This window comes from Marinomonas phaeophyticola, assembly GCF_026966905.1.
In the GTDB taxonomy this organism is placed as follows: Bacteria; Pseudomonadota; Gammaproteobacteria; order Pseudomonadales; family Marinomonadaceae; genus Marinomonas; species Marinomonas phaeophyticola.
On sequence record NZ_JAPUBN010000024.1, the window covers coordinates 115,343 to 230,685 of the forward strand.

At 41.5% G+C, this 115,343-nt stretch carries 103 protein-coding genes and 1 pseudogene (2 of these 104 running past the window's edge); 40 read left to right on the forward strand and 64 right to left on the reverse strand.

Features of this window, described 5'->3' with window-relative positions; translation table 11 throughout:
• On the forward strand, positions 1–1,252 hold the 3' portion of the coding sequence (gene betC / locus O1D97_RS18830) for a choline-sulfatase (protein WP_269127746.1). 284 nt of this gene lie to the left of the window's left edge; 1,252 of the gene's 1,536 nt are visible here — the last part of the coding sequence; its start codon lies off the left edge, out of view; the stop codon is at positions 1,250–1,252.
• Positions 1,253–1,432: 180 nt separating this feature from the next.
• Here betC and O1D97_RS18835 read toward each other — a convergent pair whose 3' ends face one another.
• A complete protein-coding gene (locus tag O1D97_RS18835) occupies positions 1,433–2,065 on the reverse strand; it encodes a substrate-binding domain-containing protein (RefSeq protein ID WP_269127747.1) in 633 nt (210 codons plus the stop codon).
• Positions 2,066–2,155: 90 nt separating this feature from the next.
• A pseudogene (locus tag O1D97_RS19980) lies at positions 2,156–2,278 on the reverse strand (helix-turn-helix domain-containing protein); the annotation flags it as partial.
• A 217-nt stretch (positions 2,279–2,495) separates the two neighbouring features.
• On the opposite strand from O1D97_RS19980, the gene O1D97_RS18840 reads away from it, so the two are divergent.
• The 3 genes from O1D97_RS18840 to O1D97_RS18850 are packed head-to-tail and all read left to right on the forward strand — an operon-like array spanning position 2,496 to position 6,509.
• Positions 2,496–3,785, forward strand: a complete 1,290-nt coding sequence (locus tag O1D97_RS18840) for a cytosine permease (protein WP_269127748.1) — start codon at positions 2,496–2,498, stop codon at positions 3,783–3,785.
• An 11-nt stretch (positions 3,786–3,796) separates the two neighbouring features.
• The gene (locus tag O1D97_RS18845) at positions 3,797–4,930 is read left to right on the forward strand and encodes an S-methyl thiohydantoin desulfurase family protein (protein WP_269127749.1); all 1,134 of its coding nucleotides are present in this window, start codon (positions 3,797–3,799) and stop codon (positions 4,928–4,930) included.
• A gap of 4 nt (positions 4,931–4,934) precedes the next feature.
• Complete coding sequence (locus O1D97_RS18850) at positions 4,935–6,509, forward strand: hydantoinase/oxoprolinase family protein (RefSeq protein WP_269127750.1); 1,575 nt, start codon at positions 4,935–4,937, stop codon at positions 6,507–6,509.
• 416 nt (positions 6,510–6,925) lie between these two features.
• Here the strand turns inward: O1D97_RS18850 and typA are convergent, their stop codons facing one another.
• Both typA and thiI read right to left on the reverse strand, forming a co-directional pair.
• Complete coding sequence (gene typA / locus O1D97_RS18855) at positions 6,926–8,746, reverse strand: translational GTPase TypA (RefSeq protein ID WP_269127751.1); 1,821 nt, start codon at positions 8,744–8,746, stop codon at positions 6,926–6,928.
• A gap of 275 nt (positions 8,747–9,021) precedes the next feature.
• Positions 9,022–10,473, reverse strand: coding sequence for a tRNA uracil 4-sulfurtransferase ThiI (thiI, locus tag O1D97_RS18860; RefSeq protein WP_269127752.1), 1,452 nt, complete (start codon positions 10,471–10,473; stop codon positions 9,022–9,024).
• Between the two features lie 335 nt (positions 10,474–10,808).
• On the opposite strand from thiI, the gene glnA reads away from it, so the two are divergent.
• The 5 genes from glnA to tsaC all read left to right on the forward strand — a co-directional run bounded on the left by glnA (position 10,809) and on the right by tsaC (position 16,060).
• The gene (gene glnA, locus O1D97_RS18865; protein ID WP_269127753.1) at positions 10,809–12,215 is read left to right on the forward strand and encodes a glutamate--ammonia ligase; all 1,407 of its coding nucleotides are present in this window, start codon (positions 10,809–10,811) and stop codon (positions 12,213–12,215) included.
• A gap of 189 nt (positions 12,216–12,404) precedes the next feature.
• Complete coding sequence (gene glnL, locus O1D97_RS18870; RefSeq protein WP_269127754.1) at positions 12,405–13,469, forward strand: nitrogen regulation protein NR(II); 1,065 nt, start codon at positions 12,405–12,407, stop codon at positions 13,467–13,469.
• Between the two features lie 16 nt (positions 13,470–13,485).
• The gene (gene glnG, locus O1D97_RS18875; RefSeq protein ID WP_269127755.1) at positions 13,486–14,925 is read left to right on the forward strand and encodes a nitrogen regulation protein NR(I); all 1,440 of its coding nucleotides are present in this window, start codon (positions 13,486–13,488) and stop codon (positions 14,923–14,925) included.
• A gap of 103 nt (positions 14,926–15,028) precedes the next feature.
• Positions 15,029–15,406 (forward strand): DUF3461 family protein, encoded by a 378-nt coding sequence (locus O1D97_RS18880; RefSeq protein ID WP_269127756.1) that lies wholly within the window; start codon positions 15,029–15,031, stop codon positions 15,404–15,406.
• Between the two features lie 96 nt (positions 15,407–15,502).
• A complete protein-coding gene (gene tsaC, locus O1D97_RS18885) occupies positions 15,503–16,060 on the forward strand; it encodes an L-threonylcarbamoyladenylate synthase type 1 TsaC (protein ID WP_269127757.1) in 558 nt (185 codons plus the stop codon).
• A gap of 47 nt (positions 16,061–16,107) precedes the next feature.
• On the opposite strand, the gene O1D97_RS18890 is transcribed toward tsaC, so the two are convergent.
• The 10 genes from O1D97_RS18890 to O1D97_RS18935 all read right to left on the reverse strand — a co-directional run bounded on the left by O1D97_RS18890 (position 16,108) and on the right by O1D97_RS18935 (position 27,659).
• Positions 16,108–16,821 carry an ABC transporter ATP-binding protein gene (locus O1D97_RS18890; RefSeq protein WP_269127758.1) on the reverse strand — a complete coding sequence of 238 codons (714 nt, stop codon included), beginning with the start codon at positions 16,819–16,821 and terminating at the stop codon, positions 16,108–16,110.
• Positions 16,818–17,699, reverse strand: coding sequence for an ABC transporter ATP-binding protein (locus O1D97_RS18895; RefSeq protein WP_269127759.1), 882 nt, complete (start codon positions 17,697–17,699; stop codon positions 16,818–16,820). The genes O1D97_RS18890 and O1D97_RS18895 overlap by 4 nt, the downstream gene beginning before the upstream one ends.
• On the reverse strand, positions 17,696–18,967 hold the full coding sequence (livM, locus tag O1D97_RS18900) for a high-affinity branched-chain amino acid ABC transporter permease LivM (protein ID WP_269127761.1): 1,272 nt from the start codon (positions 18,965–18,967) through the stop codon (positions 17,696–17,698). The genes O1D97_RS18895 and livM overlap by 4 nt, the downstream gene beginning before the upstream one ends.
• Entirely contained in the window at positions 18,967–19,878 is a 912-nt protein-coding gene (locus O1D97_RS18905; protein ID WP_269127762.1) for an ABC transporter permease subunit, read from the reverse strand. Before O1D97_RS18905 ends, livM begins: the two co-directional genes overlap by 1 nt.
• An 86-nt stretch (positions 19,879–19,964) precedes the next feature.
• Positions 19,965–21,086, reverse strand: coding sequence for a branched-chain amino acid ABC transporter substrate-binding protein (locus tag O1D97_RS18910; RefSeq protein WP_269127763.1), 1,122 nt, complete (start codon positions 21,084–21,086; stop codon positions 19,965–19,967).
• 466 nt (positions 21,087–21,552) lie between these two features.
• On the reverse strand, positions 21,553–22,605 hold the full coding sequence (locus O1D97_RS18915) for a divergent polysaccharide deacetylase family protein (RefSeq protein WP_269127764.1): 1,053 nt from the start codon (positions 22,603–22,605) through the stop codon (positions 21,553–21,555).
• A gap of 2 nt (positions 22,606–22,607) precedes the next feature.
• Positions 22,608–23,894: a S41 family peptidase gene (locus O1D97_RS18920; protein ID WP_269127766.1), complete on the reverse strand. Its 1,287-nt coding sequence runs from the start codon at positions 23,892–23,894 to the stop codon at positions 22,608–22,610.
• A gap of 66 nt (positions 23,895–23,960) precedes the next feature.
• Entirely contained in the window at positions 23,961–25,130 is a 1,170-nt protein-coding gene (locus tag O1D97_RS18925; RefSeq protein WP_269127767.1) for a murein hydrolase activator EnvC family protein, read from the reverse strand.
• Positions 25,131–25,137: 7 nt separating this feature from the next.
• Entirely contained in the window at positions 25,138–26,667 is a 1,530-nt protein-coding gene (gene gpmI, locus O1D97_RS18930) for a 2,3-bisphosphoglycerate-independent phosphoglycerate mutase (RefSeq protein WP_269127768.1), read from the reverse strand.
• 104 nt (positions 26,668–26,771) lie between these two features.
• Positions 26,772–27,659 (reverse strand): LysR substrate-binding domain-containing protein, encoded by an 888-nt coding sequence (locus O1D97_RS18935; protein WP_269127769.1) that lies wholly within the window; start codon positions 27,657–27,659, stop codon positions 26,772–26,774.
• Between the two features lie 227 nt (positions 27,660–27,886).
• On the opposite strand from O1D97_RS18935, the gene O1D97_RS18940 reads away from it, so the two are divergent.
• Entirely contained in the window at positions 27,887–28,687 is an 801-nt protein-coding gene (locus tag O1D97_RS18940) for a DUF1338 domain-containing protein (RefSeq protein WP_269127771.1), read from the forward strand.
• 4 nt (positions 28,688–28,691) lie between these two features.
• On the opposite strand, the gene O1D97_RS18945 is transcribed toward O1D97_RS18940, so the two are convergent.
• Positions 28,692–29,342: a hypothetical protein gene (locus O1D97_RS18945; RefSeq protein WP_269127772.1), complete on the reverse strand. Its 651-nt coding sequence runs from the start codon at positions 29,340–29,342 to the stop codon at positions 28,692–28,694.
• 139 nt (positions 29,343–29,481) lie between these two features.
• On the opposite strand from O1D97_RS18945, the gene O1D97_RS18950 reads away from it, so the two are divergent.
• The 7 genes from O1D97_RS18950 to O1D97_RS18980 all read left to right on the forward strand — a co-directional run bounded on the left by O1D97_RS18950 (position 29,482) and on the right by O1D97_RS18980 (position 36,263).
• Positions 29,482–29,898, forward strand: a complete 417-nt coding sequence (locus O1D97_RS18950; RefSeq protein ID WP_269127773.1) for a rhodanese-like domain-containing protein — start codon at positions 29,482–29,484, stop codon at positions 29,896–29,898.
• A gap of 12 nt (positions 29,899–29,910) precedes the next feature.
• Positions 29,911–30,165, forward strand: coding sequence for a glutaredoxin 3 (gene grxC, locus O1D97_RS18955; RefSeq protein ID WP_269127774.1), 255 nt, complete (start codon positions 29,911–29,913; stop codon positions 30,163–30,165).
• A 34-nt stretch (positions 30,166–30,199) separates the two neighbouring features.
• Positions 30,200–30,679 (forward strand): protein-export chaperone SecB, encoded by a 480-nt coding sequence (gene secB, locus O1D97_RS18960; RefSeq protein WP_269127775.1) that lies wholly within the window; start codon positions 30,200–30,202, stop codon positions 30,677–30,679.
• Between the two features lie 251 nt (positions 30,680–30,930).
• A complete protein-coding gene (locus tag O1D97_RS18965; protein WP_269127776.1) occupies positions 30,931–32,619 on the forward strand; it encodes a COG3014 family protein in 1,689 nt (562 codons plus the stop codon).
• Between the two features lie 51 nt (positions 32,620–32,670).
• Positions 32,671–33,270 (forward strand): penicillin-binding protein activator LpoB, encoded by a 600-nt coding sequence (locus O1D97_RS18970; protein ID WP_269127777.1) that lies wholly within the window; start codon positions 32,671–32,673, stop codon positions 33,268–33,270.
• 1 nt (position 33,271) lies between these two features.
• On the forward strand, positions 33,272–34,306 hold the full coding sequence (locus O1D97_RS18975; RefSeq protein ID WP_269127778.1) for an LPP20 family lipoprotein: 1,035 nt from the start codon (positions 33,272–33,274) through the stop codon (positions 34,304–34,306).
• A gap of 181 nt (positions 34,307–34,487) precedes the next feature.
• Positions 34,488–36,263 (forward strand): GGDEF domain-containing protein, encoded by a 1,776-nt coding sequence (locus O1D97_RS18980; RefSeq protein ID WP_269127780.1) that lies wholly within the window; start codon positions 34,488–34,490, stop codon positions 36,261–36,263.
• Positions 36,264–36,265: 2 nt separating this feature from the next.
• On the opposite strand, the gene O1D97_RS18985 is transcribed toward O1D97_RS18980, so the two are convergent.
• From O1D97_RS18985 to O1D97_RS18995, 3 genes are all read right to left on the reverse strand, one after another.
• Positions 36,266–37,741: a GGDEF domain-containing protein gene (locus O1D97_RS18985; RefSeq protein ID WP_269127781.1), complete on the reverse strand. Its 1,476-nt coding sequence runs from the start codon at positions 37,739–37,741 to the stop codon at positions 36,266–36,268.
• A complete protein-coding gene (locus tag O1D97_RS18990; protein WP_269127782.1) occupies positions 37,699–39,243 on the reverse strand; it encodes a PAS domain S-box protein in 1,545 nt (514 codons plus the stop codon). The genes O1D97_RS18985 and O1D97_RS18990 overlap by 43 nt, the downstream gene beginning before the upstream one ends.
• Positions 39,244–39,455: 212 nt before the next feature.
• Positions 39,456–40,004: a TetR/AcrR family transcriptional regulator gene (locus O1D97_RS18995; RefSeq protein ID WP_269127784.1), complete on the reverse strand. Its 549-nt coding sequence runs from the start codon at positions 40,002–40,004 to the stop codon at positions 39,456–39,458.
• A 129-nt stretch (positions 40,005–40,133) separates the two neighbouring features.
• On the opposite strand from O1D97_RS18995, the gene trpB reads away from it, so the two are divergent.
• Both trpB and trpA read left to right on the forward strand, forming a co-directional pair.
• Positions 40,134–41,411, forward strand: coding sequence for a tryptophan synthase subunit beta (gene trpB, locus O1D97_RS19000; protein ID WP_269127785.1), 1,278 nt, complete (start codon positions 40,134–40,136; stop codon positions 41,409–41,411).
• Entirely contained in the window at positions 41,408–42,211 is an 804-nt protein-coding gene (gene trpA / locus O1D97_RS19005) for a tryptophan synthase subunit alpha (RefSeq protein ID WP_269127786.1), read from the forward strand. The genes trpB and trpA overlap by 4 nt, the downstream gene beginning before the upstream one ends.
• Positions 42,212–42,269: 58 nt before the next feature.
• On the opposite strand, the gene O1D97_RS19010 is transcribed toward trpA, so the two are convergent.
• The 16 genes from O1D97_RS19010 to radC all read right to left on the reverse strand — a co-directional run bounded on the left by O1D97_RS19010 (position 42,270) and on the right by radC (position 56,676).
• Positions 42,270–43,322, reverse strand: coding sequence for a GGDEF domain-containing protein (locus tag O1D97_RS19010; protein WP_269127787.1), 1,053 nt, complete (start codon positions 43,320–43,322; stop codon positions 42,270–42,272).
• A 116-nt stretch (positions 43,323–43,438) separates the two neighbouring features.
• Complete coding sequence (locus tag O1D97_RS19015) at positions 43,439–44,095, reverse strand: anthranilate synthase component II (protein ID WP_269127788.1); 657 nt, start codon at positions 44,093–44,095, stop codon at positions 43,439–43,441.
• A gap of 14 nt (positions 44,096–44,109) precedes the next feature.
• Positions 44,110–45,510, reverse strand: a complete 1,401-nt coding sequence (locus O1D97_RS19020; RefSeq protein ID WP_269127789.1) for an anthranilate synthase component I family protein — start codon at positions 45,508–45,510, stop codon at positions 44,110–44,112.
• Positions 45,510–45,740 carry a Trp family transcriptional regulator gene (locus O1D97_RS19025; RefSeq protein ID WP_269127790.1) on the reverse strand — a complete coding sequence of 77 codons (231 nt, stop codon included), beginning with the start codon at positions 45,738–45,740 and terminating at the stop codon, positions 45,510–45,512. Before O1D97_RS19025 ends, O1D97_RS19020 begins: the two co-directional genes overlap by 1 nt.
• Positions 45,741–45,920: 180 nt before the next feature.
• Positions 45,921–47,141 (reverse strand): phosphopentomutase, encoded by a 1,221-nt coding sequence (locus O1D97_RS19030; protein ID WP_269127791.1) that lies wholly within the window; start codon positions 47,139–47,141, stop codon positions 45,921–45,923.
• A gap of 32 nt (positions 47,142–47,173) precedes the next feature.
• Positions 47,174–47,968, reverse strand: a complete 795-nt coding sequence (gene deoC, locus O1D97_RS19035) for a deoxyribose-phosphate aldolase (RefSeq protein ID WP_269127792.1) — start codon at positions 47,966–47,968, stop codon at positions 47,174–47,176.
• Entirely contained in the window at positions 47,965–48,780 is an 816-nt protein-coding gene (locus tag O1D97_RS19040; RefSeq protein WP_269127793.1) for a purine-nucleoside phosphorylase, read from the reverse strand. The genes deoC and O1D97_RS19040 overlap by 4 nt, the downstream gene beginning before the upstream one ends.
• A gap of 133 nt (positions 48,781–48,913) precedes the next feature.
• Positions 48,914–49,318, reverse strand: a complete 405-nt coding sequence (locus tag O1D97_RS19045) for a cytidine deaminase (RefSeq protein WP_269127794.1) — start codon at positions 49,316–49,318, stop codon at positions 48,914–48,916.
• 1 nt (position 49,319) lies between these two features.
• On the reverse strand, positions 49,320–50,288 hold the full coding sequence (locus O1D97_RS19050) for an ABC transporter permease (RefSeq protein ID WP_269127796.1): 969 nt from the start codon (positions 50,286–50,288) through the stop codon (positions 49,320–49,322).
• Between the two features lie 9 nt (positions 50,289–50,297).
• Complete coding sequence (locus O1D97_RS19055) at positions 50,298–51,395, reverse strand: ABC transporter permease (RefSeq protein ID WP_269127797.1); 1,098 nt, start codon at positions 51,393–51,395, stop codon at positions 50,298–50,300.
• Positions 51,392–52,954 (reverse strand): ABC transporter ATP-binding protein, encoded by a 1,563-nt coding sequence (locus tag O1D97_RS19060; protein ID WP_269127798.1) that lies wholly within the window; start codon positions 52,952–52,954, stop codon positions 51,392–51,394. Before O1D97_RS19060 ends, O1D97_RS19055 begins: the two co-directional genes overlap by 4 nt.
• Before the next feature lie 269 nt (positions 52,955–53,223).
• Positions 53,224–54,219: a BMP family lipoprotein gene (locus O1D97_RS19065; RefSeq protein ID WP_269127799.1), complete on the reverse strand. Its 996-nt coding sequence runs from the start codon at positions 54,217–54,219 to the stop codon at positions 53,224–53,226.
• A 243-nt stretch (positions 54,220–54,462) separates the two neighbouring features.
• Positions 54,463–55,278, reverse strand: a complete 816-nt coding sequence (mutM, locus tag O1D97_RS19070; protein WP_269127800.1) for a bifunctional DNA-formamidopyrimidine glycosylase/DNA-(apurinic or apyrimidinic site) lyase — start codon at positions 55,276–55,278, stop codon at positions 54,463–54,465.
• Between the two features lie 123 nt (positions 55,279–55,401).
• Complete coding sequence (rpmG, locus tag O1D97_RS19075; protein ID WP_191602019.1) at positions 55,402–55,572, reverse strand: 50S ribosomal protein L33; 171 nt, start codon at positions 55,570–55,572, stop codon at positions 55,402–55,404.
• An 11-nt stretch (positions 55,573–55,583) separates the two neighbouring features.
• Positions 55,584–55,820, reverse strand: a complete 237-nt coding sequence (gene rpmB / locus O1D97_RS19080; protein WP_269127801.1) for a 50S ribosomal protein L28 — start codon at positions 55,818–55,820, stop codon at positions 55,584–55,586.
• A gap of 181 nt (positions 55,821–56,001) precedes the next feature.
• Positions 56,002–56,676 carry a RadC family protein gene (gene radC, locus O1D97_RS19085; RefSeq protein WP_269127802.1) on the reverse strand — a complete coding sequence of 225 codons (675 nt, stop codon included), beginning with the start codon at positions 56,674–56,676 and terminating at the stop codon, positions 56,002–56,004.
• Between the two features lie 121 nt (positions 56,677–56,797).
• On the opposite strand from radC, the gene coaBC reads away from it, so the two are divergent.
• The 4 genes from coaBC to slmA all read left to right on the forward strand — a co-directional run bounded on the left by coaBC (position 56,798) and on the right by slmA (position 60,354).
• A complete protein-coding gene (gene coaBC / locus O1D97_RS19090) occupies positions 56,798–58,027 on the forward strand; it encodes a bifunctional phosphopantothenoylcysteine decarboxylase/phosphopantothenate--cysteine ligase CoaBC (protein ID WP_269127803.1) in 1,230 nt (409 codons plus the stop codon).
• Between the two features lie 34 nt (positions 58,028–58,061).
• Positions 58,062–58,520, forward strand: coding sequence for a dUTP diphosphatase (dut, locus tag O1D97_RS19095; protein WP_269127804.1), 459 nt, complete (start codon positions 58,062–58,064; stop codon positions 58,518–58,520).
• 257 nt (positions 58,521–58,777) lie between these two features.
• On the forward strand, positions 58,778–59,683 hold the full coding sequence (gene argB / locus O1D97_RS19100; protein WP_269127806.1) for an acetylglutamate kinase: 906 nt from the start codon (positions 58,778–58,780) through the stop codon (positions 59,681–59,683).
• A 77-nt stretch (positions 59,684–59,760) separates the two neighbouring features.
• Positions 59,761–60,354, forward strand: coding sequence for a nucleoid occlusion factor SlmA (gene slmA / locus O1D97_RS19105; protein ID WP_269127808.1), 594 nt, complete (start codon positions 59,761–59,763; stop codon positions 60,352–60,354).
• A gap of 69 nt (positions 60,355–60,423) precedes the next feature.
• Here slmA and pyrE read toward each other — a convergent pair whose 3' ends face one another.
• Positions 60,424–61,071, reverse strand: coding sequence for an orotate phosphoribosyltransferase (gene pyrE, locus O1D97_RS19110; protein WP_269127809.1), 648 nt, complete (start codon positions 61,069–61,071; stop codon positions 60,424–60,426).
• A gap of 115 nt (positions 61,072–61,186) precedes the next feature.
• Between pyrE and O1D97_RS19115 the strand changes: the two genes are divergently transcribed.
• On the forward strand, positions 61,187–61,963 hold the full coding sequence (locus tag O1D97_RS19115; protein ID WP_269127810.1) for an exodeoxyribonuclease III: 777 nt from the start codon (positions 61,187–61,189) through the stop codon (positions 61,961–61,963).
• Between the two features lie 103 nt (positions 61,964–62,066).
• On the opposite strand, the gene O1D97_RS19120 is transcribed toward O1D97_RS19115, so the two are convergent.
• From O1D97_RS19120 to O1D97_RS19195, 16 genes are all read right to left on the reverse strand, one after another.
• Positions 62,067–62,975 carry a D-hexose-6-phosphate mutarotase gene (locus tag O1D97_RS19120; RefSeq protein ID WP_269127811.1) on the reverse strand — a complete coding sequence of 303 codons (909 nt, stop codon included), beginning with the start codon at positions 62,973–62,975 and terminating at the stop codon, positions 62,067–62,069.
• Between the two features lie 157 nt (positions 62,976–63,132).
• Positions 63,133–64,092, reverse strand: coding sequence for a GGDEF domain-containing protein (locus O1D97_RS19125; protein WP_269127812.1), 960 nt, complete (start codon positions 64,090–64,092; stop codon positions 63,133–63,135).
• Positions 64,092–65,111 carry a response regulator gene (locus tag O1D97_RS19130; RefSeq protein ID WP_269127813.1) on the reverse strand — a complete coding sequence of 340 codons (1,020 nt, stop codon included), beginning with the start codon at positions 65,109–65,111 and terminating at the stop codon, positions 64,092–64,094. The genes O1D97_RS19125 and O1D97_RS19130 overlap by 1 nt, the downstream gene beginning before the upstream one ends.
• A gap of 106 nt (positions 65,112–65,217) precedes the next feature.
• A complete protein-coding gene (locus tag O1D97_RS19135; RefSeq protein WP_269127814.1) occupies positions 65,218–66,405 on the reverse strand; it encodes a GAK system CofD-like protein in 1,188 nt (395 codons plus the stop codon).
• A 50-nt stretch (positions 66,406–66,455) separates the two neighbouring features.
• Positions 66,456–68,429: a GGDEF domain-containing protein gene (locus O1D97_RS19140; protein ID WP_269127816.1), complete on the reverse strand. Its 1,974-nt coding sequence runs from the start codon at positions 68,427–68,429 to the stop codon at positions 66,456–66,458.
• Positions 68,430–68,431: 2 nt separating this feature from the next.
• Positions 68,432–69,913, reverse strand: a complete 1,482-nt coding sequence (locus O1D97_RS19145) for a bifunctional metallophosphatase/5'-nucleotidase (protein WP_269127818.1) — start codon at positions 69,911–69,913, stop codon at positions 68,432–68,434.
• Between the two features lie 195 nt (positions 69,914–70,108).
• The gene (locus O1D97_RS19150; protein WP_269127819.1) at positions 70,109–71,332 is read right to left on the reverse strand and encodes an ABC transporter substrate-binding protein; all 1,224 of its coding nucleotides are present in this window, start codon (positions 71,330–71,332) and stop codon (positions 70,109–70,111) included.
• Between the two features lie 106 nt (positions 71,333–71,438).
• A complete protein-coding gene (locus tag O1D97_RS19155) occupies positions 71,439–73,427 on the reverse strand; it encodes a beta-galactosidase (RefSeq protein WP_269127820.1) in 1,989 nt (662 codons plus the stop codon).
• A gap of 3 nt (positions 73,428–73,430) precedes the next feature.
• Complete coding sequence (locus O1D97_RS19160) at positions 73,431–74,303, reverse strand: SMP-30/gluconolactonase/LRE family protein (protein WP_269127821.1); 873 nt, start codon at positions 74,301–74,303, stop codon at positions 73,431–73,433.
• Positions 74,303–74,935 carry a 2-dehydro-3-deoxy-6-phosphogalactonate aldolase gene (locus tag O1D97_RS19165; protein ID WP_269127822.1) on the reverse strand — a complete coding sequence of 211 codons (633 nt, stop codon included), beginning with the start codon at positions 74,933–74,935 and terminating at the stop codon, positions 74,303–74,305. Before O1D97_RS19165 ends, O1D97_RS19160 begins: the two co-directional genes overlap by 1 nt.
• Positions 74,935–75,903, reverse strand: a complete 969-nt coding sequence (locus tag O1D97_RS19170; protein ID WP_269127823.1) for a 2-dehydro-3-deoxygalactonokinase — start codon at positions 75,901–75,903, stop codon at positions 74,935–74,937. The genes O1D97_RS19165 and O1D97_RS19170 overlap by 1 nt, the downstream gene beginning before the upstream one ends.
• Positions 75,903–76,664 (reverse strand): SDR family NAD(P)-dependent oxidoreductase, encoded by a 762-nt coding sequence (locus O1D97_RS19175; RefSeq protein WP_269127825.1) that lies wholly within the window; start codon positions 76,662–76,664, stop codon positions 75,903–75,905. Before O1D97_RS19175 ends, O1D97_RS19170 begins: the two co-directional genes overlap by 1 nt.
• Positions 76,664–78,400, reverse strand: coding sequence for an IlvD/Edd family dehydratase (locus tag O1D97_RS19180; RefSeq protein ID WP_269127826.1), 1,737 nt, complete (start codon positions 78,398–78,400; stop codon positions 76,664–76,666). The genes O1D97_RS19175 and O1D97_RS19180 overlap by 1 nt, the downstream gene beginning before the upstream one ends.
• Positions 78,401–80,542 (reverse strand): alpha-galactosidase, encoded by a 2,142-nt coding sequence (locus O1D97_RS19185; protein WP_269127827.1) that lies wholly within the window; start codon positions 80,540–80,542, stop codon positions 78,401–78,403. It lies immediately after the preceding gene.
• Positions 80,543–80,548: 6 nt separating this feature from the next.
• A complete protein-coding gene (locus tag O1D97_RS19190; RefSeq protein ID WP_191601992.1) occupies positions 80,549–81,400 on the reverse strand; it encodes a carbohydrate ABC transporter permease in 852 nt (283 codons plus the stop codon).
• Positions 81,400–82,275 carry a carbohydrate ABC transporter permease gene (locus O1D97_RS19195; RefSeq protein ID WP_191601991.1) on the reverse strand — a complete coding sequence of 292 codons (876 nt, stop codon included), beginning with the start codon at positions 82,273–82,275 and terminating at the stop codon, positions 81,400–81,402. The genes O1D97_RS19190 and O1D97_RS19195 overlap by 1 nt, the downstream gene beginning before the upstream one ends.
• 250 nt (positions 82,276–82,525) lie before the next feature.
• Between O1D97_RS19195 and O1D97_RS19200 the strand changes: the two genes are divergently transcribed.
• The 3 genes from O1D97_RS19200 to O1D97_RS19210 all read left to right on the forward strand — a co-directional run bounded on the left by O1D97_RS19200 (position 82,526) and on the right by O1D97_RS19210 (position 86,575).
• Positions 82,526–83,320 (forward strand): IclR family transcriptional regulator, encoded by a 795-nt coding sequence (locus O1D97_RS19200; RefSeq protein ID WP_269127828.1) that lies wholly within the window; start codon positions 82,526–82,528, stop codon positions 83,318–83,320.
• Between the two features lie 7 nt (positions 83,321–83,327).
• Complete coding sequence (locus O1D97_RS19205) at positions 83,328–84,431, forward strand: ABC transporter ATP-binding protein (protein WP_269127829.1); 1,104 nt, start codon at positions 83,328–83,330, stop codon at positions 84,429–84,431.
• A gap of 140 nt (positions 84,432–84,571) precedes the next feature.
• Positions 84,572–86,575, forward strand: a complete 2,004-nt coding sequence (locus O1D97_RS19210; RefSeq protein WP_269127830.1) for a methyl-accepting chemotaxis protein — start codon at positions 84,572–84,574, stop codon at positions 86,573–86,575.
• Between the two features lie 54 nt (positions 86,576–86,629).
• On the opposite strand, the gene O1D97_RS19215 is transcribed toward O1D97_RS19210, so the two are convergent.
• A complete protein-coding gene (locus O1D97_RS19215) occupies positions 86,630–87,013 on the reverse strand; it encodes a DUF2306 domain-containing protein (protein ID WP_269127831.1) in 384 nt (127 codons plus the stop codon).
• Positions 87,014–87,166: 153 nt separating this feature from the next.
• Between O1D97_RS19215 and O1D97_RS19220 the strand changes: the two genes are divergently transcribed.
• The 5 genes from O1D97_RS19220 (at position 87,167) to O1D97_RS19240 (ending at position 93,038) form a co-directional block, all read left to right on the forward strand.
• On the forward strand, positions 87,167–87,400 hold the full coding sequence (locus O1D97_RS19220) for a GrxA family glutaredoxin (RefSeq protein WP_269127832.1): 234 nt from the start codon (positions 87,167–87,169) through the stop codon (positions 87,398–87,400).
• Between the two features lie 299 nt (positions 87,401–87,699).
• Positions 87,700–88,890, forward strand: coding sequence for a thiamine pyrophosphate-dependent dehydrogenase E1 component subunit alpha (locus O1D97_RS19225; protein ID WP_269127833.1), 1,191 nt, complete (start codon positions 87,700–87,702; stop codon positions 88,888–88,890).
• On the forward strand, positions 88,883–89,860 hold the full coding sequence (locus O1D97_RS19230) for an alpha-ketoacid dehydrogenase subunit beta (RefSeq protein ID WP_269127834.1): 978 nt from the start codon (positions 88,883–88,885) through the stop codon (positions 89,858–89,860). Before O1D97_RS19225 ends, O1D97_RS19230 begins: the two co-directional genes overlap by 8 nt.
• Before the next feature lie 64 nt (positions 89,861–89,924).
• Positions 89,925–91,181 carry a 2-oxo acid dehydrogenase subunit E2 gene (locus O1D97_RS19235; protein ID WP_269127835.1) on the forward strand — a complete coding sequence of 419 codons (1,257 nt, stop codon included), beginning with the start codon at positions 89,925–89,927 and terminating at the stop codon, positions 91,179–91,181.
• A 6-nt stretch (positions 91,182–91,187) separates the two neighbouring features.
• The gene (locus O1D97_RS19240) at positions 91,188–93,038 is read left to right on the forward strand and encodes a protein kinase domain-containing protein (protein WP_269127836.1); all 1,851 of its coding nucleotides are present in this window, start codon (positions 91,188–91,190) and stop codon (positions 93,036–93,038) included.
• A gap of 45 nt (positions 93,039–93,083) precedes the next feature.
• Here the strand turns inward: O1D97_RS19240 and O1D97_RS19245 are convergent, their stop codons facing one another.
• Positions 93,084–93,494 carry a GFA family protein gene (locus tag O1D97_RS19245; protein ID WP_269127837.1) on the reverse strand — a complete coding sequence of 137 codons (411 nt, stop codon included), beginning with the start codon at positions 93,492–93,494 and terminating at the stop codon, positions 93,084–93,086.
• 120 nt (positions 93,495–93,614) lie between these two features.
• On the reverse strand, positions 93,615–94,340 hold the full coding sequence (locus O1D97_RS19250; protein WP_269127838.1) for a sulfite exporter TauE/SafE family protein: 726 nt from the start codon (positions 94,338–94,340) through the stop codon (positions 93,615–93,617).
• Positions 94,341–94,487: 147 nt separating this feature from the next.
• Between O1D97_RS19250 and O1D97_RS19255 the strand changes: the two genes are divergently transcribed.
• Positions 94,488–95,384: a LysR family transcriptional regulator gene (locus O1D97_RS19255; RefSeq protein WP_269127839.1), complete on the forward strand. Its 897-nt coding sequence runs from the start codon at positions 94,488–94,490 to the stop codon at positions 95,382–95,384.
• A gap of 28 nt (positions 95,385–95,412) precedes the next feature.
• Here the strand turns inward: O1D97_RS19255 and O1D97_RS19260 are convergent, their stop codons facing one another.
• A complete protein-coding gene (locus O1D97_RS19260; RefSeq protein ID WP_269127840.1) occupies positions 95,413–96,204 on the reverse strand; it encodes an AraC family transcriptional regulator in 792 nt (263 codons plus the stop codon).
• 367 nt (positions 96,205–96,571) lie between these two features.
• Between O1D97_RS19260 and O1D97_RS19265 the strand changes: the two genes are divergently transcribed.
• Together O1D97_RS19265 and O1D97_RS19270 are read left to right on the forward strand one after the other, a co-directional pair.
• Positions 96,572–97,708: an MFS transporter gene (locus tag O1D97_RS19265; RefSeq protein ID WP_269127841.1), complete on the forward strand. Its 1,137-nt coding sequence runs from the start codon at positions 96,572–96,574 to the stop codon at positions 97,706–97,708.
• A 201-nt stretch (positions 97,709–97,909) separates the two neighbouring features.
• The gene (locus O1D97_RS19270; protein WP_269127842.1) at positions 97,910–99,394 is read left to right on the forward strand and encodes an NAD-dependent succinate-semialdehyde dehydrogenase; all 1,485 of its coding nucleotides are present in this window, start codon (positions 97,910–97,912) and stop codon (positions 99,392–99,394) included.
• 404 nt (positions 99,395–99,798) lie between these two features.
• On the opposite strand, the gene O1D97_RS19275 is transcribed toward O1D97_RS19270, so the two are convergent.
• From O1D97_RS19275 to O1D97_RS19315, 9 genes are all read right to left on the reverse strand, one after another.
• Positions 99,799–100,728 carry an electron transfer flavoprotein subunit alpha/FixB family protein gene (locus tag O1D97_RS19275; RefSeq protein ID WP_269127843.1) on the reverse strand — a complete coding sequence of 310 codons (930 nt, stop codon included), beginning with the start codon at positions 100,726–100,728 and terminating at the stop codon, positions 99,799–99,801.
• Positions 100,725–101,477: an electron transfer flavoprotein subunit beta/FixA family protein gene (locus O1D97_RS19280; RefSeq protein WP_269127845.1), complete on the reverse strand. Its 753-nt coding sequence runs from the start codon at positions 101,475–101,477 to the stop codon at positions 100,725–100,727. The genes O1D97_RS19275 and O1D97_RS19280 overlap by 4 nt, the downstream gene beginning before the upstream one ends.
• Positions 101,478–101,545: 68 nt before the next feature.
• On the reverse strand, positions 101,546–102,307 hold the full coding sequence (locus O1D97_RS19285) for an SDR family oxidoreductase (RefSeq protein ID WP_269127846.1): 762 nt from the start codon (positions 102,305–102,307) through the stop codon (positions 101,546–101,548).
• 40 nt (positions 102,308–102,347) lie between these two features.
• Positions 102,348–103,232 (reverse strand): 3-hydroxyisobutyrate dehydrogenase, encoded by an 885-nt coding sequence (gene mmsB, locus O1D97_RS19290; RefSeq protein ID WP_269127847.1) that lies wholly within the window; start codon positions 103,230–103,232, stop codon positions 102,348–102,350.
• A 91-nt stretch (positions 103,233–103,323) separates the two neighbouring features.
• Positions 103,324–104,430, reverse strand: coding sequence for an enoyl-CoA hydratase/isomerase family protein (locus tag O1D97_RS19295; RefSeq protein WP_269127848.1), 1,107 nt, complete (start codon positions 104,428–104,430; stop codon positions 103,324–103,326).
• A gap of 33 nt (positions 104,431–104,463) precedes the next feature.
• Entirely contained in the window at positions 104,464–105,240 is a 777-nt protein-coding gene (locus O1D97_RS19300; RefSeq protein WP_269127849.1) for an enoyl-CoA hydratase, read from the reverse strand.
• A gap of 9 nt (positions 105,241–105,249) precedes the next feature.
• Complete coding sequence (locus O1D97_RS19305; RefSeq protein WP_269127850.1) at positions 105,250–106,404, reverse strand: acyl-CoA dehydrogenase family protein; 1,155 nt, start codon at positions 106,402–106,404, stop codon at positions 105,250–105,252.
• Positions 106,405–106,417: 13 nt separating this feature from the next.
• Positions 106,418–107,911, reverse strand: a complete 1,494-nt coding sequence (locus O1D97_RS19310) for a CoA-acylating methylmalonate-semialdehyde dehydrogenase (protein ID WP_269127851.1) — start codon at positions 107,909–107,911, stop codon at positions 106,418–106,420.
• A 67-nt stretch (positions 107,912–107,978) separates the two neighbouring features.
• Positions 107,979–109,178, reverse strand: coding sequence for an acetyl-CoA C-acyltransferase (locus tag O1D97_RS19315; RefSeq protein WP_269127852.1), 1,200 nt, complete (start codon positions 109,176–109,178; stop codon positions 107,979–107,981).
• Positions 109,179–109,326: 148 nt separating this feature from the next.
• On the opposite strand from O1D97_RS19315, the gene O1D97_RS19320 reads away from it, so the two are divergent.
• The 5 genes from O1D97_RS19320 to O1D97_RS19340 all read left to right on the forward strand — a co-directional run.
• Entirely contained in the window at positions 109,327–109,752 is a 426-nt protein-coding gene (locus O1D97_RS19320) for a MerR family transcriptional regulator (protein WP_269127853.1), read from the forward strand.
• A gap of 71 nt (positions 109,753–109,823) precedes the next feature.
• A complete protein-coding gene (locus O1D97_RS19325) occupies positions 109,824–110,990 on the forward strand; it encodes an isovaleryl-CoA dehydrogenase (protein WP_269127854.1) in 1,167 nt (388 codons plus the stop codon).
• A 110-nt stretch (positions 110,991–111,100) separates the two neighbouring features.
• Positions 111,101–112,723 (forward strand): carboxyl transferase domain-containing protein, encoded by a 1,623-nt coding sequence (locus tag O1D97_RS19330; protein ID WP_269127855.1) that lies wholly within the window; start codon positions 111,101–111,103, stop codon positions 112,721–112,723.
• 15 nt (positions 112,724–112,738) lie between these two features.
• The gene (locus O1D97_RS19335) at positions 112,739–113,590 is read left to right on the forward strand and encodes an enoyl-CoA hydratase-related protein (protein ID WP_269127856.1); all 852 of its coding nucleotides are present in this window, start codon (positions 112,739–112,741) and stop codon (positions 113,588–113,590) included.
• A gap of 1 nt (position 113,591) precedes the next feature.
• Positions 113,592–115,343, forward strand: partial view of an acetyl-CoA carboxylase biotin carboxylase subunit gene (locus O1D97_RS19340; protein ID WP_269127857.1) — the 5' portion only. Its footprint extends 249 nt past the window's final position; the window shows 1,752 of its 2,001 coding nt (coding positions 1–1,752); it begins with the start codon at positions 113,592–113,594; its stop codon lies beyond the right edge, outside the window.

The window sequence follows — 115,343 nt, forward strand, 5'->3', positions numbered from 1 at the left end:
TAAAGGTTATCAAACCAGCCTAATCGGGAAAATGCACTTTGTAGGAGCCGATCAGTTACATGGATATGAGGAGCGTTTAACCACAGAAATATACCCCTCTGATTTTAGTTGGATTCCAAACTGGAAAAATTCTGATACCAAATTGGCTTTTCAAGATATGAAAAATGTCATTTCTGCAGGGCCTGCCGCGCGTACCATGCAAATGGATTTTGATGAGCTTGTATCTTATAAAGCAGAACAAAAGATTTACGACTTAGCCCGTAGTGAAGATAAAAGGCCTTTCTTCCTTACTGTCTCTTTTACTCATCCTCATGACCCTTACTCACCAACGCCAGAATTTTGGGAGTTGTATAAAGAAGAGGACATTGATGACCCAGCGGTCCCTTTTATAGAATATCAAGATAGAGATAAGCATAGCCAAGACCTCTATAAACATTACAGCATGGATCAGAAAATCCCCTCTAAAAAAGAAACGTTACGCGCTCGTCATGGTTATTATGCTTCCATCAGTTATATTGATGACAAAATCGGAAAACTGATTAAAAACCTTAAAGAAACAGGGCTGTGGGATAATACGGTACTCATTTTCACTTCTGACCATGGAGATATGATGGGAGAGAGAGGCATGTGGTACAAAAAGTCTTTCTTTGAATGGTCTTTAAGGGTGCCTTTACTCATTCGGACGCCGTTTAATAATACCGCATCTAGAGTTGAGGATAGCGTATCCCATATAGACTTATTTCCCACATTATTAGACATGGCTGGAGGACATGAGGAGCCCCCTTTATTCTTAGATGGAGTGAGCCTACAGCCCTATTTACAAAACGAGTCACCCAAAATACGCCCCTTCCCTAGAGCAGAATACTTAGCGGAAGGCACTGATCATCCCCAAGTGGCTTTAATTAGAGACCCTTATAAGCTCATTATTAGCGAAAATGCCTCTCCATTGTTATTTGATCTAGAAAAAGACCCTATGGAGTTAACGAATCTGGCGTCAAGCCCTGAATATAAAGCAGAATTTCAGAATTTAATACAACAAGCAGAACAGGAATGGGATTTAGCCAGCTTGCGAACCAATATTATCAATGATCAAAATAATCGTAGACTAGTGGCTGAAGCAACCTCAAAGGGAATACAAACTTCTTGGGATTATGAGCCTCACGAAGATGCAAGTAAGCAGTTTGTTCGAGGTGGAGCGTGGTGTGCAGATGCAGAAACAAAAGCCTATCTTGACGCAAATTTAGCCAATTAAAAAGTACCTATCTAATGTAAACGGACCAATAACATACTCTGTTCAGCTGCCATCTATCGAATCGTATTTGAGCAGAGTCTTTACTACCTTGGCAGGCTAAGTCCATAGTTTTGCCTATCTAATCTATGGACTTAGCCTATTGAAAATAAGTAATTGTTTAATTTAATACAGCGGTTATTATTACTTTTTCACAGCCTCTAATAAACAGTTATAGAAAGCCAAGGCCACTGGCGTTAATGCATTTTTAGAACTTTTCAAAACAACGGAAAACTCACTTTCAATAACCCATTCTTCTTCTTTTAAAGCGACTAAATTGTATTGGTATTTACCGCTTTCAATAAGATGTGTCGGCAGAAAGCTAATGTGAGTTCCTGCCATCGTTAGTATTAAGCCAGACTCAACATTCCAACCATTTATTAATTTAATATTGTCATACTGGTTAACATTCAGTAATTGATGCATTTGTCTCGAAGCATAACCTCCAACATTGATTCTTTGACCTTCTAAGGAGTACTGCTTATTGATGATCTCTAATGCCACATCCTCACGGGCGTAAAGATAACTTTTTTCATGGAATAATGGCGTTCTGTGGTCATAAGTTTGAGCATGAACGTTTTGTTCACTCAATACCACAATCATCATATCGAGTTGATTTTTCTGGAGTTTTTCATTGAGCAATGTGTAATCACCAATTTCTAATGACACCTCAATATGATCACTCAATTGGTAAAATGCCTCAATGGCAGCGGAGATAATATTGTCTTCGAATGTGACCGTATTATCGAGCACTCCGACTCTAACTAGCCCCGTCAAGGTTGAACGAACGCCTTTCAGTTTGAAGGCAAACTCACTTAAAACTGAGCTCAGTTCGTTCGCATAGTCGTATACTGTCCGTCCTTCACTGGTGAGTTCAAAACCACTTCTTCCTCGATAACAAAGTGTTACTCCAAGACTTTTTTCAAGCTCAATTAATTGATTACTCAGAACCGGTTGACTGAGCCCTGTATTTAAAATGGCGTTACTGATCCCCCCTGCTCAACAATTTCACAAAACAATTCTAGTCGGCGTAGATCTCTCTTATCCAATTTTTTCATCTGAGCAGTCATAATAAGGTTTCATCCTAATTTTCAAATGTTTGAATTCAATAATATATATTTATCTGAATGTAACAAGCTGCTAATTTTTGTCTGATGAATTTATATACAAATAACTTAATAAAAAAATAAGAATGTGGGAACTTAACATGACCAACGTAGAAAAAATAACAATAGATGATTTTGAATTAGAGCCCGTTCCAAATCATTCAAAGCGCTCTTGGTACGTCATCAGTTTGATTTGGTTAGCAATTGGTATTGACGTATCAGGGCTTTTTTTGGGCGCCTTTTTAAGTAATGGCCTCACAATCAACGATGCTCTCCTGGCGACCTTCTTAGGTTCAGCGATACTCGGCATTCTCGCCATGCTATGTGCAAACATTGGTTATCAGGCTGGGGTGTCCACCTCTTTAATGAGTAGCTCAGTCTTTGGTCGATATGGTGGCAAAATACTCGGCGCAATAAATGGGATCTCACTGATTGGTTGGTTTGCCTTTCAGGCCGATTTTTTTGCTCTTATTATGGTCGATGCATTTAGCAAATATGACCTAATCATTTCCCATACGACCGCTCTCATTGCTGGGGGCTTATTGATGATGGTCACAGCGATTTTTGGTGTCAGAGCACTCGGTAAACTGAGCACTTTTTCTGTTCCTTTAATGGTGACTCTTATTACGGTCGGCCTGTACATGGCATCAGGACAACAGAACGTAAGCGAAAAAGTGATTGTAGCGCCTCTTTCTATGGGCGAAGCCATTTCATATGTTATGTCTATTTGGATTTTGGCCGCTGTGGCAGCACCCGATATAGCCCGTTACGCTAAAACACGTAAAGATGCCATTTTAGGGGCTGGATTTGGTTTTTTATTCGGTAACAGTGCCATTATTGTCGTTGCCCTCTTACTCACCCAGCTGACAGGGTCAGATAATTTGGTCAATGTATTCTTCAGTATCGGTTTAGGTGCCGCCGCGATCACCGTATTGATTTTTGCTCAATGGACGACCAACAGCAGCAACTTAATCTCCGGGGCTTTAGGACTTTCTGTCGTTTTACCAAATGTATCTCGTCCTACTCTAGTCATTATTATGACCGTTCTTGGACTGGGGATTGCCCAGTTCGGGATGGTCGATTTATTTACCGCGTTTTTAACCTTCCTAGGGGTCACCATTGCGCCATCAGCAGGTGTTTACCTTGCTCAATATTACTTCTTAGATCGCGATGAATTGTCTTTTGAGCGGATTAAATCGGCCTCTGATTGGAAAGTAAAAGGGCTGCTTTCATGGGCGCTAGGAAGTGCCGTAAGTGCTTGTACCGCAGGAGAGTTTTTCAACCTCTTCACTCTTACCAGTATATCGACAGTGGATGGCATTTTGGTGTCATTTGTTAGCTACATTTTATTCGTCAAATTATCTAAAACATCCATTAGCCAGAATCCATAAGGAATCCAAACATGATTATTAATGACCAAATGATTGATGACATCGCTCTTGGAGCAACGGTACTTGGCACTGGCGGCGGCGGCGATCCTTACAGCGGTTCTCTAATGGCCAAAGTCGCCATAGCCAATGCTAGCAAGCCGGTTGAATTGATTGCTCTTGAAGACGTTGCCGACCATTGGATGACCGTCCCTTCATCCATGATTGGCGCTCCCACTGTAGCGCTCGAAAAACTTAACTCTCGGGATCAAATGTTAATCGCATTCAACGCTATGGAAAGCGCTCTTAATGAAACCATCATGGCTACTTTTCCTATCGAAGTAGGTGGTTTCAATTCACTTATACCTATTTTAGTTGCCGCCAGTAAAGGCATTCCCGTTATTGACTGTGATGCGATGGGACGCGCCTTTCCAGAATCTCAAATGGTTACGTTTTATCTGGATGGACTGCCTTCCGCACCGAATACATTAGCCGATGAGAAAGGCAATGTCGCTACACTTCACCCGATAGATGGTATCTGGTCAGAAAATTTTGCCAGAGCCTTAACAGAACAAATGGGCGGATCAGCCGCTATCTGTGATTACCCAATGAGGGGCTCAGAGTTAAAACGAAGCGCGCTTGGCGCCACACTTACCAAAGCAATGCAAATAGGTAAAGCGATCCGTAACGCCAATGAAGCCGGCAACAGTGCGATTGAGTCTGTACTGAATATTGTAGGGGGACACCGTATTATTAGTGGGAAAATTATTGATATCGAGCGCAACACGCAAGGCGGTTTTGCGACTGGTGGCGTCATTATAGAACGCCTTCAAAACAACACGGTAAAAAATGATATCGACACTGTCTATGTGCATTTTCAGAATGAATTATTATTAGCCCATAAAGGCAAATCCGCCGCATACATGAACGACAGTAACCTCTTAGCCAGTACCCCTGATCTTATTTCAATACTGGATCACGAAACAGGCCAACCCATTACAACCGAACGACTGCACTATGGGCAAAGAGTCGATCTCATTGCCTACCCTTGTGATTCTAAATGGCGTACTCCAAAAGGCATTGAGGTGGCTGGGCCTAATTATTTTGGTTATGACGTGTCTTATACCAGTATTGAATCACTTGCTTTCAAAATCAATCTAGAGGAATAGAAAAATGGGGAAATCAAATTTTCGGCTGGGAATTGATGTAGGTGGAACCAACACGGATGGCGTTCTCTTAGACAACCAACTTAACTGCGTAATGAAGGTAAAAGTTGCTACAACCCATGATATTTCAAGCGGTATTGATCGAGCTATAGAGACATTACTCAGTCGCGGTGGCATTACCGGAGAGCAGGTAAAGTACGCCATGCTTGGAACGACACAATGCACCAATGCCATCGTAGAAAAACGGGGGTTAGACCGAGTCGGTATGATTCGTTTAGCATTACCAAGTTGTAGTGCCATACCACCATTAAGTGGATGGAGTTCCTCATGGAAAACGCTACTCGGAGAACACTTTTATGAAGCCCATGGAGGGTACGAGTACAATGGCCAATTAATTGCCGATATTAATGAATCTGAAATCCGCCAACTTTGTCAGCAAATGAAAGGCCTAATCGATTCAATCGCGATTTGTGGTGTGTTTTCTCCCGTGAATAACGAACAAGAGCTTGCTGTTGCCCAATGGGTCAAGGAAGAACTTCCTGGCGTGAACATTTCACTTTCCCATAAAGTAGGAAGCCTGAGTATTCTTGAACGTGAAAATGCCGCCATCCTCAATGCCGCATTGCAAGGCACAGCCAAACGCTTTGTAGACGGGTTTTGTCATGCTTTAGATAAGCACAATATCAATGCGATACCCTATTTTGGCCAAAATGACGGCACCTTAATGTCCAAAGAGTTTGCGCTGAAATACCCTATTCTCACTGTCGCTTGCGGTCCTACGAATTCCATTCGTGGGGCAAGTCACCTAACGAAACTTGCCGATGCCATTGTTATTGATGTAGGTGGAACTACTTCAGATATCGGGGCGCTAACACACGGTTATCCTAGGGAATCTAATCTTGCCGTCGAATTAGGAGAGGTAAGAACCAACTTTCGTATGCCTGATATCCTAGCTATTGCGATTGGAGGAGGAACCCGTGTCACATTGTCTGACGACAAATCTGGCCATAGCGTTACGTTAGGTCCTGAAAGTGTTGGCCATGAACTCACGTCAAAATCACGTTGTTTTGGAGGAGACACATTAACCTTAACGGATATTGCACTAGAGCGAGGCGCTATGGTTTGGAGTGGTGATGCTAAACAAGAGAAAGTCCACATTGCTCCAGAGCAAATTGAAACCGTTTATGCTTCCATGTTGTCAATTGTGGAAGAAGCCATAGATAAGATGAAGACCTCTTCAGCAAAAGTCCCTGTTATTCTTGTCGGTGGTGGCAGTGCTTTAATGCCAAATTCATTTGAGGGTGTCAGTGAAGTGATCAGGCCAGAACACTTCGAAGTAGCCAATGCCATTGGGGTCGCTTTAGGAGAAATTTCAGGTCAACTGGACAAAATCATTTCCATCGATCCTCTCAACCGTCATGCCATCATGAGCGAACTAGAAGAGGAAGCCAAAAATATAGCGATTGCAGCGGGGGCATGCCCTAGCAATGTCTCTATTATTGAAAGAAGCGACATCCCGCTCACTTACCTACAAGGAAATATGGTACACGTTAAAATCAAAGCGGCAGGAAAAATCATTTAATCAACAACTGTTTTGACCTTAGGTCATACCGCCCTCTCAGTTGTTTTTACTCTCTGTTATTTTGGTAACAGGGAGTTTTTTTATTTTTCGGGGCACTAGGATAATAGGTCTGTGTGTTGGCCTGAAGGCGCAACAAGTAGGTCGGAATTTATTCCGACAATTAAGTTATCTTCCTGATAAATGGATGATTTGTTGGCCTGAAGGCGCAATAAGTAGGTCGGAATTTATTCCGACAATTGAGTTATCTTCCTGATAACTGGGTGAATTGTTGGCCTGAAGGCTCAATCAAGCATGGATAGAAATTTTACAAGCAAAAAAAATCCCCGCCGTTAGCGAGGATTTTAAGCAATGAAATTACTTGCATGAATTACTATGAGGCCATGCCTTATTTCAGCACAGCTTACAAAAGTAAATTCTTATTTACGACCGTTACGTTTACGTTCGTTTTCCGTTAGTAACTTCTTACGTAGACGGATGCTTTCTGGTGTGACTTCTACTAACTCATCATCTTCAATGAACTCAAGCGCTTGCTCAAGTGTATGGCGAATTGGTGGAGTCAGTGTCAATGCTTCATCTGTACCAGATGCACGTACGTTTGTTAACTGCTTACCTTTAACAGGGTTAACGGCTAAATCGTTGTCACGTGAGTGAATACCGATAATTTGACCTTCGTATACTTCAACCGCATGACCCAAGAACATACGACCGCGGCTTTGTAAGTTAAACAAAGAGTAAGCGGCTGTTTTACCTGTAAGCATACTGACTAGCACACCATTTTTACGGCTTTGAACTTGACCATCTTTAACAGGACCATAATGATCAAAAACACTGGTCAAGATACCAGAACCAGAAGTCAAGGTTAGGAACAAGCCACGGAAACCAATCAAACCACGTGAAGGCATCATAAACTCTAAACGAGTACGGCCTTTACCATCTGGTTCCATGTTAGTTAGTTCGCCTTTACGCAAACCAAGTTCTTCCATGATAGAACCTTGATGTTGGTCTTCAACGTCGATAACCACTTGTTCAAACGGTTCACATAGTTTGCCGTCGATTTCTTTCGTTACCACTTCAGGACGAGAAACCCCCATCTCGAAGCCTTCACGACGCATTGTTTCGATCAATACAGAAAGATGCAATTCACCACGACCAGAAACGATAAATTTATCAGGTGTATCACCTTCTTTAACACGCAACGCCACGTTATGAATCAACTCTTGATCCAAACGGTCTTTGATATTACGTGTTGTGACGTATTTACCTTCTTTACCAGCAAACGGTGAGTCGTTTACGATAAAATTCATGCTTACTGTAGGCTCATCAACACTTAATGCTGGTAAGGCTTCTACGCAAGTCGGATCGCACAAAGTATCAGAGATACTAAGTTTATCGATACCATTGATACAAACAATATCACCTGCACCAGCAAGGTCTGTATCGATACGCTCAAGACCTAAATAGCCTTTCACGTTTAATACTTTACCTTTACGCTCAGAACCATCAGCGGATTTAATCACAACTTGCTGGTTTGGAGACAAAGAGCCACGAGTAATACGGCCTACACCGATTACACCAACATAGCTGTCATAATCCAATGCCGAAATTTGCATTTGGAAAGGGCCATCTGGGTCAACATCTGGAGCCGGTACACTGTCCACAATCATTTGATACAATGGCGTCATGTCGTCAGACAGATTTTCTGGATCATCACCTGCTTGACCATTGATTGCTGAAGCATAGATAACAGGGAAGTCTAGCTGCTCTTCAGTTGCGCCAAGGCTATCAAAAAGATCAAAAACTTGATCCATAACCCAATCAGGGCGAGCACCTGGACGGTCAACCTTGTTGATAACAACAATAGGACGCAAACCTTGCTCAAATGCTTTAGAAGTTACGAAGCGAGTTTGAGGCATTGGGCCATCAACCGCATCAACCAATAAGCATACGCAATCTACCATAGACAAAACACGCTCTACTTCACCACCGAAATCCGCGTGTCCAGGTGTGTCTACGATATTAATGCGGTAATCGTTCCAGCGAATGGCAGTGTTTTTCGCCAAAATGGTTATCCCACGCTCCTTCTCTTGATCGTTAGAGTCCATGATACGTTCAGAGTCAACATCTTTACGATCCAATGTACCAGACTGACTTAGAAGCTTATCAACCAAAGTAGTTTTACCGTGGTCAACGTGGGCAATAATAGCTACGTTACGTAACTTATTGATATTATTCGACATTGATTTTTTTCTGCCTTTAGAAAGTGCAACATTTCACAATAATAACACTGAATTACCAATCAATTTAGTGTTTAATTATTGTTCATTTGGGATAAAATTCGCGCAATTGTACCTTTATATTGATGAACTTCCCATGACAGATGCACAAAAGAGAGAAAAAAATTCTTCCCTCTTTCGAAAGTGCACACAAATCCCGTCTTTAAACTGACAAATACCGTCAGTTTAAAGACGGGATTACAATGGGCTAAAGGTAATATACAAGAGCAGGCGATTAATTAAGGTAAGTACACACCTATATTTTGTTTTCCTTGCCCTAATAAACTGGCGGCATGAATACGACTCATCACGCCTTTACCACAATATAAAAGGTAAGAAAGATCTTGATCTAATGAAGACCAACGACTGTTAAGAGTAAAAAAGGGCATCTCGACAACTTGATGGCCAGTTACTTTCAGTGGCTGTTTATAAACTTCATCTGGATGACGAATATCCACAATAACTTCGTCAGATACCGGCATTCTTACTACTGGCACATCACCTTGATATTGTTTTTCCACATCGTCGAGAACATTTTGGATAGATTCAATTCTGGCGTTTTCAATGGCCGCCTCTAAAACGGCAAAATCAAACTTGGTTTCCTGATGCTCGATTTTAAATAACTTAGCGCGGGTAGTCGGTTTTACAGAAATGACACCACAATACTCTGGCATACTCGCGGCAAAAGGCGCGGTACCAATACGTTTTGCCAAATCAATAATTTCTTGCTTATTTTCTGTGACTAAAGGTCTAAGTACCAACTCATCCGTCACTTGATCTATGACTTTTAGATTGATCAAGGTTTGGCTGGAGACCTGAGCCACACTTTCACCGGTAACTAGGGCTTGAGCACCCACTTTTTGCATGACCTGCTCAGCGGCTCTTAACATCATACGTTTTAAAATGACGCCCATTTGTGAATTGTCCACTTTGGTTAAGATTTCAGTCACCACATCTTCAAACGGAACCGTGACGAATTTTACGTTAATTTCAGAACCGTATTTTTTCCAAATAAAGTTGGACACTTGTTTGACACCAATTTCATGGGCATCTCCGCCTAAATTAAAGAAGCAAAAGTGGGTCTTTAATCCGCGACTCATCGTTAAGTAGGAAGATACGGTAGAGTCAAAACCACCAGAGATAAGAGACAATACTGGATCTTGCGAACCAATAGGATAACCGCCTAAACCATCTGTTTTTTGTTCAATGATCCAAACTTTATCTTTACGAATTTCAATAGGAACAAGCACATCTGGATTTTTCAAGCGCACAGATTTTGCTTCACACCATTCTTTTAAACACCCACCTATATGGTATTCAGCTTCAACCGAACTAAAGCTGTGGTTGCCAACTCGTCGTACACGCACTGCAAAAACGGCATCTTTTAATACTTCACCATAGGATTTTTTCGCTTCTTCGGCGATACCGTCTAAGTCCGTAAAAGTAAATTCTCTTACAAATTGAAAATGGGCAATACCTGCAATGTTCTGTAGAAGCTCAACAAACTCTTCTCGCAGTTCATCTTTATCAGACATGATTTCAATAAAATCCCAATTTCCTGCAACAGTGACATCGTCATCTACTTTACGTAGGACAAGACGGATATTGTGTCTTAGTTGTTTTATAAAGGCTTTTCGGACCGGACGGCTTTTAACTGTAATCTCAGCAAAGAACTTAACGACAAATTTCATATTTACACAGGCTTCAGGGGTTATTATTCGTGACCGGCATTATAAAGAACTTTAATCGTGCATAAAAATTTAAATTCGCACCAAAATAGACCCTAAAAAATATATGTGCACCATAATAGGTCTTTTATAGGCTTTTTTCTGCTTTTATACGAACTATTCTTGTGCGCGATAAATTATATTTTTATTAACACATTGAAAAATAAAGGCTTTTAAAATTACTCTTTTATTCTGGCACAAGATGTGCTTTCTTATGGATAACACGGCTTCAACTATGAAGCCTTTTCTAGACTGACCGAAATTTTTATTTCGACTAACTTCTGAATGGAGAACAACTTATGTCAATCAAGACCCTTGAGTTGATTGCTGAAAATGATGCGAAGTGGGTAGACCTTCGTTTTACCGATTTTAAAGGTAAAGAACAACACGTTACTATTCCAGCAAAAGCTGTTGATGAAGAATTCTTTGAAAACGGTCAGATGTTTGACGGTTCTTCTATCTCTGGTTGGAAAGGCATCAACGAGTCTGACATGATCATGTTACCTCAAGATGACACCGCGCTTCTTGATCCTTTTTCTGAAGATTCTACTGTCATTGTTCGTTGTAACATCATCGAACCTTCAACTATGCAAGGTTATGACCGTGATCCACGTTCTGTAGCATTACGTGCAGAAGAATTCCTTAAATCAACTGGTTTAGGTGATACGGCTTTCTTCGGTCCTGAACCTGAGTTCTTCATTTTTGATGATGTTCGCTGGAAAACAGACATGTCTGGTAGCACAGTAGAGATCAATTCTGAAGAAGCGGCTTGGTCTTCTAACAAGAAGATAGAAGGCGGCAACATGGGTCACCGTCCTTTCGTTAAAGGCGGTTATTTCCCAGTTCCACCAGTTGACTCTCATCACGATCTTCGTGGCGCTATGTGTAACGCAATGGAAGCCATGGGCTTAGATATCGAAGTGCATCACCATGAAGTAGCTACCGCGGGTCAAAACGAAATCGGTGTTAAATTCAACACATTAGTTAAAAAAGCAGACGAAGTACAAGTATTGAAATACTGCGTACATAATGTAGCCCATGCTTATGGCAAAACAGCGACTTTCATGCCTAAACCAATCGTTGGCGATAACGGTTCTGGTATGCACGTTCACCAGTCTTTCTGGAAAAATGGCGAGAACCAATTTGCAGGTGACCAGTATGCTGGTCTATCCGAGATGGCACTTTACTACATTGGCGGCATCATCAAGCACGCTAAAGCATTGAATGCGTTCACTAACGCGTCAACAAACTCTTACAAGCGTCTTGTTCCAGGTTTCGAAGCACCTGTTATGTTAGCTTACTCAGCACGTAACCGTTCGGCTTCTATCCGTATCCCTTATGTTGCAAGCCCTAAAGGCAAGCGTATCGAAGCGCGCTTCCCTGATCCAACCGCGAACCCATACCTAGCTTTCTCTGCAATGCTTATGGCGGGTATCGATGGTATTAAAAACAAGATCCATCCTGGCGACGCTGCAGATAAAGATTTGTACGATCTTCCAGCAGAAGAAGCATTAGCTATCCCAACTGTTGCTTCAAGCCTAGAAGAAGCGTTGAGCTGCCTAGACGAAGATCGTGCATTCTTAACTCAAGGTGGTGTATTCACTGATGATATGATTGATGCTTACATCTCTCTTAAATCGGCTGAAGCTCAACGAATCTCAATGACAACTCACCCACTTGAGTTCGAATTGTATTACAGCCTTTAATTGCTAAGAATGATCTCAAAGCCCTGATCTAAATCAGGGCTTTTTTTTGCTCTAGAGAAAATCAGCTTGCACAATAATGGTGCGTTATGATTTATTCACTTCTCTTCATGCCTTATATTTCGCTGTATAAAAAAGAAAAATATTGGTTCGTATTTTGCAGATACTGGGTATTACTAAAGAGGCTATATTGTGCATAACGTATTAATTGACCATTTATCTACCGCCGTTTTACAGCTTAATTTAGAACTGCGGATTGAATATTTAAACCCAGCGGCGGAAATGATGCTGGCAATCAGTCGACGACGCATTTATGGGCATAAAATCAGTCAGGCATTTTTTGAAGATGACGACAGCATTAACTCACTCAAAAGTGCCATTAAATCAGGCTACCCTTTTACTAAAAGAGAAGCCGACATTACCCTGCCAAACGGCAAAAAACTGTTACTAGACTACACTGTTACCCCTATTATGGGTTCTACCAATTCAACAGAAAGCATTTTAATAGAATTGTATCCTCGAGATCACATGAAGCGAATTTCGCAAGAGGACGAATTAATCGTTAATCATCAAACCAGTAAAGAGCTGGTACGAGGGTTAGCCCATGAAATAAAAAACCCACTGGGTGGTATTCGTGGCGCTGCTCAATTGATTAGCCGTGCCTTTAAAGACGAAGCACTAAAAGATTACACCCAAGTGATTATTGAAGAATCCGATCGTTTACGAGATTTAGTAGATCGCTTACTTGGACCACGTCAATTACCTCAAAATAAAGAGTTAAATGTCCACAAAGTGATTGAGAGAGTGAATCAACTCATTTCTGTTGAAGCGGAGGAAAGATTAACCATTGTAAGAGATTATGATCCTAGTATTCCTAATCTAATCGCAGATGAATCTCAGCTAATTCAAGCGCTATTAAATATTACTCGTAATGCAATGCAGGCATTATTAGAAGACGATCAAACAATAGACAAACAAATAACCATTGTTACTCGTGCGTTAAGACAATTCACTATTGGGACTAAACGACACAGATTAGTGTGCTGTATAAGCATTATTGACAACGGTCCCGGAATTCCTGAACCCCTCTTAAAAACCCTGTTTTATCCTATGGTCAGTGGTCGGCCAGACGGTACAGGACTCGGTCTTTCTATTGCTCAGTCGATTGTTCATCAGCACAACGGCCTTATTGAATGTAATAGTGAGCAACACAAAACAGAATTTAATATTTATTTGCCAATAGAGACGATTGTCTAAGGCTAAAGGAGATTTAATGAATACTTCAGAAACGGTCTGGATTGTTGACGACGACAAATCAATTCGCTGGGTGCTTGAAAAAACATTGGAGCAAGAAGGTATGCAATGCCGACTGTTTGATAGTGCGGAGACATTAATTAAATTACTGGATCAAGAGCAACCCAATGCCATTATTAGTGATATCCGCATGCCTGGAATGGATGGATTAAGTCTATTAAATAAGTTGCAAACAGAACACCCATACCTTCCTGTCATCATCATGACAGCCCATTCGGATTTAGAAAGCGCGGTAGCCTCTTATCAAGGTGGTGCCTTTGAATACCTTCCTAAACCTTTTGATGTTGAGGATGCCGTCACTCTTGTTAAACGGGCCTTGTTGCACCACAAAGAGTCGATGCCTAAAATTGACAATCAACAAGACATCGAACCTGAGATCGAAGAAGTTGAGAGAGACATCATTGGTGAAGCCCCAGCCATGCAAGAAGTCTTTCGAGCTATAGGACGTTTAGCCAACTCCAACATTACCGTCCTCATTAATGGTGAGTCAGGTACCGGCAAAGAACTGGTTGCCCACGCGCTCCACAAACACAGCCCTAGAGCAGCCAGTTCCTTTATTGCGCTGAATATGGCGGCAATACCCCGTGATTTGATTGAGTCAGAGTTATTTGGTCATGAGAAAGGCGCTTTTACAGGAGCAAACACTCAACGCCGTGGACGCTTTGAACAGGCCAATGGAGGCACTCTATTTCTTGATGAAATAGGCGATATGCCGGCAGAAACTCAAACACGATTATTACGTGTATTAGCCGATGGCGAATTTTATCGAGTCGGTGGCCATGTGCCTGTAAAAGTGGATGTGCGTATCATTGCGGCGACCCATCAAAACTTGGAATCGTTAGTTACCGAAGGGTCGTTTCGAGAAGACCTTTTCCATCGTCTTAACGTCATTAGAGTGCATTTGCCTAAGTTAGCAGAAAGACGAGAAGACATTCCTAAGTTGGCGCGCCACTTCCTCAAACGCGCCGCAGAAGAACTGGATGTAGAAAGTAAATTTTTAACACCAGAAACAGAAGACTATTTAATGCGCCTTGAATGGCCAGGCAATGTTAGACAATTAGAAAACACTTGCCGTTGGTTGATTGTCATGGCATCCAGTCGTGAAGTCTTAGTTGAAGACCTTCCCCCTGAATTGCTAATAACCTCACCCAATGAACAATCCTTTAGCAGTTGGGAAGATGCACTTAAAACCTGGGTAGATCATGTGTTGGGGCAAGGGCAAAAAGACATTCTTAATGAAGCCGTACCAAAGTTTGAAAAAATCATGATTGAAACCGCTTTAACTCATACCGCGGGTCGTAGACGAGATGCTTCTCTTTTATTAGGTTGGGGACGGAATACTTTAACGCGTAAAATAAAAGAATTAGGGATAGATAATGTAGAGAATGATGAAGAATAATGCATTCTATCTCTAAATTGAAATATTGCATTTACTTGTTTTTGGAATAACCATATCCTAGTAGGTAGATTTATATTCTACCATTTTTAATAGGAAATCGATTATGTATCAAACATTAGAATCTATGGGCGTTACTAGCTTTGAAGACATTGAAAAATTCACATTGCGTTATGAAAATGGGTTTGATGTTTTAAAGGTTTATTACCGTCGTGAAAAAGGTTCTTTATTGCCTAAAAGCAAAAAATTCAAATTTGGCCGTTCAACAAAAACTGTTTTAGCAGATGGCGGCCAACAAACTTACCAGCAGGTACAAGAACCGTCTTTAGTTGTTTTACGTGCTGTAGATGAATTAGGTTTAATTGTTGGCAAACAGCATGAAGATAAATTAACAAAAGAAGACCTAGTAACCGAACTAGAACATTTAGAAAAAGTGGTAACAAGCAAAATAGAAGAACTTAAAGAAAAAATCGCGAAACTTTAATCGCTTACTAATAAAGTACACAAAAAAACGCTGACTTATTTACCATAAGGACAGCGTTTTTTATACCCTTAAAATTTTAGCCGATTAAAAACTCTCATGATTATTACATCTTCAATTTATGAAATTGTTTCTATATTAAAACAAGGTGGGGTTATTGCCTATCCAACAGAAGCTGTTTGGGGCTTAGGGTGTGATCCATTTAATAAGGAAGCGGTATATCGCATTTTAAATATAAAAAAGCGCCCAGTAGAAAAAGGATTGATTCTAATTTCTGGAGAAGAAGATCACTTAGAGAAATGGAAATACCAGCTCTCTGAGTCTCAATATCAGCGACTTACATCTAAAACATCAAAACCTACGTCTTGGGTTGTTCCAGACACGCAGATTACACCAGAATGGGTTCGAGGCGAACATAAGAGTGTCGCAATACGAATGATACAACATGCTCAGACGACCGCATTATGTTCAAGTTTTGGAGGCGTTTTAGTCTCAACGTCTGCAAACACAGCAGGCAATCCACCAGCCGCCACACAAGATGAAGTTAAGCACTATTTTGAAGGTCAACTTGATGCGATTTTTGATGCACCGCTAGGCGATAATAACCAACCATCACAAGTTAGAGATCTAATATCAAATGTAATATATAGAAACTAAGCTAACACACTAATACAGTGAGTAACTTAGCTTCTATAACAGGTCGATTAATGACCGCCTAAGTAAGCGTCACGCACCTCTGGATTTACTAATAGCTCATCCCCTGTACCAGTCAAACGAATTTCTCCATTGACCATAACATAACCTCGGTCAGCAAGTTTCAATGCATGATTGGCGTTTTGTTCCACAAGGAAAATAGTCATTCCTGCATTGGCCACTTCCTGTAACACTTTAAAAATTTGCTTTACGATAATGGGAGCCAAGCCTAAGCTAGGCTCATCCAATAGCAACAATTTTGGTCGACTCATTAACGCTCTCGCAATCGCCAGCATTTGCTGCTCACCACCCGACATGGTCGATGCTCTTTGGTTACGTCTTTCTTCTAAACGAGGAAAGATATCAAACATTTTACGAATGTCTTCCTGAGCGTGCTCCATGCCGATTGGAATTGTCCCCATTAACAAGTTCTCTTCTACCGACATACTAGGAAAGACTCGACGCCCCTCTGGAGATTGAGCCAATCCACTTGAAGCAATATAGTGAGCCGATTTCTTGGAGATATCTTCTCCACGATAAATGATCTCACCTGATGATATTCTTGGCTGCCCAAAAATTGACATCAAAAGAGTTGATTTACCCGCCCCGTTAGAACCTATAAGAGTAACAATCTCACCTTCATTTACTTCTAAAGAGACTTTCTTTAGTGCTTGTATTGGCCCATAAAAGACATCAACATCTTTAAATTCCATTAAGGAGCTCATAAGCCTACCTCATCTTCATCTTCTGCACCTAAGTAGGCCGCTATTACTTTAGGGTTATTTTTGATGTTTTCAGGATCACCTTTGGCAATAACTTGCCCATGATCCAAAACAACAATGTAATCCGATATGTCCATTACCATCCCCATATCATGCTCTATAAGCAGTACGGTGACATTGTGCTGATCTCGTAAAATACGAATCATCTTAGTTAACTCTTCCGTTTCAGAAGGGTTAAGACCTGCCGCAGGCTCATCCAGACAAATCAATTCCGGGTTGGTACACATCGAACGAGCAATTTCCAAACGACGTTGTTGGCCATATGAAAGCTCACCCGCAAGACGGTTGGCATGAGAAACCAGATCAACAACACCTAACCAATAAAACGCTTTTTGAAGTGCTTCTTCTTCCGCTTCTCTAAAGGCTTTCGTATTTAGAATACCAGCAATCAGGCTTCTATTAGCCGTCATATGTTGAGCAACAAGCAGGTTTTCAACAACGGACATTTCCTTAAACAAACGAATGTTTTGGAAAGTACGTGCTAAACCCGAGCGGTTGACCAAGTGCGAACCACCAAACATTTTATACTTAAGTCGCTTAATAAAAGCCATCGGAGACACAAAATCCAGTGGCTGGAAAGGCTCACCTAACACCTGAATCACACTGGTATCTTTATGATCGGTGGTCAATCGGATATGACCGCCTGTCGCTTTATAAAAGCCGGTAAGGCAGTTAAACACCGTTGTTTTACCCGCACCATTAGGACCAATTAGCGCTGAAACAGAACCTTTTTTAATATTAAACGTTATATCATTCAGTGCTTTAATGCCGCCAAAATGCATAACGAGATTCTCTACAGCTAAAATATTCTCTTTACTCATTTTAAGGCTCCCTTGCGAGTAGCAAAACCAGTTCGGGTAACGCGTACTAACCCTCTAGGCTTCCAAATCATCATTACTACCATCAACACCCCAAACATCAGAATTCGATATTCGGCGAACTCTCGTAGTAGTTCTGGTAAAACAGTTAAACCAAATGCCGCTATTACCACCCCTAAAGTCGAACCTAGTCCACCAAGAACAACAATGGCTAGAATCAAGGCAGATTCTAAGAAAGTGAAAGAAGACGGGTTAACGAATCCTTGATAGGTTGCAAAGAAAACACCCGCTATACCACCAACGGACGCCCCCATCATAAAGGCAGACAATTTCACTAGTACATGATTTAACCCTAATGAACGACAAGCAATTTCATCTTCACGTAATGCTTCCCAAGCACGACCAATTGGCATCTTCACTAAACGCTTTTTCACATATAGGACCAATAAAACAACAAGGAACAGGATCAAATAAATAAACATGTATTTGAAACCTGAGTCATAACTTAGACCAAAATATTCATGGAATGTCGTGCCGTCGGCAACCCGCCGTTTAAACTCAAGACCAAAGAAGCTTGGTAATGGTGCTGATACACCGTTCGGCCCATGAGTAACATCAGCCCAGTTATTTAGGATAAGTCGAATGATTTCACCAAAGCCTAATGTCACGATGGCCAAGTAATCCCCATGCATTCTTAGTACAGGGAAACCTAGAATAGCACCAGCGATCGCAGCAAGAATGGCAGCAATAGGCAGCATAGACCAAAAACCTAATCCTAAATACTCATAACCCAGAGCAAGACCATAAGCGCCTATAGCATAGAAACCAACAAAACCTAAATCTAGCAAACCCGCTAAACCTACGACTATGTTTAAACCTAATCCCAACAAGACATAGATAAGCCCAAGTATTACGACGGTTAGTACGTATTTTGAGGCAATAAAAGGAACTAAAAGTCCAACTAGAATAACAACGGGAATAATCCAAATCATTTGTGATTTATAGTTTGGAGACGTTACGATTACGCCACCGGAATCACCAGAGCTACGCTTAAAAAGCATCTCCTTGCCTTTACTGGATTGTAAAAAGCATGAGACACCAAAACGACCCACCATAACAATGGCTACGAACCAAGCTACACGATCATATTCAGTATTAAAGTCGTAACCATCAAGAACAATACCTACGATAGGGCCAAATAAAACCAGTGCCATCAAGCCCGCGAGAATCGAGTCAATAAGACTCTTTTTAAAATCAATTGAAGAATCCATTAAACTTTCTCCACCTCAGGCTTGCCAAGTAGACCACTTGGACGAACAATCAAAATGATTACGAGCAAAGAAAATGAGAACACATCTTTGTAATCTGAGCTTATTAGGCCTGCAAATAAAGATTCAGAAATACCTAATATTAAGCCACCTAACATAGCGCCAGGTAAAGACCCAATGCCACCAAGAACGGCTGCAGTGAAGGCTTTAATACCAATAATAAAACCAACGTAGAAATCGAATGCACCGTAATCCATCGTAATTAGTACCCCGGCAACTGCCGCCATCGATGCACCGATAACAAATACAATGGAAATAATTCTGTCGGTATTAATACCAAGAATGGATGCCATTTTAGGATCTTGCTGAGTCGCACGACACATACGTCCTAATTTTGTTTTTTGAATAATGTAAGTTAAAACACCCATACTAATAAAAGCGACTAAAAGAATAATCAATTTCATATAGGTTATTTGTACAAAGCCATCACCAATATCAAAACGGACAGCTCCAGAGAGTAGGTTTGGAATACCTTGTTGACGAGCCCCTTGACTGATTTGCACATAGTTCTGCAAAATTAGGGACATACCAATTGCCGAGATGAGTGCCGCTAGACGACTCGAATTACGCAAAGGTCTATACGCTATTTGTTCTATAGCCCAACCATATGCACCGGTAATAGCAATCGTAATAAAAAGTGTTCCCACAATAATAATTGGGAAAGACTCAATACCAAAATAACTTAATAAAGCAACGACTATCGCAGTGATGTACGCAGATACCATGTAAACATCGCCATGAGCGAAGTTAATCATGCCGATAATGCCGTATACCATGGTATACCCTATCGCAATAAGTCCATAAACAGAACCTAGGGTAAGACCGTTAACCAACTGTTGGAGAACGATATCCATCGTAAAACCTCTAAAGAAATAAAACTGGAAGGAGTCACAGCCAAGAAGGCTGGCTGTGACTATGGATCAACACTATGAGTTTAGTATTAATTAACTTGAGCGTATTTGCCTTTATTATCCCACTCGTACATTACGTAGTCGGATACTTGTAAATCACCTTTAGAGTCAAAATCTTTTACACCCATTGCGGTAGATACACTATTGCTCTTAAGCCATTCAGCGCCTTTAATAGGATCTAAATCATTCTGCTTAAGTGCTTCAACAATAACTTGCATGGCTGTGTAAGAATACAAGGTATAACCTTCTGGCTCCCATCCATTCGCACGGAAACCTTCAACTACCGCTTTACCTGCAGGGTAAGCCGTTGGATCTGCACCAAATGTCATTAATACACCATCAACGTATTCAGGAGAACCCGCAACCGATACAAACTCATCCGATACAATACCATCACCAGAAATAAAGATCGCTGTTGAGCCTTGCTCACGTAACTGACGAACTAAAGGACCAGCTTCTGAATGTAGACCACCAAAATACACAACATCCGCATCTACAGAACGTATTTTCGTAATTACCGCGTTGAAATCTTTTTCACCACGAGTCAAGCCTTCATACAATACTTCTTCAACACCATAAGAATTTAGTGTTTTCTTAGTTGCATCGGCCAAGCCTTTACCGTAAGTATCTTTATCATGCAAAATCGCAACACGTTTCGCACCTAGTTCACCAACAATATAGCTTGCGGCTACGTCACCTTGCTGATCATCACGACCACATACACGGAAGACGTTTTCTAAACCACGATCGGTTACTGTCGGGTTTGTAGACGCTGGAGTAACCATCAAAACACCCGCATCTGCATAAATTTCTGAAGCTGGAATAGTTGATGAAGAACAAAAATGACCAACAACCGCTACAGCACCATCAGAATCAACCAAACGGTTAGCAATTGACACCGCCTGTTTTGGCTCACATGCATCATCGGCTTTAATAAGTTTAATCATTTCTCCATTAACACCGCCAGCGGAATTGATATCTTCTGCTGCTTTAGCCGCTCCGCGCCATAGCTGTTCACCAAATGCGGCATAAGCACCTGTGTGTGGTCCAGCAACACCAATAACTAATTCTGCTTGAGCAAAAGAAGAGACGGCAATAGCCCCTGATACAGCGATAGAAAGTAAGCTTTTTTTAATAATTGTGTGAGACATATAACGGTTCCTATTTGTTTGAATTTATTATTAAAATAAAAAAGATATAGAGAAATATTTATGAAACGTCTTCATCAACTCTTAATATTTATACGCTTTTCCAAAACATATACAATATCTGCTTAAAACCATAGCCATTGGAGAAAGTTTGGTCAACTGAATTTGTCACCTTTTAGCAAAAATATTTCAAGAGTTGTAAACAATAAAAGAAGTATTGTTTACTTTAAAATACAGTAGTTAATTATTAATAATGAACTGTTTTATCATTGCTTTTTTAGTTTTATTAACCGAGAAGGCGGAATAAGAAGAGATTAACTATTAATAAAAATTTGTAGATAAGCTTTATATAGAGAAAAAAGCTTACTAACTTAGAAAAGTAAGCTTAGGAACGCATATTTCTCATTTACATTTTTCACATCCCGTTTACAAAAATAAAACTAATAAAATGAAAAATGCCCTCGTTTTTTTATTTTAATTGCATATCTAGAGGGACAAGTATTACACCATCTTTTTTTAAGATATCTAGTCGCTTTAATAAAAAATGCATGGTTTCAGGGTAAGGATGTCCGATCGCAATCGCTGAGCCATTTTCTCTCGCTACTTTCAATAGACGATCAAACTGTTTAGCAATCGCTTTCTCTGTTGGAATATTATCCAAAAAGACATCTCTCTTCGCTGTTTGCAGTCCATAGTCTTGAGCCGTCTTTTGAGCCACACTGTCCGATGTGGTGACGCTGTCTAAAAAGAACAGCTTTTTCGGGGCGATAATATCCATAACCCATTTCATTTGCATGCTTTTTTGAGTAAGCAAACTGCCCATATGATTATTCACTCCAACAATGCCAGAAATCGACTCCAAGTCTTCCAATAATGTTTGCTTAAATTCCTCCATTTCCATATCACTATATAAGCCACCAGGACCAAGACGGAGCGATTTTTTATTTTCCATTGGAGCATGTAATAGAATTAATCGATTCGTCTTATTTGCAGCGGCCGCTGTTTTCTTAGAGAACGGAGTATGTGGTAAAATAGCCAATGCTACAGCATTAGGTAATGCTAATGCCCCCTCCATACCTTTACGGTTATAGCCTAAATCATCAATAACAATACTGATTTTAGCTGGAGCAGGTAAGCTATCCATAGACTGCTTAGGTGAAGGCTTTAGAGCGGTATGAAGGCTATCCTGCGCTTTCGGTGGCACATCATCAGACAGAGTCGGAGATAGAGGCCCCTTATGACTACCCTCTTCCACCTCATTATTGAGTTGCTTTATTATCGGGCCAAAAAATGAGTTATTTAATTGTTTCGACTTATTAAAATGATCAACAAAATACTCATCATAATTAGGTAGTATAGAAGGACCGTTTCTTAATAAAAGAAATGGTGGGGACGACTTCTCTGTGGCAAGGGTTGACTCTTCAGAAATCAACGAAGATGAGAAACACTGTACCGATAGAATGCTTACAACCGACCAACAGAAGGTTTTGAGTTTATGACAGAGCGGAGTAACACAATACATCGCTAGTGTGATCTCTTCTGCAATTGAGGGTACGCATTTAACACGGTATAAGCTTGATACAATTGAAAGTCATCATAGGCTAAATTATTAATGGATACGTCAACATCGCCACTGGTTCTATCCTTTCCACCTGTACCATTCTTTAAATGGCCACTTAATTCCGCTTCTTTCACAAAAAACGCCGCTTCATTGTCTACTAGACTAACATTCGGTACCAAAATATCAGGTTCTATTCCTTGAGCCTGAATTGAGCGACCATTTGGCGTAAAGTACAATGCCGTTGTCAGCTTAACCGCCGAACCATCGGCCAAAGGAATAACGGTTTGCACAGACCCTTTACCAAAGCTTTCAGTGCCCATAATTAAACCCCGTCCATGGTCTTGCAAAGCACCCGCAACAATTTCTGATGCCGATGCCGACCCTTCATTAATTAACACAACAACTGGAGCTGTAGGCAAGGCGGTTTTCTTGGAAGCAGAAAAAGTGACTTTTGATTGGGCGTGTCGTCCATCGGTATACACGATTAGTCCATTATCAATCAGAGTATCAACCACCCCAACGGCACTTTGTAAGACACCACCAGGGTTGTTACGTAAATCGATTACTAACCCTTTTATATTGGCTTCTGATTGCAATGACGCAAGCTCTTTATCAAACTCAGAATCTGTATCACCTTGAAATTGACTAATGCGTATGTAAGCAATGCCTTCACCTAACCAACGACTATCTAAGCTTTGGCTATCCAGCAATTCTCGCTCCACAGATAAGGTTATAATCTCACCATCTCGTTCAATGTCTAGAGTAACACTAGAGCCTACTTTGCCTTTCATCAGCATAGTCACTTCTTGTATTCCCATGCCGGACACCAAACTGTCATCGATACGAATAATCGAGTCCCCTGAAAGCATTCCCGCTCGTGATGCGGGGGAGTCATCTAGAGGTGAGATGATGATCAAACGCCCTTCTTTCATCTCAACTTCAACACCGATACCCGCATAATTACCAGAAGTCATTTCTTGAAACGACTCAATTTCATCCTTTGTTAAGTACTCAGAATGAGGGTCTAAAGCAGAGACCATACCTTTTAAGGCTTTTTGTAAGATCTGCTTATCATTCAATTCATCTACATAGCCCTGACTAATCGTTTCAAACACGCTAACAAAAGTTTGAATTTCTTCTAAAGGTAAACGAGATGAATTCTCTGCATCCACATTATCAGACCACGCAGGGAAAGCGCTAACGAGTAGCCCGTACGCAATCCAGTGCCTAATTCCGTTCTTTATATTCATGTTTATTACCTAATATCAGTCAATATTTGTATCGAGTAATGCATCGCATCAAAAAGCGGCTCTACTCTAACGTATCCAATCAAGTGGTTTTAATGGCGTCCCATTATGTCGAATAGCAAAGAACAGACTGGTGTCTGAGCGTCCTCCAGAACTTCCAGCGGTTGCAATCACATCACTTGTTTTGACCCACTCACCTACTTCTTTTAAAAGACTTTGATTATAACCATACAATGACATATAGCCGCCGCCATGATCTAAAATTAATAAGAAACCAAAGCCCCGTAGCCATTCAGCAAAAATGACCCGTCCATGGTATACCGCCTTCACCCCCTCTCCTTCTGAGGCTCGAAGACTCACGCCACCTAAATTCACTTTTCCAGTTTCAGCAATCACACGGATTTTTGCTAATGGGGGAAATAATTCCCCCTTCAATTCAGCGAAATTTATATCCGCATCGAGTAGGTCGATATCCGCTAGCGCTTCTTCTAATTTTTTCAGAAGTTCTTTTAACTGGTTTTCATCTTGCTTTAGTCGCTCAGATTTTTTATTCCCTTGCTGTAAGTCGGCATTAATTTGAGCCAATAAGCGTTTACGTTTTACACCTTCCTTTTCGAGTCTTTTTCTCTCTTCTTGTAACTCAACTTCGTTTCTCGCTAATTGAGCTCTCTGACTACGAATACTTCTCTCTACTAGGTCTAATTCATTCACTTCTGTCGAAAACCCATTAATTAGAGACTGTCTAGCATTCGAGAAATAGCGATTGTAATAAACTAGCCTCATAGACTCTTCAGGTGTTGAGCCATTAAGTAAAAGCTTAATGCTTTTCTGTTCACCTGAACGATAAACCGCCCTTAATTGGGCGGCTATTTGTTCATTTTGTTTTTGAATACTTAGTTTCAATTCCTGCTGCTGCCGCTGTAACGTGCCGAGCTGTTGATCCCCTTTTTTCAAATCCAATTGAATTTTATTGATTTTTTCAATGAGCTCTTGAATTGATTTCTCTTGGTTTTCAAGAGATTTTTCAACATTACTTTTTTGAGATTTTACGTCATCAAGCCAGACTCGAAGCTTCTTCATTTCTTTTTGAAGAAGCTCAATCTGTTGTTGGGCTTCTTCAGGTGACGTCGGCTCAGCTGCATGCAATGGAGTCATAGACAAGGCCAACAACATAACCAAAGCGACACAAAAGGCTAAATTTTCTTTATTACAGTAATGTTGAAAAAAAGCATTAAACATAACGATCCTAAGAACGAGTTAACAAGCTAACACCAGACATTTCTATGGGTTTTTCCATTCCCATCATATCAAGTAGTGTGGGAGCTATATCACAAAGCGCACCACTTTTTATCCCCCAGCCAGCATCGACAGAGTATAAAACTAATGGAACAGGTTCTAAGGTATGAGATGTTAATGGTTGAGTTCCATCATCGCTTAGCATCTGCTCAACATTACCATGGTCTGCTGTAATCAAACATTGACCGCCGGTTTCTTCAAGAGCCTTAATAATACGACCTAAACACAGGTCAACCGCTTCAACCGCTTTAACCGCCGCCTCAAACACACCACTATGGCCAACCATATCTCCATTGGCAAAATTACAAATAATGGTATCGTATTTACCCGCAAGGATCACTTCTACCAATTTATCCGTTACTTCTGGCGCACTCATTTCAGGCTGCAAATCGTATGTTGCCACATTTGGTGAAGGGATTAACTCACGCTCTTCACCGTCAAACACAGCTTCTTCACCGCCATTAAAGAAGAAGGTAACATGGGCATACTTTTCTGTTTCTGCAATCCTTAATTGTTTTTTACCCGTTTTCGAAAGTACTTCACCCAAAGTATTACTCAAGGCCACAGGTGGAAAAGCAACATGAGCATCAATATCAGACGCAAATTCCGTAAAGGTAACAAAGTCCGCGAGTGCAGGACGCGATTTACGAACAAATCCAGCGAAGTTATCTTCAGTAAAAGCACGGGTTAATTGACGAGCACGATCTGGACGGAAATTAGCAAAAATAACAACGTCGCCATCCTGCATTGGTGCCGGTTCCCCAATCACGGTGGCTTTAACGAATTCATCATTTTCATCACGCGCATAAGCCTGTGAAATGGCCTCTTCCGCTGTAGCCGCACTAAATTGACCTTGACCTAATGCAATCGCATCATAGGCCGTTTCCACACGTTCCCAACGATTATCACGATCCATTGCATAATAACGCCCTGTTAATGTCGCTATTCTACCGCTTCCAATGGCCTGCAGCTTATTGTTTAAACTGGTAATGGGGTCATTAGCTGATCGTGGTGGTGTATCTCGGCCATCAGAAAAACCGTGGACATAAATAGATTTTGCTCCACGTGAAGCGGCCATTTCACACATCGCGATAATTTGTTCATGATGACTGTGAACCCCACCGCCAGATAATAAACCTAAAATATGGACGGCTTTGTTCCCTGCCACCGCTTTATCGACAGCGGCTACCAGAGCTGGATTTTCATTAAAACTCCCGTCTTCTATCGCTTTACCAATACGTGTAAAGTTTTGATACACCGTACGACCAGCGCCAAGGTTCATATGACCAACTTCAGAATTCCCCATCTGGCCTTCTGGTAAGCCCACCGCCATTCCGGATGTTTCAATCAAACTGTGTGGACGAGTTGACCAAAGTGCATCCCAGTTTGGTGTGTTTGCTGCAGCAATAGCATTTGATTTAGATGTTTCGCTGTAACCCCAACCATCTAGAATAAAGAGTGCGGTGGTTTTCTTGCTCATTATATTCCTACCCGTAATGTGATTTTTGAAAAACTTTTTTGATCTTATCACAGCATTGTAATTTTGTTACAAAATGGACAATATAGCTTTCATAAATATGTAAATTAACCGTCAAAGTTTTGCAGAATCCAATCTCGAAACACGACGACTTGCTCTAAATCCGCTTTATCGGCTGGGTAAGAGAGAAAATATTCATTGGTTGTTGTCATACTATCGCCAAACGCAGTAATTAACGCACCAGACGCAAGTTCTTTCTGAATCATGATAGTAGGAATCAGTGCAACACCCATTCCCAGCTTAGTCGCTTCTAGCAACATTTGAAAGTGGTCGAAACTGGCGCCTGAATACACATCGTGTTCAATCTCTTGATACGACATCCAATCCGGCCAAGCATTAATCCTAGATGAGAGATGTAAGAGGGGATATGACATGATGTCTTTAATATTAGCACTATTAGAGACCGTGTTTGTTAACAATGAAGGAGAACAAACTGCAATCACCTCTTCACTTAATAAATGATGCGATACGGCTCTCGGCCAATGGTCACCACCATAATGCAGAATGATGTCAACATCGTTAAAATCCACCGTTGTTTCACCTAACGCTTTAATATTCAACTGAAATTGTGGGTGTTGCTGTTGAAAAGGCACCAATCGAGGAATCAGCCAATGAGATGCAAAGGTAGGTAACGATGCTATAGTTAACGTCGTTTTTTCATCTTCTCTATGGAGCATTTTTAGACAAGCATTCTCCATTCCATCCAAGAAGGGCAATATTTCTTTATAATAAGCCGTCCCTGCCCCCGTCAGCACTAAACGTTTATTCAGTCGGATAAAAAGATCTCGAGACAAAAACTCCTCTAGGTTTCGAATCTGTCTACTCACGGCACTTTGAGTTAAATGCAACTCTTGTGCAGCACGAGTAAAACTCAAATGCCTAACGGAAGCTTCAAAACACTTTAAGGACATGGAGGAAGGAAGGTAACGCCTCATATTGACAACCTATGATTAAAAAGTATGACAATCATAAATCACTTATTTACATGATCAAGGGATAATGAGCAATTTTTTTGCATGACAACATGCATTATTACCCTTTGTGAAAAAAAACCATCCACCGTACAGTATTCATCATCAAATAGTCACAATACGTACAAGCTAGTACAGTGTGACAATACTGTTTTTATAGACAACACAGACTCTACATAGGAACCAAATTTATGAATGCTAATGACTTTTTTCAGTCTCTTTGGAAGAGCTACATTGAAATCACACCACAAGCAGACAGCGTCCAAAAACTATTTCAAGGTGCTGGAGAAGAGATCATTAATGATCATGTCGCTTTTAGAACATTCGCCAATTCCCCTATTGCGCTGGAAAAATTAGAGCCCATTTTGACACAATTGGGATATAAGGCTTATGGCGCATTTCGTTTTGAAAACAAGCATCTAGTGGCTCGCTGTTATAAGCATTCAGACACAAACTTACCAAAAATCTTTTTGAGTGAATTGCTAACCCATGAATTATCAGAGGCTGCGCAACAAATTTTAGATGGCATTATTGCTCAAATACCAGCGGATGCGGTGCAATCTCCTGCTGTATTTTGGGGTGGCCCATTATGGAGCAAGCCAACACTCGCCGAATACCAGACTCTGTCTCAAGAAAGCGAATATGCGGCCTGGTTATCCACTATTGGCTTAAAAGCAAATCACTTCACCGTCAGCATCAATCACTTGAAAGGGTTCGACGATATTGCTTCAGTTAATCAGCTATTATTAGACAAGGGTTACACACTCAATACAGTCGGTGGCTTAGTAAAAGGAACGCCTGAAGTCTTTTTAGAGCAGTCTTCTACTATGGCCGATAAAATTGAGTTTACTTTCGCTGATGGAGAAACTCAGACTATTCCAAGCTGCTTCTATGAATTTGCTATTCGACATAAGCAAGCCGATGGCACCTTATTTGATAGCTTTATAGAAGGTAATGCCGATAAGATTTTTGACTCTACAAATCAGAACTAACGCATTACCTTAAGGAGGGTCGTAAGGTTAAGTTTACTCTGCCTTGCGACCTTACTTCACCATTAAACCAATGGATGCTGGTCATAAAAGCACTTTCATTAATCCATTCCGTCACTGTTAGTACCGCCTGCTCTTCAATAAATAATTCCCCCGTCTCGCTCCAGACTAGCGGCAATGACATAGACTGATTCGATGAATTCATTAACTCCCATGTCTTTTCTTCTCCTTTTACTATAGACAAACGCTTACGCTCATCTAAAGCAAGCCACATTTCGCCATTTAATGTTATCGAGATTAATTCCAGTTCTAAAGTTTTTGACGGAACCGTGCCTTGATAACGCTGCTGAACTCTCTCATTTACGGCCAGTATCTTTGCCCTAGCCAATTGAATTTTTAACTCTAGATCTTCTTTGATTTTGTCTAGCGTAGAGGAATTTCCTGAAGTGAGAGGTAAAGTCGCATCCACAAAGATAATTTCCCCTGTTCTTAACCAAATAGCATCCGCTAATTGACCAAGTTGAATCTGTAATTGGCTGCGTGTCATTTCTTTTTGGGTTGTCTGGGACTCTAGACTTGGGTGCTGTAGGCTATTACCTGCACACCCTATACCTAATAAAGACAACAAACAGATTACTGTCACGCCAAATTTTTTCATTTATCTCCTCAAATCTACAGAATATTTATTGTTACAAAGATGCTTATTAAAAAGTAAAATAGAATAGTTTTTCAAGCGGATGTACGGTAAAGCCTAGCCGTGTATAATGCCATCAGTTTTTTTACAGGTTAAGATAGTTATGATGAATCAATTAATTGAATTTGCAACAACTCACTGGACTCTTGTAGCCATATTCATGGTTACCGCTCTGGCCGTATTTTGGTTTGAAAGCAAAGGTAACGCTGCCGCCCTATCACCCGCCGCGGCAACAACATTAATCAATAATGAAGATGCCGTTGTGATTGATATTCGTCCTGCCACAGAGTTCCGCACTGGACACATTACCAACTCTATCAACATCCCAGCGTCCACGATTAAAGATCAAATAGACACCCTTGAGAAGCATAAAAACACCCCCATCATTTTAGTATGTAAATCTGGTTTAACTTCTGGAGCAAGCGCAAGTGAACTTCAAAAATCAGGGTTTAAAGTCTTTAAACTTCAAGGCGGTATAACTGAGTGGCAATCTGCCAGTTTGCCACTTGTTAAGAAGTAATTTGAGGATCGCATGGCTAATATAACAATTTATTCAAGTGACTACTGCCCATATTGTTCGCGAGCGAAGCAGCTATTGAGCATGAAAGACGCAGCATTTAATGAAATTAAAGTTGATGGTAATAATAAGCTTCGTCAAGAAATGATGGCGAAAAGTGGACAGCGCACCGTTCCACAGATTTGGATAGGCGACACTCATGTTGGCGGCTGTGACGACTTATTTGCATTAGAAAGAGCAAGTAAGCTAGACGCATTGCTAGCCAAATAATTTAAACAATAACACTAGAGACTAAGGAACCAACATGGCAGAGAACACAGAAGCAACAGCAGCAACTGAAGAAGCAGCGGCTCCACAACTTGCTTTACAACGTATTTTTTTGAAAGATATTTCTTTTGAGTCCCCTCGTTCACCAATGGTATTTCAAGAAGAATGGAAGCCAGAGATTGGTCTAGAGTTAAATACAAAAAGCCGCCAAGTTGGCGATGCGCTATATGAAGTCGTATTAGAAATCACTGTCACTGTAAAAAATGCATCTGAAACTGCATTTTTAATACAGGTTCAACAAGGTGGTTTGTTTAATATTTCAGGTCTAGATGAAAGACAGCTTCATCATGCACTTGGTGCATTCTGCCCTGGAACAATTTTCCCTTACGCTCGTGAAAACATTGATGCATTGTGTGTTAAAGGTAGCTTCCCTGCGTTAATGTTAGCACCAATTAACTTCGATGCACTTTATCTAGAAAGCCTACAAAATCAACAAGCTCAAGCAACTGAGCAATAAGTTTTTTGTGGCACTTAGGCTAACCCTAATGATAAAGTAAAAAGAGGCTCTCGAGCCTCTTTTTTATTATTAGTACTTACCCACCAGGTTAAAATACCTTGAATACACCTGTGAAGGATTAACCGTAATGGCCAAAAAGAGAAAGCCTTGTCCAAATTGCTTACGAATTCGCTGGCTATTATTGTATCTAGGCTGCGCAGGACTGTTAGCGGCTCTGTTTATCAATGAATTCTTAAATAAAGGATTCTAATGTGCCGGTACTGATTCTTTTTATCGCACTTCTTATTCAAGGTTGCTCCACTTACTCTCAAAGCATAGACAAAGGGCTTGCTTTTGCCCAAGAAGGCCGCTGGGAAGAGGCTGAAGAGATAATAGCAGGCGCATTAGAATCACCTGAAGACAAGTTACTCAACTTGTTAGAACGTGGAGCGTTAGCTCAATACCAAGGAAGCCATCAGCGTAGTAATCAACTATTAGAAGAAGCAGAGAAACTAAGCGATACTTTTTTCAAGCAAGGATTTGTTGATAGGTCATGGGCTCTACTCTCTAACCCAAGGCAAGGGCTTTACCGAGGAGACAGTATTGAACGAGTTTATATTAGCTACTTTAAATCTCTCAACTATTTAGCATTAGCTGACGACGCCGATAATCAAAACGAACGTACTCAATTAATAGATGCTGCCTTAGTAGAAAGTCGACGCATTGATTTAAAGCTTAATGAAATTAATTTGCAAACACCCAGCTATGCCGATATCAAAAATGAGAATAAATCGTTTATAGAAAAATCCCTCAACCTATTCTCAAGCCTATATACCGGCCAATTAGATAAAGATAAATACGCCTATCGTGATGATGCTTGGGCACGGTATTTAGAAGGTCTTTTATACGAAAAAGCCAATGAATATGATAATGCTCGAATTGCCTATCAAGCGGCGGCAACCTTGTATGAAGAAGGCTATGCAACACAGTATGGTTTATCAAACATTACCGCTGAAAGAGCTTGGTTAGATACCATTAGGATGATGCAACGATCGGGAGGCTGGTCATCTGAATACCCTCAATTAATTGAGAGTAAGTTGTCTAAAGAGGCGCAGCAAATACTCTTAGATTACGCTCAACAAGACAGTGAGATCGTACTGTTAGAACATCAAGGCTTTTTACCTGAAAAACAAGAAATGAGCGTGCTCTTATATGGTGATCCAAACAGCTACTCCTTAATACTGGAACCTTTCTATGGCGGGCATACGTCCCAACAAAACGACGCATTAAATTGGTTCACTATGGTATACGCCGATATCAACCCTTTAAGTATGATAGCGAATTATAAGGCAGGCAAAGCCAGTGCGGCCATAGGTGGTTTTTTCACTAAGCGCATTATATTAGGATCAAAAGCGTGGAGAGAGCTCTCTAGATTGCATTTCGATGAAGCTCTATTTTCTTCACCATTAAGAGTCACCATTCCCTATTATAACCGGTTTACCCTAGACTCAAATGAAACAAAACTATCAATAGATCAGATTACTCGTCACGAAGATAACACCACTGAAACGAGTACGGCATTAATAAAAACGAGTATTCGAATGTCATCTCTGGCCGATATCGCATTACAAGATCAGCTAAACCAATCACAGAGAGACATATATGAAGGGTTATTAAGAGAAATGCTGCGTTCATGGATCGCCTACCAAATCAAATCATCGATTAAAGATGAAGGAACCCGTCAACTTTTTGATTTACTCGGCAAGGTTGCTGTCTTCGCGTCATCAGCCGCTGAAACAAGAAATTGGCTCACTTTACCCGCTCAAGTTAGATTGATGCGTCAGCCAGTAAGTAGCGGTCTTTACAATTTTCACTATTCGGTTAATCAACAACATTTTTCTTTAAATCAGGTTAAACTTGATAATACGATGAAAGTTTGGAATATCCGCAATCCGAATTAAAACACTTATCCGTCTATGCTCTAAATATGATTTATTTAATGAGGACTTAAAATGAATATCAAACAATATAAATTGGTCTTAATTGCCTGTCTTAGCTTTCTAGTCATCGCCTGCAGCTCTGGCAGTGTAAAACGCATTGACCTCGATAAAGAAGTGGCGCTTTCTGATAAGTGGAACGATATAGACTCAAAGCTGGTTGCAGAAGAAATGATGGGGGATATGCTCACCTTCCCTTGGTTCAGAGATTTCCAATTCAAACAATCGGGAAACCCCACTGTTATTATTCAAACCATACGCAACAAAAGTCATGACCACATTCCTGTTGATACTTTTATAAACGACATTAAACGTAGCTTATTGCGCAATGGCAATGTTGATTTTGTCGTTTCTGGCGCAGAAAGAGAAGACATTCGAACAGAAAGGGAAGATCAAGAATTAAACTCAGCGGCAGGCACCAATGCGAAATTCGGTCTTGAACAGGGGGCAGGCTTCTCCTTATCTGGTACGATCAATTCGATTGTTGACTCAAACGGAGACCAAAGAGTTAGCTTCTATCAAGTGGACTTAAAATTAGTCAACATGACAACCAATAAAGAAGTTTGGAATGGCCAAAAGAAAATAAAAAAGTTAGCTGACAAAGGTTTTTTCTAATATGAATTGGTTAAAGGTAGCTACACAGCCGTTTATTAAAACCGTTTTATTGTCATTCACTGTCCTTATTGTCGCCTGCTCATCTCCGCAGAAGAATCTTGAGCCGCCACTCCCTAGTTGGGTAGCGCAACCGCCAATAGATGACATTTATATATATGGTGTTGGAAGTGCATTAATCACTGACGATATGGCTTCTACCTTTGACCTCGCTATTAAACAAGCTAAGTTAGACATTGCTAATCAATTAAGAGTGACCGTACAGGGTATAAACGCTCAACACACCCAAGTCAATCGCCTAGACACTCAACAAGAACAAGTCATGCAAACTTTGTCACAATTGATCCGCGTTGAAACGAGCCCTATCACACTAGAATCTACAGAAACAGAGCAACGCTTTTTACACACGAAATATGCCTATGTTCTACAAAAACTAGATAGGCAACATATAATTAGTCAGTTGAAACGTACTATTTCTAAAATTGACAACGACATCCAAGATATTGATGACGCAATGGAATACGAGCAGGCATTAACGGATCAGTGGGATACTTTATTACCAGCCTTGTCACTCTTAACTGAGAGGCGTAAATTAAATGACACTTTAAGCTTATATTCTAGAGGGCGAACGGTAGAACTGCCTCCTTATGCCTTTAAAGTACAAGCAAAAACCGCACAGCTCATTCGAGCCTTGCGCATTGCTATCGATGAAAAAGGATTCAACAATGAATTAAGTTTAGCGGTGAGCAGTGCGCTAAGCAAAAAAGGACTTACGCCAACCATAGTTAATTATGCTGACAACCATCTTTCATTATTTCTTACGCCCCATTATGAATATAAAACGCAGCAACAACGACATTACGCGTTTGTGACCACGAGTGCGAGTTTGAGAAAATACGATCAAACGCCCCTAGCTTCATGGTCAGCTTCCGCCAGAGGAATATCCAGTAGCAAGGAGCAAGCCGTAATCATAGCGAATCAACAATTGGCCAATAGTTTAGCTGACAGCATTTTTCTTTGGTTAACTAATACACAGTAGTAGAAAGCCATTTTAAATATTTTGCGGTGGTGTAGATAGTTGCATAGCCGCTCTGCAATAATTTCCGTTATTAAGATCGCTTTATTGATTATGCAAGCCTCTACTGTCATATAAATGTCATATTATGGCATTACCATCATTGCTAATATTTTTTAACCTTGATGGTGTAGCACATAAATATATGGAGACATTAAAAGATAATGCAGAGTTTGGTCTGATTATAGAACAACAAAATATCACTCCAGTATTTCAACCTATTTTCGATTTAACCAATGGCAATTTATATGGGCATGAAGCATTAACAAGAGGCCCAGAAGACAGCCAATTTTTTTACCCTAGTACACTTTTTACTAAGGCGATAGAACTAGATAAACTGCATGAACTTGAACTGCTTTGCCGTCGAAAATCTATCCAAACTTTTTCTGAACTTAGCTTACCTGGAAAATTATTCCTGAACGTTAGTGCGTCACTATTACGCTCCTCAGAACACCAGAGCGGTATGACCTTAGCATTCCTACAAGACAGAAATATGTCACAAACAGACATAGTAATAGAGCTTTCAGAACAACATCCTTATGATAATGAAGGCGTTACCTTAGAATCGGTCGAACATTATAGGAAGATGGGATTTCAGGTTGCCATAGACGATTTAGGCGTGGGTTATTCGGGATTAAAACTGTGGTCAGATCTTCAACCTGAAATAGTTAAGATTGATCAATACTTTATTCGAGATATTCATAACAATAAGGTAAAACAAGAATTTGTTCGGTCGATTGTTGCTATTGGGAATCGGCTCGATTGCCAAATAATAGCTGAAGGAATTGAAACCAAGAAAGAACTGAATCAATTACTAAAACTGGGAGTTACGATTGGTCAAGGGTATTTACTAGGGCGTCCAACCAAAACACCTCTCACTTTTTTTAATAGTGAATTGAAAGACAATTTTCTTCAACGGAAAGCAAAACTTGATCATAAAGAAACCATTAAATCATTAGCCAACCCAGTTCCCTTCTTGAAGGACTGCGACTTACTAAAAGAAGCTGGCAAACTTTTTAAAAGTCATCCAAACCTCATGGCCATTCCAGTATTAAAAGATAAACGACCGCTTGGAATAATTAAACGAGATCAGTTACATGAACTTTTTTCCACTCCATATGGACGCGCTTTATATGAGAACAAGCAAACAATCCAACTATTAAGTAGTGATGTTTTGATTGTCGAGAGCTACATCAAGTTGTCCAATGTGTCGCAAAAAATCACCGCCCAAGACGCTAATACCATGAACAATGACATTATTGTAGTGGACAACAATGAATTTATAGGTATGGCAAATGTTAGAGACTTATTAAAGCAAATTACGGAATTAAAGATACAAAATGCGACCTATTCAAACCCTCTAACTTTCCTTCCTGGAAATGTACTTATCACTCAAGAAATTACTCAAAGGTTAACGGATCAAACCCACTTTCAAGTCGCCTATTTTGACTTGAATGATTTTAAGCCATTCAATGATTACTTTGGTTATGCAACAGGAGATGAAGCCATCAAGGTTGTCGGCAATCTAATAAAAAAACACATTAGAGGCAGCAATGATTTTATCGGCCATATTGGTGGAGATGACTTTGTGGTTATTTTTGAAAGTCTAGATTACGCCAAGACATGCATGGCTATTTTAAATGAGTTTGCCTATTCGGTAAGAGCATTTTACGACAAAAGCTCAAAGCACGCAGGAGGAATTTGGAGTAAAAACCGACAAGATATACCGACATTTTATCATTTCTTAAGTCTTTCCGTCGGTGTAATCAATCCCATAATACAGGGTTGTAATAACCATCTAGAAGTAGCGGAGTTGGCCGCCAACGCAAAAAAAGAGGCGAAAAAAACCAGTCAAAACACATTATTCTTAGCGATGACAAAAGAAGTATTTCATGTCGATGACTTGACACAAGCGATATAACATTATCTATCTCTTTGTGAAAATCGATTCTCTAGCTCACTCACTGGAACAGGATACCCCAGAAAGTAACCTTGAAATAAGTCACAGCCACACTGTTTCAATAAATCGAGCTGGGCTTGAGTTTCAACACCTTCGGCTATTACTTCTAATCCCAAGCTGCTTCCCATGGCGGCTATAGCGAACGCTAATGAACTGTCTTCATCATGGCTAGATAAGCCTCGCACAAAGGATTGATCTATTTTTAATTGATCAAATGGTAACTTCTGCAAATACGATAGAGAAGAGTAACCCGTTCCAAAATCATCTAATGAGAACTGTATCCCTAATTGTTTTAACTCCCCCATTTTATGGGCAATAATTTCTTTGTCAGCAACTAACATACTTTCAGTCAGTTCAATCTGCAACTGTTTAGGCGGAACATCAATTTCTCTTAATATGGCTTCTACAGACGTAACAAAATCATCCTGAGAAAATTGTAATGCGCTCACATTAACGGATATGGTGGCATGCTGAAGATTAGATGAAGTTTGCCATTTTTTAAGCTGTAAACAAGCTGTTCTAATCACCCAATCACCGATAGAAATAATCAATTTAGACTCTTCGGCTAATGGGATAAATTGCATGGGAGAAATAAGCCCTTGTGTAGGATGAAACCACCGAATTAAAGCCTCCACTCCTTGAATATTACCTAGACGATCAAATTGTGGCTGATAGTATAATTCAAATTCATCGTTTGTAATTGCATCCCTTAAGGCCAGTTCCAAATTCATTTTACTTAATAGCTTCTCTTGCATGCGTACTGAGTAGTAACAAATCTGACTTCTGCCTGCGGCTTTTGCCTCATACATCGCCAGCTCAGCATTTTTGAACACATCAGCCGCCGTATGCGTGATGTGATCAATTTCAGCAAAACCAATACTAGAAGAAACATCAAAACTTTCTTCATTAAGAGTAATCGGTGAACTTAAAGCAGATTGAATCTTATGAATTATATTCTCTTCATGCTTTGCTTGTATTTTTTCAAGATTGCTAGGCGTAAGTACAACGATAAACTCATCTCCACCAAAACGAGCGACCATACTACGATCTTCCATACATTCGCTTAGCCGAACCGCCACTTGCTGTAAGAAAAGATCACCTATAGGGTGTCCCTTAGTATCATTGATATTTTTAAAGTTATCTAAGTCAATAAACAAAATGGCGCCAAAGAGTTGAGATTTATGCGCTTTAGGGGCATTAGTTGACGGAGTTTTTCTCTTTGTAAGAATTTCCTCAACATGCTCCAAGACCATTTTTCTATTTGGCAAGCAAGTTAAAGAGTCATAAAAACTCAGTTGATTTATCGTCCGTTCATTCTGTTTCACTGATGTAATATCTTTCGCTATCGCAACATAATTCACGGCATCTCCATTAGTATCATATACAGCAGAAATACTTAGTAACTCAGGATAGACGGCACCATCTTTTTTCGACTCCATATCTCCCCTTCCCAATAGCCATGCATGCGCAGCTGGGAGTGCAAACTTTGATAAAACGTCTCTTTATGATGGTTAGAATTCAGAATATCAGTACTTTTTCCTAAAACCTCACTTTCACTGTAGCCAGTTAACAATTCAAACGCTTTATTAACTCTTAATATATTTTTATAAATATCCGTAATAATCATGGCATCTTGAGACTCAAATGCCGTTGCAGCAATACGCAATTCTAATTCAGACTCTTTTCTTACGGTAATGTCTCTTGGTAAAACAACGTAGCGAGAACCATAAACCCCCTCCTCTTTATTTGAATAGGTAACCGATAATTCAAACCAACGAATACGATCATCATTAATAAAAGAAAAGATTTTACCAATAGAATGTCCTCGTGCCCTAGCCTCTATAAAAGCCTCATTAAGACATTGCGTCACTTCTAATGGGAGTAAATCATGGATATTCCGCCCAATTACCTTATCCACTGAGAAACCACAGAAATCAAAATTCGGTGTGTGACTATACAAAATCACACCATCATCATCTAATTCAAATAACATGTCTGGAATAGCATGCAGCAATGATTTTAATCGATTATGTGTATGTACAACCTCCCGAGTTCTCTCTTCGACTATCGTCTCTAACTGACTTTTGATTAGAAATATGTGCCATAGAAGCCCACCTAACCCAGCAAACAGTAGAGAGAGAATGACAGCTACACCGATATTTAACACAAGTGTTGATTTGGACAACCAACCCTTTTTCGGAGATAGCTTTAAAATCCAATTACCATTAGGAATTTCTATGTTTATTTCTACCCAGTGTTGCTCTTCCATTAGGTGGTTAGTGGAAGTGGCAATGAAAGAGTTAATGTCATTGTCATTCACTCTTTCCAACCGATAATGGTAACCCTGCTTTGCTAAATCAGGTAGATTCACCTCTTTTAAAAAATTTTCCAGCCTCACCACCACATTAGTAAAGCCCCAAAATACCTGTTTATTTTCTTCTTCTATCCACACAGGCCAACGCCCAATTAATGCCTTACCTCCTTGCACTAAATGGATAGGACCCGCTAGTGTTAGCTTTTGAGACTGTTTCGCTAAGAGAGCCATTTCTTTCTGATCGGGATCACTGAGCTGATTCAATCCAATCGAGTCTTCATTTCCTGCTAAAGGATAGACCCATTTAATTACGCCTCCAGGGGAAAGAGAAAAGTGTGAAGCGAGAGGGTATTGTTTTTTTAATTCACTTGAATACGACTCAAAAAGCGATACATTGCCATTAGAAAAACGTATCAAGGAAGCTAATGCATGGTTAGCCGACATGTTATGGGAAATAGTCGTACTAATAAGAGCTGACTGACTTTCACCTGAGGCATAAGCCGCAGCCCTATTTGATTCATATTCAAGCTGGATAAGATAGGAAACAAAAATGTAAGACACACCAAAACAACAGATTAATAAACCTAAAAAAAACTTTATCGGTGATAAACGTGCAATGTGTAACATAGATACCCGCATTGATAATTAAAACATGAATACACGAATTGAAAGCACCTTCCACGACTAGCAAACGGAAAGCTAAAAATAACATTGTGTAGTATTGATTTATTCCCTTTTCTAAAAATACGAACCATAAAAAATGCCATCATTTACAGTGTAGCAAATATTCAATCATTGCTTACATATAACATAAATTAATATCAATTAATCTTACTCATTTAGGAAAAAACGCGGCTCAATAACGTACGTACATCAGGCGTAATTTTTTCAGGGTTAGGATATAGCACGCTATCAATAAAGAGGTAGTGACTGGTAAAGCACAATACGGCGTAGTGAGCCGAATCCATTCGAGGAGCTTGATTTGTTTTAAGCTTGTCTAACTTTTTAAACAAGATGGCCTCAAAGTCCGAAAAGAGTGTCAGAGACTCCGCCTCCATTTTCACTTTTTCCCCTAACATAATTCGATACAGGCTCAAGCGAGTATCACAATGGCTCCATGTTTCCCATATTTCAATCCACGCATCCAGGAAGTGTTCATGATGACTTTCTAGATTTTGCATAGCGGACTCTGAAGCCGTAATAACCTGCTTCATAACTTCTACCCACAAAATTTGCTTAGAGGCAAAATTACTATACACCGTCGGCTTAGAAACCCCAGATAAAACAACAACTTGATCGATACTAGTACCTTGATATCCATTCTTTTGGAAAATAGATTTTGCACATTCGGCAATTTCCAATTTTTTACTTGGTCGTCCACGAGCCATATCAGGGTCCTATTCAGCATAATAAAAGAATTTGTATTTTTTCATAAACACTCTTGACCTACCAGTAAATAAGCATTAATTTATTAACTAAACGGTATGGTTAATAAATTAATATATGAGGTTACCAAAATGAAGAGCGAACAGGGCTACTATGGACAATACGGCGGTAGTTACATTCCTGAAATTCTTTACACCAGCCAGCAGCAAATAGTAAAGGCATTTGAAGAAGCAAAAAACGATCCATTATTTATGCAGGAATTACATAAACAATGGGAGCAGTTCTCAGGCCGACCAACACCGCTGACTCATTGCGAAAATCTCAGCGCGCATTTTGGTGGCGCTCAAATTTACCTTAAAAGAGAAGACCTGAATCACAGTGGCGCTCACAAGATGAATAACGTCATTGGTCAAGGACTGCTTGTAAAACGTATGGGGAAAACCCGTGTCATCGCTGAAACAGGTGCAGGACAACACGGTATTGCCACCGCGCTTGTGGCCGCTAGATTAGGTTTAGAGTGCACCATTTATATGGGAGCAAAAGACATCGCACGACAATACCCCAATGTCTTTTGGATGAAGCAATTAGGCGCAACGGTTGTCTCAGTTACCACAGGTTCTCAGACCCTTAAAGACGCTCTTGACGAAGCCCTACGTGATTGGTCTGGTAGTCATGAGAACAGCCACTACTTAATTGGTACTGCGTGTGGCTGCGCTCCCTTTCCTGAGATGGTGGCCTATTTTCAATCTGTTATCGGAGATGAGGTCAAAACACAAAGCCAAGCCCAATTTAATACGCTACCCGATAAGTTATATGCCTGTGTCGGTGGGGGCTCAAACGCCATCGGTTTATTTAATGCTTTTTTGGAAGACAATACTGTCGAGATGATTGGTGTTGAAGCCGCAGGTAAAGGACAAGAAATTGGAGAGCATTCCATTAGGCTTTCTCACAATCTGGGTTCTAAAGCGATAGCCCAAGGCTTTTCCAGTATCTTTCTACAAAACGAATCAGGACAACTACAAGATACTCACTCTATTGCTGCAGGGTTAGATTACGTGGGTGTCTCCCCTATTATTGCGCATTTAGCAGAGGTAAACAGAGTCCGTATGACCTATGCATCTGATAAAGAAGTACTGGAAGCCTGTTCATTACTATTAAGAAACGAAGGCATCATTCCAGCATTAGAATCCTCCCATGCTCTTGCAGCGGCATTTAGAGAGGCGCCAAAACTCTCGAGTCAGCAACATATCGTCGTCAATTTATCGGGGCGCGGTGATAAGGACATTTTCAATGTCGCTAAAGCCTTTCAAGACGAGGAGTTTGTGCCTTTTATTCAAGAGTATGCGAACACATTTAGTAATAATGACGATCAAGCAGACGACCTAAACAACGAAGGAGGAGTAATATGAGTCAACTTCAGCAATTTATCACCACCCGAAAACAGCAATTATCATTAGAGAATCAAACCCCGCTATCTATGACTCATGTTATTTATGGCTACCCATCGGTAGAAGAAAGCCTCACATGGATGAAAACATTATTAGATTTGGGAGTCGATTTATTGGAAGTTCAATTCCCATTTTCTGACCCCGTTGCGGATGGACCAACGATTGTAAATGCTTGTCATAAAGCATTAACCGAAGACCTAAAAATCAAAGATTGTTTATTGCATCTTAAAACCTTAGCTCAAGCATACCCTAACAGTAAAATAGTGTTTATGAGCTATCTAAACCCTATATTTAAGTTTGGTATGACAACCTTTATTGAACAAGCCTCTCTATCTGGAATTAGTGGTATCATCATTCCAGACTTAGCCATTGAAAATGCTCAAGAGTACCAACAAGCCTGCGATGTTTTTAAAATAGACCCGATTTGGTTAGTTACCCCAATCACACCTAAGGAACGTTTAAAAAGCATTGCTCAACGCTCATCCGGCCTTTTATATTGTGTGAGCCGTTCAGGAGTAACTGGAGGCAACCGTACACGAGATATTCAATCATACTCATACATAAATGACGTCAAATGCTATACGCAAACGCCGTTAGCAATCGGTTTTGGTATTCGTTCAAGAAAACAAGTAGAAGAGATTATGCATCATGCTGACATTGCCATTATCGGCTCCGCGTTATTAGATAGATACGATAATCAAGGCGCCACAGCCGCTGCTCTGTTTGTCAAAGAACTATTTCCGCATCTCCATCATAGTTAATCAAGTGCGGTTCTTTTGACTGTCGTTAGTAAGATAAACATCAGTAATTAGAACCGTTTTATTCTAAAAAACGTCTGTCCATTTCTTCAGCGGATCGCTTTTTCATTTGGGCTTTATGTTTATACATATTTTGATCTGCTTTAATAATTAAACGATCAAGAGACAAATAAGGACCAGAGGCCGTTTCGGCAATGCCTGCTGCAAACTCAACCTTCCTAGGGAGTTTCAGAGTAACGACCTCTTTTGCAAAACATTTTCTTACTCGGCTAACATACATCTCAGCACCTTGTTTTGATGTTCCACTTAATGCAACTAAAAATTCGTCGCCTCCTCTACGGCAAACGATATCAGATTCTCTTAATTCATTTGCAAGCACTTTAGCAAACAAAATCAACAAATCATCACCTAAATCATGGCCGTATTGGTCATTGATATCTTTAAAATGATTTAGATCTAAAAATAGTAAACTCATAGACAATTGACGGCGTTCTAAATGCGCTCGCATTTTTTCAGCAAGCATCTCAAATTGGGTTCGATTTAATAGCCCTGTTAATACATCATGAGTTGCGGCAAACCTAAGTTTTTCTTCCAGTAACGTCTTTTCTATAGCAACACTACCTATATGTGCCGCCATAGTCAGTATTTCTAGCTCTTCATCTGTTGGCAAACTTTTTTCATTAGAATAAATAGCAAAAGAACCGAAAATATGCCCATCAGATAACTCAATAGGAACCGACCAACAGGCCTCCAAATTTGCGGCCTTCGTTATATCCCTAAACAAACGCCAATTGGGGTGTGTTTGTAAATCTTCAGCAATAACCGTTTGAGCCAGATAAACAGCGGCCCCACAACAACCAACAAATTCACCTATTTCAATCCCTTCTATGGCATCAACATAGGGTTTTGGTAAACGATTACTCACATAGCTATGGAGGGTTTTAGTGGATGGATTTAATTGCAGAACACTGGCAGTACGTCCAGGCTCCATCGACTCAACGATAGTCTGCAACTCACTAAAAACCGCCTTAGCATCCGCACCTAAAGCGATGCGAGAAAGTACTTTTTGACAGCGTCTAAAATAATCTAATAAGAATTTTTGGCTCGTCCCCATATCCAGCTGCCTCAGAACTTAAATACAAAATTTACTACTGTAAAAAATAAAGCCTACTCTAAAATATTAAGAAGCGCTAATAATAGCACTTCCTAATTTAGATATTAGTTAACTACTTATACCTGAAACAAGAAATTTCTAATTAAATCTTTCCCTCCTTCAGTCGCAAAAGACTCAGGGTGGAATTGAATCCCTTGAATTGGATAGTGTTTATGTCGCACTCCCATAATTTCGAACTGTCCACCTTTGACTATCCTCTCTCTATTCAAAAACTCTGATTGAGGCAAACTCCCTACGGCAGCGGTGACCTCCAATTCCTCAGGAAAACTCTCGCTTTCAGCAATCAATGAGTGGTATCGCATGATCTCTAACTGATCCGGAATTTCATGGAAAATACCCTTACCATCATGCTGAATGGGACTGGTTTTTCCATGCATAGGTAATGGCGCCTTCACAATCCGACCACCAAACACATGAACGATTCCTTGCATGCCTAAACACACTCCCATTAATGGAATTGTTTTCCCTAATTCCTTAATTACCTCAGCACATTTCCCAAAATACGACTCATCTTCAGGAGAACCAGGTCCAGGGGAGATGATAATTCTATCGGCGTCTTTCAGATCATTTAACTTAAAACCATCATTACGCTTAACAACGACTTGAAAATCCGTTAACTGGCCACGGTTTTTTGCACTAGTCAATATTTCACCGATATATTGATATAGGTTATAGGTAAAAGAATCATAGTTATCAATAATATACACTTTCATACTAGTAGCTGCCTTTAATCTAAATCAGATGGAATAAATTGGTCTAATACACGTTTAGTACCAGCAAATTTGCGTTGAATTTCTTCATATTCATCTTCTGCATTAGAATCAAAAACATTACCTCCGCATGTCTGTACATACGCTTTTTTACCATACGCAAACACCGTCCTAATTGGAATCGCAAAGGTACAATCCCCATTAAATGAAAAATGGCCGACTGCACCGCCGTAAGGGCCTCGACCTTCACCTTCTAAATTATCAATAATTTTCATGGCTTCAATTTTTGGTGCTCCGGTTAATGTTCCTGCCGGAAAGTTACTTGCTAAGCCAGAAAACATATCTTCATTTTCAGCCATGATTCCCACAATTTCACTAGAGATATGCTGAACATGACTAAAACGTTTAATGTCCATCAGACTACGCACTTTCACCGTCCCAAATTGCGCTACTCGACCAATATCATTACGATGTAAATCCACAATCATATTATGTTCAGCAATTTCCTTTGGATCATTTAACAACACTCGAGCCAGCTCTCGGTCTTCCTCTTCCGTTGCACCTCTTTTTGCCGTTCCGGCTAACGGAAAAGTTTCCATTTCGCCTTGTCTCAAACGGAATAACATTTCAGGGCTGGCTCCAATGACTTTCTGCTCACCAAATTTAATAAAATACATCTGAGGGGAAGGGTTAATTTGACGCATTTGTTCATAAATATTGATGCAGTCTCCATCGAGACTAAACCATTTTTTAAAGCCGACTTCCGTTTGGAAAATTTTGCCATCCACTATGTCTTGCTTAACCTTTGCCACTGCATCCGCATGATCTTGTTGACTCATGGATTCGCCTTTAGCCTTTACTACCAAAGGCCCATTTTCCGGAGTAGTCTCATTCAACATAGACTCAATCAATGGCATTCTATTACTGCTTTGATCACCGTAATAAAAATAAAAAATAACCCCCGTCATCTTGTCTAAAATCAAACCATCCGTGTAAAGCCCAAATTTAAACGCCTCAAACATGTCACTTGTATGCAGTTTCAAACTCGGTTCAAAATAATTCATGGCATCATAGCCAATATAACCCGTTAAACCACCAGAGTATTTACGAGATAAAATATTCTGAGGAACAATGTCTCGTAATAAATAGTATGGGTTATCAGAAAGGTAAGTATTTACTTCTCCGTTATAGTCCTGAATATGTAGTTCATTGCCCTCTGCCCACAGAGTTTTTTCAGGATCAAATCCAATGATGGAATAGCGAGAGATAAAACTTTCCTCTCCTAAGGACTCCAACATAAAACAGGTATCAAAACGCTTTTCTATTTTTTTAAATAATTCAAAAAAATCACAGCCCTCAGATACAGTGACATAATGAGGCTTTCTCGGTAACTTAAATGGTTCTGGTTTAACGGACATTATTTTTCTTCCAATTCTTTTAAGGCTCTTGAGCCACGGGTGACGGTGGCAATTCCCACTCCAAGCTGCTTCGCTATTTCTCTCTGAGAAACTCCCTCTTTTAAGAGAGCAAAAATCTGTAAGCGCTTACCCATTTCATTTACTTCGTTAGGTGTAAGCAAGCCCCGTAAAAGCTTTTGCATGGCTTGCTCATCTTTTGCGGCCAGAAAATATTTCGCTAATTCTTGCATGTTATCACTTCAACTATGTATTCACGTACTAGTACAATACAGAAAAATATCCCTCCCTGCAAATGGATTCTCATGACACACTAAATGGTAGTAAAAATGAGTTGATACGCAAAAAAAACGCGTCATTCTGAATATCAAAATGACGCGCGTATAGAGCCAACGAGCTTCCATTAAAAAGTGCTATAAGAAACTTTCACCATAATCCAGCTTGGCAAGATTAAACAACACAGCAATACTTTGACCAATATCTGCAAAGCTTGTACGTGTACCAATACTGCCTCCCGCTAAATCAGGGCCAAAGCAAATAACAGGAACATGTTCACGTGTATGTTCAGTTCCTTTCCATGTCGGATCACATCCATGATCCGCTGTGATAAAGACTCTATCACCAGGCTTTAAAAGAGCATCTAATTCAGGCAAACGAGCATCGAACTCTTCCAAGGCTTTCGCATAACCAGAGACATCACGACGATGACCATAATTTTGGTCAAAATCGACAAAATTAGGAAAAATCACACTGTCATCACTCGACTCTTGGACCGCTTTCAAAGTCGCATCAAATAAGGCCATGTTTCCGTTTGCTTTGATTTTATGGGTAATTCCAGAGTGCGCATAAATATCCGCTATTTTACCAATGCTAATCACCTTTCCACCGGCTTCTTCAACTAAGTTCAATACGGTTTTGGACGGTGGTGGTATGGCTAAATCTTTACGATTGCCTGTTCTAGCAAATGTCGCAGGCGTTTCCCCATCAAAAGGTCTAGCAATAACCCTCGCGATATTCATGTCCATTTCATCTAATAAATCTCGGGCAATGTGACTTAATTCAATGAGTTTATCTAAGCCAAAATACGTTTCATGTGCCGCAATTTGTAAGACACTGTCTGCTGACGTATAGATGATAGGAAAACCGGTTTCAATATGTTCAACACCTAAGCGAGCAATAACCTCCGTACCTGAAGCATGTGTTTCACCTAATACGCCTTTAAGATTTGCCCGCTTTAGTAGCTCATCGATAAAATTTTTAGGGAAGCAGTGCGAGGTATCTGGAAAATAATCCCAATCAAATAGAACCGGCACACCCGCTAACTCCCAATGACCACTCGGCGTATCTTTACCTGAGGACAATTCCTGTGCATAACCATACAAAGCGTCCACAGTTACTGAATCATCAAAGCCTGCTGGGAGTTGTCCACAGCTCATTTTCGCTAACATCCCCAGCCCTTTTTTCTCTAAATTTGGGAGCTTTAAAGGACCTTCTCGACCCACATTAGCTTTTTCTTCCATACAAGCTCGCGCAATACTACCCAATGTATTTGAACCAAGGTCACCAAATTTATCCGCATCATGTGCGGCACCAACTCCAAAGGAGTCCATCATTAATATTATGGCTCTAGACAAAACTCGCCCCTTTTATTGATTCTTAAATTAAGCTAGTAATGAGACGGACTCACCGTGTTAATAGAATGACCCATTACCAATAATAATGATGCCAGTAGAGAACTAGCACCAAAGCGAAAACGCTCAGGTGTTAATGCTTCATCTCCAAGAATTGTCTCAACTAATCGAAAATAGTCTTTTGCATCAGCCAATGTTTTCACTCCACCAGCGGGCTTAAAACAAACCCTATGATCCGCCTTTTTAATGCATTCAAGCATCACTCTCGCGGCTTCAGGAGTGGCGTTAACGGGAACTTTTCCTGTCGACGTTTTAATAAAATCCGCTCCCGCCTGAATAGCAATTTGCGACGCTCTATGTATCATATCGGCAGACTTTAATTCGCCAGTCTCGATAATCACCTTAAGTACTGCGGGGCCACACGCATGCTTACAAGCCTGAACCAGTTGCAAACCAACCTGTTCATCGCCTGCCAATAAGCTCTGATAAGGAAACACCACATCCACCTCATCGGCACCATAAGCAAGACAGGCTTGAGTTTCCGCCACCGCTGCTTCAATATTATTGCGGCCATGGGGGAAATTACTCACAGTAGCCACTTTTACATTCTCTAAACCCAAACGCTGCAACTCTTGCTTGGCCCAAGGAATAAAGCGAGGATAAATACATAAAGCCGCCACGTTGACGTGAGTAAGTTGCTTTGCTTTGGCGGCACTTTCACATAAAGCAGTAATATCCGCTTCTGTATCTAAGTCGTTCAAACTGGTTAAATCCAGTAGACCTATAGCAAAGCCCGCTAATTCGGCATCGGTTAAAGACAATACACTCATAATAAACTCTCTAGCCATTTAACAATCAAATCCCCTAATAATTTAGCGGCCTTTTGACCTTCATCAAGGGTTTCTTCATGACTCAAAGCATTGCCAGACATCCCTGCACCCAAATTGGTAATAGACGAAATCGCAGCGACTTTCATACCACAATGACGAGCAACTAGGGTTTCTGGTACTGTACTCATTCCAATAGCATCCGCTCCCAAAAGCCGGAACATGCGTATTTCTGCAGGGGTTTCAAAAGTCGGTCCAACCGCCCACAGATACACGCCATTATGTAATTCAATCTTCATCTCTTTAGCGACGCGTTGAATGCTCGTACGCATATCTCTATCATAGGCTTGAGTTAAATCTAAAAAACGAGGGCCAATCGCCTCATCATTCTCACCCGTTAATGGATTCAAGCCCGTAAAGTTAATATGATCTTCGATTAACATTAAACTGCCAGGGGCCATTTCAGAATGTAAACTACCGGCCGCATTGGTGAGTAGCACCTGTTCACAGCCAATAAGCTTAAGAGCTCTTAATGGAATCTGTAACACTTCAGGTGAAATACCTTCATAGAGGTGGAAGCGTCCTTGCATACAAGCCACTTCTTGGTTGCCTAATGTTCCTATTACCAGCTGCCCTTTATGCCCATGCACTGTAGCCGTTGGGAAACCAGGTATATCGTAATAAGGAATAATCAGAGGATCTTCAATGGCATCCGCCAACGAACCTAAGCCACTGCCTAAAATAATGGCTACCTTAGGCTTACGTTGAGACAGTTTATTGCGGAGATATTCCGCACTTAATTGATATGCTTTCATACACCTTCCTTTTTAACTATAAAAAGTAGTCCACATTTAGCACAGGCTAATCCCTGTGGTTTTTACGCGGTTCCATGGCGATTTGAAAACCGTTAGCACTCGTAACACCCAGTGCTAACTTTTAGAGAGGAATTTATTTGAGGTTGTCAGGTCCAAAAGAGAAAGGCAACAACTCTTCCATTGTCATTGATTTTCTAACGCCTTCAGGGCCACAAATATGAATCATCGTATTGGTGTCTGAAAACTCTCTGATACGTTGACGACAACCACCACAGGGTGTGACTAGCTCATCACCTTTGCCGATCACATAAATGCTTTCGATTTGAGTTTGACCGTCGCGGACCATGGATGCTATCGCCCCTGCTTCAGCACAAGTGCCTTCTGGATAGGACGCATTTTCCACATTACAACCTGAATACAACAGACCAGATGCCGTACGTATTGCCGCTCCTACAGTAAACTTAGAGTAAGGCACATAGGCCTTACTCATGGCTTCCTTAGCAAGATCGAGCAACTCTTTATCAATAGATTGAGTCATTTTACGCTCTCTCTTTCACATAGGGTCGACCAACCGCTTTCGGTCCAATCGCTTTACCTATGAAACCAGCCAATAACAATACAGTGAGTACGTAAGGCAACACTTCTATTGCTTGTACTGGAATTTCTCCGATACCAGGTAAGGAAACACCTTGCATCCGAACCGCAACGGCATCTAAGAAGCCAAATAACAAGCACGCGAATAGAACTGGAACCGGCCTCCACTTACCAAAAATAAGAGCCGCTAATGCAATATAACCTTTACCGGCACTCATGTCTTTTAAGAAACCCGCATTATGTGCCGTAGAAAGATACGCACCTGCCAGTCCACATAAAATACCACAAATGATAACCGCTCTATAACGAAGAAAGGCAACGGATATACCTGCCGTATCTACCGCATGTGGGTTTTCACCTACCGCCCGTAAACGTAGACCAAAGCGTGTTTTGTAAATCACCCAATATGTTAACGGCACACAAGCAAACGCCAAATAAACCAGCACATTATGACCACTTAATAGCTCTGAATAAATTAGGCCTATTACAGGGACATCAGCAACGGCATCAGCAAAAGGCAATGTCAGTGAAAGGAATCGAGCGTCACCCGCAAGTGTGGGTGTCTGACCACCCATGCCAAACCAATCCAATCCTAACGTCACGGTTAAACCCGCAACAATTGTGTTAATAGCAACACCACTTACAATATGATCACCGCGATGGGTAATACAGGCAAAGCCGTGAATCAAAGCCAAACCTATGGATGCAAGCATCGCAAAAATAAGGCCTATCCAAGCAGAACCAAATACCGCCGCCGCTGCAGCCGCGGCAAACGCCCCTCCAAGAATTTTACCTTCAAGGCCAATATCAACAATACCTGAGCGTTCAGAGAACAAGCCTGCTAACGCTGCTAAAATTAATGGTGTTGACACTCGCATTGTGGCATCAAGAATCAAAATTAATGTTTCGAACATGATCTACCCCTACGCTACAGACTTGCGAATAAAGAAGCCTTCAATACGGTCTTTCAACATATTCTCTAATGCACCAGAAAACAAAATGACAAGACCCTGAATTACCACAACAATTTCGGGCGTAATGGTGGGAATTTCAAACGCAAGTTCTGACCCTCCCTGATATAAAGCACCGAATAAAATAGCCGCAACAATAATACCTACAGGATGGTTACGGCCCATTAATGACACCGCAATACCAGCAAACCCATAACCCGCCGTAAAGTTAAGCAATAGGCTATGGTTAACACCCATAATTTCATTTAAGCCAACGAAACCCGCTAACCCACCTGAAATTAGCATAACCCAAATGGTTACTTTAGAATTATCAATACCGGCATATACGGCCGCGGTTGCATTTGTTCCAAGCGTTCTTAACTGATATCCCCAACGGGTATGCCAAATTAAGCCCCACACAAATACACAGCAGATCAGCGCCCAAAGAAAGGAAGCGTTTAATGGTGATTCGCTAAGCTCAATCCCAAATGGCGCTAATAATTCATGCATGTAGGGTAGCCATGCCGATTCTTCAAAGGTACGACTGTTTGGCGACATGCGGCCATCTTGTTTGAGCCAGTTAACCAATAAATACACCATCAGAGAGGATGCAATAAAGTTAAACATTATGGTGGTTATAACAACATGACTACCTCGGCGCGCTTGTAAGTAAGCAGGGATATACGCCCAAGCGGCACCAAATAAAGCCCCTCCGATGATGGCTAATGGCGCGATGACCATTAAGGGTAATGAGGAATCAAACCATAAACACACCAGGCCGACACCTAAACCTCCTATATAGGCCTGGCCTTCACCACCGATATTAAATAAACCGGCTTTAAAGGCGACAGAAACGGCTAACCCTGTAAAAATAAGATTGGTTGCATAATAAAGGGTATAACCTATCCCTTCCTCATAGCCAAAAGCGCCATAAATTAGGTAACCCGCAGCTTCGATTGGATCTTCTCCTAATGCCAGAATCACCAAGGCAGAGACAAAAAAGGCCAACATAACATTTATGAAAGGAATAAGCGCAATGCTTACCCAAACAGGGACTTTCGCTTGATTCATGCTTTATCTCCTGTTTTCGATAATGGTCCGTTATAGGCATTTGCCATCATCAGTCCCAACGTTCTTTCGTCTGCATCACTTGCCGGTAATTCACCGACAACAGCACCATCAAACATCACCAGAATTCGATCACTTAACGCCATAATTTCATCCAACTCTACCGATACTAGTAAAATGGCTTTACCAGAATCCCTAAGCTTCACAATTTCTTCATGAATATTTTCAATTGCTCCGATGTCTACCCCTCGGGTTGGTTGTCCAATCAGAAGCACTTCTGGGTTTTGTTCCACTTCTCGGGCAATCACTATCTTCTGCTGATTACCACCAGAAAAATTAGCGGTTTTAAGGTGAGGGTTCGGTGGACGAACATCCCATTTAGCCATTCTCTCTTCACATTCAGAAAGCATGGCTTTCCGATTCAAAAGAATCGAACCATTGTAGGCCGACGAGTTATGGTATCCAAGAATAGCGGCTTCATACGCTTCAAAGCCAGTAACCAGCCCCATTTTGTGCCTGTCTTCTGGAACATGGGCCATTTTCAAATCTCGCATTTGAGACGCATTTTTAGGGTTAGCCGCGGTGATGGTTTCACCTGCAAATTGAATCTCTCCACTGGATAAAGAGGAGATACCAGATAACACGTTCAAAAGTTCACTTTGACCATTACCAGATACACCGGCAATACCAACGATCTCACCCGCGTTTAATTCAAAACTTACGTCTTTTAGACGTTTCACACCCTGACTGTCAACAAGGCTCAATTTTTTTGCTGATAATACGAGACCAGTCGGTTTCGCGTCGTCCTTATCTACTTTTAATCTGACTTTTTTTCCTACCATCAACTCAGCAAGCTCTTCTTTATCCGTGTTTTTCGTTTCACGGTGAGCAACCATTTGGCCTTGTCTCATTACTGAAACATTATCCGTTGAGGCCATAATTTCACGCAGTTTATGTGTAATCAGTAATACCGTTACACCCTGTTCTTTTAGAGATTTTAAAATAACAAACAGATGATCCGCCTCTTGTGGTGTTAATACACCAGTCGGTTCATCCAGTATTAAAATTTTAGCTCCACGATACAGCGCCTTCAATATCTCTACCCGTTGCTGTAAACCAACAGGTAATTCTTCAACAATGGCATCCACATCTACATCCAAGCTGTACTCAGAGGCAAGACGTTTCAATTCTAAACGAGCATCGTCTTTACCTTGACGCAATAACGCACCGCCTTCGGCACCCAACATTACGTTTTCAAGCACGGTAAAATTTTCAACCAGCATAAAATGCTGATGAACCATACCTATCCCTGCTTGAATGGCATCTTCAGAAGTACGAATGTGTGTTTTTTTCCCACCTATTTCAATTTCTCCAGTATCGGCTTCGTAAAAGCCGTAGATGATACTCATTAAAGTGGACTTTCCAGCACCATTTTCACCAATGATACCGTGAATTGTGCCAGTAGGAACTTGGAGGCAAATATCTTTGTTTGCTTGCACGGCACCGAAACGTTTACTAATGTCACGTAATTCGATCGCAAGTGGAGTTTTATTATCGTTCATAAGATTTGTGATTTATCTGCGTATGTTATTGGAGAAGCTTAGGACTTATCTAAGAAAAAAGATATCTCAGATTAAAGATCTCATTACTTCAGTTTATTGTTGTAATCATTTGGCCTTTATTTCAATAGGCGAAATGCACAGAGTACACCCATTAAATGCCAACCATCTATTTTTTGCAACAACTGTTTCACGCAGAAACTTTAGTTTCCGTCTTTGTTTTAAACAAAAACAGCCGTCTATTTGCATAGACGGCTGTTTAGCTAACTCAATTAAATATTACATGCATTATCTGACATGTAGTCATGAACCGATACTTTTCCGCTTACAATATCAGCACGAATGGCTTCTATTTTTGCTTTCATATCCACATCCACAAGAGACGCATTGTTGTCATCAAGTGCCCAATCAACACCGCCTTCAGCAAGACCTAGTACCGTTAAACCTGGAGCCCAGGTACCTTTTACGGCTTGATCGTAAGTGTTATAAGCCGCCAAATCAACACGCTTAACCATAGACGTTAACATAGTGCCTGGTTGTAAATGGTTTTGATTTGAATCAACGCCAATCGCAAATTTGCCTTCGTCTTTTGCTGCTTGGTATACACCAATACCGGTACCACCCGCTGCAGCAAAGATCACATCAACGCCTTGAGAGAATTGGCTTTTCGCTAATTCTGCCCCTTTTGTTGGGTCATTAAATGCGGAAGGAGTTGAACCTGTCATATTTTCAAATACGGTAGCATCGGACGTGACGTATTTCGCACCCTGCTCATAGCCGCAAGAGAAACGACGAATTAATGGAATATCCATTCCTCCAACGAAACCAACTTTTGCTGTTTCCGATTTCATAGCCGCTAAAGCACCAACGAGGAAAGATCCTTCGTGTTCTTTAAATACGATAGATTGAACATTAGGTAAATCAACGACCATATCAATAATAGTAAATTGTAGATCTGGGAAGTCTTTAGCAACGCGCTCAAGAGCAGACGCCATTGAGAAGCCTACCGCCACAATTGGAGAGTGACCACGTTTTGCTAGACGGCGTAAACCTTGCTCTGTTTGAGCTTCATTTTTCGGTTCAAACTCACGAACTTGAATACCTGAGTCTTTAGTGAATTTAACAATACCGTTATAAACACCTTCGTTGAATGATTTATCAAATTTACCCGCTTGATCGTAAACTACCGCTGGCTTTACATCCGCTGCATGAGCTGAAGAAACACTGATAGCTAACGCTGTAGCTGTAACAAGAAATGCACCTTTCATTCCGATTCCTCTTTTATGTTTTTTTATTAATCATTATTCGATGGACATTAATCCTGCCCATTTAGTCAAAAATAAACGTTATCTATCCATATCGCAATCATTATCCCTTATTTTACTAAAGGAGTATTATTCGATATACGTATGTATGCACTCTACCGTAAACGCCTTACATGACTCATTATGGTCATAAAACGTCTAATTTAAAAACGTCTTTATGTAATTTTATTAAACTCTATAGAAGGATTACTTTTGACAAGCGGGACAATACACAGTACTCCGTTGCCCTAAACGAGACTCTATCAATGCTTTCTGGCAGTTCACGCAAGGTTCCCCTGCACGCCCATATACAGATAAATTCTGTTTAAAATACCCAGGTTTACCATCACCACCAACAAAATCTTTGAGCGTTGTTCCTCCTTGCTTTATTGCCGCGGATAAAATCGTTTTTATATTATCCACTAACAGCGCTAGACGCTTCTTACTAATCCCACCGGCTGGCTTATCAGGCCGAATACCAGACATGAACAGAGCTTCATTCGCATAGATGTTACCAACACCAACGACGATTTTACTGTCCATAATAAAGGTCTTAATGGGTTTCTTTCTAGATTTCGCTTGAGCAGTTAAATAATCTACATTAAATTCATCCGTTAATGGCTCAGGCCCTAATGACCTTATTAAAGGGTGAGCAAACCAATCCTCTTCGGTCCATAAAATGGAGCCAAAACGTCGAGGATCCGTATAACGCAAACACTTTCCAGAACCTAATATAATGTCCACATGATCATGGAATAGGGCTTCTGTTTTTTGATCTACTAAATACAAACTACCAGACATGCCTAAATGCACTATCATGGTGCCAACATCCGTATGTATAGCAATGTATTTGCCTCGTCGAGTGACGGATCGAATTACTTGTTGTGCCAACCTTGTAGGTAATTCTGGCGTCACCGGCCACCTTAACATCGGCTGACGTATAACAACCCTATCTACTATAACATCCACTAGATAGGGCTCTATACCTTTTCGGGTAGTTTCAACTTCGGGTAATTCCGGCATAATTCATTCGCCCCTAAGTAATTTAAATGCATAATAAATGCCAAGTACATACATTGGCTAAATGTTATATTTTATGTATAAAAAAACCGGCTCGCGCCGGTTTTTTTATACATAAAAGCAAAATTATTTAATTTTAGCTTCTTTGTACATTACATGCTTACGAACAACAGGGTCGTATTTTTTAAACTCCAACTTGTCAGGAGTATTACGCTTGTTTTTATCCGTAGTGTAAAAATGACCGGTACCAGCAGATGATACCATGCGAATTAAATCGCGAGCGCCTTTAGATGCCATGGTTCAGCTCCTTATACTTTTTCGCCATTGGCACGAATATCAGCAAGAACTGATTCGATGCCTTTTTTATCGATGATACGCATACCTTTAGAAGACACACGAAGACGTACAAAGCGATTTTCGCCTTCTACCCAAAAACGGTGCCAATGAAGGTTAGGAAGAAAACGGCGTTTAGTACGACGTTTAGAGTGGGAAACGTTATTACCTGTAACAGGACGCTTACCCGTAACTTGACATACGCGAGACATAATAAAACCTTTCTAATGCTATCCAGAAAATTTTTGGAAGTGTTCTGCACTTCCTCAGGCGGAGCGTGGTCTTTGATCACCACTAAAATCCCATACCGAGGAATAGCGGCGCATATTCTCCCACAAGCACTATTGACTATCAAGAATTTGTGAAAAAAATAACCAACTTTCAACAATACAGCTAAATTTGGCCTCGTTCTGCCAGAGAAATAGGGGATCCATCCCCAATTACAAAATGATCTAGCAGTCTCACATCCACTAATTCTAAGGCCTTTTTGATTCGACTTGTTATTTGTATGTCAGCTTGACTTGGTTCAGCAACACCAGAAGGATGATTGTGTGCGAGAATGCAAGCAGCGGCATTTGCTTTCAACGCCGCCTTAACAATCTCTCTTGGATAAATTGCAGCCGCGTCAATCGTGCCGTAAAACAATTCTTTATATTGAATTAGCCGATGCTGACTGTCTAAAAATAAAACCGCAAACACTTCCCGTGGAGACATCTGTAAATGAGTTTTTAAATACGTTTTCACTAACTCAGCGCTAGTAAAAACATCTTCTCTTATAAGCTGCTCATTTAAATGCCTTTTTGTCATTTCTTGAACAGCTTGCAATTGAACAAATTTGGCTTCTCCAAAGCCGATACAAGCACAAAACTCTTCTTTAGAAGCCGACATCAATGATCTTAGCCCACCAAAATGTTGAATGGCTTGTCGAGCCAACTCCACGGCACTGACACCTTTTATACCAACTCGAAGAAATATAGCTAATAACTCTGCGTCACTTAACGACTCAGCCCCTTTGGACATCAGCTTTTCTCTGGGCCTTTCCTGTTCAGGCCAATGCTTGATACTCATGATCTACTCCTTGATCCATGATATTCTTTTACTTACGAACCTATTCACAAATATAGGGTCATATATCGAATCATTAAAGTACACAATAAACCATTAAAGAATTATTTAAGAAGCCTTTTTTATGACATTACTTAACGAAAAAAAGATTTTACTGGGCATTACAGGTGGTATTGCGGCTTATAAAAGCATTGAATTGGTTCGATTATTAAAAAAATCAGGTGCTCAGGTTCAAGTTGTTCTGACAAAAGGAGCACTAGCATTTGTGACGCCTATGACACTTCAAGCCGTGTCTGGCCTACCCGTAAGAACAAGCTTGCTAGACCCTGAAGCCGAGGCTGGAATGGGTCATATTGAATTAGCAAAATGGGCTGATCTTATATTAATTGCACCAGCTTCCGCTGACTTTATGGCTCGGCAAGCGGCAGGAATGGCCGATGACTTATTAACGACCCTTTGCTTAGCAACTGAATCCCCCGTCATAATCGCTCCGGCAATGAATCAAGCTATGTGGAAGCACCCTGCAACACAGCATAATTTATCCACGCTCATTGAAAGAAATATTACGACAGTAGGTCCCGACTCAGGCGCTCAAGCTTGTGGTGATATTGGTTATGGCCGTATGTCAGAACCCAATGCTATTTTCAATCAGGTCGTCAATTTTTTCAGTAAACCAACCTCCGCGCCTAGTGAAAATACACCGCTTCAAGGTCAACACTGGATGATCACAGCAGGACCCACTATGGAAGCAATTGACCCTGTGCGCTTCATTAGTAACCACAGTTCAGGCAAAATGGGTTATGCCCTAGCTAATGCGGCGGCAAAACTTGGCGCGAAAGTCACATTAATCAGTGGTCCGGTGCCCTTAGAAGCGCCTAAGAATATTACTACCGTTAAAATTCTTTCAGCATTAGATATGCTTGCTGCTTGTCGTCAAATTAGCCATGAAAACCAAGTGGATGTTTTTATCGGCGCGGCCGCTGTGGCCGACTTTCGAATTCAAGATATCGCCACCCAAAAAATGAAAAAACAAAGCAATACCGATGAAATGCAACTAAACCTAATAAAAAACCCTGACATCATAGCCACTGTTGTTGCTGAATCTATGGCAAAATTCGTTGTTGGTTTCGCGGCCGAAACGCAAAATGTCATTGCTTACGCACAAGATAAGCTCGCTAAAAAAGGCTTAGATCTAATTGTAGCCAATGATGTATCGAGAAAAGACATTGGTTTCAATCAAGATCAAAATGAAGTTACTGTGGTAGGCAAAAACACAACATGGTCGCCAGAGAAAGCCGATAAAACCGAATTGGCCTCTCTTTTAGTGCAATTTATTAGACAACAAAACCAATAATTTTTCACACCTAACCTTTGGAATAACAAACACGATGAAACAAGCCGTTCAATTAAAAATATTAAACGATAAAATAGGCAACAGCATCCCTTTACCAAGCTACGCCACTGAAGGCTCTGCAGGTCTTGATCTAAGAGCTTGCCTAGATGAAGCCATGACACTTGAGCCAGGCCAAACACAGTTAATTCCAACGGGGTTAGCCATCTATATTGAAGATCAAAATTTAGCGGCCACTATTCTACCTCGATCAGGACTTGGCCATAAACATGGTATCGTTTTAGGTAATCTTGTCGGGCTAATTGACTCAGATTATCAAGGAGAATTGATGGTGTCATGTTGGAATAGAGGTAAAGACACTTTTACAATCGAGCCGGGTGAGCGAATCGCACAATTAGTATTACTTCCCGTTGTGCAAGCTGACTTCACCTTAGTTGAGTCTTTTGAAGCAACGGACCGCGGTGAAGGTGGTTTTGGCCATACAGGAACAAAATAATTCCCCTTCCAGGCCCTCTGGGTAAGTGACGTCACAACTTACCCAGTTTTTATTTAATAGGTGCCCATCGAGAGCGGCTAACAACAAAACACAAATAACTCTCATTTTTTTATAGTGTATACCTTGATATCACGCTATTATTTCTCTCATTAGTACTTACTTACATACAGCGCACAACTTAATGTCACTGTATCGCCTTATTAGGTACGATATAATATCAATTCTATACCATTTTGTGCTTTAAGGAGCTTTAAATCATGCCGTTATCACGAGACTCTGCATTAGAAACAGCCAATGTTCTAAGTGAATCTCTTCCCTATATACAACGCTTTGCAGGGAAAACATTAGTCATTAAATACGGCGGTAACGCTATGACTGATAAGGCATTACAAGCTGGCTTTGCACGAGATATCGTTCTGATGAAGTTAATTGGAATCAACCCTATTGTGATCCATGGTGGAGGACCTCAAATAGGGCAAATGCTTTCTGACCTTAACATTGAATCAAAGTTTATAAACGGTATGCGTGTTACCGACTCTCGTACTATGGAAATTGTCGAAATGGTGTTAGGCGGTCAAGTAAATAAAGGCATCGTCGACCTTATCAGTCGTGCAGGTGGTAAAGCAATCGGCTTGACTGGTAAAGACAGTGGCTTTATACAAGCAAAAAAACTATTCGTAAAACACCAATCTGAGTCAATGGATACGCCAGAACAAATTGATATCGGTCATGTAGGCGAAGTTGTTTCTATTGATACTAGCGTATTAAAAGTATTAGAAAACAGTGATCTAATCCCTGTTATTGCGCCAATTGGTGTTGATTCAGAAGGCAATTCCTACAACATAAACGCCGATCTGGTTGCTGGCAAAGTGGCTGAGGCAGTTAATGCCGAAAAATTGATATTATTAACCAATATCGCCGGACTACAAGACAAAGCCGGCAACGTTCTGACAGGATTAAGTACCTTAGAAGTCGATGCATTAATCGCAGACGGTACTATTTATGGAGGTATGCTTCCAAAAATTAGTTGCGCACTTTCAGCTGTAAATGCAGGAGTAACCAGTGCTCATATTATTGATGGCAGAGTCCCCCATGCCACCTTATTAGAAATATTCACTGATGCGGGTGTTGGTACATTAATTTCAAATTCGAGCCAAACGTAAAACACTGTAGGTATTTTTCTAAAGTTTATAAGCAATGAATGCAAACTAAATCATGTACATGTTAGAACGAGAATATAATGACGACGAAAAAAATTGATCGACGGACCCAGATTTTACAGTCTTTAGCCCAAATGCTGGAAAGCAGCCCAGGCGCTCGTATAACGACAGCCGCACTTGCCAAACAAGTGGGTGTTTCAGAAGCGGCTTTGTATCGTCATTTTCCAAGTAAAGCAAAAATGTTTGAAGGTTTAATAGAGTTCATTGAAGAAACTATTTTCTCTCGCATAAATCTCATTCTACACGAAGAAAGCCAAGTTAATGCACGGCTACACATGATCTTATCCTTGGTCTTAGGGTTTGCAGAACAAAACCCTGGTATGTGTCGTTTACTTACCGGTGACGTCCTTGCTGGAGAAACTGAGCGCTTACGAACACGTATTTGTCAGCTATTTGATCGCATAGAGACTCAACTAAAGCAAGTTATCCGCGAAGCGGACTTAAAAGAAGGCTTAAAAGCAACAGCTGGTGTCGCAGCCAATGCCGAGCTATTAATTGCCATTATTGAAGGCAAAGTTCGACAATACGTACGCAGCGAATTTAAAAATAAACCAACAACAATGTGGGCAGAACAGTGGAATGCCATCGTGAAAAATTTGATGGTGAGTCGATAGTTATTATTAACGTAACACGATAAAATATAGGTAGAGATCAAGTTTCAATCTCTACCTAATAATAGAATTTTAGATACCGTACTTAGCACGGTATGCTTTGATTGATGATAGATATTGCGAAAATTCAGGTGATTTTTGCTCTTCGAGATAGACCATAATGTCATTTAAAGAGACTATACTGATTACTGGTATAGAAAAATCTCTTTCAACTTCTTGAATTGCAGACAAATCGCCCTTACCTTTTTCTTGTCTATCAAGTGCAATTAATACACCAGCAGGTTTTGCATTAGCATCTTGAATGATAGCCATAACCTCACGAATAGCGGTACCGGCGGTGATCACATCATCAATGATCATAACATTCCCGGCCAGTGGGGCTCCGACTAATGACCCACCTTCACCGTGGGCTTTAGCTTCTTTACGATTAAAAACGTAAGGAGTATCGCAATCATGATGATCATAAAGCGCTACTGCGGTAGTGGTAGCTAAAGGTATGCCTTTGTATGCAGGACCAAAAAGTACGTCGAAAGACACTGACGCATTCATAAGTGCTGCCGCATAGAAACGACCAAGCTTAGCAAGAGCTTGACCAGAATTAAATAAGCCTGCATTAAAGAAATACGGGCTTGTACGACCAGATTTGAGTGTAAACTCACCAAATCTTAGAACATTTTGTGAAATCGCGAATTCAATGAATTCTTTTTGGTAAGGTTGCATAACCAACTCCAGAAAGATAAAAATGTAAAAAACAACACGCTTTAACTCGTGTTATCCATGCCAAAAGTTTATGGTTGGTAATATAACACACGGCTTCGAATTATAGGGACCAGAAATGAAGGTCATTAGCCTTAATGTAAATGGTATAAAACAAGCGGCCGAACGTGGCTTTTTTGATTGGATGGTTCGACAGAATCCTGATGTTGTCTGCTTGCAAGATATTCAAGTAGATGAACGCAGTTTAAACGACAGCGTATTTTTCCCTCCAGGGTTTAATACCTATTTTTTTGACTCTATGGAAGACCCAAACACGGCTGGTGTAGCTATCTACTGTAAAGGCATGCCAAAAGCCATTATGACAGGTATGGGGTTTCCTGAGTGTGATTTTGAAGGTCGATATATTCAAGCGGATTTTGAAAACGTCAGTATTGGATCATTTTTAACACCTCATGGCTCCAACCATGAAACCACCCTACAAGAGCATAAATACCGATTTATGGAAGGGCTAAAGAACCATCTAATTAAAACTCGACGAAAGCGCAGGGAGTTTATTTTTTGCGGGACAGCCAATGTCGCTCGCTCACCAATCGATGTAAGTAGCTGGTTTGTCAATCAACGAAATTCAGGTTTTTTACCAGAAGAAAGAAAATGGATTAATGAAATTTTCAATGAGTTAGAGTACATAGACGCATTTCGACAGGTGAATAAGCAAGATAAGCAGTATACTTGGTGGCCAGACTATGAAAGGGCGTGGAAGCTCGATGAAGGTGGTCGTTTAGACTATCAAATCACAACCCCTAAGTTAAAGCATTTAATCCAAGGAGGCAGCGTTTATAAAGGACAACGTTTTGCTGATCATGCACCTTTAATAATGGAATACAATATAGACTGATTGTTGTTTCTAGGTTTTGTGATTAGAGCACCATACTAAAATACCCCATTGGTTTTTGCCAACTGGGGTATTTTTATACGATTAATAACCGGATATAGAGATACTACTTTAAGCGCTCGCTTTTTATCTTCATTTTGAAGTGGTAAATTTCTCTTGGACCAACAGTGTGAGCGTTCTCTAACGCATTAGCGCTCTCAACACAGACGAAAGATTGATAATCCTCATCATTCATATCGTTACGCTCTTTTGCAAGCTCTTCACCTGGATTCCACACCACTACACAAGCCGTCCCTTCCGTTTCAATTGAGATTCGGCGCCCCAACACAGGATCTTCTAAGTAAGTCATTGGCTCAGCGTCTAAATAAACTCGATCTAAATACACACAAGGAGAGATTGTTCCCGTTTGCCGATGGCGCCCTCCAGCAAACTTGTCTTCATATTCCGTTTTATCTAATCCTTTAATAACAGCCAAAGCGCTATCGCCAACACGGAAATAAGTATGTAACGCTTCTGACACCTGAATGGGCTCATTCGACAAGTTAGCCGCTGAAAATTTAACTTGAAAACCATCACCAAGACGAAATACTTGTTTTAGCTCAAACGCTTGTGGCCACATATCTTCAATCAGAGGGTGTTTTTCAGATTCAAGTTTGATAACCACTTTAATATCGCCATTTTTAAAACGCCCCACTTCTTCTAATTCCCAACGAAAATAGCGAGCAAGACCATGAGCAGGTAAATCAGGTTGCTGTACATTTGCGCCAAACCAAGGCCAGCAGACAGGAACACCAAAATGTTTACGACTAAAGCGAGTATCAGAACCATCATGAGACGATTGAAACAATATATCAGGCTCACCATTTGGCATAAAACTACTTAAATGGCCACCCCATAAAGCAATTCGAGCCGAAAAGCCCGGTTGCTCAATTAAAATCTCATCGCACCCCTTAAAACTAGACGCTCTAATTTCCCCACCAATCGCTTCCAACTCGTTGATCAGCTGGTGATCCATCTCATGCTCCTAACCAAAAATGTTATGACATATTAGACGGATACAAGATAAATTCAATACTTCCTAGAAATAAGGACAGAATCAACTGTCCACTATTGAGAATAGAAACGATACAGATCCATTGTAAACTAGATTTCTAACAAAGCACGGCTGCATATTATTTATAAACTAACGTTTGATTACGACCCTTTTCTTTCGCTTGATACAAAGCATCATCCGCTTTACTCAACCAGGTATCTACTGACAAATCCTTCTCATTCAACTGAGAAATCCCTAAACTGATCGTGATTTTGATATCTCCTTTAGGAGATTTGACAACCAAATTTTGAATTTTTTCTCTTATCTTTTCACAATAAATTAACGCACTTTCTTCATCGCAATTTGGCAATAAAATTGCAAATTCTTCACCACCAAAACGACCAACAAAATCCCCCTTTCGAGAACTACTTGATAAAATAGAGGACACCTCTTTCAATACGAGATCCCCCGTTTGATGACCATATCGATCATTGATTTTTTTAAAGAGATCAAGGTCTGCCATCACTAATGAATGCGCTGAAGTGGGTGCTCGTTTATAGCTTTCAAACACCATTTCTAGCGCTTTATCTAAGCTATTACGATTTTTCAATCCAGTTAAATCATCGGTAGTGCTCATTATATGAAGCTTTCGATTCGCCGCCGATAGAGCCGCTTTATTCGTGGCAACATCTGTAACATCATAAATGACTAAACAGACATATTTAATAGATCCATCGATATGACTCAGAGGTCTAATAGTCACATTTTGGAACATTTTTTCAGCTATTCCAGTAATTGGTCGATAGCTTTTGAAAGAAAACAAAAACGGTCGCTGTTCCCAAGAAATAAAGATAGGAGTTCTCAAGGCAACGACGTGATCTAATTTCTTCTGTAGCCATTCTGCATTTAAATCAGGAAAAACACTAAATAATGAAGTATTTTTAGCTGTTATAGAACTCATACCACTGTGGTTTTCCATAAAACTGTTCCACAATTGAATCTCATAATTGGTGTCTAAAACCACCAACCCGACATCAATATTATGTAACATGTCAAAAAGCCAATGAAGCTCAAACAACTCATTCGAAGTGTCAGACATTATTCTTCCTCAGCCAAATAAGACAGCAGTCTCTCAAGCACATCCACTGAATCTTCTGTAAATAACAACATAAGGTCACAACTTATCTGATAGTTTTCCACTTCATAAACGATTTCTACTGCTAGCGTTTTTTTCCAATGGGCTCGCTTGATATTAATCAGATCCTTAATAGGAACATGCTGCCCCAATAAAACCGGATGACTGTGGCTAAAATCTATATTCAATTGACCGCCAAGCGCAGACATAAAAGGCCCGATTAATACAGAAGAGACATCCATTAGTAACTCAACTTCCGCATCCCTATCCAACTCCCCACTGTAGTTAAGAAGTTTTGCCATATCAGGAAAGCTGGCATCAGAAAAAATCAATAATGCTTCAAAAGCAATACCAGAGCCAACGAAGCCTTGAGAAATAGCAGAACATTGATTCTCTTTTTCGCCATAGCCCAACGCCATTTGTAACTCACTGACTTCAAGCATATTTACATTTGGAACAGGAAGCTTAACAAATACATTCAGCATATCCGCTAGCACACTTGCCGCTTTCCCCATAGCGATGTTGGATACTTCTTGTAAACAGTCATTCAGTGAAAATGTTGCAGGAATTTTTGTTATATCATCTCGAATTTTTATAGCATGTCCATCGCCTACAGAATGAAATAAGCCATGCAATTCAAGCGCATTAATTACGGTTGTTTGTGTAGCAGGTTTTTTTAAAAAATCTAAAGCTCCGAGCTGCTTAACACGCTCTAATGCTTGAGGCTGAATATCTCCAGAAACAACAATTGTTTTTAGATTGATGGCTTTTTCTTGAAGCCGACTTAATGTGTCATAGCCATCCATAACGGGCATATTCAAATCTAAAAACATTAAATCAATACTTTTAACACTAATGATATCAAGTGCTTCTAATCCATTTTCTGCAAAATGGATTACCGCATCCCAGTCCTTAGGAATTAATTTCGCTAGTTGTTTACGCGCAATATTCGAGTCGTCACAAATTAGGACATTAGCACTCATAAACACTCTCTGATAATTAATACATTCATACACTTCGCTCTAGTAAAACCCTAGATTCAGTTATAACTTTCAGTCAACTTAATTAAAATATAGCCTAAACGTTAAATCAAACCAATGACACCAAAAACTGACTCACTGCATCTTCATCATAATATAATGACGCATCTTTCACTAATGGAGCAACTAAAATATCAACACCTAGGCTTTTTATAGTATCAATATCACTTGTAGCTTGCTGATTAAAGTATCTACTATCTAGTATTAAAAAATCTAAAATCCCTTTAGAATTCATAGTCGACTCTCCAGATACAGTCTTAATAATTGTTTCAACTTGTTGTACCAAACCCATTCCCAATTGTTCAGGATCCAATCCTAAGTTCGGTAAGTATACTTTTAGATTTGGATTTGACTTTATTGATTCAGCAACACCGACTGGTAGCAGGTTGGCTAAAAGACTGCTGTAAAAGCTCCCCGGAGGATAGCATATAAGATCAGCATTTTTTATCATATCTTGTCGGTCTAACAATACGTTACATTTAATTGGACAACAATCAATTGGAGACTCACTTAAAAAAATACGCTTAATAGGCGTTGCTAGAGGTGCTTTTTCTTTACCTGTAATATTGTGCTGGCCTATAACAATGTCTCCATTATCAAGTTCAGCCGCTAGATGATAGGTGGAATTTACAATAGTTTGAACGGTTCCGAGCGCGCCGACTAATCGAGAAAATAAAAATACGATCGAATCAAGCTGCTGCTGATTATTTAAATAGCCGCCCGCGATAATCAAATTACCAATACTCGCCCCACGCAAATCAAAGTTTGCAGATATTCTAGAGAGAATAACAGATAACTGTGTTCGAATGAGTTGACGCATTGGCTCCATTATAGGCGTAATTAACTCATGCTGACCTTCCACCATACGAATTAGTTCTTGTTTTAATTCGGTCAAAGAGCCTGTTTTATCTAATCGATAATTAAATAATTTATACACTTCAGGCTGACCCAATACTGTTTCATCCGCCAAAGCCATTAGACGACTACGCAAATCCCCTATCGCCGGCATAGTAAACTCATCCCTCAAACGGGCGGAACTGCCTCCAGAATCAAAAGGAGTAACAAGGTGAATGGAGTTATGAGTATAGTGCTTTAAAGTACGACTAATCTTATTAAGAGCAGACCCACCACTGAAGAAGAGGATTTTAGGTCCAAGTTCTGGCATCTTTTGACAACGACGAATACGAATTGGATCGGGGAACGAAAATTTACGCCAAAGTAACGATGTATAATCCATGCTTTTTAAAAATCTTTTTGCTTAAAGGAGAGTCAGTCGTATCATTATAGCTAATCAGTAAAGACAAAGTTATTACGTCCGTTTGATTTCGCTAGAAATAATCTCTTGTCCGCTAAATCAAAGCATTTTAAAAACTCGTTTCCAGATTCAAAACTCATCGCGATACCAATACTAAGACTTAAAAAAGCGGAGCCCGCTTTTGGATGAGCTATTTTGCTATCATTGACGGCTTTCAACGCATTCTCAGCGACAATTAATGTTTCTTGCAATGTGATCTCAAATAACACAACAACGAATTCTTCTCCTCCATAGCGAAGGCAAAGTCCGTTTTCAGGTGTAACAGAACTTAGCGCATTAGCAACACGCTTTAAAGCGTCGTCACCAGCCAAATGACCTAACATATCGTTGTAGCTTTTAAAAAAATCTATGTCAAAAACTAGCATAGAATATTCTCGAGCTACTTTATCTTGGGTAATATCATCTGATATCTGATCAAATTTCTTTCGGTTATACAGCCCTGTCAACGAGTCTCTATACGCCTGATCTTCAACCTCTGACAAATTTTTCTCATACATGGCCGCCGCATTCTGTCTTTCAGTCACATCAACTAAACTCAATAAAAGAGATTTTTCATTCTCCCAGATGATAGGAACAGCAAGAAGATCAAACCACCGGTGATATACCTCATCATAATAGGATTCTAATAACACTTTAGGATCACTATCCTCATCTAAATAATATTCACAGTAAGGAATGTCATGAAACTCTTCAGGTAGGTTTTGTATTGAGTGTATAGATGAAACTGAAAAAACATCAGCAAAATATTCATTGTGATACACAATATTTTGTTTTGTTAACACAGCAATGCGTAAGTTAGAATGTCTAATAACATCGGCTAATTGTCGACTAACACGAGTAATAGTAAGTTGTTGTGCCTCTATTTTGACAAGAAATTCCCTTAATTGAAAAGCAAACTCTCCAATTTCATTCCTATCTTTAAATTGGATTAATTGTTGACTGGTTAACACACCAGAAGCCAACAACTTCCTTAATAATTGAATCCGATTAAAAAGCTTATACCTAAGGCCCAAATAAATACACAATATGATAAGCACACTAGTAAAGACAATTGCATTCAGCCTTAACTGTGCATTTTTTGCATCCATCACTAATTTTGAGGCTTGCCCAGATAAGTTTTCCTTTGTGCCATTAAATAAAGCGGTAACATAATCCAAAATATTTTCTGAAATAATACTGTTCTGTGTTGATATACCCACTAATTTAAATTGAATATCACTTCTAATCTCTAGCATAGAAACGAGCCCTAATGGTCCATTAATCTCTGAATTAATTAACATTAAGGTATGAGTATCCGATTCCAATTCAAGTTCGTTTAATAGAGACAAACCTGCTAGAAGATCTTTTTGTGCTCGTTGAATTTCAAACTTTCTTGTTTTTAAAACTAAATCAAATAACGAGCGCGAGACTTGATAGGACAGAGTATTCCAACGATATGCAACCTCTAAAGATTCATGCTGATTATCAAGCTGTTTTTCTTCAAAGTAATCAAGAATGGATGAAATTTTACGATCAATTTGAGAATTTAACTGCAAATTTTTACTTTTTTGCTGATATAACGCTACTAACCCAGGCTCTAATACGGAGATGAGAGAGCTCATTTTCCCAAAAAACTCTTTATCCTGCATCGACTCTAAATCAATCCGTGTGATTTTTATCAGAGCATCCACTTCTTCATACGAGGTTCTTAATTTAGCAAGCGAGTTGGCATTAATAAGCTCGCGGCTATATGAAGACAAACTTGTTACATGTAGCTTAAGTCTCGATAAAATTTCAAAGTTAGGCACGATCGTTTTTTCATTGTATTCCGCATTTTTCTGAAACATATTCAAACGATCAAACGCAATTACACTTATTGAAATTAAACAAATCACAATAAGAAAGAAACCAAGCCCAATTTGCCAACTAATACGATAAAACCGCTTATGACTCTTATTGAATGGCATATTCAGTTGATTCCCTCAAGGTCAACTCGGGTTAATCGTCCATCAATCTTAGGAGAAACTGAGCCAGACGCCTCTATGTAATAAATAACAGCACTCCAAACAAACGGATCTTCCAAGGGGTAATGCTTCGTTTTTTTACCAAGAAATACATTATAGTTATCACCACCTTCATGTAAGAAATCCCTTGTCGCTAAGGTGTAGCTCTCTTTCGTTAACGGTTCACCTGCTTTCGTAATAGAAAGCACTCGATCACCTATAGGTCTATTTAAATCATAAATAACTTCAAAACCAGAAATATGCAGAAATCGCCCCGATAATTCGCCCACAGCACTAAGAGAATGCTCCATCGCTTGTTTTAATTCCGCTGGCGATATATCAAATACCCTTACTTTACCACCGAAAGGCAGCTCATTTTGAATGTCTTTTCGAGTAAATACAGTCCCTGCACTGTAGTGCTTATAACCTCTTATCGAGCCACCATTAATAACAGCAAAATCAGTATCTCTTATCGATCTCAAAGCATCAGCAAACAAATTCCCTAAAGCATTTTCCTCTGTCCTCACACTCAACCTTAAAGAATTTACTGGAGTAAGCAGAGTACCAACCTCTTGATTTAATACGATAGAAAGGCGATTAATATAATTATCAACCACTTTACTCACCTTAATACTTTCCTCAAAACCTGAGTAATCAATCACTTCTGCCGTTGAAAGCTTATTATCTGAATTAAGCTGTATTTTGATCAACTCTCCGTCATTCCCCCCTCCTTTTGCAAATAATGGAGAGCCTGAGAAGTCCACTTCATCTTTATCTTCAACAGAGACAAGCACTAGGTCTACAAACGCCATTTCTGAAATGTCATATTCAATAGCAAGATCACTACCGACAACAGAAATCACTTTGTCAGCCCCTTTTTGTCTTAATCTATTGGCTAACTCTTTCATTTCATACAAAGGAGGCCTAACAAACGCCTGGCCCTGCAAATAGCGAACATTGACCGTCGTAGACATAATCATTATGACGCCGATAGAAAGACCATCCTTTTCCGTTAAAAAATACGAATAGGTTCCTTCTATTTGATCCATAGTTCTCATATCACGGACATTCGACAGTATCATTGGAAAGCTGGCTTCTTCCGTTCTTAAAGACAATGCGTCTAAGCCTTTGGCAAACTCTCTTTGATTAACCATAAAGGCATCCGTCTCCATAACATTTAATATATCAATCATATGAGCACCCTTGTCATAAACAGACAGCGCATTAGGAAATAAGCTATCGCCTCCATGAATAAATAAGACGCTTTCATCCGATTCTTTTTTTAATGTTTCTATATATCCAGCAAGATTCGTTATGCCTCTCCCTTTGTCATCTTGAAAAATATCAGGGATATTGGAGGTGAAGAGTAAGGTGACTGCAGACGCAGGTCTAGGAAGCAGCAAAGTACTTAAAGAAATGATTAATAATAAAGAATTTGAAACTTTCATACAGAACCTGTAGCACAAGCTAATTCTTGTGGCTTTATCCATTAAGCGAAAATAGAAGTTTATTCAAAGTAAGTGTAACTTGTTTTAGCCGTTCATCAAGGAAAGAAGTATTATTCTACTGTTTGATTGCATTATAAAGACATAAAAAAAGCCGCTTTCAATTACTTGAAAACGGCTTCATTGAGAGACACTATATTATTTAAAAGTACGTTGGCGCACTTTTTCTAGACGTTTTAAAATAGCATCTAAGCGCTCAGGTTTAACCATAAACTCTTGAAAACCTTTCATGCCTTCTTTAGCCATATTTGGATTAGTATCTCGATCATAGAATTGAGCCGTACCATCCGCTTCATTTAGCATTTTCACACCTTTATTTAGGAAATAGTTATCCGGTGCTTTAGCGTCTTTATGAGGAGGAATTTGTAACAAGGCCTTGTTAACCAAAGTTTGATTCTCAGCTCTTGCCATAAATCTCAAGAACTTACGAGCATCTTCTTTATTACTTGCCTTCGCTGGGATGTGGATGGTATCCATTGGAGCATCTTCGGCCACATCAACAGCAGGGTCAATAATTGGGAATTGGAAGAAGCCCATTTTTCCATCTAACTCAGCAGGAAAGTTTGGTGTAATGAAGTTACCAATTAGGTACATCGCGGCTTTACCATTGTACATAAATGGCTGTGCTTCTTGCCAAGAATAGGAAGAATGGTTTTCTAGGTAATAACCTGGTTCAACCATTTGCTTCCAGTTTTCAAATGTCTTACGAACACGATCATCTGTATAAGGGATCTTGCCATCCATTAAATCAATATGGAACTTCAAACCGTTTGTACGCATATTGATATAATCAAACCAACCCGCCGCAGTCCAAAGATACTTTGTACCAATCGATACTGGAGCGATATCATTTGCTTTCAATGTCGCACTCGCCGCTAAAAACTCGTCCCACGTTTTTGGCTCAGCAATACCGTATTGTTCAAAGATATCTTTGCGATAGTAAACGCCCCATTGATAATAAGTATATGGAACACCCCATTGTTTATCATCAATCGTCATTGCAGGTTTCGCTGTCGGCATTACATCATGTAATTTTTCCTCATCCCAGATATCACTCACGTCTTCTAGAAGCCCACGCTCAACAAATGTTTTCATACGGTTTCCCGCATACCAAAACACAAGATCTGGTGGTGATGTTGCCAACCAGTTACGAATCGCGGTTTTATAACCTTCTTTATCGTATAGGTTATATTTCACTTCTACGTCAGGATTCTCAGCTTTGAATTTAGTTACAATTTCTTCAAATGCTTTTTTGGGTGCTGGATCCGCTTGGTCAGAGTTAATAACTAATGTACCAGCTTGTGCTGATGCCATCATAGTTGCTAATACGGTACCTGCGATCAAAGATTGAATTTTTTTCATGCTTTAGGAGCCCTCTCTTTTTCTTATTAAAATGGAACTAAGTTTCAGTATTAAACAGAAAATCACTTTCGTCAACAAATCAAAAGCAATTAATGTCATTTTTTGACTATTTTTTGTTCTTCTCTTGCTCTTTTTTCCAAACGGCCACACCACACGACGCTAATTTAGCACCTCCAATCAAAGGCAAAGCCTTAGTTGGACGGAAAATTTGAGGTATTGAACTGTAGTTAAAGGCAAAAATAAGATCTCCCCTTTGTCGAATACGTATCCCTTTAGGAAGGAAGTAAGGAGCTAGATTGGCTTTTTCAGCTAGCCGACTCAGGCTTGCCTTCAATACCTTATTGTCAACGCAAGAACCAAGGTAATAACGTTGACCACTACCAACTAATACAGGATCACCCGTGCTATCTTGTAACAACACAGGCAATTCTGTTTTAAATTGCTCATGCCAGTGCTTCAGCATGCCTTCACCCCAGAGACCATTCACGTGCAACGGCATGTGTTCAGGCAAAGCATCAACACGCTCAACCGTTAACGGCAATAGTTTCGCCAACGGACCTGGAGGTAAATTTTCAGGTATCTGATAGCTTTCTGTCTTACTACCAGATCTAGGCCCTACTAATAAAACCCCTTTATAGCTTTCAAGACGACTTGTTAGCTCTGGGGACACATAAGATTGTGCCGGTAAGACCAACATCTGATAATGGTCAAACTCCGCTTTAGAAGAAATAATATCCACACTTAAGCCGAGTTCTCTTAATGCTTCATACATTCGATAGCACCAGAACAGATAACGATATGCTTTGGATTGAGGCTGTATATCTAAAGACCAGCAAGCATCATAATCAAACATTAAGGCCACCGAGCCAGCACTAGGTAAAGACACTAAAGCGTCTACATCCACCCCTAACTCACTCGCTAAACGCTTAACTTCCGTCGCAACCTGTTCCGCTTCTGCGGCCGCTTCAGCATACTCACCATTAGGCCTCAGCAAACCAGCATGCATTTGCTCTTGCGCAAATGGCGCCTGTCTCCAACGGAAATAAGACACCATTTCAGCCCCATGAGAGAAAGCCTCCCATGTCCATAAACGAACAGCACCATCCGCTGGGGACGGGTTATGGGGAGCCCAATTCACCGGTCCAGGCTGTTGCTCCATAATCCATAGGCGACCTTTGCCACAACCTCGATATAAATCGTGATGAAAAGCACCAAAATCAGGATGGCCTGTTCGGAGGTATTCATGTTTCTCTGTCGCAGTGTAAATGTCTTCTTGATCAAGAAAACCTAAAGGATAAGTATCCCAACTGGCAACATCTAAGTCTTCACCCACTTTATGATGATCAAAAGCGGTGAAAAAACCCATATAGTTATGCACTAGATCACGACCGCTTGCATACTGTCTTAAGATGTCGACTTGTAAGCGATTATACGCGACCACTTGATCAGAACAGCATCGTTGAAAATCCAAACGATGAGAAGGATTGGCTTCCGTTACAGTGAGGTTGGGGAGTTCAACTTCATCAAAAGAGCGATAATCCATGCTCCAAAAAACATTACCCCATGCCTTGTTTAATGCATCAATATTTTGGTATTTTTCCGCTAACCAAAAACGAAAAGCACGTAAGTCCGCGTCTCCATAACTTAGAATCGTATCATGGCACCCAAACTCATTATCCGTTTGCCATGAAACAATCGCGGGATGCTGGCCGTAACGTTCAGCCATCATGGTTACCATTCGACGACATTCCTCCCGATATTCCAAACTGGCAAAGGTATAATGGCGACGCGAACCAAATCCTCTAACACGACCCTGTTCATCTTTCGCCAACATAGAAGGGTGCTTATCCACCAGCCACTTAGGAGGAGTTGCTGTTGGCGTTCCCAAGATCACCTTTAATCCATGTTCATGCAGCACCGCCAGCGATTCATCCAACCATCGCCAATTAAATACCTCGGGCTCAGCTTCTATCGTGCTCCAGCTAAACTCGCCTATTCGAACGTATTCGATACCAATTTTTTGCATTGCTTGTGCATCTTGAACCCATCTCTCTCTGGGCCAGTGCTCAGGGTAATAACAAACACCTAATTTCATTTTCTATGCTCCCGCAAACGCCTGTCCAGGCGCACCTGCAACATCCACTTCAATCGCCACCACATGCCCCGCTAAAGAGGATGCCTCCAGCTCTGTTTCATTCATATCGACGCTGGCAGAGGTAATGAATAAAGTTTTTCCATTAGCGCCTCCAAAGGCACAGCTGGTCGGTTTTGCAAAAGGCAGCTCTATAACCTGCAATATCTCACCTTGTGGGCTATAACGTACAACGCGGGAGCCATCCCATTGTGCATTCCAAAGACACCCCTCAACATCAATAGCGGATCCATCAGGCCCCATACCAGCAGGCGTTTTCAGAAAAGCCTCTTGGTCTCTTATGTCTGTAAATTCAGCGGATGAAAACGCATGTACAGCCCCTTTCATCGAATCACCAAAATAAAACACATCTCGACTTTCATCCCAAGCCAGAGTATTTGCAATACCAATACCATCGAGCATTTTTTGCTTTTCACCTGTTGCCAAGACTTTCCAAAGCCTCCCCGTCAGTGAGGTTTCTGCATCATCCATAGTGCCAACCCATAAGCTCCCGTTAGCATCACACTTAGCATCATTACTGCGGTTACCAGGGATATCCTCGTCCAGTTTACACAAGTACGCTAAGACGCCTGTCTCTTTATCTAAATACGCCACACCATCGGCAAGAGTAACCAACAACCTATTACTTTGTGTCGTAAACACGGCCGATACTTTTTGGGGAAGCGTCCAATGGGTGTATTGCCCCGTTGTTTGATTCCAACACCAAACTTGGCAAGCAGGAATATCTACCCAATACAGAGATTGTTCCGCGTCACTCCAAAAAGGACCTTCGGCCAAATGATGTCGTTGCTGGCTGATTTGAGTTACGGTTGTCGTCATTACGATCTCTCTTTCCACGCCGCGGCAAACGCCAAAGCATTTAGGCGAGTTTGCTCGACAGATTGCCCTTTTTTATACAGGGCGGAGCCTAAACCAAACCCTCGCGCACCAGCATCAAGATAATCACCCACATTATCAGGAGAAACGCCTCCCACAGGGCATAAACGAACTTCTTTTGGCACCACGGCTCCCATGGCTGAAATCACTTTTAAAGACGGCAACGCTTCGGCTGGAAATATTTTTAACGCATCAGCACCAGCGTGAATAGCCGCAAAGGCTTCCGTCACGGTAAAGAACCCTGGCATAGTGTATAAACCTGCGGCCTTGGCGGCGCGAATGATTTCTGGATCCGTATGAGGAGCCACCATCAAACCTGCTCCCGTTGCGATTAACTGTGCCAACTGCTCCATAGTCAAAACAGTACCTGCACCGATGAGCGTGTTTTCTCCATAAGCCTCTTGCAAAAGGCGAATACTTTCAAATGGGTTTGGCGAGTTTAATGGCACTTCTATTATACGAAAGCCAGCGTCAATCAGGACTCGACCATGTTCTAGCACTTCGCTTGGCTCAATGCCTCGCATAATGGCTACCATCGGAAGTTCTTGCATCATTGCTTCAAAAGAATGTGTCATCAGTTTGCAACTCCTGTTAAAGGTAAAGAATGTTGTTGATTCGCCGCCATATACTTCAAACCTCGTATACTGGCTTCGCTGGCATCTAGAAACTCACTACGTAATCCATGAGCCGCTAAGGCAAGAGCATAGCGTTCACTTAAATTATGACTGCCAATTAAGAGAACGCTGGTTTGACTAGGCTGTAAGGCAGCTAAAATATCTTTAACATCAGTTCCGATAACCACCCCAGATAAATAGTCCCTTCCTTCTTCCGCCGTTAATTCACCACATACGACGCGACTACGAGTACTAAATAAATGATGTAAAAAACCACCCATAGTTAAGCTGGTTGCAACGCCTTTATTAAACGCATCTGTATGTAATACATTAGAAGAAGGCAAGCCTTTCACTAAACTAGAGTCGTCGTTTAAGCGTGCGAAAATTTCTCCAGACAGTGTAGTAGAAAACTGCTGTATTCCTCCGTCTTCAATCTGTACCCATTTACAATGGGTTCCTGGCATACAACACAGAGGGTTTTCACCTTCTCGTCCCTGAGATGCTAACCAATCTAATGCCCCCAATAGCTGAGTTTCTTCACCACGAATAACATCATGGTACCCATGAATACCTAACCCTTGAATACCAGGCACAATGGCCACTGGACAGGGCAATGCAGTACTTAACCAATGGAGGTGATCCGCTAAAGACGGCAGTGTTATAGGACAAGATTGATAAGGTACCTCTTGCCAACCGCCTCGACTTCCTACCATACCGGCCATATACACAGGTAAATCGGCACGTACCCAATCTCCTAACAAGGTTTTTAAGACTCCTTCAAACTCATCACTATCAAGCGACAACATGCCTTTTTCACTTTGCTTTTGAGCTTGAATGTCTCCATATTGATCGACAAGAAATGCACGTAAATTCGTAGTCCCCCAGTCGATGGCAATAAACAGAGGTCGACTATTTTCAGATGAATCCATTAGACACGCCCTCCGTCGACGACTAAGTTTTGCCCAGTAATCATCCGACTATCATCAGAGCCCAAAAACAGAATTAAATCAGCCACATCAGAAGGCTGCATTTTTTCCTTCAACGCTTGTTGCTGCATCAACTCAGCCTCCGCTTCAGGAGTCAGCCATAATTGTTTTTGCTTTTCTGTCATAACCCAACCCGGCAAAACCGTATTTACACGTATTTTATCTCGACCTAATTCACGAGCTAACGCTTTTGTTAAGCCTGAAATAGCCGCTTTTGCCGTCACATAACCCGGATACCCCTCTAACCCTAATAACCAAGAGTTAGAACTCATATTAATGATACTGCCACCCCCTGCTTTCGCCATTGCTGGGGCTACCGTTTGCGCGGCAAACACATGATGTTTTAAATTAACCGACATACAGGCATCAAACTGCTCTGATGTCATACTCGATAAGGTGTGACGATGATCGTTAGCGGCATTATTCACTAAAATTCGTATCGCCCCCCACTCAGCCATACGAATCTGAATGGTCTTTTGTAAGGTCTCAATATCGGTTAAATCCACATAACTAAAATGCGCCTGTAAACCTTGGTGCAGCAACTCATTTGCTAAAACCTCCCCTGCGGTCTTATCAATATCAAAGAAACTAACGGGGCACCCCTGTTGAGCAAGAGACCTCACTAGGGCTTCACCAATTCCGGACGCACCTCCACTCACGAGAGCATGACGCCCGGCAAGACTAGAATAAGTCGTATCTGTCATTAGTGAGACTCCCTACTAACCGTTGAGCCACTGCTGCCCACTAGGAAATCAAGATCGGCACCTTCATCAGCTTGCATAACATGATCAATATACAATTTGGCATAACCACGCTTATATTCACTTTCTTCTGGCACCCAAGCCTCTTTACGACGGGCCATTTCTTCATCCGATATATGCAGATGCAAGCCTCTACCTTCCACATCTAGAGTGATTTCATCACCATTCTGCACTAATGCTAGGGGGCCACCCACAGTCGATTCTGGAGCCACGTGCAAAACCACTGTGCCAAAAGCCGTACCACTCATTCGAGCATCACTGATACGAACCATATCCGTAATCCCTTGTTCCAGTAGCTTACTTGGTAATGCCATATTGCCCACCTCTGGCATACCTGGATACCCTTTTGGACCGCATCCTTTTAGCACCAAAATAGAATCTTTATCGACCTCAAGTTCTGCCGTATCAATACGCGCCTTGTAATCTTCAATATTTTCAAAAACAACCGCTTTCCCTGTATGTTGTAACAACGCAGGAGTCGCTGCACTGGGTTTAATAATCGCGCCTTGAGGCGATAAATTACCGCGCAAAACGGCAATCCCTGCATTTTTACGTAGTGGTTTATCTAACGGTAAAATGACGTCTTCATTAAAACATTCCGCGCCTTCAGTAATCGTTCCAAGGCTTTCTCCCAAGACCGTATTCGCTGACATATCAAATTCATGACTTAGGCGCTGAATCAATGCGGGAAAACCGCCGGCATAATGAAAATCTTCCATTAGATACTGTCCGGATGGCATGAGATTCACTAAACATGGGATTTCAGCACCGATACGATCCCAATCTTCCAATGTCAGATCAACACCAATCCGCCCGGCAATGGCCAATAAATGCACAACGGCATTCGTCGACCCCCCAATGGCGGCATTGGCACGAATGGCATTTTCAAACGCCGATTTAGTTAAGATATCTGACGGTTTTAAATCTTCTTTAACCATCTCTACAATACGAGAGCCAGTTAAATGAGCAAGCGCTTGACGGCGAGCATCTACCGCAGGCAAGGTACCGTTTTCTGGTAACGACATACCTAACGCTTCCACTAAACAAGACATCGTTGAGGCCGTTCCCATTGTCATACAAGTGCCTCGAGATCGAGACATTCCCGACTCCGCTCTCATAAACTCATCCAAGGACATTTTTCCACCGCGAACCGCTTCACTGAATTTCCAAACATCCGTTCCGGAACCAATATCTTTACCACGATACTTACCATTCAGCATGGGACCAGACGACACAACAATCGTTGGCAAATCAACCGAACACGCGCCCATCAACTGCGCCGGTGTTGTTTTATCACAACCGCCTAAAAGGACCACACCATCCATACCATAAGCACGCATGGACTCTTCTACATCCATACTCATTAGGTTACGAAACAACATGGCCGTCGGCTTCATTTGGGTTTCCCCAAGAGACATGACGGGGAATTCTAAGGGCACACCACCCGCTTCCCAAACACCACGTTTAACGTATTCCGCCAATTCACGTAAATGGGCATTACAAGGGGTCAGTTCACTCCAGGAATTACAAATACCAATAATTGGACGACCGTCAAAACTATGGTCTGGATATCCTTGATTTTTCATCCAACTACGGTGGATAAAGCCATCTTTATCTAGTTTTCCATACCATTGTTGGCTACGTAGTGCTTTCTTTTTTGTGTCTTTTGGATCTGTCATTTAATTTTTCTCCGTAGCCGGAACGGCTTGAATAGTCAGCAAAATAAGTGCTTCGGGGTCAATAATAGGTAACTGCAAACCGATATTGCTCAAGGTTGCTCCATTTAATGTCAAAGACTGCTCCCACCATGCGGGGAGGGCTTTCATCAAATGTCCTCCTAAAGTACTGTGCTCTAAAATGGTTATTTCATAAGTTTGTTCTGCAATTAGTCCAGGAAAACGAACCGGTAATGGCTGTGCTTGCTTAGGCATAGCCAACTGTGAATAGACTGCAAACCCCGATACACCTTCTTGGTCTAGAGCCCACTGAGTTTGAGCTCGGCCATCGGCACTTGGTAATCGCCAATTGCGTCCTGTATGGGAGAGATTTCTTAAGGTTTTATAATGGGATAACCAACGAGTTAACGTTTGCTTCTGTTCCGCGTTGGCATCCAGCAAGTTCCACTCAATCCCTAAATGCCCCAACATGGCTGTACCCGCTCGAAAAGCCACATCGTGCCTTCGGCTCGTTGTGTGGCTTTGATCCGGACCAATATGGGCCCCCATCACTTCCGGTGGAAAAAAATAACTAAAGCCCCGTTGGATAGCGCTGCGCTCCAAAGCATCGTTACAATCGGAAGCCCAAAACCGCTTAGTATAATTTAAAATACCAAAGTCAACGCGTGCGCCACCAGAGGCACAACTTTCAATTTCTAGTGCAGGAAAGGCGTCATTTATTTCTTTAAGCAAACCGTATAACGCCAGAACCTGTGCATGCGCTTCAGGGTGAATATCACTACCTGGCTGCGTATATTCTCGATTCATATCCCATTTAACATAATCAATAGGGTATTCCGATAACAGACTAAATAAACGTTCGCGAATGTATGCGTAAGCTTCTGGATTCGCAAGGTTAAGTACCAATTGATAACGACCTAACACCGCGTCATATTGTGGTAACTGCAACGCCCACTCAGGGTGCTCTCTGAATAAGTCCGAATCAGGATTCATCATTTCTGGCTCAAACCAAAGCCCGAACTCCATACCTAAATCTTTTACATGCTGTATTAAAGGCATTAACCCATTTGGGTATTTTTTGCTATCTACAAACCAATCTCCTAAAGCAGCTTGTTCATGATTTCGGCCTTTAAACCACCCATCATCTAGGATATAACGCTCCACCCCTACTTCTGCTGCCGCATCCGCAAGCGCTTTTAATTGCTCAAGATCGTGTTCAAAATAAAACGCTTCCCAAGTATTTAAATGTACAGGTCTTGGTTTTGAAAGCTGTAAACGAGTACGTGCTTCTCTATGAAAAGCCTGACTCATTGCATTCAAACCTTGATCACTGACATTCGCTAGAAACTCAGGAGTGGTTATAGAGGCGTTCGGCTGAAGCACAATTTCTCCAGGGAGATACAAGGCTTCGGCTTGAATAAATCGATGCCCTAAAATGGTGTAATCTGCTTTTAACCTGTGGTTACCTGACCATGCAAGGTGCGCCCCAATGACACGGCCCTTGAGTTCGTCAAAGCCCTCCTCACCGACGATAACGCAAGGAAAATTCGCATGTGAATTCCGCCCTTGGCGATTTTCTTGCAACCATGTGGATTGCCAGCTAGAGCGTTCTTGCTGAAACTCTTGGCACCAACGACCATAAAAGCCCATGCGTTCAGTAAAGTACTCAGGCACAGGTAGAGTGCAAGCTAAACGTTCTACATTAACCTGAGTGGTGCCGTTATTTGTTAAGGTGATTTTTTGAGATAGAACGCCCGATTCTAACAGCGCAATATTAAGACAGACAGCCAACTCAGCCACGGTATCACTCAAATACACACTAAAACCGAGGTTCTGTTCCACCACCTTATCAAGAGACCAGACAGCCGCCCACGCGGGTCTATCTAACGCAGTCACCTCAACAGCGGGCGATTGCAACCAGCCACGCCCCGCTTCTGGTAATAAACTCAACCTAGGCGGTTCCTCAAGCATGGCTTGTGGCACACCAGACTGCATTGCAAGATACAAATTGGCCGCCTGCGTATCTAATGGCAGCGCCAGACCAAAGTACACCAGTTCGGGCGCACCCTTTTCTGGACAAGCTAATATCAATGTTTTACCGGCTTTATCCTGTCGATAAAACCCAGTATTTGCCAATACGGCCATTCTGTATTACCCCTTCGTCGCGCCAAGCGTTAAGCCAGCAATAAAATGTTTTTGCATCGCAAAGAAAAGCACTACAGGTGGCAGTGCAGCAATAATAGAACCCGCTGAGATAAGTTGCCAAGAGGCTAACCACTGACCTTTAAGCGCACTGATACCGGCGGTTATAGGGCGAACTTCATCACTTTGAACCAATACTAATGCCCAGAAATAGTCATTCCAGATAAAAGTAAAAATCAATACCGATAATGCCGCCAATGCAGGACGAACTAATGGCAAAACAACATACCAAAAAATCTTCCATTCACTGACTCCTTCCACTCTAGCCGCTTCAATTAATTCATCAGGCAGAGCGACAATGAAGTTACGCATAAACAAGGTACAAAACCCAGTTTGGAAGGCGATATGGAACAGGATTAAACCGGTTGCAGAATCATACAGCCCCATATCAATGGTCAAATCACGTACAGGAATCATCAAGATCTGGAATGGCACAAAGTTACCAGCAATAAAAGTGGCAAACAGAGCGACAGACCCCTTGAACTTGAATTTAGCCAAGGAATAACCTGCAAGCGTAGATAACGCCACAGCGCCAGCCACCGCAGGCACGGTAATCAGAATAGAGTTCATTAAATACTTAGCCATGGGAGTGGCTTGAAAAACCTGAACATAGTTTTCAATGATCATCCATTCACTGGGAATCCCCCAATAGTTACCCGCATTGATGTCTGCAACGGATCGTGCGGATGTTAATAGCACAGCGGCCATAGGCAATAGCCACAACAACAAGGCGATCCATATAGCCACTCGATAACTGATGTTTGCTGGGGCCGATAATTTTTCAATTGGTGTTGGAAACATTAGGCTTTCTCACTCTTCAGCATGCGCCACAAGAAGTAGGCAATATAAATATCCATAATCAAGAACAATACAGTCGCAATAGCGGCACCATAGCCAGCGCGATAATTAAAGATCGACTGCTCGTACATGAAATACGCCAATACATTAGAGCTACCGAATGGTCCACCGCCAGTCATGGTCGCCACTAAGTCGAAACTACGCAGTGCACCAATGACAGTCACCACAATAGCAATAAAGGTTGCAGGACGAAGTTGAGGCAAAATAACGTGCCACAGCATTTTCCAACCATGCGCTCCATCCAAACGAGCCGCTTCTATTTGATCGGGACTGAGATTATTTAACCCTGTGAGATATAAGATCATACAATAGGCAATCTGAGGCCAAAGACCCGCCGCAATGATGCCGAATGTGACCCAATTCTCATCGGACAGAATCGCCACAGGCTCAAACCCCATACCAGTCCAAACAATATTGAAGAGACCGTATGTTGGATCATAAAACCATGAAAACACTAAGCCGATAACAACTTGAGAGATAACAAAAGGAAAGAAAAACATAGACTTAACAAGTCGTATGCCCATTACCTTTTGATTCAAAAATAATGCGATTGCTAAACCCAAAGGAGGGGCAAGCATATAAAAAACCATCCAATAAATGTTGTTTTTTAATGCAACCCAAAACTGTTCATCGGCAAATAACTCAATGTAGTTATCCAAGCCGATAAAGGTTTTTTCACCTAACCCATCCCATTCATACAAGCTGAGCAAAATGCTCTGTACGATGGGCAGAATGACATAAACAGAAAACATGATAACCGCTGGCGCTAAAAAGAGCATCGGCATCCACTTTTGCTGTTTGCTATGCATTTTCTGCATGGCCCTACCACCTCTTATTCTTATTTGTTTTATGTATTTAAATGCGTGTCTTGCTTGACAGCCACATCAGACTATAAAATAATGGAACATAGTTTCGATTTTTGCAACAAATAAAAAATAACAAATTGCTAATAACTGTATTTGGGTAGTTTTAGTTTACTGTGTAACCACACCACGTATGTATTTCCAATAAATACATGAGAAAATGAGGCTATACCCTTTCTTAGACAGTTAAAAATAGGAGACGTACATGACTGAAACCAATACCAAAAGCGGTGGTTCGTCACTCAGCAAAGCACTAACGATATTAAAAGAGGTCTGTTGCACGAATACACCTCTTAGATTTGCCGATTTAGTGGAACGCTCCGAATTACCTAAGGCAACCACACATAGAATCCTGTCTACCTTGACAGAAGAAGGTCTCGTACGTTTAGACGATCATTCTCAGCTGTATCATCCTGGTTACGGCTTGTTAGAACTCGCACATAAAGCGTGGTCTACCTTAGATATACGCGATATCGCAGCAGATCAAATGCGTGAACTTTGGAAAGAAACGGGAGAAACCATTCACTTAGCGGTCTTAGATCGCGGGGATGTTATCTATATTGACAAACTGGAAAGTCAAAAAAGTTTGCGTTTGTTTTCCGCCGTCGGGAAAAAAGGCCCCGTTTATTGTACGGGTGTCGGTAAGGCATTAGCCGCTTTTTTACCTGAAGCACAGTTACAAGAAATTATCGCGACTCAAAGCTTTATTAAACACACAGAGACAACCCTTAATAGCGAAGAAAAACTCCGAGAAGATTTAATTCGCATTAGAAAGTCAGGTATTTCACTTGACTTACAAGAGCATGAAGAAGGCATTCAATGTGCCGCTTCCACTATCTTCAACTATCGTAATGAACCAATTGCAGCCCTAAGTATTACTGCACCAGCATTTCGAGTAGATGAGGATCGTTTCCTACATTTCCAACAGCGCATAAAAGAAGCCTGCGCGGAAATATCATCAAGAATGGGGGCACAGCCTCTCACTGAAAATCAGGACTGAGATTACTATGGCGACCATAAAACTAACAAATGTCATTAAACGCTTTCACGATATCGAAACCATTCATGGGGTAAATCTAGATTTAGAAGACGGTGAGTTTGTCGTTTTCGTCGGCCCATCAGGCTGTGGTAAATCCACTCTATTGCGTTTGATTGCAGGCTTAGAAGAGATTACTGACGGCACACTTGAAATTGATGGACAAAACATGAATGACGTTGCTCCAGCTGATCGCGGTGTCGCCATGGTATTCCAATCCTATGCTCTTTATCCTCATATGACAGTCGAAGAGAATATGAGTTTTGGCCTTCGTATGACAGGAGGAGACCCTGAAGTTATTAAGAAACGTGTCTCTCATGCGGCCGATATTCTTCAATTAGGCCCTCTTCTTGACCGTAAACCGAAACAACTTTCTGGAGGTCAGCGCCAACGTGTTGCCATTGGTCGCGCTATTGTTCGTGAACCAAAAGTATTTTTATTTGATGAACCATTATCCAACCTAGACGCCGAACTGCGTGTTGATATGCGAGTACAAATAGCAAAATTGCATAATCAGCTTTCTGCAACTATGGTTTATGTTACTCACGACCAAGTCGAAGCCATGACACTAGCAGACAAAATTGTCGTCCTACGTGCAGGTAATATAGAGCAGGTTGGCTCTCCAATGGAACTTTATCATAACCCGGCAAATGAATTTGTGGCCGGTTTTATGGGATCGCCCCGTATGAATTTTATGGAAGCTAAGGTAACCGCAATCGATAATGCCGATATGATCACCATTGAAGTGGCAGGTCAGCAGATTAAATTAAAAGCCGATACAACACAGGTTTCTGTGAACGAAAAAGCTTCCTTAGGTCTTAGACCTGAGCATTTAACGACCTTTAATGAAGAGTCTGGTATTGCCCTTGATATTGAAATCGATGTGGCTGAACACCTAGGTGGATTAAGCTACTTATATGGTAACTGCCATGGGCAAAGCCTAACGATTGAAGTTTCGGGTCAAGACTTAAGCCGTCATGGTGATGTGCTAAAAATTGGCGCTAAGTTATCAGACTGCTACTTATTTAATAGTAAGGGTCAAGCATTGGTTCAACGACCAGTCCCAACCCGTTAGAAAGTAAATTAGACCGCTGCTCATTAGTATCTTACTGTATTAAATTCTCTAAAGAGCAGCGGTTTATTCGATCCTAAATAATAAAAACAGGGCCTAATCACCCAATAATATTAAGCATATCATTGCTTTTAGGAGGAAAAGTGAAATTGACTGTAGCCAATAGAATGATTCTCGGGTTTGGTATTTTATTTTTGTTAATGCTATCCCAAGCGCTAACCGCCTTCCTATCGCAAGAAAGTGTCCAAACAAAACAAGATTACCTACTGAATGAATTACTGCCAATTCAAACTAATATTAATCATTTATCCCAGCGTTTACTGCAAGCTAATAAATCCACCATGCAACACCTTTCCACAGCAAGTGCAGAAGACAGATTGGCTATAGAAGACGAGTTTGACAAAATTAGAAATCAATTCCATGATGCCAAAGACCTTATCCAAAAAGAGTTACAAGGGTTTCCAACATTATTACCTTTATTTGAAAGCGTTATCTCTCCATCTTCAGATAGCTTTCAGTTTAGCCAACAACTGATTCAGCAAAATAACCTGAAAATCACACAACAACAGGAACTCTTACTTGCATTGGATGCGTTTAAAGAAGAGTGGGAGTTTTACAAAACCGATATTGAAGACTTAAATCTTGAACTAAGTAGTAATGAGGCCCAGTCGGCCCGTTTCAGCTTTCAGTTTCTTACCCAAACCCTAGGAGAATTTAACGCCGACATTAATATTACCCTGGCGATCAAAGACCAATTTGACTTAGATCGAGTTCTATCTTTACAACATGATCGATATGAGACAGCCCTAAACACCGCCAGCGAGTTTGGAGACTTTGAATTTATCATCATGGATAAAATGCAGTTCTACCTCGACTTTCTGGATTTAACACTCAACAACGAAGCTGGCGTTTATGCGAAATTAATCCCTGTGATCAATCAGCAAGATCAATCTGCGCAGTTATTAGAACAATTAAACCGTTCTGTTAATGAGGCGGATAAAGGCTTCTCGGACTTATTAGATCAGGTGATGACCAATTCAAACACCATCCAATCTAACTCATTAGCAGAAAGACAGCAGAGCCAAGCCGTCCAGTTAGCTTTACTGATCCTCTCTATCCTCATTGCCGCTGGTATTGTCTATAGCAGTGTACAAAGTATTAAAAAGCCATTAAAGCTCATATTAGGCTCTTTAGAACGAATGACAGCAGGAGACCTTACTTGTGACTTAAGCATGAAAAATACGGATGAATTTGGCCTCATTGCCAAACAAATTACCGTTCTAAGGGACAATCTGATAAGCATCCTTAAAGAGTTATCCCGCGTATCCAATGAAGTATCACAAACGACCCAACAAGCGATCAAAAACAATCAACAAACACACCAACAGATAGAACATCAAAGACAAGAAAGTGCCAATATGAGTCAGTCTATCCAGCAGTTTACCCATTCTGCTCAAGAGGTGTCTAATAACGCGCAGATTAGTCTAAGTGAAGTAGAAAACCTCTACCAATTGGCCCAGGTCAGCAGTCAAAGCATAGGAGAAAATAAACTTTCAGCCAATCGTATGGAAGATGAAATCACCAATGCCAATCATGCCATTGAGTCTTTAACAAACGAAGTAGATGGGATAGGTACTATTGTTCATTCGATACAGGATATCACTTCTCAAACCAATTTATTGGCTCTTAACGCTTCTATAGAAGCGGCTCGCGCAGGAGAACATGGTCGAGGCTTCGCAGTCGTTGCCGATGAAGTCAGAGCGCTGGCGAATAGCACTCAACTTGCCACACAAGATATTGAAAATATTGTCTCTAAACTCAAAGAAAGTGTCCAAAGAGTGACCTCAAGTATGGAAACAACGCAAGGTGAAGCCACTTCAATGCTTAAGATAGCCAATACGATCGATGGCTCTTATGAAAAATTAACCTCTGCCATAGACCTAGTAGGCAACTCCAGCACTGACATTTCTAATGCCGTAATTACTCAGACCCAGATGGTGGAAGATCTTAATCGTAATATTGAACAGATAGTAGAGCTCGCGAATAAAATTGCACTTCAATCCAGTTCAAGCGGCGAACGTACTACAAAACTCACTAATCTCGTCGAAACTCAGCGCCAATTAGTTGGCAAATTCACTATCCAATGAAACGTTCAGTAATAGGCTTACCTAGATATAAGTAGCGCTAAAACAAGGATGTTTTTAGAGAAATAACCACCCATGTAATAAACGCCCCGGCATGAAAGCAAAGCTGCCAGCTATTATCAATCCGCCTAAATACAGTCCAATCATATTGCCTTTATGCCGTCTAATATTGCCATTCCGAGCAGCGAAATAAGCCGAGGGCACCCAATATAACACCAGAAAACTAAAAATATGTATAAGACCAAAATGATTCAATAGCCGTTCTCCTAGTTGCGCCTCCATGAATAAAGATGAGATTGCTGAGAGCAGCATAAGCACCATATAAATTCGACCAAACTGCTTATGTATTGATGTCCCTTTTCTAGTGAGCAATAAAAAGGTACCCATCAAAAAAGCAGGAGCTACAGTGGCTAAATGAAAATACGCTAAATACAAATACATCAAATCAGTCCCATTAAATACACATCAAACATAGCTAAAAACTACCGCGCCATTAGTTTTAATAAATTTTATTTTACTCATTCGCTGCGTTACTCTTATTCTATCTTAAATACAGAATTCACTTTCAAATTGAATACACTAAGAGGTAGTTTTATGTCTCGTTATACTATTTTTGGTCATGATGCTTGCGGTTTTTGTCGCCGAGCTAAACAATTATTAGACGAAAAAGGATTAGAATATCGCTATGTCGATATACATAAAGAAGGCATTACGAAAAGCGCGCTCTCACAACTGATAGGAAAAGACGTCCAAACGGTACCTCAAATATTTTTAAATAAAGGCTATATTGGTGGCTTTGATGACTTAACCGTGTCATTTTCGCAATAATTCTCACGACTATCTTTTTGCCCATACTCGGATTAAATTTAGCGTGTGGGCATGAAGTATAAACACTAACAAATTGATTTTTCTCATTAAAAAATAAAGCCGCGACACCTCTTCTCAATTCACTGTCTACTTCACAAGACTCCCCCAGTGAAAAAATTCATCATTCTTGCTCTCACTAAACTTTACAAACACCATAATTAGGCATTACATTCAAAGAAGGTACTACGGTGATCCTTAAGTACTACACTATGCTATCGACAAAATCGCTAGACATGATAATAAAAACAAGAAGGTCAATTATGAGTGATATTCACAAGACAGATGCGCCGATCGTGCATCGACCTATATTTGCGGACAGTACATCATTAACCCTACCGACTTTGCGAATTCTTCAAGAAGACGGACACCTCTACCCAGATGCAGAGCTACCTGATATTGATCAAACTCTAGCACTCAAGATATACGATACCTTCCTCTTTATACGAGCGTTAGATGAGCGCATGTTAGCCTCCCAACGACAAGGTCGTATCAGTTTTTATATGACAGAAACCGGCGAAGAAGCCGCGGACATTGGCAGTACTGCCGCCTTAAAAGACAACGACATGATCATGGCGCAGTATCGAGAACAAGGTGCGCTTGCATTTCGAGGGTTTACTCCAGACCAGTTTATGAACCAGATTTTCTCTAATGAGAAAGATTTGGGGAAAGGTCGCCAAATGCCTATTCACTATGGTTCTCACAAACTTCATTACATGACGGTGTCGTCTCCATTAGCTACTCAGTTACCTCAAGCCACAGGCTATGCTTATGCGCTAAAAGCACAATCAAAACCTAACTGTGTTATCTGTTATTTTGGTGAAGGTGCCGCTTCTGAAGGGGATTTCCATGCAGCTCTAAACATGGCTGGGGTATACAAGGTTCCGGTTATTTTCTTTTGTCGTAACAATGGTTATGCCATCTCTACACCTTCCAAAGAACAATTCGCAGGTGATGGTATTGCGCCTCGAGGCGTTGCCTATGGACTGAAAACCATTCGAGTAGATGGTAATGATGTATTAGCCGTATTAAAAGCCACTCAAGAAGCTCGAAAATTAGCGGTAGAACAACACCAACCAGTCTTAATAGAAGCCATGACATATCGACTCGGAGCCCACTCAAGCTCTGATGACCCAAGTGGTTACCGTAACAAAGAAGAAGAAGATGTTTGGCGTATCAAATGTCCTGTTACCCGCATGAAGCGCTGGTTAATCCTTCAAGGTTGGTGGGATGAAGAACAGGATGAAACACTGAAGCAGCAGCACCGTCAAACTGTGGTTGATGCCATGAAAAAAGGCGAAAAAGTCTCGCCTCCCGCACTAGATGATCTCTTTACTGATGTCTATGACTCCCTCCCTTGGAATTTGGAAGAACAGAAAGCCGCTCTCGAAGAGCATATTCGACGTTATCCGGAATCCTATAAAAAATCATCTTGGAGGTTTGGTCATGAGTAAAATGAATCTGTTACAAGCTATCAATAATGCACTCGATATTGCTATGACTAAGGACACAAATGCGCTTTGTTTTGGTGAAGACGTTGGCCATTTTGGAGGCGTATTTCGCGCGACCAGTAAGTTACAGGAAAAACACGGCAAAACACGTTGTTTTAATACTCCGTTAACTGAGCAAGGTATTTTAGGCTTTGCTAATGGTTTAGCCTCTCAAGGCACCACGGCCATTGCGGAAATCCAATTTGCTGATTACATTTTTCCCGCGTTTGATCAGATAGTGAATGAAGCTGCTAAATTCCGCTATCGTTCTGGCAATGAATTTAATGTAGGTGGTTTAACCATTCGGACGCCTTATGGTGGTGGTATTAATGGTGGGCTCTACCATTCACAATCACCTGAAGCCTATTTTACTCATACGCCTGGTCTAAAAGTGGTGGTTCCTCGTAACCCTGAGCAGGCAAAAGGTTTATTACTGGCTTCGATTCGTGATCCAAATCCCGTGTTATTTTTTGAGCCGAAAAAGCTCTATCGCTCATCCGTCGGTGAAGTACCTGATGAGGATTACGAACTGCCTCTTGGTAAAGCCGATATTGTAAGAGAAGGTTCTGACATTACCTTACTCGCGTGGGGAGCTCAGGTTGAAGCCATTGAACTGGCCGCTGATATGGCGGCAAAAGAGGGCATATCCTGTGAAGTTATTGATCTTCGCTCTTTACTTCCATGGGATAGAGACACAGTCGCTCAATCCGTGATGAAAACCGGTCGCTTACTCATCAATCATGAAGCGCCTAAAACTTCGGGGTTCGGTGCGGAGATTGCCGCCGCTATCCAAGAAACTTGTTTCCTCTATCTGGAATCGCCCATTGTGCGAGTAACGGGGTTAGACACACCCTTCCCTCTTGTTTTAGAGAAGGAATACATGCCAGATCATTTAAAAACGTATGAGGCCATCAAAGCATCTCTGGCTTTTTAAACCACTACTTTTTAAGTATTAACTTAGAAACGCACGTTTTTACACTTTTACGAGGAAACAGAAAATGAAAATTGATTTTATTCTCCCGGATATCGGTGAAGGCATTGTTGAATGTGAATTAGTCGAATGGCAAATCACTGAAGGCCAAGAAGTTCAAGAAGATCAATCTGTTGCGGATGTGATGACAGATAAAGCCCTGGTAGAAATCACGTCTATGTATACAGGTCGCATCAGCAAACTGTATTACGCTAAAGGCGAGATAGCTAAAGTACATCAGCCTCTTTTTGAAATTGAAGTGACCGATGATGGTGAACAGAACCAATCAGAGCCAGAACCGCTACCAGTAGATGAAGTAAATACATCTACTGGTAGCACAGCAGACGAAAAGCAGGATGTCTTAAATAATGAGCAAGGCCTTATCTCATCGAGTAATGAGAAAGCGGTTGCCAGCCCAGCGGTCAGACGTTTAGCCCGAGAATGCGGTATAGACATCCATCAAGTGAAAGGCTCAGGTAAAAATGGCCGCGTCTATAAAGAAGACATTGAAAGCCATCAGACATCTTCATCGGAACAAATACAAACAGTCTCTCATATTTCAGCGGCAGTAGTCGCCACTCAGGATAGAGTCGAACCAATTAAAGGCATCAAAGCCATCATGGCAAAACAAATGCTGGATTCCGTGCATCGTATCCCACACTTCACCTACGCAGAAGAGTTGGATGTTACTCATCTGGAAATATTAAGAGCACAGCTAAAACCTGAGTTTGCCGCTCAAGGGGCCAAACTCAGTATGATGCCATTTATTATGAAAGCACTGGCATTAACCCTACCTGAGTTTCCAATTTTAAATAGCCGCATTAATGAGGATTGTACTGAGATCACCTATTTAAGTGATATCAACATTGGCATGGCCGCGGACACACCACTCGGTTTACTGGTACCCAATATTAAACAGGTACAGAACTTATCCTTATTAGAAGTGGCATTAGAGGTGAACAGACTGGCAGAAGCGGCTCGCAGCGGTAAGCTCAAACCAGATGAAATGAAAGGAGCCAGTATCAGTGTCTCCAACATTGGAGTCATCGGTGGCACCGTCGCCACCCCTATTATTAATCCACCAGAAGTGGCCATTATGGCGATGGGTCGTATTCAAACACTACCAAGGTTTAATGATAAAGGAGAAGTTGAGGCTCGCAAGATCATGCACGTTAGCTGGTCGGGTGACCACCGTATTATCGATGGTGCGACCATGGCTCGCTTCTGTAATAAATGGAAGCACTATGTGGAAAATCCAATTACCATGCTGACTCAACTTAGATAACGTAAAATGGCACAACCTACGCTCCAACAGTTCTATATAAATGAAGACCAGTCCATTTATTTAATGAGCCATGAAGACGCTCAGAAAATTAAAGATTGGGTTCAGCTTTGTATAGATCAACTTAATTTGCTCGGTTTTTATGACATCGAGTTTATCGGTAAAGGAGCGTATGGTTTTGTTTTTGGTGGACGGGCTTTGGATAGACAAGATTATGTTTTCAAATTTTCTCGTATTAATCTACCGCAACATATTCAAGATAAGCTAGAAGACGAAGCATGGATGCAGAGCCAAATAGAGCACAAGCACATACCTAAAGTTCTCGAATACACTAAAATTTCACGACAATCCATTCTCATGATGTCACGGGCTCGCGGAATGGATTTAGAAGCTTACAGCGTCAAATTTGGTCGCCTTCCTCCTCGTCTCGTTATCAAAGTAGCCTCCCAACTCATCGCTATTCTGCAAGTGTTACGAGACGTTGAGACCAATAATATGCCGACGCCGATTGTCCATGGGGACATCAAACCCTCTAATATTGTCTTTGATCCGGAGAGTGAAACAGTACAATTAATTGATTGGGGATCAAGTGTTTATGCTCAATTAGACGCGGATGGACAAGCGGTGGGATACAATGCCTTTGGCTTAATCAGTGATGATGCCCAACAAACAAACGCCAAACTGGGTGACGTGTATTTCATTGGCGATGAGCAGCTAAACGGAGAACTTAGCTCTCCACGCTTTGACGAGCAAGGGGTAGCAGGCACGCTATATGCATTGGCATCAGGCCAAAGTTGTCGTTATGGATTCGATGCAATCCCTGTGACATCCTTAGGGTTACCAAAAGAATTTGCCATCACATTACAAACCTTACTAGCAGGCAACGATCAACAAAAAAGCCAAGCGGGTGATTACCTTTTCAAAAACATGTCCAAAATGCAAAAGCTAGTGATGCCTGATGTGCCTATTGCGGAAGATAAAAACCAAATTCCCGTCTGGTGTATAGAAGGCGTAACAGACATGGAAACCGTTGTTTATAGCTCTCGAAAAAGCTTTTTAAGAGAAGGTAATGTGGATCATTATTTAATGAATAATGTGGACAATGTGGAGCTAGAAAAATACTACAAAAATTTTATGCATGGCATGGGACACACTGAAAGAGCTTTTTTAGGGGCCATTAGTCGTCTCGGGAAATACCCTGTCTTAGGTGGTATCGCGGTTCGCTGGGGGGACAATAATGTTTTTATTGACTCCAATCTACAACTACAAGATACCTCCTTAAAAGTGCCCTTTATAACCGCCGTAAACAATATCGTCACCTTAGCTCAAGCCATTCATCGAGACGGTATTTTTAAGTGTTGCATGTTTAATGCTAAAAACACCCAACATTTAAGTCGAGAAAGTGAGCACGATGCATTTTTACCCGATAAAGAGATGTGTATTCCTTTTGAAACGACGGCAACCTCCTTTGCTGAAGACAAGAGCCGTCACCACTCTTATTTTGAAGATGGCCAAGACCCTGATGAATTATTGCAGCTACCAGACGCGATTATGGAAGAAATCACCTTCCTAAATAATATTCGTCATACCGGATTAATTATCTTCGAAGCCTTACCTACACACCTTAAAATTCACAGTAATTACGTATTACTTGACCCAAAGAAAACGGCAGAATTCACCGCTGCACTCAATCGAATCGTTCAAGCCATCCCGCAAATCAGTGGTTTAGGTGTGTCAGGTTTTATGAAAATGCCCTATAAAAACACTCGCCAATTTCCTTTACAAAAGCAAGCACCTGATCGATTTTATCCGAAAGATCCTAGAACACTACTCATAAAAAAGGCCTCTGAAGAGACCTAATTTCGCCATTCATTTTCTATCATATCTTACTGGTATAACAAAACGTCATTCAGGAAAACCATCCACCGAAGGTGCTTGCACTGCCGCTTCAAACCAATCTACTTTTTCGGCACAAAAAATATTTTTTGTTGGAAACACACTCTTAGGAGCTTGATCTAAAGAGCCAGCAGGCACGAGTAACGCCTTACCACTTTTGGTCACTAGCGGCATACCAGACCCACATTGTGCACAAAAACTCTTAGAGAAACTTCTATTCGGATAATCATAGCGAATTAACTTCTCTTTACCCTGTAACCACTGAATGTTACTCGGGGTGGTAAATAGGTTGGACGCATTTGATGATCCACTAATTTGTTGGCACTGGCGACAATGACAGAAATAAAAGGCTGAAAAGTCGTCTTTTAATGAAAATCTAATATCGCCACATAAGCAGCTACCGGTAAGTGAATTAGGCACAATACCTCCAAGTGAATAATTAAACGATGAGAAACAGATCACTCGTTGATCCGCCTTTAGCCTCTCTATTTTTCTACTATATACTAAGCCGTTTACAAAAGTAGAGCGGCCACAGGATTTTTATGAAAATAAAAATAACTTACAAGCGGCCAAGGTCGCCATAATTCGGATTAACCATTTAAACTGGCTAGGGTTCACTTTCTTTAAAAAATGGTAGCCTATAAAAGCGCCAACCATCAGCCCTGGAACACCTTGAAAACTGCTTATAATGGAGTCTTGAGTTAATAAACCTAACGGTATAAACAGTGGGATTTTTAGCATATTTATCATAAACAAAATCCATGTTCTAGTGCTCACATAGGTTTCCTTATCCAGTTTTTGTTCCAATAAAAATAAACTAAATACTGGCCCTGCCGCATTCGATATCATGCTAATCAAACCACTGATAAACCCCATTCCATAAGCGGCACTATTGGTTTGCATAAAGGTGGCGGGGCGATACTCTAAATACAAGCTCAAACCAATCATACTGATCATAATGACACCCAGAGTAATCACGAAATCATCAGGGTCTATGGTGGCTAACACATAACTGCCTATCAACATCCCTAATAACACTAAAGGAATAAAATGCCATAACACCGACCAAGCCACTTTAGACCGATAACTCAATACGGCCATCACATCGGTAATTAAGTACAAGGGCAATAACATCCCTAATGCTTCGGGTCCGGGGAACGCAATCATCATGATGGGGACAATCAATAGCCCCATCCCTCCCACGGAAAACTTAGAGAAACCGGTAATTAAACCTGCGAAAGTGAGGACAAGAAATGTTGTGTCCATTGATATTTAGCACCTTAAAATAAGTGGCTGCGTACCTAAATACACAGTTAATAATGAAGTCTATTGATAAACGGTAGAATAAAAGAAATAATGAAAAATAAATAATCTCGTTTTCCTATTAAAACGATCAATAAAAATGATCATATTATGAAATTAGACCAAGTAAGAGCATTCATCGCCGTAGTAGAAACCGGCAGCTTTCGTTCAGCCGCCACAGCGATTCATAAAACTCAGCCTAGTATCAGTGCCTCCATCAAATCACTGGAAGAGCAGTACGATATTCTATTATTCGACAGAGACAGTTATCGTCCTACTCTTACTGCCGCAGGGCATTCATTTTTTCAACAAAGTAAAAAGCTGCTATCTCAAGTACAACAACTAGAATCACTAGGACACAACCTCTCTCACGGTGTCGACATGCCGTTACGGATTTGTTTAAGCCAAATGACGCTCACCTCTAATTGCATGCAGAAAATTAAACAGTTTACGCAATTGCACCCTCACATTTCCTTAGATATAACCACAGGACATATGCATGGGGTACAAGAAACACTACTAAAAGATCAATCGGACATTGCTATCGGCCCAAGATATGGCTTAGACGATCGTCATGCTTTTACCGAGTTAATGACAGTCAATATGGTTACCGTGATTCATCCAGATTTATTGGAAGAACTAAACACGATAGGAGGGAAAAGTTCGGGCAAAATAAAACAGCAACAACTTTACCCCATTCCTCAAATACTCGTCAGTAACCCTTCCCGTAGCAATAAAAATAACGATGGTTATCAACACCTATTGGCAACGGGAAAACGCTGGTTTGTGAGTGACTTTAATGCCAAAAAAACACTGCTTCTAAATGGCTTTGGTTGGGCAAGAATGCCTCGACATATTATCAAAGAAAACCTAGATAGCGGAGAGCTCATTGCGATTGATATAGAACAATTTGCTTCTACCAGTGAAATGCCAGTCTTAATGATTCGTTTACGCAATCAAACACGGAGTCATCAAGCTAATCTTTTCTGGGATTTTATGAAACCGTAATGCCATACAAAAGCGTAATAGAAGCAAACTAAGAAAAATAACTCTTAGGTGTACAGTGAAAAAAGCGATGGAACGCATAAGTAAAAGCGGAAGGTGAACTGTAGCCAACTTCCAAGGCCACTTGCGTTACTGACAGACCTTTCTCAAGCAATTCCAAGGAATAGAGTAACCGTAATCGTTGCCGCCATTCTTTAAACCCCATACCAGTTTGTGCATTAAACGCGCGGCTTATGGTACGACTGGAAACACCGATACACTTGGCCCATGCATCCAAATTCATCTCATTACTCGGTTGCATCTGTATGGTTTCGACTAATGGTATCAATCGAGCGTCCTTAGGAATGGACAGAGTCAATCCATTGTCTTTTTGTACGGATAACTGATCCAGCAATACAGTGAGTAAACGAAAGTCCATAGCGTCCCAAATAAGATCCACATCACAACGAGCAACCACCTCTAGAATCAAGGCTTTGATTAAAGGTGAAATACTCAATACCTTACTTTTTTGACCTAATGCTTTAACTTGATCTGGGCGAAAGTATAAGCTGCGGAACTTGGCTCCCACAGCCGTAAAGGTTCTATGCTCACAATTAGGTGGTAACCAAATGGCTTTATGCGGAGGAATGACTACCATTTGATCGGCAAAGCTAACCGTTAAGAGGCCACTCGAGGCGTACATTAATTGATACCACTCATGACAATGCCAAACCCCTTGATGGGCAGGGGGCATATCATTCTGATAGGCTAACACGAACCTATCATTCGCCTGCGCAATTTGCTCATTAGAGCGGCGTAACGTTAGCCCAGTTTTAATCTCCATGCTTATACTCCAATACTCAACGGCGAGCGCGATAACTAAGAAAGTCGCTCATTGAAATTACTTGGTACAATGTAGCGTATTAAGGTGCGAACCATTAACCCTACATGAAAGGTTAATCATGAAACCCATCGTCAAAAACGCCATTCTTCTATTACGGCCCTATCTTGCTCTTTTTGATCAGCCATTATACATTCATTTCCAATTCGTCCGTTAATCGACATAAACTGACCCTTTATGGAAGGTCAGACAAAATAAACCTTGTTATTCTAGTATGCATCAAGCAACACACATGGATATTAATCGAATGAAGACAATACCTATCTCATCCCCTACGAGAAAATCGTGGCAAACTCCGACAGTGCTATTAATGCTAATATCAATAATTGTTCCCATGTCATTTGCAACATGGCAGGCACTACTCAATAATTTCGTGATTGAACGGGCCGCGTTTACCGGTGCAGAAATAGGGCTCTTACAAAGCGTAAGAGAAATCCCAGGTTTCTTAGCTTTTACCGCGGTCTTTGTACTGTTGTTTATTCGAGAGCAAGCCTTTATGGTGATGGCTCTAGTAATGCTGACGGCCGGAGTGGCTATTACTGGTTTCTTCCCTTCTGTTGGAGGTCTACTCTGCACCACATTGCTCATGTCTATCGGTTTTCATTATTTTGAAACCTTAAAACAATCTCTTTCTCTGCAATGGCTCACAAAGGAGGAAGCACCAGAGGTTCTAGGAAAATTAATCTCTGTTGGCGCGTTAGCCTCTTTAATTACCTATGGCTTTTTATGGGGCGCTTTAGAAGTTCTACAATTGGACTTTATGTGGATTTACCTAATTGCAGGAACGCTAGCCCTCGCTGTCGTGGCTTTTATTTGGATTGCATTCCCTAGATTTGAAAGTAAAACAGTACAACATAAAACACTTATCTTAAGAAAACGCTATTGGCTATATTACGCTCTGGTCTTTATGAGTGGTGCCAGAAGGCAAATATTTGTGGTTTTTGCTGGCTTTTTAATGGTTGAAAAGTTTCATTATTCTGCCGCTGATATCACTTTGCTCTTCCTGATCAATTATGCGTTTAATTGGCTGTTCGCAAAAAAAATAGGTCGTATTATTGGTATTGTGGGAGAAAGAAATTCTCTATTGTTTGAATATGTCGGGCTGATTTTGGTTTTTGTGGGTTACGCATTCGTAGAACAAGCCGAATGGGCAGCCACCTTATATGTGGTAGACCATTTATTTTTTGCGTTAGCCATTGCGATTAAAACCTATTTTCAAAAAATAGCAGATCCAGCGGATATCGCGTCTACTTCTGGTATTTCATTCACCATTAGCCATATTGCGGCCGTCGTGATTCCGGTAACTTTTGGTTTACTATGGCTAATATCCCCTACTGCGGTATTCTTAGCAGGAGCCGCGATGGCAGTCGCCTCCTTGATATTAGCGTTCAATATTCCTGATAAACCTCTGCCAAACAATGAAGTAAGACTTTTTAGGTGGTCTTAGTTGTACATAGACACATCATTTTAAAATCTGCTTTTTAAGCCCCTATCAACCAAATATTTGATCATATTCAAATATTTGGTTGATAGCTCACCATTATTCCCTTTTTATTTCTCCTTATGATGAGGGAAAATGGCGTTCATTATAATTTCAAACGAAGCACATAGAGCATTCAAATATGATGCTTTTTGACAGGAGATTTTTATGTCTTTATCTACACATTTGCTCAGCACATTTTCTCAGCCAGAACTGATTCATCATCAGTCGTATATTAATGGTCAATGGGTCAATTCGCTTTCAGGAGACACTTTTCCTGTCATCAATCCATCAACAGGCGAACATTTAATTGATGTAGCCGATGTCGGTGCATTAGAAACCAAACACGCCATTGACGCTGCACAAGTTGCGTTGGGAAAATGGCGTACTGTCTTACCAAAAGAAAGATCACGTTTATTACGAAAATGGTATCAATTGATTCTCGATAACCAAGACGATTTAGCAAGATTAATGACGCTCGAACAAGGTAAGCCTTTTGCGGAATCCAAAGGAGAAGTACTGTATGGGGCGTCTTTTATTGATTGGTTTGCCGACGAAGCTCGACGTTTATATGGAGATGTCATCCCTACTTTTGCTCAAGACAAACGCCTATTAACCGTTAAGCAACCCGTTGGTGTTGTTGCTGCAATTACACCGTGGAACTTTCCAATAGCCATGATTACCCGTAAAGCCGGTCCCGCATTAGCCGCTGGCTGCACCATTGTAATCAAGCCCTCGGATGAAACGCCATTGTGTGCACTCGCACTAGCGGATTTGGCGCAACAAGCCGGAATCCCAGCCGGTGTCCTTAATGTTGTTGTCGGCAAAAAAGCCGCCGACATTGGTAATGCTTTAACTTCTCATACTGATGTCAAAAAATTAAGCTTTACTGGTTCCACACCAGTAGGTAAGTTATTACTCACTCAATGTGCACAAACCGTTAAACGGACCTCTATGGAATTAGGTGGTAATGCACCCTTTATCGTTTTTAACGACGCCGATGTCGATGCAGCCGTCGAAGGCGCCATTGCATCTAAATACCGTAATGCAGGGCAAACCTGTGTCTGCGCCAATCGCATGCTAGTACAAGCTGGTATTTACGATACTTTCGCTGAAAAGCTCGCCGCTCGCGTTCAACAACTCACCACAGGTGATGGCTTTAGTCGCAATGTGCATATTGGTCCATTAATAAACTCAGCCGCCATTAAAAAGGTCTCTGAACTGGTCAATGATGCGGTTAATAATGGCGCTACTGCGCTTATTGGCGGTAAACCAGCAACCTCTCTTGGCACACAATTCTATGAGCCAACCATCTTAACCGGCGTTACCCAAGATATGACCATTTTTCACAATGAAATATTTGGCCCCGTGGCGCCTTTATTTAAATTTGAAACTGAAGCAGAAGCCATTGAAATGGCGAATGACACACCTTTTGGCTTAGCGTCCTATTTCTATTCACAAGACTTAGCTCGCATTTGGAGAGTATCTGAAGCATTAGATTATGGCATGGTCGGTATCAATGAAGGCATAGTGTCAACAGAAGTCGCTCCTTTTGGTGGTATGAAAGAGTCTGGTAGTGGTCGCGAAGGTTCAAAATACGGCATCGATGAATACGTCGAAATCAAATACCTATGCATGGGTGGCTTACGTTAATTAACGCAATCGAATAGAACGACATCACCCTTAAATAGAGCAACATATAACATTAAAAATAGGACACACACTATGAGTAATGCGGATTTACAAAAACGCAAAGAAAGCCGCCTAAAAAGGTTTGGTACTATTATCTTGTTGCATTCGAAGTAGTGTTATTCTCGTATTACCTGCCTTAACGATTGAGATGAGCATAATCGATGAAAGTATGACTATTTTGAAAGAATGATTAAATGAGCAGGTATAGGCCGTTATTTCAATAAGCGGGTATTCTAAGCCAAAAAAATTCCCCTGGTAAGTAAGGCCTATTTTAAGCCAAGCTCACTAGGGGAATTCACCGAAAGGGCCACATTGTTCATTGAAATACAATGCTAACCGTTCTATTTAACCAACGATAAAAATATTTATAACTTACTTTCCAACTCAGGGACAGCGGTAAACAAGTCCGCAACTAAGCCGTAATCTGCCACTTGAAAAATTGGCGCTTCTTCGTCTTTATTGATAGCCACTATCACTTTAGAGTCTTTCATGCCTGCCAAGTGCTGAATCGCGCCGGAAATACCAACCGCAATATACAAGTCTGGCGCAACCACTTTACCCGTTTGGCCTACTTGCATATCATTTGGAACATAACCCGCATCGACTGCTGCCCGAGATGCGCCAACCGCGGCCCCAAGCTTATCTGCGACCTTGTACAAAAGTTCAAAATTCTCTCCATTCGCTAGACCACGACCACCCGAAATAACCACTTTAGCTTCGGTTAGCTCTGGACGATCGGATTCCGCCAGTGCTTCATGGCTAAAGCTCACGTCAGAGGATTCAAATACCTTATCCGTATTTTCTATTGCCGCACTGCCGCCATCACTCGCCACCGCATCAAACGCCGTACCTCGAACCGTCATGACTTTAACCGCATCGCTACTCTCTACTGTAGCAATGGCATTGCCTGCGTAAATAGCCCGTTTGAAGCAAGTAGGAGACTCAACAGATAGCACATCGGACAATTGATTAACGCCTGATAGTGCCGCCACTCGAGGCAATACATTTTTTCCGTTTGTGGTTGAAGCCGCCAATATATGTGTAAAGCCCTCAGCAAAATCAACGATCAATTTACTGATGTTTTCTGCTAACTGGTGATCATAGGCCGTTGCATCCGCCAAGATCACTCGACTTACTGCTGATATTTTTGCCGCTTCTTCTGCGACTGAAGCACATCCGCTGCCAGCAATGAGTATGGTAATATCGCCACCAATTTGTTGAGCAGCTGATAAAACATTTAACGTCACTGCTTGAAGTGCCTGATTATTATGCTCTGCTAAAACGAGAATACTCATGCTATCACCTTCGATTCATTACGTAATTTTTCAACCAACTCATCCACTGAGCCTACTTTTATGCCAGCGGTACGCTCTGCTGGCGTTTCTACTTTTACAATCGTTTGATTACTGGCAACTATCACACCCAGCTCTTCAGCCGTTTTTACATCAAGCGGTTTTCTTTTCGCTTTCATAATGTTTGGCAAAGAGGCATAACGAGGTTCGTTTAAACGTAAATCGGTAGTCACGACCGCGGGTAACGTTAATTTCAACGTTTGCAAACCACCATCAATCTCTCGCGTTACCAATACCTTATCGGCTTCTACTTTCACTTCAGATGCAAAGGTCGCTTGTGGACGATCCATCAGTGCCGCCAGCATTTGACCGGTCTGATTGTTATCAGAATCAATGGCTTGTTTGCCCAATAGAATTAAACCAGGTTGCTCCGCCTCTGCAATTTTTGCCAGAATACGAGCGACGGATAAGGAGTCAGGGCTGTCTATAGACTCTACTTGAATAGCACGATCCGCACCCAAGGCTAAGGCATTGCGTAATTGCTCTTGGCAAGATTTCGAACCGATCGAAACCACAATAACTTCGCTCGCGACTCCCTGTTCTTTTAGACGAATCGCTTCTTCAACAGCAATCTCACAAAAAGGATTCAATGCCATTTTGACATTCACTAAATCCACTCCAGTTTGATCCGCTTTTACACGAGCCTTCACGTTATAGTCAATCACACGCTTAACTGCGACTAAGATTTTCATCACTAAGCTACCTTATTTTATTATCAATTATATAAACACGCTTTAAACCGCATGCTAAAGAACTCTACTTAAACTCTTAAACCGCCATCCATTTCGATAATACGCCCAGTAAAAAAATCATTTTCTACTATATATTGTAACGTATGTGCCATTTCTTCTACTTCACCTAATCGGCGTAATGGCACGGCACTGAGCATTCGATCAATGGCTTCTGGTTTCATTTGCGCGGTCATCTCCGTCGCAATAACACCAGGAGCAATACCGCCTACGCGAATATTAAAGCGAGCTAACTCTTTCGCCCAGGTTACCACCATACTGGCTACACCCGCTTTGGTTGCAGAGTAGTTTGTTTGTCCAGCATTGCCTGCTCTAGAAACTGAGGAGACATTGACGATAACGCCTCCTTCTCCTTGTTGTGCCATTAATGCCGCCGCTTCACGCCCACATAAAAAGGTACCCGTCATATTCACATCGACCACGCTTTGCCATTGCTGCAATGACATTTTGCTAATCAGTTCACCCTCTTTTACTTTAACCAATAGTCCATCACGCATGAGCCCCGCATTATTTATTAAGCCATGAACCGCTTCAAAATCCTGCTTAATTTTCGAGAAAGTCGTTTCCACCGCGGCTTCGTTAGTAATGTCACACTCATAGCCCTTTGCTTTAATACCATGGCACAAGAGTAAATTAGCCGCTCTATCAACAGACTCATGGTCAATATCAATTAACGCAATGTGCGCGCCTTGAGACGCTAGATGTGCCGCCATACCCGCACCTAAACCACGAGCACCACCGGTAATAACAAATACTTTATCTTGGATTTTCATTATTTTTCCTTGTCTTCGGATCGTTTGGAATAGCCGTTCATTATGAATAAAGACGGATTACGCTAGAGAAATCTAAAGCACCATTACCATGAGATTTATGCAAATTAAACAAGCCTTTTGCCGCGGATCCCATAGGTGTTGCACTCGCACTGCTTTGGCTTAATTCCATCGCTAACCCTAGGTCTTTAAACATTAAATCCACTTGAAAGCCTCCTTGATAGTCATTCGATGACGGCACATTATCCATAACACCTGGAACGGGATTGTAGACTTGTAACGCCCAATTATTCCCGGAGCTTTGCTTCATAATCTCAGATAGCACTTTCGGATCTAAACCGTTCTTCATCCCCATATTTAATGCTTCACAAGTCCCTGCCATCAATATGGCTAGCAACATATTGTTGCACGCTTTGGCTATTTGCCCCGCACCGTGCTCACCCGCATGAAAAATATTCTTCCCCATACTCTCAAGTACTGGTTTGGCTTTTTCAAACTGAGCCTCTGAGGCCCCCACAATAAAGCTTAAGGTCCCTGCCTGCGCACCACCAACACCACCAGAAACAGGCGCATCGATAAAATCAATACCTCGTTCAATGGCCAACGCTGAAATAGAACGAGCCATATCCGCTTCAATAGTTGAGCAATCAATAATTAATGCCCCTTTCTTAGCAACATCAAATAGGGGTGTTTGACCTGTAACATATAAGCTATTTACATGCTTACCCGCCGGCAACATGCTGATAATGACATCCGCATCCTGTGCCGCCTCCGATGCTGACATAGCAACGACACAACTGGCTGCTTCAGCTTGTGCTAGCGCGTCAGCAGATAAATCAAATGCCTTTACTAAATATCCCGCTCGAACGAGATTGGCCGCCATTGGACCGCCCATATTACCTAAACCTATAAATCCTATGGTTTGCATAGTGCCGCTCCTATTTTTCTTATTTTATGGACTGTTCTGGTTATCAGACTGTTGGTGCGATAACCTCATAGAAAAAATCAACCATACGCTCTTATAAGTCTCTAAGAGGATGCGTGTTTTCAGTCCAAGGTGATTCAAAAAAACCATCAATAAAGTGTGTGTCCACTTGCTCAACATTTGAGTAAGTCCATTGAGGTTGCCTGTCTTTATCAATTAACAAGGCGCGAATACCTTCTGATAACTCCCGCTGGCGTGATATTTTCACCGTCAAATCCAATTCGGTTTGAAACACTTCCTTTAATGACGCATGACGGCAGCGATCCAGCTGCCGTTTAATGATGTGCATCGAAACAGGACTGCCGTATTTCAAGGTGTGTTGAATTTTAGTAACCCAAGTATCTTCACTGTTTATAGCAAGCACTCCATTAACGATATCTACCACATTGTCTTTGGCCATAGCGTCATTGATCCAATCTTGATGATCTTGAATGGGATGAGGTAATTGAGAGAAGACCGTTTTCGAAGACGTTTCTAACTGCCGTAGGATACTATCGATCACTTCCATCGCAGGCTTATCCCAAGATTCAGAAAGGAGTCGATCAAGTAACTCATAGCGCATACTGTTGGCTATGGCACGATCGGCCAATCCCAGAAAAATGGCATCGTTTGCATGAATGGCACACGCCGTCAGCCCAAGAAATAGTCCATTTCTCTTAGGTAAGTGATTTAGAAACCAAGATGCACCCACATCAGGATACAGTCCAATATTGACTTCTGGCATTGCTAAATGGGAGGTCTCAGTAACCACTCTAAAATGGCAAGCATTAAACAACCCCATGCCACCCCCCATCACAATTCCCTTCCCCCATCCAATTAAAGGCTTCGAATAGGTATGCAAATAATAATCTAACGCATATTCATGATGGAAAAAGGCGTCCATACCGCTTTTATCATCGGTTTTATTAATGGCTTCATACAACTTTACAATATCACCACCTGCACAAAAGGCTTTCTCACCTTCACTGCCGAGTAACACGGCGCAAATACGCTCATCATTTTGCCACGCCTCTAACTGTGGTCGAATCCGTTGTACCATTTCCCAATTAAGCGCATTGAGGCTTTTTTCCGCGTTTAAACGAATTTCACCCAAAATGTTTCCACCTTGAGTGTTATGCTCAATAAAAGTTACACAGCTCATATTGTCTCCTGTTTGTTATATCCTGTGGATAAACTATTGGTTTTTCCACTGGGGTGAACGCTTCTCTAAAAAAGCCTGCACACCTTCTTTTTGATCTTCTGTTTCAAACAGGTCAACAAACAATTCTCGCTCCAGAATATAGCCCTGTTGCACCGGCCCAGTTCGATGATTCTGAATCAAGGTTTTACAAGCAGACACCGCGGTTGGGCTTTGTTGACCAACTTGTTCCGCAAGCGCAATGGCTTTCTCCAATGCGCCACCTTGCAGGACAACCTCTTCAACCAAACCAAGAGTCAACGCTTGCGGTGCTTTTACTCTGTCACCGCAAAGCATTAACCGCTTAGCCCAACCTTCACCCACTAACAGTACGAGATTTTGAGTGCCACCAGCACAAGGTAATAAACCCACTTTCGTTTCTGGTAAAGCCATGACAGACTGCTCTTCAGCAATGCGCAAATCACAGGCTAAAGCCACTTCTAAGCCGCCTCCCATGGCATAGCCATTAATGGCCGCTATGGAAACCCCTCTAAACTGACTTAAAGTCTCAAAAGCCAAACCAAATACCCGCGCCATATCACGGGCAACTTCACGATTACCATCGGCAAAAAGGTTTAAATCCGCACCTGCGGAGAAAAACTTATCCCCAGACCCGGTTATGACCAAACTCCAAATCGATTTGTCAGCATTCAGCTCTTCTACCATGGCTTTTAATAACGACAAGCTTTCAAACGTCCAAGTATTGGCAGGCGGATTATTCATAGTCACAATGGCAACATGGCCGCGTTTCTCTAATAAAAGTGCATTTGACATAACGTCTCCTTAAAATTCTGAATGGGTGTCTGCTAATAAACGGCGGCCAATGATGACTCGCATAATTTCATTCGTACCCTCTAAGATACGATGAACACGACTATCTCTTAGGTGTCGTTCTAATGGATATTCTTTAATGTAGCCATAGCCACCGAATATTTGTAAAGCATCGTCGCAAATTTTAAATCCGACATCAGTCGCATACCGCTTTGCCATTGCACAATACGTTGTGGCATCCGGATGCTGTAAATCCAATTTACTGGCCGCTAGACGTACCAACTGACGAGCGGCCACAAGTTCTGTGGCCATATCCGCTAAACGAAATTGCAAACCTTGAAATTCACCAATGTTTTTACCAAACTGCTTACGTTCTAACATATACGCACGGGCTTGATTTAGCGCTTGCTGCGCTGTACCAATAGAGCAAGAGGCGATATTAATACGCCCTCCATCTAATCCTTTCATAGCCAAAACAAAACCTTCTCCTTCTTCGCTCAGGAGGTTTTCCACAGGCACTTTGACATTATCAAAACTGATCATACGAGTTGGCTGACTGTTCCAACCCATTTTATCTTCGCAACGACCATAAGAAATGCCTTCACTATGGGCATCCACAACAATAGCAGACACGCCTCGAGCTCCAGCACGGCCAGTACGGGCCATAACAACCAACACGTCGGTACTGCCAGCCCCAGAAATAAAAACCTTACTGCCATTTAAAATATAATGATCACCCTCTCGCACAGCGGAGGTTTTTAAGGAAGCCGCATCCGAGCCTGAATTCGGTTCAGTTAAACAATAAGAACCCAACAATTGAGCGCTAATCAGTGATTCCGCATACTTGTCCAATACCTCTTGACGCGCAAAAGAAGTTACCATCCAGGTAACCATATTATGAATCGTCAAATACGCTGTAGTCGATGTACACCCCATAGAAAGACGTTCGAAAATAATACTGGCATCCAATCGAGGTAGCCCCAAACCACCCGCTGACTCAGGCGAGTACAAAGAAGCAAAGCCCATCTCACCGGCTTTACGAATCACATCAACAGGGAAAAAGTGTTCCTCATCCCATTTGGCGGCAAAAGGCTCTAACTCCGTTTTTGCAAAAGCCGTAGCCATATCTGCAAATGCGACCTGATCTTCATTTAATTCAAAATCCATCGTTGTGTCCTCGCTATTTCAATTCAATGGTCATATTTGGGCCTGAAGCAATATCGTCTTCAAACCAGCGGGCCGTAATCGTTTTTGTCTCTGTGTAAAAGCGAATCGCCTGTTTACCGTAAGCGTGCTGATCGCCGTAAAATGATTTTCTCCAACCAGTGAAAGAGAAGAAAGGCAAAGGCACAGGAACGGGAACATTGACCCCGACCTGACCCACTTTAATCTCATGTTGATATTTACGTGCTGCCGCACCGGAAGCCGTGAAAATAGAAGTACCATTACCGTATGGATTTTCATTTATCAGCTGTATGGCTTCATCGAGAGTATCTACTTCCAAGACCAGTAAGACAGGACCGAAAATTTCTTCTTGATAAATAGACATATCACGAGTCACTTTAGTAAATAGCGTGGGTCCAACCCAATTACCATCAGGAAAACCATCAACCACACAATCACTGCCATCTAAAACACAATCGGCGCCAGCGTCTTTACCTTCTTGTATCAGTGTTAATACACGCTCTTTTGCTTGTGGATTAATGAGCGGCCCATATCCTGCTCCTTTATCATCCCAAGCGCCGGGACGCACTTGTGCTAATGCCTCTTTTAATTCACCCACCCACTTTCGGGAATCACCCACAAACACCGCGACAGAGATCGCCATACAGCGCTGACCACCGGCACCGACGGAAGCGCCCACTAAGTTATTAATCACTTGCTGCTTCTGCGCATCCGGCATAATAACCATGTGATTCTTCGCCCCCGCAAAGGCTTGCACACGTTTTAAGTTATCGGTACCTGTTTTGTAAATATGTTCAGCCACACCGACAGAACCAACAAAAGAAATAGCAAGGATATCTGGGTGTACTAGCAATTGATTAACGACGTCTTTTGTTCCATGAAGGACTTGTAGCACGCCTTTTGGCGCCCCCGCTTCCACAAACAATTCCGCCAAGCGCATTGGCGTTAAAGGATCTTGCTCTGAAGGTTTCAAGATAAAACTGTTGCCACAGGCAATCGCCATAGGAAACATCCAAAGAGGAATCATGGCAGGGAAGTTAAACGGGGTAATACCAAGACAAACACCAAGGGGCTGAGTATAGCTATAACAATCCACTTTGCGCGCCACATTCTCCATGGTTTCACCCATACTCAATGCCGCCACATTGCAAGCCTGTTCAACAACTTCTATACCACGCCACACATCTCCTTTCGCATCTTCAAAAGTTTTGCCTGTTTCGAGGCTTAATAATTCAGCAATTTCGTCATGATGCTCTTTTAACAACGCTTGGTAGCGCAACATCACACGGGCACGTTCAGATACGGCTACGTCTTTCCAAACATCGAAAGCTGCTTGTGCTGTGGCCACAGCGTATTCAACTTCTGCAGTGGTTGCATTAGGTACTTGAGCGATTACTGCTTGTGTCGCTGGGTTCGTGACTGGAATCCACTCTTGGCTTTGGCTTGTGACCATTTCGCCATTGATTAACATATTGACTTTTTGAGTCATGTTTACTTTCTCCCATGATTTTTGTTTTTATTCTGTTGATTAAGACAGCACTTTATTCTAAGCCTTGTTACAACATTTCAATGGCGACGGCTGTCGCTTCACCTCCACCAATACAGAGCGACGCAATACCACGACGCAAACCACCTTGCTTTAACGCGTAAAGCAAACTGACAAGCACACGTGATCCGCTGGAGCCGATGGGATGGCCTAAAGCACAAGCGCCACCATGCACATTAATTTTATTCATATCCAGCCCAAGGCCTTGCTGTGCTAACAAAGTCACGACAGCAAACGCTTCATTGATTTCAAATAGATCCACAGACTCTTTTTCCCATTGCGCTTTTGCTAATACTTTCTCGATCGCGCCAATAGGGGCAATAGTAAATTCTGCTGGCTTTTGCGCATGAGTTGCATGGGCGACAATGCGAGCGAATATAGGCACGCCTTTTTCAATCGCTTCACTTTCCTTCATCAGAATCAGAGCCGACGCTCCGTCAGAAATAGAGCTGGCATTAGCGGCCGTTACGGTACCGTCTTTTGCAAAGGCAGGACGTAAATGTGGGATTTTTTCTGGTTTTGCTTTGCCTGGTTGCTCATCCATATCGATCAGCACATCGCCTTTGCGTCCTCTAGCAGTAACGGCGGCAATTTCCTCTTCAAACGAACCGTTTTCGATGGCGGCATTGGCTTTTTCTAGTGACTTAATCGCAAATTCATCCATTGCTTCACGGGTCAACTGATATTCATCTGCGGTCGCTTGAGCAAATGCCCCCATTAGGCCTCCTTCATAAGCGTCCTCAAGACCATCTAGAAACATATGGTCCAATACTTTCCCATGCCCCATACGTAATCCTTCACGAACTTTCGGCAGTAAATAAGGGGACATACTCATGTTTTCCATGCCGCCCGCAACCATAATGGAAGCCGACCCGGCAAGAATTTGATCGTGAGCCATCATGACGGCTTTCATGCCTGAACCACACATTTTATTCACAGTGGTACAACCGGTGCTGAGTGGCAAGCCTGCTTTTAAAGAGGCTTGACGTGCTGGGGCTTGACCTAATCCAGCAGATAAAACACAGCCCATAATCACTTCGTCAATTTGCTCCGCAGATAAATGAGAACGCTCAAGTGCCGCTTTAATTGCGACCGCCCCTAATTCAGGTGACGGCACAGAACTTAAATCACCTTGTAAGCCACCCATTGGTGTACGCGCCGCACCAACAATGACAATTGAGTCGATTGTTACATCCTTTTTATTCGTCACTTTGAAACCCTCTTGTTGTTATTTTTTCGCTTGGATTAGATAAGAAAATAAAAATGCATTATTTTTCACAATTACCTTTACGTAAACGTAAACCTTGATTAGTCTATTAGCAAGAGATTAGACAAAAAAATTCAAATTGAGTATGACTATGTCAAACAGTAAACCCACATTTAGCATCAGTGATTTGTCAGCCGAATTCGACATTACCACTCGAAGTATCCGCTTCTACGAAGATCAAGGATTACTGCATCCAGAAAGAAAAGGTCAAACACGCATTTATCACCCTCAAGATAGGGTGCGCTTAAAATTAATTTTGCGCGGCAAACGCTTGGGGTTTTCTTTAGCGGAATCCAGAGAGCTATTTGACCTTTGGGATGAAACGCCCAAGGGTAGTGAGCGCCAACTATTAAAAATGCTAGATAACCTAAAGTCTAAAAAAGCACAGCTAGAACAGCAACTTGAAGATCTCAAAATGACACAAATTGAAATAGAAAATGCAGAGCAGCGATGCCAAGCCGCACTCGATGAACTGTACACCAAACAAACTCAAGAGCATGCCGAAACATCAATCTAGGCCCTGTAAAAATACAGGACACATTGATCTCAGCGTACAACCTGAAACAAGAATAAGAATAGGTAAATAACATGATCTCACAATACTCTGAACTCAACTTTGGCCTTGGCGAAACGGTCGACATGTTGCGCAGTCACATCAATGGTTTTGCGGCCGCTGAAATTGCACCTCGAGCCGAGAAAATAGACCAAGACAACCTCTTTCCCAATGATCTTTGGAAAAAAATGGGGGATATGGGGCTGTTAGGCATTACCGTTAAAGAAGAGTTCGGCGGCGCAAATATGGGTTACCTTGCTCATGTTATTGCTATGGAAGAGCTTAGCCGAGCGTCTGCATCGGTTGCCCTTTCATACGGAGCTCATTCCAATTTGTGTGTCAACCAAATTCATAAAAATGGCACCCAAGCCCAAAAAGAAAAATACCTTCCCAAATTAGTATCAGGTGAACATATCGGCGCCTTAGCCATGTCTGAACCAAATGCGGGGTCCGATGTGGTATCCATGAAGCTGCATGCTCGTGACGCAGGAGATCACTTTGTTTTAAATGGCAATAAGATGTGGATCACCAACGGTCCTGACGCCAATGTTTATGTTATCTATGCCAAAACCGATTTACACGCTGGCTCTAAAGGTATCACCGCTTTTATTGTTGAACGAGACAGCGAGGGCTTCACTCAAGCGCAGAAACTCGACAAATTAGGAATGCGCGGCTCCAATACCTGTGAGCTGGTATTTCAAGATTGCAAGATTCCAAAAGAAAACATTCTAGGGCAATTAAACGGCGGTGTTAAAGTCCTAATGAGCGGCTTAGACTACGAGCGCTTGGTGCTCTCAGGCGGCCCTCTTGGCATCATGCAAGCGGCTATGGATGTGGTCATTCCTTATATTCGTGATCGCAAACAATTTGGTAAGGCCATTGGGGAGTTTGAGTTGGTGCAAGGAAAATTGGCCGACATGTACACCCGCATGAATGCCGCCAAGTCTTATGTGTATATGGTGGCGATGGCCGCTGATCGTGGTGAAACCACCCGTAAAGACGCCGCCGGCGCCATTCTCTATTCGGCCGAAATGGCCACCCAATTAACATTAGACTCCATTCAACTACTAGGAGGCAACGGCTACATTAACGAATACCCAACAGGTCGCCTATTACGTGATGCTAAGCTTTATGAAATTGGCGCTGGCACCTCAGAAATACGTCGTATGTTGATCGGTCGCGAACTGTTTTTAGACAAGTAATTATTTAAATTAAAACAGAACTATACGCTTATTAAACATGCCATTGCTATCCATAAGATCTCAATGGCGCACGGCCAACATTATGTTGATCTCGCATCAGGAGCACGACAATGCCCATTTTACAAAGCAAGATACAGGTTCGTTCCGCAGAGTTTTTATCTAACGCAGAAAGCATGTCCAAAATCGTTGCCGACTTGCAGGAAAAAATAAATACCATTCTTCAAGGTGGCGGTCCCTCTTATCAAGAGCGTCACCTAGCCCGTGGAAAGCTATTACCTAGAGACCGCATCAATCAATTAATTGATATCGGTAGTGCCTTTTTGGAAATTGGCCAACTTGCCGCTTACCAAGTCTATGATGATGTTATCCCTGCCGCTGGCGTTATTGCTGGAGTCGGTCGTGTGAATGGCGTGGAATGTATGATAGTGGCCAATGATGCGACGGTTAAAGGCGGTACTTATTATCCGCTAACTGTGAAGAAGCATTTGCGAGCGCAAGAAATTGCAGAACAAAACCATCTGCCTTGTATTTATCTAGTGGACTCTGGTGGCGCTAACTTACCACAACAAGACGATGTTTTTCCTGATCGTGACCATTTTGGCCGTATCTTTTATAATCAAGCACGTATGTCTGCTAAAGGCATTCCTCAGATTGCGGTTGTTATGGGGCTTTGCACCGCGGGCGGAGCCTATGTCCCAGCCATGGCCGATGAATCCATTATTGTACGAGACCAAGGAACCATCTTTTTAGCCGGCCCTCCTTTAGTCAAAGCCGCAACAGGAGAAGTGGTCACGGCAGAAGCATTAGGGGGTGCCGATGTCCATTGCCGCACCTCTGGTGTAGCGGATCATTATGCCGAAAACGATGAGCATGCATTACAAATTGCCCGTCGTTGCATTGCCAACCTTAATTATAAGAACACCCATCCAGCTCAAGCATTAAAAGTAACCAATCAAGAATCCGCTGAACCTAAGTACGATATCAAAGATCTGTACGGAATTGTGGGTACAGATTTACGCAAGCCATTTGACGTACGTGAAGTCATCGCCCGTATTGTTGATAACTCGGAATTTGACGAATTTAAACAGCTATATGGTATGACCTTAGTAACAGGGTTTGCTCATGTCCATGGAATGCCGGTAGGTATTATTGCCAACAATGGCATTCTTTTTGGTGAATCGGCACAAAAAGGTGCGCATTTTATCGAGCTTTGCTGTCAAAGAAACATTCCGTTACTGTTTTTACAAAATATCACGGGATTCATGGTAGGTAAAAAATACGAATCTGAAGGCATTGCGAAACATGGCGCGAAAATGGTAATGGCGGTCGCCTGTGCCAATGTACCTAAAATCACCGTGTTAATTGGTGGCAGTTTTGGCGCTGGCAACTACGGTATGTGTGGTCGCGCTTACAACCCTGACTTTCTTTGGATGTGGCCAAACGCACGCATTTCAGTTATGGGAGGTGAGCAAGCCGCAGGGGTTATGGCTACCGTTCGTCGAGACAAGCTAGCAAGAGAAGGACAAGCATGGAGCCAAGCAGACGAAGCGCAGTTCAAACAACCTATTATTGATACTTATGAACACCAGGGGCACCCTTACTATGCCAGTGGTCGTCTCTGGGATGATGGTGTCATTGATCCAGCGCAAACCCGCAGTATCATTGCTCTTAGTCTTGCGGCAACCCAAAACCGTCCACAAACTGAGACTCGCTTTGGCGTGTTCCGTATGTAGTAGGAGAATGACATAATGACGACCACCAATCCCGAACAGCCAATGAATCCCTCTCTCTCTGCAGCAGAGAAGGATTCACTAGTAAAACTACACTACTCTCAGGAAGGTGTTGCAGAACTGATTCTGAACCGCCCAGAAAAGCACAATGCTTTTGACGATACCATCATCCAATTGATGCTTGAGAAGCTTGAACTAGCCGAAAAAAATGCCGGTACTCAGATCCTCGTACTAAGATCGAATGGTAAGCATTTTTCTGCAGGAGCAGACCTCAGTTGGATGAAACGCATGGCCGCAAACAGTCATAGCGACAATATAGAAGATGCCGCCAACTTAGCCAAATTAATGGGAGTATTAAACAATTTTAGCCACCCCACCCTCGCCTTAATTCAAGGGGCCACTTATGGAGGGGCGGTTGGTTTGGCCGCTTGTTGCGACATAGTGTTAGCACAAGATAATGCGCGCTTCTGTTTGAGTGAAGTTAAAATAGGGCTCACGCCAGCCACGATAAGCCCATACGTCATCCGAGCTATTGGTGAACGCCAAGCGAGACGTTTTTTTCTGACAGCGGAAGTAATCAATGCCACTGACGCCTTACACATGGGATTGGTGCATAAGCTCGTTAGTTCCTATGAAGAGTTAACAGAGTCTGCGGATGCCATGATTCAACAGCTTAAGCAAAACAGCCCCAAAGCCGTTACTGCGGCCAAAGAGTTGATCCTTAACGTCAGTCAAAAAGACATATCAGCTGAACTTATTCAGCACACAATTGAGTGTATCGCCGATATACGTGTCAGTAATGAAGGCCAAGAAGGACTCAGTGCTTTTTTGAATAAACGTCGTCCAAGTTGGGTTTCTGAGGAGAAATAATATGTTCCACAAAATACTGATCGCCAATCGCGGCGAAATCGCTTGTCGAGTTATCCAAACTGCACAGAAAATGGGTATTCGCTGTGTGGCCGTTTATTCAGAAGCGGATCGGCACTCTCGTCATGTATCCCTTGCGGATGAAGCCTATTTACTTGGTCCGGCCGCCAGTTCTGAAAGTTACTTACGCCAAGATAAGATTTTAGACATCGCCTTGAGAAGCGGAGCACAAGCCATCCATCCGGGCTATGGCTTCTTATCCGAAAACAAAGCCTTTGCTGAAAATTGTGCTCAGCATGATCTGGTTTTTATCGGTCCTCCCTCGTCGGCTATCGCAGCGATGGGATCAAAATCAGCGGCCAAAGCCATTATGGAAAACGCGGGCGTACCTTTAGTTCCTGGGTATCATGGAAACGATCAAACCCCTAAATTATTGCGTGATGAAGCCCTAAAGTGTGGTTTTCCTCTGTTACTAAAAGCCGTGGCTGGCGGGGGTGGAAAAGGCATGCGTGTTGTAGAAAATATGGGGGAGTTTGATGACGCCTTGTCCGCAGCAAAACGTGAAGCACAAAATGCCTTTGGCAACTCAGATATGCTCATTGAACGTTACCTTACTCAACCTCGTCATGTAGAAATTCAAGTATTTTGTGACACTCATGGCAATGGCGTATATCTTTCTGAACGAGATTGTTCAATTCAGCGACGCCATCAGAAAGTACTAGAAGAAGCTCCAGCACCAAATTTATCTCAAGAAACCCGCAAAGCTATGGGTGAGGCCGCGGTAAAAGCGGCACAAGCAATAGACTATGTCGGCGCCGGTACAGTTGAGTTTCTCTATGATGTCGATGGTTCTTTCTTTTTTATGGAAATGAATACACGCTTGCAAGTTGAACATCCTGTCACAGAAATGATCACAAGGCAGGATTTAGTCGAATGGCAATTACGCATCGCCCATGGGCAAACACTGCCATTACAGCAGGATCAAATTAGGCTACACGGCCATGCGTTAGAAGCCAGAATCTATGCAGAAGACCCTAATAATGACTTTTTACCCGCAACAGGTACCCTACGTTATTTAAAGACACCCGCTGAAAGTCAGCACGTTCGTGTCGATACCGGTGTTATCGAAGGCGATGAAGTGAGCATTCACTATGACCCAATGATAGCGAAATTAATAGTCTGGGATGAAAGCCGAGAACAAGCAATCGAACGCATGGTGCAAGCTCTGACAGCCTATAGAATTGATGGAGTAACCACTAACATTGAATTTTTACATACTCTGTCAAATTCAAACGCATTTCGTGCGGCCGATCTCACCACCAACTTTATCGAGAAACATCAAGCCGATTTAGTTCCGGAGCCATCACTGGATAAAACAACGGCTTTGATACTCGCATCCTGTTTTTTCTTGCAGGATAATACTATTAATGCCTCGTCAATGAATGCATCTCCTTTTGTATCACAGCATAATTGGCGCTTAAACAATGTACTCAGCCGTAAAATAACAATTTCAATCGCAACGGATGAACACGACCTTGAGGTGATCACTCGCTCGTCTTCAGCAATGGGTTCTCGTTATCTATTCTCACTGCAAGCACAAAATTATGAGGTTGAGACGCAGTTTCAGGAGGATCAACTGGTTGCTTTTATTGACGGCCAAAAATATCAAGTACATGCCTCAAAAAGAGACAATCATATCGTGCTCTTCAGTGGTGGTCAGAACGTCCCTTGTACTCTTGTTGTCACCACATTTGAA

What these genes read in the sequence shown, in the direction of transcription:
- O1D97_RS19015 (WP_269127788.1), bottom strand. Translation starts at nt 44,095, where the DNA reads ATGAAAGTGTATATTATTGATAACTATGATTCTTTTACCTATAACCTA.
- O1D97_RS18980 (WP_269127780.1), top strand. Translation starts at nt 34,488, where the DNA reads ATGGAGACATTAAAAGATAATGCAGAGTTTGGTCTGATTATAGAACAA.
- O1D97_RS19215 (WP_269127831.1), bottom strand. Translation starts at nt 87,013, where the DNA reads ATGTATTTGTATTTAGCGTATTTTCATTTAGCCACTGTAGCTCCTGCT.
- mutM (WP_269127800.1), bottom strand. Translation starts at nt 55,278, where the DNA reads ATGCCGGAATTACCCGAAGTTGAAACTACCCGAAAAGGTATAGAGCCC.
- O1D97_RS19280 (WP_269127845.1), bottom strand. Translation starts at nt 101,477, where the DNA reads ATGAAAATCTTAGTCGCAGTTAAGCGTGTGATTGACTATAACGTGAAG.
- O1D97_RS18950 (WP_269127773.1), top strand. Translation starts at nt 29,482, where the DNA reads ATGATGAATCAATTAATTGAATTTGCAACAACTCACTGGACTCTTGTA.
- O1D97_RS18990 (WP_269127782.1), bottom strand. Translation starts at nt 39,243, where the DNA reads ATGTTACACATTGCACGTTTATCACCGATAAAGTTTTTTTTAGGTTTA.
- rpmB (WP_269127801.1), bottom strand. Translation starts at nt 55,820, where the DNA reads ATGTCTCGCGTATGTCAAGTTACGGGTAAGCGTCCTGTTACAGGTAAT.
- O1D97_RS18905 (WP_269127762.1), bottom strand. Translation starts at nt 19,878, where the DNA reads ATGGATATCGTTCTCCAACAGTTGGTTAACGGTCTTACCCTAGGTTCT.
- O1D97_RS18940 (WP_269127771.1), top strand. Translation starts at nt 27,887, where the DNA reads ATGAATGCTAATGACTTTTTTCAGTCTCTTTGGAAGAGCTACATTGAA.
- O1D97_RS19285 (WP_269127846.1), bottom strand. Translation starts at nt 102,307, where the DNA reads ATGAAAATCCAAGATAAAGTATTTGTTATTACCGGTGGTGCTCGTGGT.
- O1D97_RS19140 (WP_269127816.1), bottom strand. Translation starts at nt 68,429, where the DNA reads ATGCCATTCAATAAGAGTCATAAGCGGTTTTATCGTATTAGTTGGCAA.
- O1D97_RS19230 (WP_269127834.1), top strand. Translation starts at nt 88,883, where the DNA reads ATGAGTAAAATGAATCTGTTACAAGCTATCAATAATGCACTCGATATT.
- O1D97_RS19115 (WP_269127810.1), top strand. Translation starts at nt 61,187, where the DNA reads ATGAAGGTCATTAGCCTTAATGTAAATGGTATAAAACAAGCGGCCGAA.
- O1D97_RS19305 (WP_269127850.1), bottom strand. Translation starts at nt 106,404, where the DNA reads ATGGATTTTGAATTAAATGAAGATCAGGTCGCATTTGCAGATATGGCT.
- O1D97_RS19025 (WP_269127790.1), bottom strand. Translation starts at nt 45,740, where the DNA reads ATGCAAGAATTAGCGAAATATTTTCTGGCCGCAAAAGATGAGCAAGCC.
- O1D97_RS19255 (WP_269127839.1), top strand. Translation starts at nt 94,488, where the DNA reads ATGAAATTAGACCAAGTAAGAGCATTCATCGCCGTAGTAGAAACCGGC.
- O1D97_RS19175 (WP_269127825.1), bottom strand. Translation starts at nt 76,664, where the DNA reads ATGACAGATACGACTTATTCTAGTCTTGCCGGGCGTCATGCTCTCGTG.
- O1D97_RS19275 (WP_269127843.1), bottom strand. Translation starts at nt 100,728, where the DNA reads ATGAGTATTCTCGTTTTAGCAGAGCATAATAATCAGGCACTTCAAGCA.
- O1D97_RS19310 (WP_269127851.1), bottom strand. Translation starts at nt 107,911, where the DNA reads ATGACTCAAAAAGTCAATATGTTAATCAATGGCGAAATGGTCACAAGC.
- O1D97_RS19130 (WP_269127813.1), bottom strand. Translation starts at nt 65,111, where the DNA reads ATGAGTGCTAATGTCCTAATTTGTGACGACTCGAATATTGCGCGTAAA.
- O1D97_RS19250 (WP_269127838.1), bottom strand. Translation starts at nt 94,340, where the DNA reads ATGGACACAACATTTCTTGTCCTCACTTTCGCAGGTTTAATTACCGGT.
- O1D97_RS19060 (WP_269127798.1), bottom strand. Translation starts at nt 52,954, where the DNA reads ATGAACGATAATAAAACTCCACTTGCGATCGAATTACGTGACATTAGT.
- O1D97_RS19165 (WP_269127822.1), bottom strand. Translation starts at nt 74,935, where the DNA reads ATGACACATTCTTTTGAAGCAATGATGCAAGAACTTCCGATGGTAGCC.
- O1D97_RS19145 (WP_269127818.1), bottom strand. Translation starts at nt 69,913, where the DNA reads ATGAAAGTTTCAAATTCTTTATTATTAATCATTTCTTTAAGTACTTTG.
- livM (WP_269127761.1), bottom strand. Translation starts at nt 18,967, where the DNA reads ATGGATTCTTCAATTGATTTTAAAAAGAGTCTTATTGACTCGATTCTC.
- O1D97_RS19010 (WP_269127787.1), bottom strand. Translation starts at nt 43,322, where the DNA reads ATGGGGACGAGCCAAAAATTCTTATTAGATTATTTTAGACGCTGTCAA.
- O1D97_RS19150 (WP_269127819.1), bottom strand. Translation starts at nt 71,332, where the DNA reads ATGAAAAAAATTCAATCTTTGATCGCAGGTACCGTATTAGCAACTATG.
- glnA (WP_269127753.1), top strand. Translation starts at nt 10,809, where the DNA reads ATGTCAATCAAGACCCTTGAGTTGATTGCTGAAAATGATGCGAAGTGG.
- O1D97_RS19120 (WP_269127811.1), bottom strand. Translation starts at nt 62,975, where the DNA reads ATGGATCACCAGCTGATCAACGAGTTGGAAGCGATTGGTGGGGAAATT.
- O1D97_RS19220 (WP_269127832.1), top strand. Translation starts at nt 87,167, where the DNA reads ATGTCTCGTTATACTATTTTTGGTCATGATGCTTGCGGTTTTTGTCGC.
- trpA (WP_269127786.1), top strand. Translation starts at nt 41,408, where the DNA reads ATGAGTCAACTTCAGCAATTTATCACCACCCGAAAACAGCAATTATCA.
- O1D97_RS19240 (WP_269127836.1), top strand. Translation starts at nt 91,188, where the DNA reads ATGGCACAACCTACGCTCCAACAGTTCTATATAAATGAAGACCAGTCC.
- O1D97_RS19235 (WP_269127835.1), top strand. Translation starts at nt 89,925, where the DNA reads ATGAAAATTGATTTTATTCTCCCGGATATCGGTGAAGGCATTGTTGAA.
- O1D97_RS18880 (WP_269127756.1), top strand. Translation starts at nt 15,029, where the DNA reads ATGTATCAAACATTAGAATCTATGGGCGTTACTAGCTTTGAAGACATT.
- O1D97_RS19045 (WP_269127794.1), bottom strand. Translation starts at nt 49,318, where the DNA reads ATGACTCAATCTATTGATAAAGAGTTGCTCGATCTTGCTAAGGAAGCC.
- coaBC (WP_269127803.1), top strand. Translation starts at nt 56,798, where the DNA reads ATGACATTACTTAACGAAAAAAAGATTTTACTGGGCATTACAGGTGGT.
- glnG (WP_269127755.1), top strand. Translation starts at nt 13,486, where the DNA reads ATGAATACTTCAGAAACGGTCTGGATTGTTGACGACGACAAATCAATT.
- O1D97_RS18985 (WP_269127781.1), bottom strand. Translation starts at nt 37,741, where the DNA reads ATGGAGTCGAAAAAAGATGGTGCCGTCTATCCTGAGTTACTAAGTATT.
- O1D97_RS18845 (WP_269127749.1), top strand. Translation starts at nt 3,797, where the DNA reads ATGATTATTAATGACCAAATGATTGATGACATCGCTCTTGGAGCAACG.
- secB (WP_269127775.1), top strand. Translation starts at nt 30,200, where the DNA reads ATGGCAGAGAACACAGAAGCAACAGCAGCAACTGAAGAAGCAGCGGCT.
- O1D97_RS19265 (WP_269127841.1), top strand. Translation starts at nt 96,572, where the DNA reads ATGCTAATATCAATAATTGTTCCCATGTCATTTGCAACATGGCAGGCA.
- radC (WP_269127802.1), bottom strand. Translation starts at nt 56,676, where the DNA reads ATGAGTATCAAGCATTGGCCTGAACAGGAAAGGCCCAGAGAAAAGCTG.
- O1D97_RS19295 (WP_269127848.1), bottom strand. Translation starts at nt 104,430, where the DNA reads ATGAGCTGTGTAACTTTTATTGAGCATAACACTCAAGGTGGAAACATT.
- O1D97_RS18840 (WP_269127748.1), top strand. Translation starts at nt 2,496, where the DNA reads ATGACCAACGTAGAAAAAATAACAATAGATGATTTTGAATTAGAGCCC.
- rpmG (WP_191602019.1), bottom strand. Translation starts at nt 55,572, where the DNA reads ATGGCATCTAAAGGCGCTCGCGATTTAATTCGCATGGTATCATCTGCT.
- O1D97_RS18915 (WP_269127764.1), bottom strand. Translation starts at nt 22,605, where the DNA reads ATGTATTGTGTTACTCCGCTCTGTCATAAACTCAAAACCTTCTGTTGG.
- O1D97_RS19135 (WP_269127814.1), bottom strand. Translation starts at nt 66,405, where the DNA reads ATGGATTATACATCGTTACTTTGGCGTAAATTTTCGTTCCCCGATCCA.
- pyrE (WP_269127809.1), bottom strand. Translation starts at nt 61,071, where the DNA reads ATGCAACCTTACCAAAAAGAATTCATTGAATTCGCGATTTCACAAAAT.
- O1D97_RS19260 (WP_269127840.1), bottom strand. Translation starts at nt 96,204, where the DNA reads ATGGAGATTAAAACTGGGCTAACGTTACGCCGCTCTAATGAGCAAATT.
- O1D97_RS18850 (WP_269127750.1), top strand. Translation starts at nt 4,935, where the DNA reads ATGGGGAAATCAAATTTTCGGCTGGGAATTGATGTAGGTGGAACCAAC.
- tsaC (WP_269127757.1), top strand. Translation starts at nt 15,503, where the DNA reads ATGATTATTACATCTTCAATTTATGAAATTGTTTCTATATTAAAACAA.
- O1D97_RS19190 (WP_191601992.1), bottom strand. Translation starts at nt 81,400, where the DNA reads ATGTTTCCAACACCAATTGAAAAATTATCGGCCCCAGCAAACATCAGT.
- O1D97_RS19300 (WP_269127849.1), bottom strand. Translation starts at nt 105,240, where the DNA reads ATGTCAAATGCACTTTTATTAGAGAAACGCGGCCATGTTGCCATTGTG.
- O1D97_RS19325 (WP_269127854.1), top strand. Translation starts at nt 109,824, where the DNA reads ATGATCTCACAATACTCTGAACTCAACTTTGGCCTTGGCGAAACGGTC.
- trpB (WP_269127785.1), top strand. Translation starts at nt 40,134, where the DNA reads ATGAAGAGCGAACAGGGCTACTATGGACAATACGGCGGTAGTTACATT.
- O1D97_RS19185 (WP_269127827.1), bottom strand. Translation starts at nt 80,542, where the DNA reads ATGGCCGTATTGGCAAATACTGGGTTTTATCGACAGGATAAAGCCGGT.
- O1D97_RS18890 (WP_269127758.1), bottom strand. Translation starts at nt 16,821, where the DNA reads ATGAGCTCCTTAATGGAATTTAAAGATGTTGATGTCTTTTATGGGCCA.
- O1D97_RS19065 (WP_269127799.1), bottom strand. Translation starts at nt 54,219, where the DNA reads ATGAAAGGTGCATTTCTTGTTACAGCTACAGCGTTAGCTATCAGTGTT.
- O1D97_RS19205 (WP_269127829.1), top strand. Translation starts at nt 83,328, where the DNA reads ATGGCGACCATAAAACTAACAAATGTCATTAAACGCTTTCACGATATC.
- O1D97_RS18975 (WP_269127778.1), top strand. Translation starts at nt 33,272, where the DNA reads ATGAATTGGTTAAAGGTAGCTACACAGCCGTTTATTAAAACCGTTTTA.
- O1D97_RS19055 (WP_269127797.1), bottom strand. Translation starts at nt 51,395, where the DNA reads ATGAATCAAGCGAAAGTCCCTGTTTGGGTAAGCATTGCGCTTATTCCT.
- O1D97_RS19170 (WP_269127823.1), bottom strand. Translation starts at nt 75,903, where the DNA reads ATGGATTCATCTGAAAATAGTCGACCTCTGTTTATTGCCATCGACTGG.
- O1D97_RS19040 (WP_269127793.1), bottom strand. Translation starts at nt 48,780, where the DNA reads ATGAAAGCATATCAATTAAGTGCGGAATATCTCCGCAATAAACTGTCT.
- O1D97_RS19195 (WP_191601991.1), bottom strand. Translation starts at nt 82,275, where the DNA reads ATGCAGAAAATGCATAGCAAACAGCAAAAGTGGATGCCGATGCTCTTT.
- O1D97_RS19180 (WP_269127826.1), bottom strand. Translation starts at nt 78,400, where the DNA reads ATGACAGATCCAAAAGACACAAAAAAGAAAGCACTACGTAGCCAACAA.
- O1D97_RS19225 (WP_269127833.1), top strand. Translation starts at nt 87,700, where the DNA reads ATGAGTGATATTCACAAGACAGATGCGCCGATCGTGCATCGACCTATA.
- O1D97_RS19155 (WP_269127820.1), bottom strand. Translation starts at nt 73,427, where the DNA reads ATGAAATTAGGTGTTTGTTATTACCCTGAGCACTGGCCCAGAGAGAGA.
- O1D97_RS18995 (WP_269127784.1), bottom strand. Translation starts at nt 40,004, where the DNA reads ATGGCTCGTGGACGACCAAGTAAAAAATTGGAAATTGCCGAATGTGCA.
- O1D97_RS19200 (WP_269127828.1), top strand. Translation starts at nt 82,526, where the DNA reads ATGACTGAAACCAATACCAAAAGCGGTGGTTCGTCACTCAGCAAAGCA.
- O1D97_RS18895 (WP_269127759.1), bottom strand. Translation starts at nt 17,699, where the DNA reads ATGAGTAAAGAGAATATTTTAGCTGTAGAGAATCTCGTTATGCATTTT.
- thiI (WP_269127752.1), bottom strand. Translation starts at nt 10,473, where the DNA reads ATGAAATTTGTCGTTAAGTTCTTTGCTGAGATTACAGTTAAAAGCCGT.
- argB (WP_269127806.1), top strand. Translation starts at nt 58,778, where the DNA reads ATGCCGTTATCACGAGACTCTGCATTAGAAACAGCCAATGTTCTAAGT.
- O1D97_RS19330 (WP_269127855.1), top strand. Translation starts at nt 111,101, where the DNA reads ATGCCCATTTTACAAAGCAAGATACAGGTTCGTTCCGCAGAGTTTTTA.
- dut (WP_269127804.1), top strand. Translation starts at nt 58,062, where the DNA reads ATGAAACAAGCCGTTCAATTAAAAATATTAAACGATAAAATAGGCAAC.
- O1D97_RS18970 (WP_269127777.1), top strand. Translation starts at nt 32,671, where the DNA reads ATGAATATCAAACAATATAAATTGGTCTTAATTGCCTGTCTTAGCTTT.
- O1D97_RS19020 (WP_269127789.1), bottom strand. Translation starts at nt 45,510, where the DNA reads ATGTCCGTTAAACCAGAACCATTTAAGTTACCGAGAAAGCCTCATTAT.
- O1D97_RS19320 (WP_269127853.1), top strand. Translation starts at nt 109,327, where the DNA reads ATGTCAAACAGTAAACCCACATTTAGCATCAGTGATTTGTCAGCCGAA.
- O1D97_RS19335 (WP_269127856.1), top strand. Translation starts at nt 112,739, where the DNA reads ATGACGACCACCAATCCCGAACAGCCAATGAATCCCTCTCTCTCTGCA.
- O1D97_RS18925 (WP_269127767.1), bottom strand. Translation starts at nt 25,130, where the DNA reads ATGTTTAATGCTTTTTTTCAACATTACTGTAATAAAGAAAATTTAGCC.
- O1D97_RS18945 (WP_269127772.1), bottom strand. Translation starts at nt 29,342, where the DNA reads ATGAAAAAATTTGGCGTGACAGTAATCTGTTTGTTGTCTTTATTAGGT.
- O1D97_RS18920 (WP_269127766.1), bottom strand. Translation starts at nt 23,894, where the DNA reads ATGAATATAAAGAACGGAATTAGGCACTGGATTGCGTACGGGCTACTC.
- gpmI (WP_269127768.1), bottom strand. Translation starts at nt 26,667, where the DNA reads ATGAGCAAGAAAACCACCGCACTCTTTATTCTAGATGGTTGGGGTTAC.
- mmsB (WP_269127847.1), bottom strand. Translation starts at nt 103,232, where the DNA reads ATGCAAACCATAGGATTTATAGGTTTAGGTAATATGGGCGGTCCAATG.
- grxC (WP_269127774.1), top strand. Translation starts at nt 29,911, where the DNA reads ATGGCTAATATAACAATTTATTCAAGTGACTACTGCCCATATTGTTCG.
- O1D97_RS19270 (WP_269127842.1), top strand. Translation starts at nt 97,910, where the DNA reads ATGTCTTTATCTACACATTTGCTCAGCACATTTTCTCAGCCAGAACTG.
- O1D97_RS19160 (WP_269127821.1), bottom strand. Translation starts at nt 74,303, where the DNA reads ATGACGACAACCGTAACTCAAATCAGCCAGCAACGACATCATTTGGCC.
- O1D97_RS19125 (WP_269127812.1), bottom strand. Translation starts at nt 64,092, where the DNA reads ATGTCTGACACTTCGAATGAGTTGTTTGAGCTTCATTGGCTTTTTGAC.
- slmA (WP_269127808.1), top strand. Translation starts at nt 59,761, where the DNA reads ATGACGACGAAAAAAATTGATCGACGGACCCAGATTTTACAGTCTTTA.
- deoC (WP_269127792.1), bottom strand. Translation starts at nt 47,968, where the DNA reads ATGAGTGTATTGTCTTTAACCGATGCCGAATTAGCGGGCTTTGCTATA.
- O1D97_RS18910 (WP_269127763.1), bottom strand. Translation starts at nt 21,086, where the DNA reads ATGTCTCACACAATTATTAAAAAAAGCTTACTTTCTATCGCTGTATCA.
- typA (WP_269127751.1), bottom strand. Translation starts at nt 8,746, where the DNA reads ATGTCGAATAATATCAATAAGTTACGTAACGTAGCTATTATTGCCCAC.
- O1D97_RS18935 (WP_269127769.1), bottom strand. Translation starts at nt 27,659, where the DNA reads ATGAGGCGTTACCTTCCTTCCTCCATGTCCTTAAAGTGTTTTGAAGCT.
- O1D97_RS19050 (WP_269127796.1), bottom strand. Translation starts at nt 50,288, where the DNA reads ATGTTCGAAACATTAATTTTGATTCTTGATGCCACAATGCGAGTGTCA.